We start from the raw sequence: 114,531 nt of genomic DNA on the forward strand, positions 1-114,531 counted from the left end.
GGCGTTTCGCCCTGTTTTCGCCGGTAGGGCGGGAAGTGGTTGCGCGGTGGCGGGTTTAAATCCCGCTCAGGAGGAAGCGATGGGGTGCAGACCACACTCGCAGCAGGAGGAAGGCTCCGATGGACGCCATCGTGCTCTTGAAGGACGACCACAAGACCGTGGAGAAGCTGTTCAAGCAGTTCGAGAAGGCGGGCGAGAGCGCCTACAAGGAGAAGAGGGCGATCGTCGACCAGATCATCCACGAGCTCACGACCCACGCGTACATCGAGGAGGAGATCTTCTACCCCGCCGCGCGGGCCGGCGTGCCGGACACCGAGGACCACGTCCTGGAGAGCGTCGAGGAGCACCACGTGGTGGTGTGGATGATGTCCGAGCTCAAGAACCTCGACCCCCAGGACGAGCGGTTCGACGCCAAGGTGACCGTGCTCATGGAGAACGTCCGCCACCACGTGGAGGAAGAGGAGCAGGAGTGGTTCCCGCAGGTGCGTGAGGCCATGGGCCGCAAGAAGCTCCAGGAGCTCGGTGAGCAGATGGAGAAGGCCAAGGCCGACGCGCCCAGCGACCCCCTCGCGGTGTCCAGCGCCAAGCAGTGACGCCGCGCCGGCGCCGCCCGCTGCCGCGGACGCGGAGATCGTTCCGCGAGTCCGCCGCGAGGAGGCGACGCCGCCTGGAGCGTCCGGCGCCTTGAATTAGGCGACCGGTCGTCCGGGCCCGGGCCCTGTACCCGCCCGAGCCCGGAGCTCCATTCCGGTTCGAGTTCCCGCTCCGGTTCGAGTTCCCGCGTCCAGCCTCAGTTCGGGTTGCCGGCGTGGGTGAGCGTCTCCCAGGCCACGAACAGGTGATTGGTCCCGGCGGGCCGCTGGCGTTCGGTCAGCGTCCGCGTGTTGGTCATGGCGATGCCCATCCGGTTGGACAGGGCGTTGAACCCCACCTCGGTGACCGGGCCGAGGCCCAGTGTGAGAGCGCCGCCGCAGAGCGAGGACGGCACCGCCGCGCCGAGCTGGTACTTGGCGTGGAACCCCAGGGCGTGCCGCAGCCGGTCGCTGATCTCCGGATACAGGTCCTGGCCCTGGATGCGGCTGGTCTCGGCGACGTGCGAGATCGACGAGATGCCGTACCCGGTGTGGGTGAAGTCGCGGCAGGTCTCCTGGGACAGCCCGTCACTGAACGTCGTCTGCCCCTGCCAGTACCTGATGATCTCGTCGCGCGTGTCGATGGAGCTGTTCGGCGGGGCCTTCGGCAGGGCGCCGTCGGCGGCGACGTAGATGTAGGCGGGCACCCGGCCGCGGAACCTGGCGACGGCCCTGTCGTAGGCCGAGCGGTCCTCCAGGAAGACCGCGATGCCGATCGCCGCCTCCATCATGGTCAGCTCCCAGTTGCCGTTGCTGTTGGAGCCGTTGATCACCTCGGGCAGGTACACGTCGCGCAGCATGGTGGCGAACCGGTTGACGGCGGTCGCGGGCCAGCCCGTGTAGGTGTACCGGATGATCTCGGCGGCCTTCGGCCACGAGGAGCCCGCCCAGCCGGTCTGCAGGGGCGCGTTGGAGTTGGTGTGGTCGGTGATCACGGCGGACCACGCGTCCATGATCTGGATGGCCTTGTCCGCGTACCGGCTGTCGCGGGTGATGTACCAGGCCAGGGCCAGGGTGTACGCGGCGATCGCGTCCTGGCGCTCCTCGGTGCAGCCGAGGTTGGGGTTGGAGTACGAGCCGCACTCCACGACCGCGCGCGGCTTGGGGGTGCGCGAGAGCGAGGCGTACTGGCTCGCCATCATCTGGTCGTAGGCCGCCCGCCACGGCTGGGCGCCCGCGTTGACCTGTGTGCGGACGAAGTCGAGCTGCGGCCGGCTGACCAGCACGCCGGGATGCGTGAAGGTCGCGGGGGCGGCGGCCCTGGCGGCGTTCTGGGCGCTTCCGGCCGAGGCCGGCGCGGTGAGGGCGCCCGCGGCGAGCGTGACGGTGAGGGAGAGCCCGGCGGCCAACCGGACGAGGGTCCTGCGAGGCTGGAGCATGCGACCCACCAATACGTTAGGAAACTTTCCTAAGAATTAGGTCGGATCGTAGCCCCGGTGCATGACCCTGACAAGACCTGTCAAATGGGGCGGATGCCCCAGCGGTGGACGGCGCGCTCGCCAGGGGCGAGCCGGACGACGTCCTCGCCGGTGCGGAAGGCGTTGGGCGGGCAGCTCATGGGCTCGACCGCCAGGCCCGCGCGGCGGTGGCTCTCGGCCAGCGTGTCGCCGGTGTAGACCTGGAGCCAGCCGATGCCCTCCGCCGCCCACAGCTCCACGCCGCGCCCGCCGTCCCCGGCGGTCAGCCGCACCCGCACGAGGCCGTCGGCGCCGCGGGTGAGGCCGGTGAACGGGGTGTCGAGGGCGAGGGCGCCGATCGGGCGGGGCGACCGGAAGTCGTAGGCGGTGTCGTCGACGTCCTGGCCGCCGACGGGGATCTTGCGCTCGTCCACGGCCAGCCAGCGCCCGGCCGGGAGCTCCAGCACGGCGTCGTCCACGGGGCCGCCCACGGTCAGGTAGGGGTGGGCGCCGAATCCGTACGGCGCGGCGGTGCCGCCGGCGTTCTCGGCCGTGACCTCCACCTCAAGCCCGGCGTCGCCGAGGGCGTACCCGATGGCGAGGTCGAGGATGTGCGGGTAGCCGATCTGCGGGAACAGCCGCAGCCCGAGCCGTATCGAGTGCTCGTCGCGCCCCACCACCTGCCAGGGGAGCGAGCGGGTGAAGCCGTGCGCGGCGTTGCCGTACTTGGGCTCGGTGAGCGCGAGCTGGCGCTCCTGGCCGTCGAACGTGTAGCGCCCGTCTTGGACCCTGTTCGGCCAGGGCAGCAGGGGCAGGCCGGCCGAGCCGACGGGAAGGGAGTCCTCGGGGTAGTCGAGGATGAGCGGGCGGCCGTCGTGGGTCAGGCTCCGCAGGCCCGCGCCGACCTCGGTGACCACGGCGCGAAGGCCCCCGGCCTCGACGGTGTGCTGGGCTCCGGTGGGCGCGATCGTCGTCACCAGGCAATTCAACACCACTTGATCGCGCCCGGGCGTGGTTCCTGCGTGGGAAAGGTGGGAGCCATGTGACGGGACGAGATTGGACTTAAGGGGCATAAACCACTATTCACCCATGATTGGCGGCGTAGGGGCACGTGGCCGGCCGGTCATGGGGCGTCACTGGGGTCTCCCCGCCGAAGGCGCGGTGTTCTTCTTGGAAGCAGGACGGGTTGGACACCGTCGCGGTGCCGCTGGGCGGGAGGAACGGCGTGAACCCGATGACCGTGAGGGGAACGGCGGACGTTGGCCTGAGTCCCCATGTCCTGGAAGAGGCCGTCAAGCTGGTGGAGCTGAGGGACGCCGTCGCGCGCCTCGGCCTCCAGACCGAGATCCGCGAGAGCATGCCCGCGCTCGTGGTGCACAGCCCCGACATGGGCCTGCCGGTGTGGGTCTTCGTCGGGTACGGGGGCGCGTACTACTCGTGGCAGTCCGCCGAGAAGCGGCACCCCGTGGGGGACGTGGCGGGCGCCGCGATGGCGCTGGCCGAGTACGTCATGGGCCGGGTGTTCTAGGGCTCCTGGAGCGAGGCGGTCCGGGGAACAGGGCTCTGCTCCCCGGACGCGCGCGGATGGACGGGCCCCGGCGGGGGACGGCCCGGGGCCGTCCCCCGCCGGAGGGGGATCAGAAGAAGTCGCGCGACGGCGTGGGCAGCACCACGTCCTTGGGCCCGCGCCACTCCTCACGCTTGGGAGCGGGGCCGAACTCCATCGTCGACGGCGGCTCCTCGTCGTGGACGGCGGAGAGCGGCAGCCAGATCCTGCTCCCGGGCAGGTCGACGGTCACGGTGGCCGCCGCCGGCTTGTCGGGGAAGGTCTCGGAGTCGTCGCTGCCGGCCAGGATGACGGCCAGCCGGTGCCCCGGCTTGACCACGTAGTCGTTGGGCAGGGTGTCCCAGGTGAACCGGTAGTACTGGCCGGGCGTGGCCGGCTCGGAGGTCCGCAGCGACCGGCGGTTGTCGGTGTCGAGCCAGCCGCGCGCCACGATCTCGACCGGCCTGTTCGCCGTCGCCGTCTCGGTCTTGCGGTAACAGGCGTCGTCGGCGGCCGTGCTCTCGCCGTGGCAGCTCTCCTCGGTGAGCGTGCGGATGCCGCCCGCGCCGGCGTAGTGGTCGACGCGGTCGTCGTCACCGTAGTCGACCACCAGCGCGGTCAGGTTGGCGCTCGGCTGGTCCAGCTTGGCGCGGATGTCCACCTTCGGGGTGCCGGAGAACCGCACGGCGCGCTTCAGCGGCGGCGTCAGGAACGCCAGCCGGTTCGGCGAGGCCGCCGTCGGGTCCGAGACCATCTCGCTCTCGCTCTGGCCCGGGTCGTCGGTGAAGCTGAGCGTCGTGCCGCGAGGGGCGGGCAGCAGGCCGAGGGAGCCCTGGCCGTCCTGGCCCGGGCGCAGCGACAGCGGCACGGTGAGCGACCGCGACGGCCAGTCGGCCTGCTTCACCCACCGGTCGGGAGCCACCTGCAGGTCGACGCGGGGCTGGCGCATGACGTCGTTGTCGACCCTGTGCAGCCAGTGGTCGAACCAGGCGTGCAGCGTGTCGATCCAGTCCTCGCGCCTGAAGTCGAACGGGTCCACGTGCCCGTACTGCGACAGCCACAGCTTGCGCGGCACGTTGTGCCGGGCGAGGGCCTGCCACCAGGTGGTGAAGTGGTCGGCCTTGACGTTCAGCTCCCCGAGGCCGTGGGCGACCAGGACGCTGGCGCGCACCTTCCGCACGTCGGCGAGGGTGCCGGAGATGTAGTTCCGCTCGTCCCAGAACGCGTTGTGGTTGCCGGTCGCGTCCTCCTGCCCGACGCGCAGCCTCTCGCGCACGGCGGCGCACTTGGCGGCGGGGTCGGTGTCGACGTGGTCGGCGAGGAACGGCATGTAGTCGTAGCTGTAGAGCACGCCGTTCATGCGCTGGTACCGGTACCAGCTGCTGATCGCCGAGATGGGGACGATCGTCTCCAGGCCCCGCACGCCGGTGGCGGCCACGGCGTTGGCCAGCGTGCCGTCGTAGGACTTGCCGATCATGCCGACCCTGCCGGTGGTCCAGCCCGCCGTCGCGGGGCTGCCGTCCGGCTTGTACGCCTTGGCCCGGCCGTTCAGCCAGTCGACCACGGCCTTGCCCGCCGCGATGTCGGCGGCGCCGCCCACGTCGGGGCAGCCCTCGGACTTGTTGGTGCCCAGCATGTCCACCAGCAGCACGGCGTAGCCGCGCGGCACGAAGTAGTTGTCGTAGGCGAGCGGGAACTTCACCGGCAGGCCGGCGGCGTCGTAGGTCTTGCGCTCGGCCTCGTTGCCGCGTCCGGAGTTGTCGTAGTAGGGGCTGTCGTCCATGATCACCGGCACCTTGAGACCCTGGTCGGTCTCCCTGGGCCGGATGATGTCGACGTTGGCCAGGTCGTTCTTCCCGTCGCCGTCGCTGTCGACGGGCGTCTCGACGCGCACCTGCTCGCGGATGGCGTCGGCGTAGGAGAAGACGGGCTGGGTCCGGCCGTCCGTGACCTGGATCTCGGGTTGCGCGTGGGCGGCGGCGACGCCGCCCGGGGTGGCCGTCAGCGCGAGGGTGACGCCGATGGCGCAGAGCAATCTGGAGGATTGCCGCAAGGTGGACCTCCGGGGGATGCACCGATCATGTACCCGCAACAGTTATCCCAGTCCACATTTGGTGTAAATAGTCGTAAGGAGACCGTGACAGGGACGTGCGCCGAGGGGCGTCGATCGTGGGAGGCCCGCGTCGCCGGGCCCGGACCGGCGGGGGGACGCGGTTGTCCACAGGTTCTCCCGCTCTGCGGCCGGGGGGCGCGGGGGGCTCGTAGAATCGCCCGGTGACCTCCCCTGACAGCGGCCCCGAAGCGGCCGATGCGGCAGGCGTCCTGCGGCGCGTCTTCGGCTACGGCTCGTTCCGCGAGGGCCAGCAGGAGATCATCGACCACGTCGTCGACGGCGGCGACGCGCTCGTCCTCATGCCCACCGGCGGCGGCAAGTCGCTGTGCTACCAGATCCCCGCGCTGGTGCGGCACGGCGTGGGCGTCGTCGTCTCACCGCTGATCGCGCTCATGCAAGACCAGGTCGACGCGCTCACCGCCCTGGGCGTGCGCGCCGGCTTCCTCAACTCCACCCAGGATCCCGAGGAGCGCAGGCGCGTCGAGGCCGCCTTCGTGGCCGGCGAGCTCGACCTCCTCTACCTCGCCCCCGAGCGCCTGCGGCTGGAGTCCACGCTGCGGCTGCTCGACCGCGGCGCGGTCTCGCTGTTCGCCATCGACGAGGCGCACTGCGTGGCGCAGTGGGGCCACGACTTCCGGCCCGACTACCTCACCCTGTCGGTGCTGCACGAGCGCTACCCCACCGTGCCGCGCATCGCGCTCACCGCCACGGCCACCGAGGCCACCCGCGCCGAGATCGCCTCGCGGCTCGATCTGGAGAAGGCGCGTCACTTCGTCGCGAGCTTCGACCGGCCCAACATCCAGTACCGCATCACGCCCAAGAGCGATCCCCAGCGGCAGTTGCTCGCGCTGCTGCGCAGCGAGCACGCGGGCGACTCCGGCATCGTCTACCGCCTGTCGCGCGGCTCGGTCGACAAGACCGCCGAGTTCCTGGTGTCCAACGGCATCCCGGCGCTGCCGTACCACGCCGGGCTCGACGCGCGCTCCCGCGCGGCCAACCAGTCCCGCTTCCTGCGGGAGGACGGCCTGGTCATGGTCGCCACCATCGCGTTCGGCATGGGCATCGACAAGCCCGACGTGCGCTTCGTCGCCCACCTCGACCTGCCCCGGTCGGTCGAGGGCTACTACCAGGAGACCGGCCGCGCGGGCCGCGACGGCCTTCCCTCCACCGCCTGGCTGGCCTACGGCCTGCAGGATGTCGTGCAGCAGCGCCGGCTGATCGACACCTCCGAGGGCGACGACACGCACCGCCGCCGCCTGGCGATGCACCTCGACGCCATGCTGGCGCTGTGCGAGACCGTCGAGTGCCGCCGCACCAGCCTGCTGGCGTACTTCGGCCAGCCCGCCACGGCCACCGGCTGCGGCAACTGCGACACCTGCCTCAACCCGCCCGCCTCGTGGGACGGCACGGTCGCGGCGCAGAAGCTGCTGTCCACCGTGTTCCGGCTGATGCGCGAGCGGCGCCAGAAGTTCGGCGCGCTCCAGGTGATCGACATCCTGCTCGGCAGGAACACTCCCAAGGTCACCCAGCACCGGCACGACTCCCTGAGCGTGTTCGGGGTGGGCACCGAGCTGACCGAGCTCGAATGGCGCGGCGTCGTTCGCCAGCTGCTGGCCCAGGGCCTGCTCGGTGTCGAGGGCGACTACGGCACCCTGGTCCTCACCGAGGCCAGCGCCGAGGTGCTCGGCCGGCGGCGCCAGGTCATGCTCCGGCGCGACCCCGAACGTCCCGCCCGCGCCGCCAGGCAGGCCGCCTCGTCCGCCGGAGACCAGGCGGGCAAGGCGCGCCGCCCCGCCGCCGACCTTCCCGCGGAGGCCGCCCCCGTGTTCGAGCGCCTGCGCGCCTGGCGCGCGGCCACGGCCAAGGAGCAGGGCGTCCCGGCGTACGTCGTCTTCCACGACGCCACCCTGCGCGAGATCGCCGCAGGCTCCCCGGCGTCCCTCGCCGAACTGGCCCTCGTGAACGGCGTCGGCCAGAACAAGCTGGCCAAGTACGGCCGGCAACTCCTCGACACCCTGCACGCCACCCCCACCGGCACCCCGCCCACCCCCACCGCTTCCCCCTCGGCCGCCTCCGAGCCCGACCCGGCCACCCCTCCCGTCGCGACCTCCGGCACGGCCACCCCCGCCACTTCCCCCTCGACCGCCTCCCAGCCCGGCCTGGTTACTCCCGGCGCTTCGACCTCCGGCGCGGCCACTCCTGCCGCCTCGACTCCCACCGCCTCGACCTCCGGCCCGGCCGCCCCCGCCGTTTCGACCTCCGGCGCGGAGACCTCCGGTGCTTCCGCCCCGGGCACCTCCACCCCCGGTGCCGCGTCGACCGCCGGCCCCTCCCCGGCGAAACGCGCGAACGGAGCTCCGGCGGACGACCCCACGGCGAGCGTTCCCGCGACCGGCGCCGGCGCCACGACCGGAAAGGCGACGCCCGGCGGCTCGTCCGGGGCGGGGTCCGCGAACGGCGCCCCGGGGGCGTCCTCGTCCTCCGGTGACGCCGGCGAGCTCGACTGGTCAGACTGGCCGATGGAGGAGAGCTGAAGCGGTGCCCCCACCCTCGCCGGGTGCCTCCCTGTCTCGCCGCGGAACCGAGCCCCGGCCCCACCACCGATCAATGATCGGCCGTCGCCCCTGAAAGGCGCCTTCGGCGCGCCTCATCAAGGGTCCTGGCCCGGCGTTCCTTCGCCGTCGCGCGCGCAACCGCCCCAGCTTGTCCCGAGGGCGTTGGCCGGGCCCCAGCGGGCCCACCGACCGGACGTGGGTGAGGTGTGGTCCCGGCCGGTCGCGCTGCCCCGCGCTCCCCGGCCTTCGGCGGCTGACGGAAGGCCGACACGGCTCGATCGAGAAGAGAACCGCGCTCCCTGCTCCTTGATCGGCGTCAGGGTCCTCGCGCTAGCGGCGGAGCGGGCGATGGTCATGAGGTGCGGCAGGCCGAGGGCGATCACGGCGGTCACGGTGATGAAGACGGCGCGCGTCGGCCGGCCTCCTTCGAAGAGCGTCCGCGGGGGGAGGCGCCGGTCAGGTGACCGCGCGGGGGAGGTCGCCGGTGAGTTCGCGCAGCGCGTCGTCCACGCTGGTGTACACGTCGAAGGCGCGGCGCAGGCCGGTGATGGTGAGCACGCGCTGCATCATGCCCTGTACGCCGGTGAGCACCAGCGGCGTCTCGTTGTGCTGGCAGCGCTGCAGTGCGGTGATCAGCTCGCTCAGGCCCGTGGAGTCGCACATCGTGACGGCCGTGACGTCCACGACCAGCGCCGAAGGGTCGAGGTCCCACGCCTGGCGCAGCTGTGCGCGCAGCACCGGGGCGGCGTTCCTGTCGAGTTCTCCGCCGATCATGATGACGACCGCGCCTTTCCGCCGGGCGCAGGCCACCGTGAACTCCGATGCCCGATCGGGGCCGCCCATGGACGTCGCCTCCCTCACCTCGCGTGACAACGGCGCGGCACGCGGCATTTCTACCAGGTCACCCCGCCGTCCAGGTCGTTTCGCCGGCAAAGCGCCGGCCCGGGTCACCCGCCCGGCGGGGTCGAGCTCTCGACACCGGTCGCCTCGTGGGGGGCGACCACCGGCTTGCTCTCGGGCGAGCCGCGCTGGCGCAGGTGGATGGAGAGCACCACCATCGAGAGCACGGCGAGGAACTGCGACCGCCGGTTCGGCAACGTGCGGTTCCAGAAGTCCGGCGAGGTGACGTAACCGCTCCACGAGACGCGATCCTGCAGCTGGGCGAGCTGCTCGGCGTTGCAGGCGGCGGTCCCCGCCACCGACCGCGCCGGCCCCGGCACGCGCAGGTCCGGGCAGGGTTTCGTCCGCTGGGCGGTGCCCTCGGCCGTCTCCGGGGCCGGCAGGGCGCACGCCTGCGCCCCCTGCCCGGCGCGCACCGCGCCGTGGAAGCGGTCGACCACCTCCGCGCACCGGCGCCTCCTCCGCCGCGGAGCAGCCGGCCTGTGCGGCGATCAGCAGCACCGTCGCGAACGCCGTGGCCGCTTGTCCGATCATGGGTGGCGGCTACCCCGCCGGTCCGCTCCATCACCCGGACGCCGGGCGGGCTGCGCAAAGAGTGGGTAAACAGTCCCGCCCGTCTCCGGGCGCCGGGTCCCGGGCCGGGGTGGTCCGCGCGGTGGCGGCCCGAGGGTCTTACCACATATTTTGCTTATTCGACATAAAGTAACGTTCTGTATAACAAGCCGGTAATTACCCGCCAGTAAACACGCCGCGCCACGAATGGGAATCGCCGAGTAACCCGAGGTGGCGGCGGTGTGTGGCCCGGTTCACGGCAAACCGGGCCGCCTATCGGTTCGCGATGAATGCAGGTATAGGCCCGTAATCCGGCAACGGCCGCCGTGTAAAGTGAGCAGCGGCTCTCCGTGGCATCGCACCCCGTGCGGTGCCACGAGCCTGTTCCGACCGCTCTACATCGCCGCGTCGCCGGCCGGGGGCCGCCCGACGTACGCCGGGCCGGTCGACGGCCGCCGAACCGCCGGCCGGAGGTGTGCTCGCATGAGACGCCGACAGTCAACCGATCATCGAGACGGCCAGACATCCGCCGCCGCGCCCGGGCCCGTCGTGCCCGCGACGGCGGCGGCGGTGCGGCAGCGCTCGGTCTGGGCGGACGCCGCCAAGGGCGTCTGCATCCTGCTCGTGGTGCTGTGGCACGTCGTCATGAAGCACTACCTGCAAATCGACTGGCGTGTCTCGCTGCCGATCCCGGGGCTGTGGGGCGGCCTCACCCAGCAGCTGCTCCCGCTGCGCATGCCGCTGTTCTTCACCATCTCCGGCATGTTCGCGGTCGGCGCGGTGACCCGGCCCTGGCGGGTGGTGGGCCGGTCGAAGGTCGCGAAGTTCTTCTACCTGTACGCGTTGTGGCTGTTCATCCACACCGCTCTGCTGTCGCTGGTGCCCGACTTCGACACCCTCAAGGCGAGCAGCGCGCTCGACGTGCTCGAACAGCTCACCATCACCCCCACCAACCTGTGGTACCTGTACGCGCTGGCGCTGTACTTCGTCATCGCGAAGGTGCTGCGCCGCGCCCCCATGGCGCTGGTGCTGGGAGCGGCCCTGGTGCTGTCGGCCACGGCCGCCACCGGCGTGCTGGACATCCCGGGCAACCGCGGCGGCCTCTACCAGAACCTCGTGTGGTTCCTCGGCGGGCTGTACTTCCGGCCGTACATCGAACGGCTCGCGGCGAACGCGAGCTGGGCGCGGGTCGCGCTCACCACGGCGGCGTACGGCGCCATCATGGTGGTGATCACGCTGACCGCCTCCAAGGCGGTGCCCGGCGTGTGGCCGCTGGCCTGCGTCGTCGCGACCGTGTTCGGGGTGACGGCGGCGGCGCGCATCAGCGAGTGGACATGGCTGGCCGAGGGCCTGGCGCGGCTGGGACGCACCACGCTGCCGATCTACATCATCCACATGCCGCTGCTGGCGCTCCTGCACCGTGCCCTGGTCACGCCGCTCTCCGCCGACCTCGACGGCAGGCTCCGCCTGCTGCTCGCCGTCGTGGAGCCGATCGTCATGAGCGCCTTCCTGGTCTGGCTGTGCCTTCTGCTGCACAGGGGCCTGCTCAGGGCCGGGGCCACCTGGCTGTTCGACCTGCCCGGCGGGGGCGGCCGGAGCGCCCGGCACGCCCGTCGCGCTCCGGAGGCCGACATGGCGCCCGCCACCCCGGCGCCGCCGTCCGGCGACCTCGCGGCACCGCACCCGGGCCCGCCGGCGCCCCCCGACCACGCCGCCCCCGCGCCGCACGACCACGCCGCCCCCGCGGCGCCCCCGCACACCGCGCCGCAGACGCCCACGCGTGCCGCGCCGCAGGGCCAGCCCACGCCACCGGGCTCCGCGCCCGCCGCGCCGCCGTTCCCCGGCCTCGGCAAGCCGGTCGCCTCCACACCTGTGGACGGCCGCCCGCCGTCCCCCGGCAGGCCCCGGCCGACCCCGGCCGAGAGCCCCACCCTGGAGTTCCCCTCGGTCCCCGGCAACGACCGTCCCACCCCGAGCCGCTGAGTCCTCAGCCGGAGAACAGGTACCCCGCCGCGTCGAGGGCCAGCAGGACGCCCACGACGCACACCGTCCAGCTCACGGCCGACGCCGAGTTCCGGTCCATCCAGTCGCGCAGCCGCTTGAGCCCGCGGTCCAGCCGGTCGCCGGCGACCTGCCGGAGGCCCAGGAGCAGCAGCGGCGGCGCGATCATGATGAGCACGTAGCCCGCCAGCACCGGCACCCACTGGGCGGCCGTCAGGCCGGCGGACGTCATGACGCCGATGGCCGCCAGGTACGGCAGCATCGTCGCCACCTCGACCAGCCCGGCGGTGAGCCCGAGCAGCGCCATGACCCGCGGCCCGCCCACCCGCGGCTGGAACCGGCGCTCCGGCCTGCCGTGCCTGCGCCGCCACTTGGGGTCCAGCCAGAAGCTCAGCCCGAACAGCCCCACCCCGAGGGCGAGCTGGGCCCAGTACGCCGGGGGGCTGCGCAGGGCGTCGCCGAAGTCGTCCATCACCCTGGTCAGCCCCAGCATCAGGGCCGCGCCGACCAGGAAGTAGAACCCCGCCAGCGTCCCCAGGTAGACGAGCAGCCGCGCGCCGCGCGACCGCTCACCGGCCAGCAGCAGGTAGACCGGAATCCCCAGCGTCCCGAAGCTCGTGCTGTCGACCAGCGCGAGGCCGGCGAGCGCGAGCAGCAGCCCCGTCGTCATAGTCGGATCGTGCCGTCTCGCGCCCCCGCGCCGCTTCCTCCCCGCTACCGAACCCGGTGTACATCGATGTGTTGACGCCCCGGCCCGGCCGGAGCACGAGGTGCCCCGGCCGGGACCGTCTCACGACCGGCTAGCGGACGCAGGGGGCGAGCTCGGGCCGCGGGGGAGCGGTGTCCTGGGCGGCGAAGAAGAGGTTGGCGCAGTCGGCGACGAAGCCCGGGTTCTCCTCGGGGACGAAGTGGCCGGCGTCGGGCGCGACCACCGGGCGGACGTCGTCGGCGACCTGGCGGAAGGAGTCGGCCACGCCGGTCCCGAAGGAGTACTGGCCGCCGATCGCCAGCACGGGCATGGGCAGCCGCTTGGAGGCGTTCGCCAGGTTGTTCTCGGCGTCGGCCGGGAACGCCCGGTAGTAGTTGTAGCCGGCCGTGCGCCGCGCCGGGCTGGCGTACGCGCGGTAGTACGCCTCGGCGTCGATGCCCTCACGGTTGAAGCTGAAGCCGTACATCATGCCGAGGTAGGTGCTGACGTCCGCGTTGTCCATGATCTTCTCGGGGATCGGCGCGGGGGACATGTTGAACCTGAAGTGCCAGCTCAGCCCGTAGAGCTGCTCCAGGCCGAAGCCCGCCAGCGGCGACTCGATCACGGCGAAGCGGGTCACCTCGCCGGGGAAGTCGCGGGCGTACGGGTGGGCGATCAGCACGCCGAGGTCGTGCCCGAGCAGCTCCACCTGGGTGAACCCCAGCTTGTGGACGGCCTCGCGGATGCGCTTGGCGGTGGTGGCCTTGTCGTAGCCCCCGGACGGGATGGCGGAGTCGCCGAGACCGGGCAGGTCGAACGCGATCACGGTGTGGTCGCGGGCGAGAGCCGGCATCACCGGGCGCCACATCAGCCAGGTCTCCGGCCAGCCGTGCAGCAGCACGATCGCCGGGCCCGACCCGCCGCGGACGTAGTGCAGGTTGCCGCCTTCCACGGCGACCTTCCCGTGGGTGAACCCGGGGGCGAAACTCGCCGGACCCTGGGCGGGCTCGCCGGGCGTCTGGGCGGCGCCGGCGCTCGCGGTGGTGGTGCACAGGGCCACCGCCAGGGCGGCGAACGTGCTGATGACGGCTCGCCGTAATCTCCTGGCGACCGGTGTCGTCCTCTTGGGTCGGGTGGTGATCTCGTTCAGCGGCATATCTGTTCCCTTTCCGCAAGCCGGGGACACGGGGGTGAACCCGGCTTTCGGCCGGTGATCGTCGTCCACGCCGATGGGCTTTCGTCGCCGCGGCGAAGGAAACCCTCTACCAACGCGTACGCAACCGGCTTCTTCGATCGTGCTTTACCCCCACCCCGCGGATACTGTGGTGATCCGCGGAAAGGCCTTCGCCAGCGTCTCACAGGTCCCGCCGGGCTCCCAGTGACACAGTGTTCCTTCTCGGCCCCGCGATTTCCCGCCGGTGCGCATGGCGTGCGGTCAGCCGTGCTCGGCGAGCCATTCGGGTGCGAGCACCGACCAGATCTCGGTGTTCTGCCGCACGCCCCGGTAGGGATAGGCCTCGCGCAACACGGCGTCGCGGGTCATGCCGAGCCGCTTGGCCACGTTGACGCTCGGAGTGTTCTCCGAGGACACGTGCCACTCAACGCGGTGCATTCCGCGCTCGCGGACCGCCCAGTCGATGATCACGCGTGCCGCCCGCGTGACCAGGCCGCGCCCGGTGGCCGCCGGCTCCAGCCAGCAGCCGGCCTCGCAGTTGCCGGCACCGGCGTCGAAGGTCCTGAACAGGACGCCGCCGACGAGGAGCCCGTCGAGCCAGATGCCGTACAGGCGCCCGGCGTCGGCGGCGGTCTTGTCGGCGTACGACTGGAGCCATCCCCGTGCGGACTCCAGGTCCGCCGCGGCGTCGGGGAGCCCGATGTGCCGGCCGACGAATTCGCGGCCGCGGTTCATGTGGGCGAGGAACTCCTCGGCCCGCCAGGGTTCCAGCGGCCGCAGCTCGGCACCGTCTCCGAGGGGAATCGCGAACATTCTCATCCTTTGCTGGTCGCCTGCGATCCGAGGATCCTCGCATGACCGTGCGCGCATTCCCGCGGGGCGCCCTGATGCCGGCCACCCGTTTCCGGACGTCCCCACCGGGTCTCTTCCGGGGGCGAAAGCGGCGGCACGTATCTTGGGTCGCGGAGGATATCGCCGATCCCGGGGAGAGACGCGGTATGACGGAGCGCAAACCGCCCGGCGTCAGCTTCGAGTCGTGGGTCGACCGGCAGATCCGTGAGGCGACCGAGCGCGGGGAGTTCGACGATCTGCCCGGCGCGGGGAAGCCCATCCCCGGGGCCGGAAAGCCGTACGACGAGCTGTGGTGGCTCAAGCAGAAGCTGCTGCGCGAGAACGTCTCCTACCTGCCGCCGACGCTCGCCCTGCGCAAGGAGGCCGAGGACGCCCTGGCCGCCGCGTCGCGCGCGGCGACCGAGGCCGAGGTGCGGGAGATCGTGGCGGAGGTCAACACGAAGATCCGCGAGGCGATCAGGACGGGGTTGTCCGGCCCCCCGCTCAACCTGATGCCCTTCGACGTCGAGCGTGTCGTGCGCGAGTGGCGGCGTCGCGCGGAGTAGGCGGACGCGGCGGAGGGCGGCGCCCGGATCGACTACCCCCGTGGCGGGATGTTGTGGTTGACCCGGAACAGGTTCGCCGGGTCGTATGCCTTCTTGACGCGGGTCAGGCGCGCGTACGCCTGCGGTTCGTAGGCACTCTCCACGGCCTCGGCCGCGGTGTCGTATCCGGTCAGGAAGTTGACGTGCTTGCGACCGGTCGACCAGGGCGCCAGAGCCCGCGCCAGGGCGCCGAGGGGCTCGCGGAAGTCCTCCTCCATGCCGGGCGCGCCCACCGCGCCCGTGAACAACTGGAACCTCGCTTCCCGGTTGCCGACGGCGTTCGGCACCCGCGGCTCGCGGCCGAGCGCGCCGCCGAGCTGACGGATCTCGATCATCAGCGCCGGTGTGTCGGCGTCCGGTCCCGCCGCGGCGATCAGCGCGTCGGCCGCCTCCCGCGGGAAGTCGCGGAGCAGGGCCGAGGTCTCGTAGACGGGCAGCGGATCCACCGGATCGGCGTGGATGGCCGCCATGGCGGTGTACGGCATCTCCGCGACCGCGTCGATGATCCTCGGCGCGGTGGCGCGCAGGTCCGCCAAGAGGCGCTCGCCCTCGGCCGCCGTGCCCAGGTAGGCGACACGCACGTGCACGGTGAAGCGGCCGCGCAGCGGCTCGGGCACGAACGGCAGCGGGGGCAGCCGCAGGAAGGCGACGGACACGGTGAGCTCTTCGGGGGCGTCGGCGGCGAGCCGGCGGTAGGCGTCCAGGACCTCGGCGGCGTACTCGCCGCCGTAGAAGAGGCCCCCGCCGTACGACCGGGTGACCGGCACCAGGCCGAAGGTGAGCGAGGTGATCACCCCGAAGTTGCCCTTGCCGCCGCGGACCGCCCAGAAGAGGTCCGGCTCGGTGCGCGCGTCGATCCGGCGCGGCTCGCCGTCGGCGGTGACGATCTCGGCGGAGCTGACGTGGTCGGCCGCGAAGCCGTGGGCACGGCCCAGCGTCGGGCTGAGCCCGCCGCCGAGCGTGAAACCCACCACGCCGACGTTGGGCGACGAGCCGGCGAGCGGTGCGAGCCCCTGCGCCGCGGCGGCGTCGATCAGGCTCTGCATCTCCACGGCCGCGCCCACGGTCGCCGTGCGGGCCTGGGCGTCGATCGTGATGTCGTTCATCCTGCGCAGGTTGATCAGGACCGCGCCGTCGGACGGCACCACCGCGCCGTGTCCGGTGGCCACCACCGCGACGGGGAGATTCCGTACGCCGGCGAACCGCACTGCGGCCCGCACGTCGGAGGCCGACGTCGCGCCGACCGCGACGAGCGGGCGGTGGGCCGACGCCAGGTTCCAGGTCGCGGTCTCCTCGACGTACCCGTGGTCGGCCGGCCCCAGCACGGGGCCGTCGATCTCAGCGGCGAGCCGCGCCAGATCCGGCCCGGCGAGGTTCTTCGTATCGGGAGAACCGATGGTCATTCCGTTGCCTTCTTCCTTGCTTCGTCCACATGGAACCGGCGAGGTCGGCGGTTGCCGATCGCCCGGCCCGAGCAAGCATGGGGCTGGTCGACGCTCGCGCCCGCGGCACCTTGCGCTGGCCCTCATCGCGATCCGCGATAGTGGAGCGGTGGAACTACGCCAGCTCGAGTACTTCGTCGCCGTCGCCGAGGAAGGCAGCTTCACGAAGGGCGCCCGGCGGGTGCACGTCGCGCAGTCCGCCGTCTCGGCCACGATCCAGAAGCTGGAACGCCAGCTCGGCATGCCGCTGTTCTCGCGGGACCCCTCGGCCACGGCGCTCACCGAGGCCGGCCTGGCGCTGCTGCCCGAGGCTCGGGCGTTGCTGAGCGCGGCGCGGCGGGCCCGGGAGACCGTCGACCAGGTGCGCGGCGGGCTGCGCGGCACCATCCGGATCGGCACGATGGTGGCCATCGGGGCGCGGTCGGAGTCGGCGGGGCGTCTGGTCATCGACCTGCCCCGAGTGCTGGGGCTGTTCCATGTCACCCACCCCCTGGTCACCTTCCGGCTCCGCACCTCCCCGCAGGGCTCGGCGGGGCATCTGGCCGCGATCGCCGCCGATGCGCTCGACCTGGCCTTGGTGGGCTCGATCGACCAGCCCGACGGGATACGCCTGCACCGCCTCGGCTCGGTGCGCTTCTCCTTCGTCTGCTCGCGCAGCCACCGGCTGGCCGACGCCACCTCGCTCACCTTGGAGGACCTCGCCGAGGAGACCTTCATCGAGTGCCCGCGCGGGTGGGGCAACCGAGCTCTCACGGACCGGGCCTTCGCGGGGGCGGGAATCGTGCGGAACATCCCGTTCGAGGCGGCGGATCAGACCACCGCCCTCGGTCTGGTCCGCAACGGCCTGGGCGTGACGTTCCTGCCCCGCACCGGCAGTGAGGAGGACGGCGTCTCCGTCATCGACGTGGACGGGGCGGATCTCGACCTGCCGGTCGCCCTGGCCACCTCCAGCGAACGGCGACCCTCGGCGGCCACCTCGGCGCTCGTCGCCGGCATCCTGCGCGCCGCCGGCCGCCCTGGTTGAATCCGGCGGGATGTCAGGCTGCTGACAGTGGGGGTTCCCTACGCTGGACGTCAGGCCTTCCCCACCCGACGAGGTGCCCGATGACAGAGCGGCAGGCGGTCGCCACCGAACGAGCAGGCATGATCGAGGTCTTGCTGCGGATGGCGGGGATGCCGCCCGACCAGACGCCGTCCGACTGGCACCGGTCGGCGGCGTGCGCGCACGTGGACCCCGCGGTGTTCTTCCCGCTCGGCTCGGAGTCCGACGTGCCGGCCAAACGTGTGTGCCTCGGCTGCCCGGTGCGGGGCGCGTGCCTGGCCAGCAGTCTGCTCAGGAACGAGCCGGCCGGGGTGTGGGGCGGCCTGAACGAGTGGGAGCGGTCGAGCCTGCTCAGGCGGGCCCGCCGATGGGCCGGTCTGGCGCAGCCCGGCCGCGACTGACGGCGGCGCTCACCCGCCGGGTTCCCGGCGCAGGAACCCCGAGTAGGACAGCAGCATGCCCGCCACGGGCGCGGTGACCCGCACCTCGATGTGGAACCTCGGCGGGCGCAGGGCGGCGTCGGCCGGGTCGAGCCACGCCCTGGCGGCGACGCGCGGTGCCAGCCGGGCGGGCAGGCGCAGCGACCACCTTCCCGCCCCGAGCAGGGCCTGCTCCTGGGTGACGGTGACCTCGGCGCCGGTCGCGGCGGTGCGGGTGCGCAGTTCCAGGGGGCCGTGGCGTTCGCGGCCGTGCTCGCCGGCCCGCACCTGGGTGGTCGTCAGCCGGTGCGGGCCGATGTGGCGCACCCACGTCTCCACGACGGGCGCCGGTCCGGGCGCGTCGCGGGCCGCCGCCGCGCGGGCCGGCTGCGTCCCGGCGCGCCGGTGGACGGTCACGCGTGCGGGAAGCCGCTCGCCGGCGCGCGGCAGCCGCAGCGCCGCGCAGGCCAGCCTGGCGAGCAGGCCGCGCCCGCGCCGCACCGTCAGCGATCCGGCGCCGGCGGCCGTCTCGCCTCCCAGATGGAACCGGTACATCCAGTCGTAGGGCGTGTCGTCCATGATCGGCAGTCTGCCCCGGGGCCGGCCGCGCACCGCCGGGCGGCGCGCCGGGGGCGCGCAGGAAACATCCCCCGGGAAATCCCGCATCACCTGGGCGAATATTTCCGAAACATTTCGAACCGTTGACGGCTCCCTTTGTTGCATCTACGTTTCGTAACACGAAAAGTCTCGGTGAATCCCTGAAACATTTCGGGGGCGGCCGTCGGCGTGCCGCCCCTGGAAGAGCTTCCGACCCCCCAAGTGAGGCACCATGAAACGTCTCTTGTTAGGACTTGCCGCCTTCGCGCTCGTGCTGGCCCTGCCCCTCCCGGCGTTCGCCGGCGGCGGCAGGCAGCCCGACGATCTGCGCGAGCTGTCGCACAAGCTCAGGATGTACATCGGCTCGGCCGTCGACGTCACGGCCCTGGCCGAGGAGGCCGACTACCGCCAGGTGCTCAACCGCGAGTTCACCCACATCACCGCGGAGAACGCGATGAAGTGGGAGTCCGTCGAGCCGCAGCGCGGCGTGTACACCTGGGAGGGCGCCGACGCGATCGTACGCAACGCCCAGCGCAACCGGCAGAAGGTGCGCGGGCACACGCTCGTCTGGCACAACCAGCTCCCCACCTGGCTCACCGAGGGCGTCGCCGACGGAAGCATCGACGCCAAGGAACTGCGCCGCATCCTGCGCGACCACATCATGACCGAGGCCGGCCGGTACCGCGGCAAGATCCGCGCCTGGGACGTCGTCAACGAGGTGGTGGACGACGAGGGCAACATGCGCGAGAGCATCTGGCTCACGCACCTCGGCCCCGGCTACATCGCCGACGCCTTCCGCTGGGCCCACCAGGCCGACCCGCACGCCAAGCTCTACATCAACGACTACAACCTCGAGTGGAACACCGCCAAGATCGACACCACCCTGGCCATCGTCAAGGACCTCAAGGCCAAGAGGGTGCCGATCCACGGCATCGGCTTCCAGGGCCACCTGGGCATCCAGTACGACTACCCGGCCGACTTCCCGGCCGTCATGAGCCGGTTCACCGACCTCGGCCTGGAAGCGGCGATCACCGAGGCCGACGTGCGCATGGTGATGCCGGCGACCCCGGAGAAGCTGGCCACGCAGGCCGACTACTACCAGCGCATGCTCGCCACCTGCGCCGCGAACGACCGCTGCGTGGAGTTCACCGTCTGGGGCTACACCGACCGCCACTCCTGGGTCCCCGGCTGGTTCGACGGTGAGGGCGCCGCCAACATCATGGACGAGAACCTCGCCCCCAAGCCCGCCTACAACGCCCTGCTGAGCGTCCGCAGGACCTGAACGCCGGGCCGCACGAAGCGCGCACGCGAGGGCCGCCTCTCCCCCGGGGGAGGCGGCCCCGCGCGTTCCCGCCGTCGCCCCCTACGGCCGCCGGCTGACGGCCAGGCCGACGCTGAGGCCGGCCACGACCCCGATCGGGATGAGGATCGCCGGCTGGAGCCAGAACAGCCCCGCCACGTAGCCGATGACCCCGCCCAGGATCGAAAAGATCGACATGACCACGAATCGCCGGTCGCCGGTCGCCTTGACCATGGTTCCTCCTCCGGTGAAAACCGCTTGGACCACGCCCATCCAGGCTCTCGGCCGCCGCCGGCACGGACCTAGGGGCGCTGTCACGGACTTGGGGTGACTGCTGTCACCCGTCGGGCGGAGCGCCCGGCCCCCGGCCAAGGCGTCGGGGGCGAGGGCGCCGGGGCCTGACAGCCGTCACGAGTTAGTCGTGACAGGCGGGCTGGGCACCCGCCCCCGCAGCCGTGGACGCTTGACCGCATGGGCGACACACCGGCCGCGGAATCCGCGCGGAGACCAGGACACGACCGGCCGCCGCCGGCGGCGGTGCACGCCGCCGGGCTGCGCAAGAGGTACGGGGAGGTCCGCGCCGTCGACGGCGTCGACCTGACGATCGCGCCCGGGGAGGTCGTCGCGCTGCTCGGGCCGAACGGCGCGGGAAAGTCAACGACGGTCGACATGATCCTCGGGCTGACCAGGCCGGACGACGGCGAGGTGCGGGTGTTCGGCCGCTCGCCGGCCGAAGCGGTCCGGGAGGGTCTCATCGGCGCGGTGCTGCAGGAGGGCGCGCTGCTGGACGACGCCACGGTCGGCGAGATCGTCGGCATGGTGGCCTCCCTGCACCGCAGGCCGCTCCCGGTCGGCGAGGCCCTGCGCAGGGCGGGCGTCGAGGACCTCCGGACGCGCAGGTCGACCAGGCTCTCCGGCGGCCAGAAGCAACGCGTCAGGTTCGCCGTCGCGCTGGTCTGCGACCCCGGTCTCCTGCTGCTCGACGAGCCCACGGCCGGGATGGACGTCGCCACCCGCCGCGAGTTCTGGGCGTCGATGCGCGACTTCACCTCCTCGGGCCGCACAGTGATCTTCGCGACCCACTACCTGGAGGAGGCCGAGGAGTTCGCCGACAAGGTGGTCTTCCTCAGGAAGGGGCGCGTGGTCGCCGACGGGCCGATCGACCAGGTGAGAAGGCTGACGGCCCGCCGCACCCTGCGCGCCCGCGTCCCGGGCGCGTCGCTGGGCGACGTCCTCGCCCTGCCCGCCGTGGCAGAGGCGAGCGTGGACGGGGCGAAGGTGGTGCTGGTCAGCTCGGACTCCGACGTCACCCTGCGCGCCCTGCTGGGGCGCTTCCCCGGCGCCCACGGCGTCGAGGTCGCCGGCGCCGGCCTGGACGAGGTCTTCCTGTCCCTCACCTCGGAAGGGACCGGGCGATGAACCTCGGCTACCTGGCCCTGGAGCTGCGCAGGGCGCTGCGGCAGCCCGGGACGGTCCTCTTCGTCATGGGCTTTCCCGGCGGGTTCTACCTGCTGGAGTCGCTGATCTTCCAGGCGGGGCTTCCGGACGCCGTGCCGTTCTCGGCCGGGCTCGTCGTCCTGCCGGCCATGACCGCGTGGGGCGTGCTGCTGGCCGGGATGCTCGTCGGCACACAGGTGGTGAACGAGCGGGCGGCGGGCTGGCAACGGCAGCTCCGGCTCACCCCCCTGACGGGAGCCGGCTACCTGCTGGGCAAGGGGACGGTGGGCATGCTCGTCGCGCTGCCCCCGCCGCTGTTCGTCGCGCTCCTCGCGGCGCTGGTGCGCGACGTGCGGCTGGAGTTCACCGCCTGGGCGGCGCTGGTCGGGCTGGTCTGGCTGGGCGGCCTGCCGTTCGCCCTGCTGGGTCTGCTGATCGGCCAGCTCGCGAGCCCGGTCAACGTCCAGCAGATCACCATCGTGGCGATGCTGGCGCTGTCCATCTTCGGCGGCATGTTCATGCCGTTGGACAGCCTTCCCGCGTGGTTCACCTCCGTCGGGTCCCTCACCCCCGGCTACTGGCTCACGGAGCTCGCCCGGGCGGCCGTCCTGCCCGGCCGCGACCCCCTGACCGCAGGCGGCGCGCTCGTAGGATGGTCCGTGGCGCTGGCGGCCGCGATGATGTGGCGTTACCGCCACGACTCCGCGCGTGACTGAACCCATCCACCGAGGGGGCGAGCTGGCACCGTTCGACGGCCGCCCCGCGCCCCGCCGGACGATCGGCGAGGTGGGCGAGCGCCTGTTCCTGCCCCCCGCGTCGCCCGGCGACCGTCGCGTCCTGGTCGTCTCGGTGGGGCTGTCCGTGCTGTTCAGCGCGCTGATGATCCCCGCGTGGCTGGACGCGCTCGGCTCGCTCGGGCCGGGGACGGTGGCCTGGTCGGTGGTTGTGGGCATCGTGTATACGGTCGCCTACCTGCTCTTCGCGGTGACCGGCCAGTGGAGGGCCTGGGCCGTCCGGGCGGCGATGTGCGTCGTCCTCGCGGGCCTCGGGGTCGCGCTCGTGCTGCTCATGGGGCTGGAGCACTCGTGGGTGCTGATGTTCGCCCTCTGCGTCATCGCGGTGTCGGTCCGAGCCGAGATCGCCGTCGCCGTCACCGCGCTGATGCTCGGCGCCGTCGCCGTGGGCGCCCTGGCGACCGGCGGCCTGGCCGGGCAGCTCACCAACCTCGTCGTCCTCGGGTCGGTGAGCAGCGCGACCGCCCTGCTGGTGCGGCTGGTCGACGCCAACGCGGAGCTGAGGCGCACCCGCGACCAGATCGCCGCGCTGGCCGTCGGCCAGGAGCGCGAGCGCTTCGCCAGGGACCTGCACGACATCCTCGGCCACAGCCTCACCACCATCACGGTGAAGGCCGGGCTGGTGCGCCGGCTCCTGGAGAGCTCCGGCGACCTCGGCGCGGCCGCGTCCGAGGCCGGCGACGTGGAGCGGCTGTCCCGCCAGGCGCTGGCCGACGTGCGGGCCACGGTCTCGGGGTACCGCCACGTCACGCTCGCGGGCGAGCTGGCCGTCGCGAACGAGGCGCTGCGCGTCGCCGGGATCCGGGCGGAGCTGCCGCACGCCGTGGACGACGTCCACCCGGGCCTGCAGGAGGTCTTCGGGCACGTCCTGCGCGAGGCGGTGACCAACGTGGTCCGGCACTCCTCGGCGGGGCGGGTCACCGTGCGCCTGGGCAGGAACTGGCTCCAGGTGGACGACGACGGCGCCCCCGCGCCCGCCGTGCGGCGGGGCAACGGGCTGCGCGGCCTGGAGGAACGCATGCTGGCCGTCGGAGGCACACTCGACTGCGGCCCGCGCGGGCGCGACGGTTTCACCGTACGAGCGGCCGTGCCCGCCCTGCGGCACCGCGACGGAGGGGGTGAGGCGCAGTGATCAGGGTGCTGCTCGCCGACGACCAGGCGCTGGTGCGCGGCGCGCTGGCGGCCATGCTGGAGCTGGAGCCGGACATCACCGTGGTCGCGCAGGTCGGCTCGGGCGACGACGTCGTGCCCGCGGCCCGCGCGACCGCTCCCGACGTCGCGCTGATCGACGTCCAGATGCCAGGCAAGGACGGCCTGGCAGCGGCCGGGGACCTCCACAAGGAGCTGCCCGCCTGCCGCATCCTGGTGTGCACGACGTTCGGCCGCCCCGGCTACCTGCTGCGCGCCATGGCGGCGGGCGCGACGGGTTTCATCGTCAAGGACGCGCCCCCCGAAGACCTCGCCGACGCCGTGCGCAAGGTACACCGCGGCGTCCGCGTGGTCGACCCGGTGCTCGCCGGGGAGTCCCTGGTGCACGGCATCAACCCGCTGACGAGCCGCGAACGCGAGGTGCTCACCGCCGTCGGCGCCGGCCACAGCATCGCCGACGTCGCCAGGCTCCTCCACCTGACCGAGGGCACCGTACGCAACCACCTGTCCGCCGCCATCGGCAAGACCGGCACCCGGAGCAGAAGCGAGGCCGCCGTCGTGGCCAGGGAACGCGGCTGGCTCTAGTCCTCACCGGGACTGCTCGCCCGAAGCTCGCGGCCGGCCGGTGAGGCCCGCGCGACGAGCCCGCCGGGTCACTGAGAAACGGTGATCGACTACGGCGCGGTCTGCCGCTAGGTTGGGCGCTTTGCTGGATTCATACCCCCTGGGAAGTCGCTTGCGTCGTTACCGATTCGGGCGGCCCGCCGCGCTGGTCGCCGCCGGATATGTGGTCGTCGTGGTCGCGCTGGGTGTGGCGGCGATGGTCACCGGTGACGGTGGGCCGCTGCGCCTGGTCATGGTGCGGTGGGTGGTGCCCGAGCCGGACGTCTCCGTGTGGTGGGAGGTGCCGGCGCTGGTCCTGCTCGGCGCCGGGCAGGGGTGGATCCTCTGGCAGTTCCTGCGCGGGCGCGCGGCCGGGGCCAAGGCCGAGCTGGGGAGAGACGGCCGCCTGCTGCGGGCGGCGCTGTACTTCAGCGCGGTCCTCTCCGTGGCCATGGGGCTTCCGTTTCCCGCGCCCTGGTGGGCGGACCTCGCCGCGGGCGCCGCGCGCTTCGCCGTCGTGCTGCTGTTCTTCCGGGTCACGGGCGGCGCCCCCCGAGGTCTGCGGATCACCGCGCTGGTGGCGGGCCTGCTCAGCGCGGTGGCCGGGATGGGCGGCACGGTGGCGGACGAGTTCGGCGCCTGGGCCGCCGGGGCGTTCTTCTCCCTCGTCGGGCTCGGCGGGCTGCAGTGGGTCGTCTGGATGTCGCTGACCCTCGTGGCCCAGGCCCGGGACGGCAGGTGGCGGCGGGACACCGTGGTGTGGGGGGCCGCCGGCCTGGCGCTGCCCTACCTCGTCCTGCCGTTCACCGTCACCCTCGCGCCTCCGTTCAGCGACGGCCGGCCCTACACCGTGTACGTCGGCATCTCCGTCACCTTGGGCCTGCTGGTCGCGGTGTGGCAGGCGCGGTCGGCCCACGATCTCGCGAGCCCTCCCGTGCGGGCGCCACACGCGGGGCGGGCCGCGACGGCCAGGGCGCCGTTCCGCCGGTGGCCGCTGGCGGTGGCGGCGATCGCGCTGCCCCTGCTGCCCACGGCCGCCAACCTCGCGCACGGCCCGCCGTTCTGGCTCGGGCCGGGGGGCCTGATCGGGGCCCTGTTCCCGGGAGGCTCCCACGGCTTCGGCCTGGTTCCGCTCTGGACGGTGCTCGATGTCGGCGTCGGCGTCGGCGGCCTCGCCGTCCTGGTCCTCGTCACGGTCGTGCGCAGGACCCGCCGCCTGGTGCGGGCCACGGTCGCCATCCTGGCGCTGGCCGCCGCGGCCGGCGTCGCCGCCGCGCTCGCCGCGACCGCGTTCCCCCAGGGCGGGGACGGTTTCCCGTTCCAGATCGAGGCCCCGCGGGTCTTCCCCGAGTGGATGCTCACCCTCGAAGGGGAGGACGACTGGCTCTCCGCGGGCGTGTCGCCGCTGTGGTTCAGCGCCGCCTTCGCCGCGTCCGCCCTGCTCCTGCGGCTGCTGTACGGCGGCGGCGCGGCGCCGCGCTCCCGGTTCCAGGCGGTCGCGGCGGCGACCGCGGCCGTGCTGGCGCTCTGCGCCGTCCCGGCGGCGGACCTGGCGGGCGGTCGTCTCTCCACGGAGGAGGACTGCCAGGCGCCCGGGGCCAACCCGGGGGAGCTGACCGGCGAGCGGGCCTTCGTCTGCGAGGCACGCCGGTTCGACGCGCCCGGTCTCGGGCGGGACCTTCCCGACCGGCACCTCGTCACCTACGGCCGCCGGCTCTGCGGCGTCTACACCCGCAACGACCCCGCGGAGATGGCCCGCGTGCGCCAGACGGACGGCCTGGAGGTCCGCGCGGCGGTCTGGGCGCTGGCGCACATCTGCCCGTCCGCCGCCGCCGTCCTGGCGGCCGAGCATGCGCGAGAGGACCGCGAGCAGCGCGAGTGGGAGGCGGAGGAGCGGCGCGCGTGTGCCGAGGCGCCGCGCCACCGGCCGCTCATCAAGCCGGTGACGGCGGTCGTCCAGCCCGAGCCCCTGTGGACCGACTACGGCGATCTGGAAGCGTACGACCCCGAGGTGGCCGAGGAGGCGCCCTCGGGGACCGACCTGCCGTACGAGAGCGAGCTCCTCGCCTCCGGGCCAGGGCAGCTCCTCATCCACACCTACCCCGACTCCGGTCTCTGCGTCACCACCGAGACCTACACCCGCCGCCCGCCCGTGGAGACCAAGGGCTGGCTTCATGTCGTCGAGGTGGGTTACCGGAGCGAGAGCGGCGAGATCCAACTCGCCGACCCCATCGGCGGCACCCCGCTGCCCGACCTCGCCGTTCGCGGCAAGGGCCACTACCGCATCCGCGTCCACTACGCCGTGCTGCCCGGCAAGGAAGGCGAGTACGGCTCACAACGACTGCTGATCATGTCCTACCCGGGCCGCGGAGACGACGTCACCGTCCACCGCAAGCCCAAGCCCTGAGCCGCGCGGCCTCGCTGGTCTCACCAGCGCGGCGCCGTCGAGCCGTCCGCCGTCAGCCCGTGGCGGGCGAGGTCCGCGGCCTCGTGCTCGCGGTTCGCCCGTTCGAGCAGCACTTCGAGCAGGGGGATGGCGCCCGGCTCCCCGCTCACCGCCGCTCTTCTCAGCACCAGGAGGGACTCGTCGCGGCGGCCCGCCGCGTGCAGGAACAGCGCGAGCTTCGAGGAGGCTCCGGCCTCGCCGGCCGTCACCGCGGCGCGAAGCACGTGCTCCGGCGGGCCGGCGCCGGCGCCGGCCCGAATGACCCGTTCCGGCCGGCGCGTGTTCGCGGTGGCTCGCGGTGCGTGTTCCGGAGGTGTCGTGTGCCCTCTGCGCTGGAGCTCGTCCACCGCTTCGGTGCTGGCGAGCACGCCTTCGCGCAGTTTGAGCGTAAGGCGCGGCGGCCGGACGGTGCCCTGGCCGCCCGCCTCCGGTGACGCGGGCGGTTCCGTTCCCGCCGGCACGTCCGGAGCGGGGCGCGTCCCCTCCACCGCTCCGGACGGTTCGGCCGAGACCGCGCCGTCTGGAGGCGGGTGCGCGTCTTGCTCCGCTCGCCGGCTCAGGAGGGTGGTGGTGGAGATGGAGCCGTCTTCGCCGTTCTCCGGCACCCGCGTGGTGGTGTGCTCCGGGTCGCCCGCCTTGGCCGTGCGGCCGCGAAGCGCCGCCAGCAGGTGCTCGGCCGCCTGGCCGCCGACCGATCGCAGCAGCCGCTCGGCCTCCTCGGCGCGTCCGACGCGGTGGAGCAGCACGGCCAGCTCGCGGGGCGCGCCGGTGTGGCCGGAGGCGGCGGCCTGTCGCAGCGCCCGCTCGATGCCTGCCGCGTCTCCCGAACGCCTGGAGAGCGCGATCACCAGCCGGCTCGCCTCGGCGTCTCCCGCCGCCGCCGCGTCGCGCAGAACGTCCGCCGCCTCTCCGGCCCGCCCGGCACGCAGCAGAAGCCGCCGCAGCGCCCACGTCATGGCGGTGTCGCCGCGGGCGAGGGCCGCCCGCCACAGGTCGCAGGCGTGGCGGAAACGCCCGCGTGCGACCGCGGCGGACCCCAGGCGGTTCAGGTCGTCCGGCTCGGTCGTGTACCGCAGGAGCAGCTCCCAGAAGGCGTCGGGGACGGGGACCACGCGGCGGGCCGCCCGGCCGTGCTGGTAGAGGTAGTCGGCCACCAGGTACCCGTCCACGCGGCCGATGGTCGTGCTCGTCCCCGTGAGAGGGGCGATGGCGCCTTTCACCTGCTCGCACGCGTACTCCGTCGCCTCGTCGAACCAGGTCGCGGCGGCCCCGGCCAGCTCGGGCCCCGTCAGGTGGAGCACGCAGGCCTCACGAAGGAGGCCCGGGTCGAGGGGGGCGCTCGCGCCGAGGCGGCGCGCGTCGATGGCCGCGGTGATCAGCGCCCTTCCGTACGGCGCCGGCGCGTTCTCCCAGCGGTCGATCAGGTCGGGGCCGCCCGCGAGGATCTGGGTGATCCCGTGGCCGTGGTGCCGCGCGTCGAGTGCCCGGGCGAGACGCGGGTCCGCCACGGCGAGCCGTTCGGCGGCCCGGATGCCGGCGTCGTCGAACCGCTCCGGCACGTTGATCTTGACGACGCCGTCGAGCAGCTCCCGCACCTGGCGATGGGGGTCGGCGGCCCCGAGCCGCGGCTGCCGGGTGAACCGCTGCCAGAACTCCGGCCACAACGTGGTCACGATCAGCGTCGGCCCGCCCCGGGCGAGGGTCCGTCGCAACGCCGCCGCGGCCTTCTCGCCGTCGGCTCCGTCGAGATAGACCTGCCCCTCGTTGAGCCACACGACGGTGCGCGGCAGGGGGTCGGGCCGGTCGAGCAGCGTGACGAGCTCGGTCGCCGTGAACGGATGGACCAGCCGCCAGTCGCTCAGGCGTTCTCGCACGGCCTCGTACGCGCTGCGGGTCTTCCCGCTCGACGATCCGCCGGCCAGCACCACCATGCGACTCCCGAGCAGGGCGAGGTCCGCCTCCCGGCGGAGCGCCAGATCGTGCTCGCGCACCACATAGGCGGGAAGCGGGGGCTCGCCGGGCGACAGGGAGATCGCCCGATGCACCCCCAGGGCGATCGGGTCGGCGTCCGCCACGGCGCGCGACCCCGCGGTGTTCCCGGCGCCGGCCGGCCACGGCGCCGCCGGCAGCAGGCCCCGTAACGGCTCCCAGCGGGAGGCGGCCACGTCCAGCGGGATCATCCACGCGACCCGGGCCTGGACGTCGCGGTCCCTGGCGACGACCAGGCCCACGACCGTGCCGGTCAGGGAGTCGACGACGCCGCCTCCGCTGAACCCCTCCTCGATGGCGCGGCCGGTGACCGAGCGGGCCTCAAGTTGCAGCCATTCGCCGCCGCCGGCGAGGCCGGAGATCCACGCCTGCGCCTCGATGCCGTCGTCATGGTGCCGCGGGTGCCCGAACACGTGGACGGCCCGCCCGCGCGGCTCGGCCACACGTCCCAGCGGGGCGGCGGCCAGGCCGGCGAAGGCCTCGCCTTCGACCTCCAGCACCGCGATGTCCCCGCGGCCCTCGTCGTCGGCGGGATGCCAGCCGCCCTCGACGAGGCGGGCCGGGTGCCGCCCGGCCGCCGGCCACAGCGGAAGGCTGACCGTCACCGCTCCCGAGCGAGGATCGGCCGTCCCCAGGGCACGCTCCACGACGTGGGCACAGGTGAGCACGTGACGCCCGTCCAGCAGTATCCCGGCGCCGTGGACCCGCCCGCCGCCGCTGATCCGCACCCGCCACGTCCGCTCCACCACCGCCCTCCCTAGCCGGTGCCCTTCCACAGCAAGCGGACCCGCAGGTGCCCCTCGGTACCCGCCTTGGCGATGACGGCTCCGGCCTCGGCCGTCAGCTTGACGCCGAACTCGATCTCGATCTCGTCGGACCCGCTCTCCCTGAAGACCCGCATCGCCTCCCCCGCGGCCCGGCGAACGGGCTCCAGCGCCGCTTCCAGCGAGGCCGCCGACGCCTCGATCACGTCCCCGGCGCGGCTCGCCCGCCGCACACCGGGCTCGTCGTCCTCGGCCTCGGCCAGCAGGTGCCCGCCGTCGGCGAGGGTGATCCGCAACAACTCGGCCATCCGCCGCTCCAATGATCCATCCGGCGTGCCCCGAGTATCATCGCCGGGATCCCGCGCCCATGCCAGGCCTCCGGAACGGAAGCTTCGACGCCGGGTGGGCGAGCGTGCCGGGCGGAGCGCCCGCGGTCGTTTGGGCGGTGTTGACCCTGACACCGTGTGAGGCCGTAAACAAGGAGGCGTCATGTTCACCATCGGAGATTTCGCCCGTCTGGGCCGCGTGTCCGTACGCATGCTGCGGCACTACGACGCACTCGGCCTGCTCCGGCCCGTCAGGGTCGACCAGGCCACCGGCTACCGCTACTACGAGGCGGGACAGCTGTCCCGCCTCAACCGCCTGATCGCGCTCAAGGATCTCGGCCTCAGCCTCCAGCAGGTGGGCGAGATCCTCGCCGAGAAGGTGGGCCCGGAGGAGCTGCACGGCATGCTCCGGCTGCGCCGGGCGGAGCTGGAGGCACAGGTGGCCGGCGACAGGGCGCGGCTGGCCAGGGTCGAGGCGAGGCTCCGCATGATCGAAACGGAGGGCGTCATGCCCGCGGACGTCGTCATCAAAAGCCTTCCCGCTGTCCGTCTGGCCGTGCTGAGCGCCACGGCCAACAGCTACGATCCCGACGAGGTCGGCCCGGTGATCCAGCCCCTGTACGCCGAGCTGTGGAGGCGTATCCAGGAGGCCGGGCTCACCGCCACCGGGCCCGGGGTCGCGTACTACGAGTACTCGGCCGAGGGGGCTCACGTGCACGCCGGAGCCCAGGTGAACCTGGAGCAGGGCGGGAGCTACGACTTCGAGGTGGTCGACCTGCCCGCGGTCGACCAGGCGGCGACCATCATCCATCACGGGCTGATGGACGACGTCGACGTCTCCTACCAGCAGCTCGCCAAGTGGATCGAGGCGAACGGCTACCGCAGCACCGGCGTGGCGCGCGAGGTCTACCTCAAGTACGCCGACGGCGACGACCCGTCGACCTGGGTCACCGAACTCCAGGAGATCGTCGCCCCCGCCACCTGATCACGGGCGCGGAGGGCGGGCCCGCCGGCGTCAGACGGACCCGCCCTCACGGCGGGTGCGGCTCGGCGAGTGCCGGCCCCACCCCCCGCGGCCGGTGCGGTTCGGCGCGTACCGGGACCGCGCTCGGCGGACCCGCCCTCCGCGGCCGGTGCGGTTCGGCGCGTACCGGGACCGCGCCCGGGGTACCCGCCCCCCGCGCCGGGTGCGGCTCGGCGGGTGCCGGGCCGCTTCGCGGGCCCGCGGTCGTCCGTCCTTCAGCGGGCCGCCGCGGCCGTCACCGGGGCGTCCCAGGAGATGCGGTGGTCGTGGATCCATGCCAGCGCGTTCCGCTTGCTCACCTGCCGCATGATCATCGGCAGCGTGAGGTCGCGGAGGAAGGCGCCCGCGACCCCGGGCGCCTTGCCGCTGCCGTTGCGTCTGCCGTGCGCCACGACCCGCTCCACCCGGTCGCGGCGGATCCGCTCGAACGCCGCGAAGGCCTCGCGTGGCGCCGGAAGGTCGCGCAGGCACTTGGCCAGCACCACCGCGTCCTCGATCGCCATGGAGACGCCCTGTCCAGCCGAGGGGGAGGTGGCGTGCGCGGCGTCGCCCACGAGGACCATGCGGTCGTTTAACCACTTCGGCACGGTCGGGAAGTCGTAGGTGTTCCAGCCGGGCAGGACGCGGCCGGTGCCGCGGATGATGTCGGTCATCGGGCCGCTGTCGTCCTTGAACAGGTCCAGCAGCCGCGCCCGCCACTGCTCCGGGGTGATCGCCCGCAGCTCCTCCTGGGTCGGCTCCGCGGGGCTGGGCGGGTTGGCGAACCACCACACCTGGCCGTCGGGGTGGATCAGGTAGCCGAAGAAGCACCTCCTGCCGAAGACGAAGTAGCTGGTTCCCGGCTCGCCGGGCACCTCGACGCCGTCCGCGAAGCCGCCGGTGTTCAGCAGGCCGACGTGCCGGGCGCGCGGGGCGGCGGGGTCGATGATCGTTCGCGTGCGGGAGCGCAACCCGTCCGCGCCGACCAGCAGGCCGCCTTCGGCGCTGCTCCCGTCGGCGAAGCGGGCCAGCACCCCGTCCGGCGTGATCGAGGCGGACTCCAGGCGCTTGCCGTAGTGGACGGGCACGCCCCGGTTCAGGGCCTCGTCGCGCAGCGCCTGGTAGAGGTCGGCGCGCTTCAGCGTCCGGCTGGGGCTGCGGATCGTGGCGAGGTGCCTGCCGCGCCCGTTGCTCATCCGCATGAGCGGGGTGTCCATCCCGAGGCGGGTGACGCGGTCGTGCAGGTCGAGGGGGCGGAGGGCTTCGAGCCCGTTGACCGCGACCGTGAGGAACGCCCCCACGCCCTCGGAGCCGCGGTCGTAGGCCTCGAAGACCTCGGCGTCCACGCCGGCCCGCCGCAGCGCCATGGCCGTGACCGGGCCGGCGATGCCGCCGCCGATGATCAGTGCTTTGCTAGTCATGTCATGACTATACATAGCATGACTAAAAGTCGCGCGCCGATACCATGAGTCCATGTCCACGCGTCGATCTCCCCTGGCCATGGCGCTGCTCTCCCTGGTCTGCGAGGAGCCCATGCACGCGTACCGGATGCAGCAGATGATCAAGGAGCGGCACAAGGACGACGTCGTCAACGTCGCGCAGCGCAACAGCGTCTACCAGACCATCGAGCGCCTGCGCCGCGACGGGCTGATCACCGTCCGCGAGACCTCGCGCGAGGAGAACCGCCCCGAACGGACCGTCTACCAGCCCAGCGACGCGGGCCGCGAGACGCTGCGCCGGTGGATGCGCGAGATGCTCTCCGCCCCGGCGCGCGAGTTCCCCGAGTTCCCCGCCGCGCTCGCCTTCCTCCCCGTGCTCGACCCCGGTGAGGCGCGCGCCGCTTTGGAGGAGCGGGTGGCCGCCCTGCGTGCGCGGCTCGCCGGGCTCGACCGCGACCTGACCGAGGGCGCGAAGTTCCTGCCGCGCCTCTTCCTCCTGGAGACCGAGTACATGCGGGCCATGGCCGCCACCGAGCTCGACCACGTGCGCGGCCTCGTGGCGAACCTCGCCGCGGGAGAGGTCACCTGGGACTACCGCCTGTAGGTTGATCCAACGGTTCCGCCGCTTTCGCGTGGGAGATCCTGCATGCCGCAGATGACGGGCACGGCCGCCACCACCCCTTCCGCCCCGCCGTGGCGCCGGCTGGAAGGCGCTGCGGGAAGCTGATCATTCTGGACACCTCAGGCCACCGGCCGATGTTCGAGCAGCCCGGCCCGTTCACCGCCGCAATGGCTCAGATCCTCGCGGAGACCCGGTGACGGCCGCGCGCGGCGCGCGTCGCCCGGCCCGAGGGCCGGTCGCTCCCGGCCCGCGCCGGCCGGGCCGGGCCGGGAGCGCCGGGGTCAGCACCGGTTGATCCGGGAGTTCACCAGGTTGATGTTGCGGATGACGATGTTGGTCCCGCAGGGGCTCTCGGTGATGGCCGAGTTCGTCAGGGTGAGGTTCTGGATCGTCACGTTGGACGTCACGGGGAACTCCGCGCGCGAGGCGATGCGCACGTCAGAGCCGTTCACCGAGCCGCTCTGGCCGGCGATCGTGACGTTGTGGCAGTTCTCGATCAGGATCGAGTTGCTGCCGGTCTGCGCGATGTCCACCCGGTCGATGACGGCGCCGCCGCTCTCGGAGACGCAGAACACGCCGCGTCCGCCGCCCCGGGCGACCACCGATCCGACGCGGACGTTGGTCGGGTAGGAGCTGCCGATCCGGCCGTTGCGGTTGGCCATGCGGAACGCCGCGTACCCCGTCCCGGTGCCGGCGCCCTGCGCGTCCACCGTGCCGACGGTGGCGTTGATCGTGTCGTTGAACAGCAGCCCGGACTGGCCGGTGTTGCGCGCCGTCACGGTGCCGATGGTGATGCCGTCCACGCCGTAGGTCTCGACGCCGTGGCTGTTGCCGCCGGAGGCGTAGACGTTGTCGATCCGCACGTTCCTGGTCCGCACGTTGCGGTTGCTGTGATTGTCGATGCGGATGCCGAGGCCCGCCGAGCCGAGCCGCAGGTCCATCTGGCCCAGGGTGATGTTGGTGCCGTTGCGGACGAAGACCCCGAAGTACGGCGAGCCGGTGACGTTGAGCCAGGTCACCTCGACGTCGGTGACGTTCTGGGCGCGGACGACGGCGTTGTTGGCGCCGATGGTCCCGGACACGTTGATCGTCCCGCACACCTCGAGCACGGTGTAGCTGGGCAGGTCGAGCGACTGGTTGGCGTTCATCGAGCCCGAGCCGCGGACGATGACCTTCTGCTTGTAGGTGCGCCCGGAGGTGAGGCTGCCCACCGCCCGCCGCATCGCCTCGATCATGCTGGCGCCGGTGTACAGCGTGCTGCCGCCGTTGCGCGCCGTCCAGGTGCCGCCGCTCAGCACGGCCTCCGCGTTGCCCGTGCCGCTGCCGCAGGCCGCTGCCGCCGCGGCGGAGGCCGGCGCCGTGAGCGCGGGGCCGCCGGCGAGCGTGCCGGCCGCGGCCAGCAGGAGGGCGGCGAGAGCGGTGCGCGCGCGGCGGGCGCCGCCGTTCCCGCCTTCGTGCCGGAGTTCGGTGTTCACAGGTTCACTACTCCCATCAGGAGGGCTGGAAATCGATCCCAGCGGGGAGGCGACGAGACCCGCGATCCGCCGTTCGGCTGGCGTCCAAACGAAGTCACCGCTGTTCGGAGTGGATCCCGACCCCAGCCAGCGCACCCACTTTCCCGTCAGGAGTCAACCGGGCGCGGCTGGGCCCTCCCGCCACCTGCGGCGTTGCCCGAAACTTTCAGGCCCGGCGGTCAGGCGCCCCGCGACTCGGGCCGCCGGGCGGCCAGACGGTCGAGGAAGGGGGTGACCACGGCGGCCAGCCGTCCGGCGGCGGCGTAGTTGACGTTGTGCGGGCTGGACGGGACGACGGCGAGCTCCCCGCGCGGCAGCAGGCCGGTCACCTGCTCCGCCCACCGCTGCGGGATGATCGGTTCGAGGGCGCCGCGGGTCACGAGCACCGGCACGTCGATCAGGGGCAGTTTGCGTTCGACGGGGTCGCGCAGAGCCATGCGGAACGTCAGCGCCACCCGGCGCGGCCCCGCGTCGATGACGTCGCGCAGGAGGATCGGGGCCTGGGAGGGGTCCTCGTGGCGCACGTCGCGCAGCGCCCGCAGGATCTGCCGGGGCGCGGTGCGCCCGCGCGCGTCCATGGTGGGCCCGGCGAGCACCAGGCCCCGCACGAGCGCCGGGTGGCGGACGGCGAGGTCGACGGCGACCTGGCAGCCGAAGGAGTTCCCCACCAGCACCGCCGGGCCGGTGCCCGTCACCGTCAGCCATTCGGCGAGCCGGTCCGTGAGCTCGGGCAGCTCCAGGACCGAGCCGGGGTCGTCGCTGAGGCCGAAACCCGGCAGATCGATGGCGCTCACCCGGTACCGGCCGGCCAGGTGCGCGGCGAACGGCATCATGTACCGGTGCGACACCGCCAGGCCGTGCACGAGCACCACCGCGAGAGCGCCGGGTGGCGCCTTCCGCGACGCCCGGTGGTGAATGCGTGCCCCCTGGACGGCCGTCCAGCGGCTCACGAAATCCGGGCCGTCCCGGGGGGCGCGCATCGAGAGCCCGTACGCCTCGCGCATCGCCGAGAGTGTTCGCATGGGAGACTGCTTCACCCCCGACCCCGTTTGAAACCCGGGCCGTGGCCCACCGGCCGGGGCGTGTTCAGAGGGTCTGCCGGTGGGCGATGATTTCCTCCGCCGGCTGGAGTCCCATCCTCGTCGCCGCGCTCGCGGACGACCATCCGACGAAGGGCACCGGTCATGACCACCACCCACACCCTTGACGTCCCCGGCGCGCGCCTGCACTACGAGGTCCGCGGCGAGGGGCCGCTGCTGCTCATCATGGGGTCGCCCATGGCCGCCGCGGCCTTCGCGCCGCTGGCCGACGCGATGGCGGGCGACCACACCGTCGTCACCCACGACCCCCGGGGCATCGCCAACAGCAGCGTCGACGACCCCGAGCAGGACTCCACCCCCGAACTGCGCGCCGACGACGTCGCCGCCCTGATCGACGCCCTCGGAGCCGAGTCCGCCGACGTGTTCGGCAGCAGCGGCGGCGCGGTGACCGGGCTCGCGCTGGTCGCGCGGCATCCCGCCGGGTGCGCACCCTCGTGGCGCACGAGCCGCCCGTCCTCGACCTGCTGCCCGACGCCGCCGAGCGGCACGCCGCCACCGAGGACATCATCCAGACCTTCCACCGCGACGGCATGGGGGCGGCGTTCGCGAAGTTCATGGCCACCGCCGGCTTCGACGTCGACGGCGACGAGGGCGCCCCCGGCCCGCCGCAGGGGGAGCCCTCGGCGCGGGACGTCGCCGACGCCGGCCGCTTCTTCGCCCATGAGCTCCGGGGAACCACCCGCTACGTGCCCGACATCGCGGCGCTGACGGCCGGCCCCGCCCGGGTCGTCGTCGGGATCGGCGCCACCTCGGGCGGCCTGCTCACCTACCGCACCTCCGCGGCGCTGGCCGAGTCGCTGGGCACGCCGATGGCCGAGTTCCCCGGCGACCACGGCGGCTTCATGGGCCAGCCGGAGGAGTTCGCCGAGGTCCTGCGCAAGGTGCTGGCAGGCTGAACCGAGGTGCCGCGAGGCGCCGGCGGCCTGAACCGCCCGCCGGCGCCCGCCGGCGAAACTGTCACCGCCGGCTGGCAGACTCGCCGAGCATGAGCGACGACGTGCGGCTGAGGGAAGTCGAGCAGGCCGATCTCGAGCTGTTCTTCGAGCACGAGCACGACCCCGAGACGGTCCGGCGCTCGAAGTTCCCCGCGCGCGAGCGTGAAGCCTTCATGACCCACTGGGCCACGAAGATCCTGAGCGACCCCACGGTCCTGGTGCGTACGGCGACCGTCGACGGCCAGGCGGCGGGTCACGTCATCGCCTGGCCGGAGGGTGGCACGCGCTTCGTCGGCTACGTGTTCGGCCGCCGGTACTGGGGCCGCGGCATCGCCACCAAGGCCCTCACCCTCTTCCTCGAGATCGAGAAGTCCCGCCCCCTCCACGCCGACCCCTTCACCGGCAACACCGGCTCGGTCCGCTTATTGGAGAAATGCGGCTTCCACCGCACCGCCACCCTCTGGCACGGCGAGAACGAACACATCCTCCTCACCCTCGACCGCTGAGCCCCTGTCATGGCCACTCATCAATGCCGCGCGAATGGCTCGCAGGCTCTTCTCCGGCATAGGCAGGTCGGCGGGTGTGAAGTCCTGCGGTTGCGCCGTTATGCCCGGCTCCTCTCCTCGTCACCCAGAACCTACAGAGCGGGGTGGAGGCGGTCGTGGATTCGGGGGGATGTCCGTCTGGTCGTGGGTGTGCGGAAGGCCGGCGCCGGGGCTGCCGGCCTTCCGCGAGGGGGTCGGGTCAGGCGCGGGTCCACTTCTGGTTGGACGCACCGGTGCAGTCCCAGAGCTGGAGCTGGGCGCCGTTGGCGGTGTTGCGGTTGACGATGTCGACGCAGCGGTTGGCCGTCACGTTGACCAGGTCGCCGGCGCCGCTGAGCGTGAAGCGCTGGGCGCCGGTGCCGTTGCACGTGTAGAGCTGGACCGGCGTGCCGTTGGCGGTGCCGGCCGCCGCGGCGTCCATGCACTTGCCCATGGCGCGGATCGTGCCGTCGCTGTTGATCGACCACTGCTGGGCGGCGCTGCCGTTGCAGTCCCACGTCTGCAGCCGTGCGCCGTCGGCGGGGTTGGCGCTCGGGATGTCGATGCAGCGGCCGCTCAGGTTGGACCTCAGCGCGGTGCCGGTTCCCGGCCCGTCGTTGGTCCACGCGGAGACGCGGACGTAGTCGATCAGCATGGTCTGCGGGAACGTGGTGCTGCTGTTCGGGTTGCCCGGCCAGTTGCCGCCGACCGCCACGTTCAGGATCATGAAGAACGGGTGGTCGAACACCCACTGGTTGCCGCGGAGGTTGGACGGGGTGATGCGGAAGAACTCCGAGCCGTCCAGGTACCAGACGATGAGGTTCGGCGACCAGTCGACCCGGTAGTTGTGGAAGGCGTCGCCGAGCGGGGCGCCGATCGTGCGGCTGCCGCCGATGCCGCTGCCGCCGGAGTAGCCGGGCCCGTGCACGGTGCCGTGGACGGTGTTGGGCACGCTGCCGATGTTCTCCATGATGTCGATCTCGCCGGTGGTCGGCCAGTTGCCGCCGCCGAGCATCCAGAACGCCGGCCAGATGCCCTGACCCCTGGGGATCTTGATGCTGGCCTCGAAGCGGCCGTACGTCTGGGTGAACCTGTCGGCGGTCAGGATGCGCCCGGAGGTGTACTGGCAGGCGCCGTAGTGGCACTGCAGGTTGGACGGGTTCTCCCGGCGGGCGGTGATGGCGAGGTGCCCCTGCCCGTCGTGGTACACGTTGCGTGTCGAGTTGGTGTAGTACTGCAGCTCGTTGTTGCCCCAGCCGCTGCCGCCGATGTCGAACTTCCACTTGGAACCGTCGATTGACGTTCCCGCGGCGCCGTTGAACTCGTCGGCCCAGGTGACAGGGCCGATGGCGGCCTCGGCCCGATCATTGCCGTTGACGGCGACCAGGCTGGTGGCGAGGGTGACGATCATGGCTGCGGCCGTGAGGAGTAGCCGGGGTTTGCGCATGGAGACCTCCGGTCTGTGGCCCTTACCAGGCACAGGCTTCCGGCCACCGTGATGGTGCCGAGGCGCGCGCCGCCGTGCCTTGTGCTGCCGGAAGTACCTTGGGGGGTGAAATCAACAAGATGTAACACCCTGGTCACATTCCTTGTCAATAGGAAGGTTTCTTTATTACAGCCGGAGTCGGCGTGCGGGGCAGGTGTGACCGTCGCGCACGCTCGCCGGCCCCCGGGTGGTCGAGGCGTCCAGGGGCGGGCGGGATGGTGACTCAACGTGACCGGGGGTGTTCACGTAATGCGCCGATCGTCGTACGCGCGTGAAGGGGAAATCACGTAGATTACCGATCGAAGTACCGAACGCACCTGGCCCTGACCCACAAATGCGTACGTCTCCCAAACCCTGGTCCGGTGTCCCCTGATCAACCGGGTAATGGGCTTTCCGCGCCCATGAGGCGGTTGAGCTGCCCCCTTTATCGCCGATGCCGTGACGGCGCAGGAGAACACCATGAAGGCGGTCGTCCACGACTCGTACGGCTCACCCGACGTCCTGAGACTCCGGGAGATCGACATTCCGGCGGTCGGAGACGACGAGGTGCTCGTGCGCGTTCGCGCGGCCTCCGTCCATCCCGACGTCTGGCATGTGGTGAGCGGCCGGCCGTACGTCCTGCGCCTGATGGGGGCCGGGCTGCGCAGGCCGAGGAACCCCGTTCCGGGAACGGACGTCGCCGGTCACGTGGAGTCGGTGGGAAAGAGCGTCACGCGGTTCAAGCCGGGCGACGAGGTGTTCGGCGAGACCCTGCGCGGCAACCAGTGGCGAAACGGCGGCGCGTTCGCCGAATACGTGTGCGCCCCGCAGGACGGCCTGGCGTTGAAGCCCGCCGGAGTCACCTTCGAGCAGGCGGCGGCCGTGCCGACCTCCGCGCTCATCGCCTTGCAGCACCTTCCCGCGAAGCGGCTGCGCCCGGGCGGGCGCGTGCTGGTCAACGGCGCCGGCGGCGGCGTCGGGTCCTTCGCCGTGCAGATCGCCAAGGCGTACGGGGCGACGGTGATCGGCGTCGACCACGGGGCCAAGCTCGACATGGTGCGGTCGCTCGGCGCCGACCGTGTCATCGACTACACCCAGGAGGACTTCACCCGGGCGGGCGAGCGCTACGACCTGATCTTCGACGTTCCCGGCAACCACTCGTTCGCGGACTGCCGGCGCGTCCTCACGCCCGAAGGGACCTACGTGCTCATCGGGCACGACCACTTCGGCGGCGTGGGCGGCCGCTGGCTGGGAAGCCTGCCGCACTTCTCGAAGCTGATGGCGCTCTCGCTGTTCCGGGCCCAACTGCCGAAGCCGAGTTCGCCGCCGAGCAGGGAGGAATCAATGGCCGTCTTGGCGGAGCTCCTGGAAACGGGCAAGCTCACGCCGATCGTCGGCAGGACGTACCCGCTGAGCGAGGTTCCCGAGGCCATCCGCCATCTGGTCGAGGGCGAGGCTCAAGGGAAGATCGTCATCACCGTGTAGCCCGCGCCCGCTCGCTCAGCCGCGGGGCGGCGGAGGCGGGGCGACGTCGCCGGCCACAGGACATGCGGGTGCGGCACCGCGCACAGCGGTCGGACCCACGGTGACATGACGCGGCGCCACAGGGGTGCCGCGCGGTACACGCGGTCCACGCCGTCCGGCCGGGTCGACCGTCGGCGTGGGGGTGCTCGCGCTGTGTCCTTCACCGCGGTGCAGCGGTCTCAGAGCTTGTACAGCTTGTTGAAGGGCGTGGTGATCCGCTCCTGCCGCGAGCCGAAATCGACGAACACCGCGACGTCGTCTTCTACACCGATGACGACGCCGAGGCCATATCGATCGTGGGTCACCTGGTCGTTCACGGTGAACCGCTCGGCCGGCGGAGCAGGGGGCGGGGGCTTGAAGGGACTTGTGGGCAGGTGGCGACGGGGCTCGCCGCTAGCTGACTTCATCCCCTCCAGTATGTCCCGCCTGTGAGGACGCTCGCGACTGAAGACCCGCAAGCACGCCGAAAAATTCGTGTCCGGAACGACGATCAGCCCGCTGAGCTGGGCATTCGGGGTGAGAACGGGTGAGGGGAATCCACCCCCCGGCGCTCCCCCTGGAACCCCGCGCCGGCCTCGCCGTCCTGACCTGGGAAGACGGGCTGCTGCCACGCGAGGCCGTCAAGGCCGCCGGCGGACGGGGAGGTGCCCGCCGGGCTGACGCCTCTTATCCTGCGCGCATGACGATCACAGACCAGGAGTTGGCCCGCGAAGCGGCACAGGCCGGAGCCGCCGTCGTGGCGGCCATGTACGGCGCGCCGCTGGCGCGCTTCCAGAAGTCCGCGCTCGACTTCGCCACGGCCGCCGACATCGAAGCCGAGAACGCCATCCTCGACGTCATCCGCACCGCCCGCCCGGACGACGCCGTGCTGGCCGAGGAGAGCGGGCACACCGGCTCGGAGGAGGCGGAGCGCGTGTGGCTCGTCGACCCCCTGTGCGGCACGCTGAACTACGCGGCGCGCAGCATGCTGGTCGCGGTGAACGTCACCCTGCGCGTGGGCTCGGAGATCACGGCGGCGGCCTCGGTCGACCCGTTCGCCGGCGAGACGTTCTGGACCGACGGCCATCACGCGTACGTCCGGCGCGACGGCGTGGACGAAGGGCTCACGCCGTCGCCCGACTCCCGGCTGGTGGACGTCAACCTCGATCCGCCTTTCCCCAACGATCCGGACTTCCGGGCCGCCGTGCTGCTCACCGAGACGGGGTTCATCGAGCGGTTCCGCGTCCGCGTCGTCTCCACCACCCTGGCGGTGGCCTGGGTCGCCGCCGGCCGGCGGGCCGCCTACGTCACCGACGGCCACCTGCGCGACAGCGTGCACTTCGCCGGCGGCATAGCGCTGTGCCAGGCCGCCGGATGCGTGGTGACCGGCATCCACGGCCAGCCGTTGCACACCGGCGCCGGCGGCCTCGTCGTGGCGGCGGACCAGGAGACGCACGCCGCCTTGATCCAGCTCATCGGCAACCAGTTCTCCCCGGGGCGGTAGCGCGCGCCTTCACCGTCGTCCCGCATTCAGAGGCGGGCGGAATACGGAACGGGACGTGCGCCGTAAGCCGGGAGTTTGTCCCGACCCGAACAAACACGAAATAGAGCTATAGGTTATGAAATCATTATCCGTGACCAAGAACTGAGGGAGGGATCACGCCATGACGGTAATCACGTCAGACAAGGACAGCCAGGCGTTGACGCTCACGTTCGTCGCCGAGTTCGACGCCAGCGCCGACCGTGTATGGCAGGTATGGCAGGACGCCCGTCAGGTGGAGCGGTGGTGGGGGCCGCCCACATGGCCGGCCACCTTCGAAGAGCACGACTTCACGGTCGGCGGCCGCTCCCGCTATCGCATGAACGGCCCGGACGGGCAGGAGACGCGCGGCTGGTGGCGGATCACCGCGGTCGAGGCGCCGCACCGGCTGGAGTTCGACGACGGATTCGATGGCGAGGCCGCCGACCCGCTGGTCGCCATGGATCCGGCCCATATCGCCGTCACGATCGAGGAGATCGGGGAGGGTACCCGGATGACGACGGTCGCGTCGTACCCCACCGCGCAGCAACTCGACACGGTGGTCTCGATGGGCGTGGTGGAAGGCATGCGCGAGGCGCTGGGTCAGATCGACGGCGTCCTCGCCTGACATCGCGCCATACGCGACCGGCCTCGCGACGCGAAACGCGGCGCGTGCCGGGAGAACGGCTTTCGAACGGCGGAAGGCCCGGGCCCGATCGACGTCGGGACCCGGGCCTTCGCGTCCTCATCGCGCGGGGAATCGAGCCCCGCCGCCGGATCGGGACCGATCCGATCAGGAATCGAGAAGCGCCGGCCACCGGGCCGCGCATAGCGTGAGCGCATGGTCTGACGCCCCGGCCGCGCGGCCGGGGCCCGCGGACGCCCCGGGCCCAAACGGGGCGGAACCCGACATACCCTGCTCGGAGCCGGTCAGATCGAGCCAGGCGACGCCGACGGAAGACCGCGAAAGCGGCCCCTCGCAACAGATGGAGACACGATGAGCACGGCCACGAGGACGGACTCGCAGTCGCCTGCGCTGCACGTCGCCGACAACCACGATCTGATCCGCGTGCACGGCGCGCGCGTGAACAACCTCAAGGACGTCAGCGTCGAGATCCCCAAGCGACGGCTGACGGTGTTCACCGGCGTCTCCGGCTCGGGCAAGAGCTCGCTGGTGTTCGGCACGATCGCCGCCGAGTCGCAGCGGATGATCAACGAGACGTACAGCGCCTTCGTGCAGGGCTTCATGCCCACCCTGGCGCGGCCCGAGGTCGACGTCCTCGAAGGGCTGACGACCGCGATCATCGTCGACCAGCAGCGGATGGGCGCCGACCCCCGCTCCACGGTCGGCACCGCCACCGACGCCAACGCCATGCTGCGCATCCTGTTCAGCCGGCTCGGGCAGCCGCACATCGGCTCGCCCCAGGCGTTCTCCTTCAACGTCGCCTCGGCCAGCGGAGCCGGGGCGGTCACCATGGAGCGTGCCGGGAAGACCGTGAAGGAGCGGCGCGAGTTCAGCGTCACCGGCGGCATGTGCCCGCGCTGCGAAGGCCGCGGCTCGGTGACCGACATCGACCTCACCGAGCTCTACGACGACTCCAAGTCGCTCGCCGAAGGCGCGTTCACCATTCCCGGCTGGAAGTCCGACAGCTTCTGGACGGTGCGGGTCTACGCCGAGTCGGGGCTGGTCGACCCGAACAAGCCGATCCGCCAGTTCACCAAGAAGGAACTGCACGACTTCCTCTACAAGGAGCCGGTCAAGGTCAAGGTCGACGGCGTCAACCTCACCTACGAGGGGCTGATCCCCAAGGTGCAGAAGTCGTTCCTGTCCAAGGACCCCGAAGCGATGCAGCCGCACATCCGGGCGTTCGTCGACCGGGCGGTCACCTTCACCACCTGCCCCGAATGCGGCGGCACCCGGCTCAGCGAGGCGGCCCGCTCCTCGAAGATCGACGGCGTCAACATCGCCGACGCCTGCGCGATGCAGATCAGCGACCTCGCCGCATGGGTCCGCGGCCTCGACGAGCCGGCGTTCGCGCCGTTGCTCGCCACACTGCTGCGGACCCTCGAATCGTTCGTGGAGATCGGGCTGGGCTACCTCTCGCTCGACCGGCCGGCGGGCACGCTGTCGGGCGGCGAGGCGCAGCGCGTCAAGATGATCCGCCACCTCGGCTCCTCGCTCACCGACGTCACCTACGTCTTCGACGAGCCCACCATCGGGCTGCACCCCCACGACATCCAGCGGATGAACAACCTGCTGCTGCGGCTGCGGGACAAGGGCAACACGGTGCTCGTCGTGGAGCACAAGCCGGAGACGATCGTGATCGCCGACCACGTCATCGACCTCGGTCCGGGCGCCGGCACGGCGGGCGGCACCGTCTGCTTCGAGGGCACCGTCGAGGGGCTGCGGGCCGGCGGCACCATCACCGGCCGCCACTTCGACGACCGGGCCGCCCTCAAGGAGACGGTGCGCAAGCCCACCGGCTCGCTGGAGATTCGCGGCGCGAGCGCGCACAACCTGCGCGACGTCGACGTCGACATCCCGCTCGGGGTGCTCACCGTCATCACCGGCGTCGCCGGTTCCGGCAAGAGCTCGCTCGTGCACGGGTCGATCCCCGCCTCGGCGGGCCTGGTGTCGGTCGACCAGGCGCCCATCCGCGGCTCGCGGCGCAGCAACCCGGCGACGTACACCGGGCTGCTCGACCCGATCCGCAAGGCGTTCGCGAAGGCCAACGGCGTCAAGCCGGCGTTGTTCAGCGCCAACTCCGAGGGCGCCTGCCCCGCCTGCAACGGCGCGGGCGTCATCTACACCGACCTGGCGATGATGGCCGGCGTCGCCACCACCTGCGAGGAGTGCGAGGGGAAGCGGTTCCAGGCGGCGGTGCTGGACTACCACTTCGGCGGCCGTGACATCAGCGAGGTGCTCGCGATGTCGGTGACCGAGGCCGAGGAGTTCTTCGGCGCCGGCGAGGCGCGCACGCCGGCCGCCCACGCCATCCTCGGCCGGCTCGCCGACGTCGGGCTCGGCTACCTCAGCCTGGGGCAGCCGCTCACCACGCTGTCGGGCGGCGAGCGGCAGCGGCTCAAGCTGGCCGGCCACATGTCCGAGAAGGGCGGCGTCTACATCCTCGACGAGCCCACCACCGGCCTGCACCTCGCCGACGTCGAGCAGTTGCTCGGCCTGCTCGACCGGCTCGTCGACTCCGGCAAGTCGGTCATCGTCATCGAGCACCACCAGGCGGTCATGGCGCACGCCGACTGGATCATCGACCTCGGCCCGGGCGCCGGCCACGACGGCGGCCGGATCGTCTTCGAGGGCACCCCCGCCGACCTCGTCGCCGCCCGTTCCACGCTCACCGGCGAGCACCTCGCGGCCTACGTCGGGACCGGCCGGTGAACCCCCGGAACCGTCACAGAGGCGACGCTCGCCGGCGTTGACCCACAGGCCGATCCGAACCGGCCCATAGGGTTTCTCACATGACCGAGACCCTCCGTCTGGTGCCCGTCACCCCCGCCAACATCGAGACGGCCATCGCCGTGCGCGTCCGCCCCGACCAGGAGCGCTTCGTCTGCCCGGTGGTGACCTCGCTGGCCGAGGCCTACGTCCACCAGCAGGTGGCCTGGCCACGCCTCATCCTCGACGGCGACCGTGCCGTGGGGTTCCTCATGGCGTTTCTCGACATGGACTGGGACGGCAGGGGGGTCGACCTCCGGTCCGGCTTGTGGCGCCTCAACGTGGTCCCCGACGCGCAGGGGAGCGGTGTCGGCCGCTTCGCCGTCGAGTCGGTGGCCGCCGAGATCAGGCGCCGCCGCGGCACGCTGATGTATGTCACCTGGGAGCCGGGAGAGGGCGGCCCGGAGGGTTTCTACCGGAGGCTCGGGTTCCGGCTCACGGGGGAGAAGAGCGACGGCGAGACGGTCGGGGTGCTGGACCTCACGAACCCGGCCTGACCCGGGCACCGCCGCCGTCCAAGGGCATCGCCAGAACCCGTTTGAGGTGCCGCCGCGGCGCTACGCTGCTGTGTCATGCGGGAGACACGCCTCGACACCGCCCGGATCCAGGCGGCCCGCCGGGTGATCGACCCGGTTTTCCTCGACACTCCGCTGTACCGCTGCGAGGCGCTGGAACCCGGCCTCGGGTGCACGGTGAGCGTCAAGCTCGAAACGGCGAACCCGGTCCGCAGCTTCAAGGCCCGCGGCACCGAGCTGGTCGCAAGCCTGCTCGCCGCCGACGGCTCGCGAGCCGTGGTGTGCGCGAGCGCGGGCAACCTGGGCCAGGCCCTCGCCTGGTCCGGTCGCGGGCGGGGGCTCGACGTCACCGTCGTGGCGTCCCGCTTCGCGCCCGTGGCCAAGCTCGATCGCATCCGCGCCTTGGGCGCCAGGCTGGAGCTGGTGGACGGCGACTTCGACCTGGCTCGCGAGCGGGCGGCGGCCGTCGCGCGGCGCGACGGCATCCGGCTGGTCGAGGACAGCCTGGACATCGAGACCTGCGAGGGCGCGGCGACCATCGGCCTGGAACTGGTGGGCGCCGCGCCTTCGTTCGACGCCGTCCTGATCGCCCTCGGCGGCGGGGCGCTGGCCACCGGTGTGGGGCATGTGGTGAAGGCCCTGGCGCCCGAAGTCGAGGTGATCTGCGTCCAGCCGCTGGGCGCCCCGGCGATGACACGCTCCTGGCACAGCCGGCGCGTCGTCACCACCGACTCGACCGACACCATCGCCGACGGCGTCGCCGGCCGGCGCCCCATCCCGGCCGTCCTGGACGACCTGCTCGTGGTCGCCGACGACGCCGTCCTGGTCCGGGAGGAGTCGATCATGACCGGCATGCGGATGCTGCTCGACCACGCCGGCCTCGTCGTCGAACCGTCGGCCGCGCTCGGCATCGCGGCGATCCTCGAAGACCGCGACCGCTTCGCCGGCCGGCACGTCGTCACCATCGTGTGCGGCAGCAACGTCGACGTCGACGCCTACCACCGCTGGGTCGGCGCGGCTCCCGCCCACAGACCCTGACGATCGCCCGGCCTCTGAGAACCATCCGCCATATGCCCCAGAGGAGCACCCGCCACCAGGCCGGTGCGCTGGCCTTGATCGGTCTCGCGCTCTCCGGGCGCGGTACCGCCTCAGACGGCGCAATCGTGGTCGATCTCGAAGTCACCGCCGATTCTCCTGCTCTACGCGCTCATCGTGGCGCCCGCATGGTTTCATGATCATCTGCTTGCCGGTCTCCCAGACCGAATCCTGAGCCATGCCCTCCCGTCGGGGACGGACTTCGGTGATTACGAGGCGCAAGGCTTAGTGACGCCGCGGCCTCGAAGACGACGAGAGGGAGATCTCGCTCTAGCCGGCCGCTGTCGCGCGCCGGTGCCGGAAGCGGTGGTCGGTGAGCCTGCGCCCACGGATGATGACGCAGGACGGTCCGAGGGCGGGGGGTCAAGGGGCGAGGGGGTGGGTGGTTACGCTGGTCGGGTGTCCTACCTTTTCGGGATTCGAGCGGAAGCGCGCCTGTGATGTCCTTCCTCTCTGACATGCGCGGCCGAGGTGCGAGCCCGGTCATGACGGCCCGATACACGGCATTCGCGGGCGAGAGCCGGTCGTAGGCGTGACCCTGGAGCGGCGGGAGCGCCTGGAGCGGTTCGAGGCCAACCGTAGGCGCCTGTTCGGGGTGGCCTACCGGCTGCTCGGGGAGGCGTCCGGGGCCGAGGACGTGGTGCAGGACGCCTACCTGCGCTGGGAGCGCGGTGACTGGGCGGTCTCGCCGGAGGCGTGGCTGACCAAGGTGGTCACCAACCTGTGCCTGGACCGGCTCACCTCGGCGCGGGCGCGGCGGGAGCGCTATGTCGGGACGTGGCTGCCCGAGCCGGTCGTCACCGGCGGCGGCGCGCTCGACCCGCTGGAGACCGTGGAGCAGCGGGAGCTGCTGTCGCTCGGGATGCTGGTGCTGCTGGAGCGGCTCACCCCGCCGGAGAGGGCGGTGTTCGTGCTGCGCGAGGCGTTCGGCCACAGCCACCGCGAGATCGCGGACATCCTGGAGGTGAACGAGCCGCACGTTCGGCAGTTGTACCGCCGGGCGCAGCAGCACGTCGCCGAGGCGCGCAAGCGGTTCACCGCCCCGCCCGGCCGGCGACGGGAGCTCCTGGAACGGTTCCTGGAGGCCACGCTCGTCGGCGACGTGCCGGCGCTGGAGCGAATGCTGGCCGAAGACGTGGTCGCCTGGGCCGACGGCGGCGGCAAGGCGCCGGCCGCGCGGCGTCCGCTGGTCGGCCGGGAGCAGGTCCTGCGCTACCTGGCCGCCCTGGCCGGGTACGCGCCGCGCGTCCGCCTGGTGCCCGAGCTGGTGAACGGCGAGCCCGCCTTCGTGGCGTACATGGACGGCCAGCTGTCGGCGGTCACCGTCCCCGAGTTCGACGGCGACCGCATCGCCGGCTTCCGCACCATCACCAACCCGGACAAGCTCGCCTTCCTCGTGAAGCAGAAGTCGTGACTGTTTCTCCGGCCGCGTTGTCACGGATCGCCTTCGTGTCCCGTTCATCCTGCGTCGAACGACGATGGGAGAACGTTCATGATGACGACGACACCGCGCATCGCGGTCCTGGGCGCCGGATACACCGGCGTCGCGGCCGCCAAGCTGCTCGCCAGGCGCACCGGCGCCGAAGTCACGGTCGTCAACAACCGTGACCGGTTCGCGGAGCGCATGCGCAACCACCAGCTCGCCTCCGGCCAGAAGGTGCGCCACCTGCCGCTGCGTGAGCTGTTCGACGGCACCGGCGTCCGGCTGATCATCGACCGGGTCGCGCGGGTCGACCCGGAGCGGAGGCGGGTGGAGCTGGCCGGTGCGGAGCCGGTCCCCTACGACCTGCTGGTGTACGCGCTGGGCAGCCACGCCGATCTGGACGCCGTTCCCGGCGCGGCCGAGCACGCCTACGCCGTCGCCGACGCCGAGCGGGCCGAGCGGCTGCGCGACCAGGTGCGCACCGCAGGCACGATCGCCGTGATCGGCGCCGGGCCGACCGGATTGGAGACGGCCACCGAACTGGCCGAGACCCACCCCGACCGCACGGTGCGGCTGGTCACCAGCGGAGCGCTGGGCGAGCAGCTGTCCGAGCGCGGTCGCGAGCACCTGCGCCGCGCCGTCGACCGCCTCGGCATCCAGGTGTGGGAGCACGCCAGGGTCGCCAAGGTCGACGCGGGCGGCGTGCTGCTGGAGAACGGTGAACGCGTCGACGCCGACACGGTGGCGTGGACCGCCGGCTTCGGCGTCCCGGACCTGGCGCGCGAGGCCGGGCTGGCCGTGGACGCCCGCGGTCGCATGCTCGTGGACGGAACCCTGCGTTCGCAGTCGCACCCGGACGTCTACGGCATCGGGGACGCCGCGGCCGCGCACACCCAGGGCGGGCACGTGCTGCGCATGGGCTGCGGCCCGGGAAACCTGGCGGCCGCGTGCGCCTACCACGCCATCAGCGCCCGCATGGCCGGGCGTGACCCGAAGCCGCTGCGTGTCAGGGTCGACGCCCTGTGCATCAGCCTCGGCAGGTGGGACGGGGTCCTGCAGCCCGTCGACCTCGACGGCAACCCGCACGGGAAGGTGCGCACCGGCCGCCCCGTCGCGCTGATCAAGAAGGGCGTGCTCGGCGTCACCGGGTGGCACGCCCTTCGCCACCCCGCTCTGGTCGCGGCAGGCGCGAGACAGGGTTGACGCTCCCGCCCGGGTCCGCCCGCCGGCCGGCGGATCCGGGCGGGACATGTCCCTCGCGAGCCCGCCCGGTGTTCTCCGAGGCGTTTCCGCGGCCGTGACCGTGCTCGGAGACACGGCGCTCTGAGACATGACACGGCGCCCCGCGACACGGCCGCCACGGCCATCGGCGCAAAGCCGGCCCGGCCGGTAACCGCCCCCTCGACAGTCGAAAGGCAGTAGACCCCGATGTCCTCCACCCCCGCGACCCGCCACGTCACCGCCTCGGACGCCCCCGCCGGCCGACAGCCCCCCGCCACGGTGCGCACGCTGCTCGGCGTCGTCATCGGACTGACCGCGGTGCTCGTCGTGATGCTGTGCGCCTTCGCCCTGCCCTCCGTCAACGGCGGCCCCCGCCACATGCCCCTCGGCCTGACCGGACCGCAACAGGCCGCCCAGACACTGCGAACCGGCCTGGACGACGAGGCCTGGGACGTCACCGTCTACCCCGGCCCGCGAGAACTCCAGGCCGCCATCAGGCAGCGCGAGATCGTCGGCGGACTAGCGCTCGGCGCCGACGGCATCACCGTCTACACCGCCGGCGCGGCCGGCCAGCAGCCCACCGCGGCGATCAACGCCCTGGGCGCCGCGATGGCGGCACAGCGGCAGAGCGAGGTCACCGTCCACGACGTGGTGCCGTTCCCCGCCGACGACCCCCGCGGCGCCGGATTCACCGCCACCGCCCTCCCGCTCATCATCGGCGGGATCCTGCCCGCGGTCGCCCTGCTGCGCCTGTTTCCCGGACACGCCAATGTGCGCCGCCGCCTGGCCGGGGTGATCCTCTTCGCCCTGGTCGCCGGAGCCGCCGTCGCCGCCGTCCTGCAGTACGGGTTCGGCTCCCTGCACGGCACCTACTGGCTCACCGCGCTCGGCCTGTCCCTGGGCATGGCCGCGCTGTCCATCCCCTTTCTGGCGCTGGAATCCCTGCTCGGCATCGCGGGCCTGGGCGCCGGCGCCGCGGTGATGATGCTGCTCGGCAACCCGCTGTCGGGCCTCGCGGGCCCGCACTGGCTGCCCGCCGGCTGGGCCACCCTCGGCCAGCTGCTCCCGCCGGGGGCCTCCGGCAGCCTCGTGCGGGCCGTCAGCTTCTTCGACGGCACCGGCGCCGGCGGCCCCGCCCTGACCCTGACCGCCTGGGCTCTGGCCGGTCTGGCGGCCCTCCTCCTCACCGCTCGCGCCCCACGCACCGCGCCGCCGGCGGCGGCCGGGTGAGGTCGTTCCAGCGGGTCCGATCTGGTCGAGGGGTGTGTCTCGCCTCTGGCGACCATCCCGGAGCGGGCCGGTGTGATCAGGGGGGCGGCGTCGCGGGCCCTTCGACGCGGGGTCGGCCGAGACGCGCGCGGAGCAGGCCGGTGACCGAGGGGCCGCCCGCGAAGCACCATACGGCGATCACGGGATCGCAGATGGCGCAGCCCAGGGGAGGAGGTGTCCGCGAACGGGATGATCGGGTTGCCGTACAGCCTTCCGCGACCGGTTCAAACGCGTCGTCGGCGTCAGCCCTCGCGCCTACCGCGGCAGTTTCAGCTGACGGCTTTCACCCACGCTCCCGTCTTGGGCCGGGTCAGCCACGGGGCCCGGCCGGCCCCGGCGCCTGCGACGATCGGCTCGGTCCCGCGTACGCGCCGGGAGCGTCATGGCGGCCAGGGGAATGTGCGCTTACGGGTGCTTGAGTGATCCTGCTTCGAGAGGTTTCCTGGGACGGGAGCCGATTCGCTCGGCGTGAGGTCGGGAGCGGTCCATGACTGGACGCACGATGCATGATCTGGTTCTTCGCATGATCGCGGTGATGGCGCTGCTGGCGCTGATGTACGCGGGCGTGGTCGGGGCGATGCTGCTGGCCGGCGTCGCCTGGCAGGTCGTGGTGCCGGTCGTGGCGGTGGCGGTTCTGCTGCAGTGGTGGGCGGCCGAGGGGCTCGCGCGTACGGCGACCGGGGCTGAGATCGTGGACGCCGGAGAGGAGCCGGAACTGCACGGCGTGCTGGACCGGCTGTGCGCGCTGAACGATGTGCCCAAGCCGCGGGTGGCCGTCAGCCCCGACCCCGTCCCCAACGCTTTCACTCTGGGACGCTCCGAACGGCACACCACCATCGTGGTGACCCGCGGGCTGCTGGAGGTGCTGGAGCCTGACGAGCTCGGCGCGGCCCTGGCGCACGAGGTCGCGCACATCCGCCACCGGGACGTGGCGGTCATGACGCTGGCCGGTTCGCTCGCCATCGCCATGGCCTGGGGCGCGAAGGTCGCTCGCGACTTCGTGCGGAGGAACTCCGGGCCCGCCCCCATCCTCCAGCAGATCCTCGACCTTCCGGTCGCGTTCATGCTGGTGGCCTTCTATCCGCTGATCATCCTGCTCGGGCTGTGCAGCCTGCTGGCGCAGATGCCGCTGCGGGCACTGGGCCGCTACCGGGAACTGGCCGCCGACCATGACGCGGCCGTGCAGACCAGGCAGCCCGCCTTGCTGGCCGCCGCCCTGCTCAAGATCGGTGACGGCGGCCTGGTGCCCCGCACCGACCTGCGCGCCGCCGCGCGCGTCCCCGCGACGAGCCTGGTGGCGGCCAAGCCCGTCCGCTGGGCCTGGTGGTCCACTCACCCGGCGATCGCCCGGCGCGTCGACCGCCTCACCGCGCTGAGCGGCACGACCGCGACCCGGTGACGCCGCCGCCGGGCGCCGGGCCGGCCATCGGCGTCCCCGTGGCCGGGGCGACACGGCCGGGACGATGACGCACCGTGCGGACCGTCCTGCCCCGGCGAGGACGGTCCGCACGTCAAGCCGGGCTGGAGTCCCGGAGTGCGAGTGAGGTCAGGACCCGCCGGCCTCGATGTCGGCCAGCGTCACCCGGGAGACCTTGAAGGTGGTCACGGACGACGGCGCCCCCTGCGCGCCGACCACGGAGCGGATCGGCATCCCGGTCCTGGCGTCGATCGTCAGCACCTGATCGCCGCTGCCGAGGAACAGCGCCGGGCCCGCCGTGAGGGTCAGCGTGGGCTGACCGCCCGTCGTCGAGTCCTCGACGGTGACCTCGGGAATGGTGGAGAGCAGGCGGAGCACGCCCGCCCGGATCTTCGGGTTGGCCGCCCCTCGGGCCAGGGCGTCGACGCTGTTGGTCCAGAGGTGGTTGTTGACGAGGTTCTCCAGGTCCTTGCCGGTGGGCTGCTTCGGCGGGGTGGCGACCCCCTTCTCCCGCAGGATGCGTTCCTGCTTGGCCATGGCCTCGTCCCACGCCGCCTTCTGCTCGTCGGGGCTGAGGCCCAGCCCGAACGCGTTGGGGGTGGCGTTGACCATCTGCTTCCTGGCGGCGTCGAGGTCGCCGGTCGCCGCGAAGAGTGCCGCCGCCACCTGACGGGCGTTCACGTCCTCGGCGAGGTTGTCACCGCCGGCGATCGCCTCCGGGAGGGCGCCCTCGGTGTCGGTCACGTAGTACTCGCCGCCGTCGGTGTACAGGTTGTAGGTGACGTACGGCGATCTGCCGTCGATGGTCTGGACCTGCTTGACCAGCGACGCGTCTCCCGGCAGTGGCTCGTCACTCGCCTTGATGTCGGTCACCAGGGCCACCAGCTTGATGTCGCCCTTGATGTCGGCCGTGCCCGCCGGGGAGGCCGCCGTCTGCGCCAGGGAGGCCGGCCCGGCCGGGGCCGTTGACCCGGGCGTCGACGGGGTGACGAGCACGAAGGTCGTCGCCGCCGCGAGCGCGCCGATGCCGGCGACGATGCCGGCCTTGCCCAGAACGCCCAAGCGGCGGTCGCGCGCCCAGGTGAACCTCGCTTCACGCGCCGGAGCCGTCTCCGGCACCCGTGCGGGCCCGGCTTCGGCCATGGCTGCCCGCAGCGTCGTCCGCGCTCGCTCGTACGCCTCGGGCCGCAGGGGTGCGGCGTTCTTGAGCTGACTGACCAGATCCATCTCGTCCACGATCACTGGCTTTCCTTCACACTGTTGAGATCGGTCAATAGCGCGGCCACTTCCGGCGTGTTCCGCAACGCCGTCCGGGCCTGGTGCAGCAGGCGGCGTGCCGTCCCGGCCGGCATGCGGAGCGCCCGTGCGGCGTCGGCGACGGTCAGGTCCTCCCAGGCGACGAGGCTGAGCACCTCTCGTTCCTCGGGCCTGAGCCTGGCCAGGGCCGGGCGGAGCACCGCCCGGGTGTCCACGCGGGCGTCCACCGCCGGCCAGGGGTCCCACTCGTTCGCCATGCTCGTCGCGTCGGGGACGAGGTCCTCCGCCGGCTGGGACCGCCAGTGACGGCGCAGCCGGTTCAGGGCCACCCCGTACAACCACGGCCGCGCTTCGGGGAACGAGCGGTCATAGCTCCTCCGGGACTCGAAGGCCGCCACCCACACGTCGCCGAGGAGGTCCTCGGCCGCCTCACGCCCCACTCGCCGCGCGAGGAAGGCCCCGACAGCACGCTCGTGGCGGAGGATCACCTCCACGAAGGCTTCCTTGTCTCCGGCGAGCGATCTGCCTATCAGCTCTGCGTCTGTCGTCATGACCTTCCTCGGCTCTGCTTGCCTTCCACCCCGCAATTGCCAACTCACCCCCCAAAGCGTTCAGAACAGACATGAGGGTGACCGTGGTTGGCTCCCCGTATCGCCCATGACCCGGTGCTCAGGCCGGCGGCCGATCTCGTTCCAGCCGGTGCCACCATGGGGAGTCGGGAGCTGAGGAGGATCACCATGGCGGCTCAGGAGCCTGAGCGGGAGACCGAGTTTCCGCACAGGATAGGCAAGACGGCCAGGCGAGTGCTGGCCGCGCACGGGTACACGCGGTATGAGGAGCTGACCGGGACCACCCCGGCCGAGCTGCTCAAGATCCATGGGATGGGGAGGAAGGGCATCGAGATCCTGCGTGAGGAGCTCGCGGTCAGAGGCCTGTCGTTCGCCGACGGCTCCTGAGCGGCTCGGGGGTCGCGGCCGTGGACTCCCGCGGCAGGCCGGAAATCCGGGCTCTTACCTCGGCCGGCCCGCCGGCGACGAGGGCGCGGGCGGGAACGGGACCGTGGTCGACTCGCGCACCACCAGGTGGCACGCGATCGCGTGGCGGCCGGGGGAGGGTGAGCCGTTGATGGCGGCCAGGAGCTTTTCGGCGGCGGACCGGCCGAGCCCTTCGAGGTTCATGTCGATGCTGGTCAGCGGGGGCTGGGCGCCCTCGGTCATGACGTCCCAGTTGTCGAAGCCGACGAGGGCGACGTCCTCGGGGACGCGGCGGCCGGCGGAGCGCAGGGCGTCGCAGACTCCGCGGGCGATCTGGTCGCTGCCGCAGAAGACGGCGTCGAAATCGGCCTGGCCGGCGAGCAGGATGCCGACGGCCTGACGGCCCCAGACCTCGCTCCAGCCGCCGAACAGCGGCGGCGTGGCCGGGGACAGCCCCTCCTCGGCCAGCCGTTCCGTCGCCGCGGCGGCCCGCACCCGGGCCGAGTTGTGCCGCTCGGGCCCGGTGACGTGCGCGATCCGGGTGCGTCCTATGGCGAGGAGATGGTCGATCGCCTTGCGGGCGCCGCCCGCCTCGTCGGGTACCACCGAGCAGTCGCCCGGGTCCGTCGAGCTGATGAAGGCGTACACGATGGGCACCGGGAGGTCGACGCCGAGGGGAGGCCGCGCCTCGGTGCGCCGGCCGGTCACGATGATCCCGTCGACCCGCCGGCTGAGGAGCGTTCTGATGTAGTACTGCTCGCGGATCGGGTCGCCCCGTCCGTCGCACAGGAAGATCGACATCTCGCCGGCGCCCAGCGCGTCCTCCGCGCCCATCAGGACGGGGATGCTGAACCGGCCGATCGTGTCCGTCGTGACCATGCCCACCGTGTAGGTGCGGCCGGAGTGCAGGCTGCGGGCGCCGGCGTTCGCCTCGAAGCTGAGCTGCCGGGCCGCCTCCCTGACCCGCCTGCGGGTCTCCTCGCGCAACGACCCGCGCCCGTTGAGCGCCTTGGACGCCGTGCCCACCGACACCCCCGCCAGCGCCGCGACATCGGCGATCGTGGCGTGACGCTCCAGCTTCCCCACGTTTCCTCCGCTTTCCGATGCCCGTTCCTCGTCCACCTTATAGCGCCGTCGGCGGCGTCCCAGAGAGCCGCGTAACAGGGAGGAAACGTGCTATTGACCCTGTTGGAAGGCGTTGGTAACGTGACGGCAATCGTTTTCCTTATTTTCCTTACCGGCTCGCTCAGCCGTGCCGCCCGCCGTTCACGCAAGTCCGCCGCCGCGCGCTCGCGCGCCCTCGGCCGAGACCGGGAGGCGGGGTGGCCGCGGTCGCCCGAGAGACCGGCACGTCACCACACGAAAGATCGGAATGACCGAGCAGAAGCTGTCAGACATGCCGGCCCCTCCCGGCGGCGCGACGGCGCAGGCCTCGCCCGCTCCGCGCGGCCCCGCCGGGCCGGTCGTCCCCGGGCCGGGTGCCGTCGCCGCGCTCCGGCCCCTCGGCCTCGACCAGGTCCTTCTGCATCCGGAGGGCCTGCTCGGCCGATGGAGGCGGCGCAACGCCGAGCAGACCCTGCCGCACTGCGTGGAAAACCTGTACGGCAAGGGCAACATCGGCAACCTCCAGGCCGCCGCGGGAGAGGGGAGGCGGCCCTTCGCCGGCATGTGGTTCGCCGACTCCGACGTCCACAAGACGCTGGAGGCGGCCCTGTGGGAACTGGGAACGTCCCCCGGCGACGCCCGTCTGCGGGAGTTCGTCGAGACCACGGCCGAGTTGCTCGCCCGCGCCCAGCAGCCCGACGGCTACCTCAACTCCTACTTCACCATCGCCGAGCCGGACGCGCGGTGGCGCAGGCCGAACTGGAGCCATGAGCTGTACTGCGCCGGGCACCTGATCCAGGCCGGGGTCGCCGCCGGCCGGGTCGGCGCCCACCCGGGCGTGCTGTCGATCGCCCGCTGCTTCGCCAACCTGCTCGTGGAGCGGTTCGGCCCGGAGGGCGTCGAAGAGGTGTGCGGGCATCCGGAGATCGAGACCGCGCTCGCCGAGCTGTACCGGCTCACCGGCCACCGGCCCTACCTGGACCTGGCCCGGCGCTTCCTCGACCTGCGCGGGCGCGGGCTGCTCGGCGAGGGCCGGTTCGGCCCCCGCTACTACCAGGACCACGTGCCCGTGCGGGAGGCCCGGGAGGTCGCCGGGCACGCCGTGCGGCAGTTGTACCTGCTGGCCGGCATGACCGACGTCGCCATGGAGACCGGCGACCTCGCGTTGCTCGGCGCGGCCGAACGGCTCTGGGACGACGCCTTCACCACGCGGACCCACGTCACCGGCGCGCACGGCTCCCGTCACCGGGAAGAGGCGTACGGCGACCCGTACGAACTGCCGCCCGACCGCGCCTACGGCGAGACGTGCGCGGCGATCGCGAGCTTCCACTGGAACTGGCGGCTGTTGCTGGCCACCGGCCGGGCCCGCTACGCCGACGAGATGGAACGCGTACTCCACAACGCGGTCGCCCCCGCGGTGTCCACCGACGGCAGGCGCTTCTTCTACTCCAACCCTCTCCAGTCGCGCACCGGGCACGAGGGCTCGGGCGAGGAGGCGGCGTCACGGCGCCTGCCCTGGTACTCGTGCGCCTGCTGCCCGCCGAACATCGCCCGGCTCATGGCGTCCCTGCCCGGCTACCTGGCCACCGCCGACGACGCCGGCCTGCAGGTCCACCTGTACGGCGACGCATCCCTCACCACCGCCGTGGCGGGCCGGGCGGTCAGGGTGGAGATGCGCACGGCCTACCCCTGGCAGGGCCGCGTCGAGCTGAGCGTGCACGGGGACGACGCCCGAGGAGGGGCCCCGTGGACGCTCGCGCTCCGGGTGCCGGGGTGGTGCGAGGCGTACACGGTGAGCGTCGACGGCGAGCGGGTGCCGGCGCCCGCGCGGGACGGCTACGTCCGGCTCACCCGCGAGTGGACACCGGGCACGCGCGTCGTCCTCGACCTCGACCTGCCGGTGCGGCAGATCCGCGCGCACCCGCGCGTCGACGCGGTGCGCGGATGCGTCGCCCTGGCGCGCGGGCCGCTCGTGTACTGCGTCGAGCAGGCCGACCTGCCGTCCGGCACGGTGCTGGAGGACGTGCGGCTGGACCCCTCCGCTGCGATCACGGCGGGCCACCGGCCTGACCTTCCGGACATCCCTGTCGTCCTCGGCGCGCGCGGCCTGCTCGCCGACGCCGACGACGCGCTCTACACCGCCGGCACAGGGCGGGAGCGGACCGGCAGCCCGCTCACGTTCACGGCGGTGCCGTACTTCCTGTGGGGCAACCGGAGCGAGGGCCCGATGCGGGTCTGGGTCCCGGTCACCACCGCGGGATGACCGCGGCGGGCCGCGCCGGCGGACGCCGGCCGGGCCCGCCCCGCGTGGGACCGCCCACGGCGTCCGCCGTCTCGGGAGGGCCGGTCCCGTCTTACCTCCTGCTCACCCCCCATCTGAGCACAGAAAGAGCGAGGTAGCTCATGCGCACACCCCGCACCACGTCGCGACGCGCGATCGGTATGACCGCGGCCCTGCTGGCCGCGGGGCTCGGCGGGCTCGTCCCCCTGGCCCCCGCGGAGGCGGCGGGGACCACCCTCACCGTGAACGCCGCCCAGCCGATCAGGCCCGTCACCCACGTCGCCGCCGGCGGCCTGTACGGCCTGGCCGAGAACAGCAGGCCGGCCGACTCCACCCTGCTGCCGCTGAAGGTCAACTCGCTGACGCAGCCCGCTCCCGGCGTGGGCCAGCGGCCCAACGGCCAGCCGCCCGGCGGCGACGCGCTGCTGGTGGCGCCGCAGGCCACCCGGGTCGGCGCCGGGGAGTACATCCGGATGCCGGACATCTACCCCAACTTCCCCTACCGGTGGGTGAGCTGGAACGACTGGCTGGCCAAGGTGGACACGATGGTCCGCGCCCGCCTCAACGCGACCTCGGTGACCAACGTCGTCGGCTGGGAGCTGTGGAACGAGCCGGACTGGACGTGGAACACCGCGGCCGCCGGCTCCTTCAACGACGGCTGGGTGCGCACCTTCCGGGCCGTCCGGGCGCTGGACACCACGACGCCGATCGTCGGGCCGAGCACCTCCTACTACAGCCGCTCCTGGATGACGTCCTTCCTGAACAACGCCAAGGCGACCGGGACGCTCCCTGAGATCATCTGCTGGCACGAGCTGGGCAGCCCCAACAACATCGCGGCCAACATCGCCGACTACCGCGCGCTGGAGGCGTCGCTCGGCATCAGCCCCCGCCGCATCTCCATCAACGAGTACGCCGCGACGAGCGAGGTGGACGTCCCCGGCCGGATCGCCAGCTACGTGGGCAAGCTTGAGCGAGGCGGCGTCGAGTCGGCGCACCGTGCCTTCTGGTACGAGTACGGCACGATGAACGGCCTGGTGGTCAACAACAACCAGCCCACCGGCACGTGGTGGCTGTACAAGTGGTACGGCGACATGGCCGGCAGGATGGTCGCCACCACCCCGGCCAACCAGTCCGGGCTCGACGGCTTCGCCGCCTACGACGGCACGCGCAAGATCGTCAACGTGGTCTTCGGCAACGAGTCCGGCACGAACACGGTGCGCGTCACGGGCATCGGCGCGCTCGGCTCCTCCGTCCGGGTGACCCTGCAGTCGACCCCCTCCAACGGCCGATTCACCGCCGTGCCGGCGCCCACCACGATCTCCACGAGCACCTACCCGGTCAGCAACGGGGAGATCAGCGTCTCGGTGCCCAACATGTCCGCCACCAGCGCCTACAACCTGGTCGTCCAGCCGGTCAGCGGCGTTCCCTCCTACCAGCAGCGCTACGAGGCGGAGAACGCGTCGGTCTTCCGCGCGCAGCGGCTCACCGCCTCCAGCGCGTCCGAGGGCGGCTACGTCGGGCGCATCGACAACAACACGAGCGCGCACCGCACCGACAGCTACGTCGACTTCATCGTGAACGTGCCCACCGCCCGGTCGTACACGATGACCATCGGCTACGCCAACGGCACCGGGGCGACCTCCACGCAGGGGCTCGCCTACAACGGCAGCGCCTGGACGACCGTGAGCTACCCGCCCACCGCCGCCTGGGGCCAGTTCGGCGCCACGGTCGCCACGACCGTCACCCTGCGGGCGGGCTACAACGTGATCCGCCTCGCGAAGGGCTCTCCCAACTTCGCCGGTGGGACCGGTTACGCGGAGCTGGACTACATCCAGCTCACCTGAACGACCCCGCGCGGGATCGAGGCCTGACCGCGCGATCCCGCGGCCCAGACGACGGACCGAGCCGGTGTTCCGGCTTCGAAAGGAAGACAGATGGAAAGACGCCATGTGGGACGGCGGTGCCTCGGGGTCGCCCTGGCCGCCGTCACGGCGGTGAGCGGTGCCGCGGCGTGCTCGTCCGGGCCGCAGACCTCCGCCTCCTCCGGCCCGGACGCCGCGGGGTCGCCGGCCGGGGGCGGCACCTACACGATCTGGGACCCCTACCCGCAGTTCGACGACACCTCGGAATGGGTGAAGCTCCTCACGTCCTGCGGGACCGAGGCCGGCGTAACCGTCAAGCGGACGGGTTACGACACCACCGACCTCACCAACAAGGCGCTGCTGGCGGCCCAGCAGGGCAACTCCCCGGACGTTCTGATCGTGGACAACCCGGTGGTGTCGACGCTGGCCGAGGGGGGCGTGCTCACCACGACCGCCGAGACGAAGCTCGACACCTCGGCGGCCGAGCCCAACCTGCTGGCCGCCGGGCAGACCGGTGACAAGACGTACGGCGTGCCGATCGGGGCGAACACCCTCGCGCTGTTCTACAACAAGAAGGTGCTGGCCAAGGCCGGGGTGGACGCCGACTCGGTGAAGGACTGGGCCTCGCTGACGGCGGCGCTGGAGAAGGTGAAGGCGGCCGGCAAGAAGGGCATCACGTTCTCGGCGATCGGCACCGAGGAGGGCAGCTTCCAGTTCCTGCCCTGGTTCTGGGGGGCCGGCGCGCAGCTCACCAAGCTCGACTCCCCCGAGGGGGTCGCGGCGGTGACGCTGTGGACCGACTGGCTGAAGAAGGGGTACGCCCCCAACTCGGTCATCAACAACACCCAGACGACGAGCTGGCAGGAGTTCGCGACCGGCGACTTCGCCTTCGCCGAGAACGGCACCTGGCAGCTCGCCAACGCCGAGAAGGCCGGCTTCGACTACGGCATCATCCCCGTTCCCGCCAAGGACGGCGGCACCGCCCCGGCGCCGACCGGCGGCGAGTTCGTCACGATCCCGGTCCAGAACGACCAGGCACGCTACGCCGTCTCCCAGAAGCTCGTCACCTGCCTGACCAGCACCGACAACCTTTACACCACCGACACCACGCTGTCGTACATCGCGCCGACGGCCCAGGTGCAGGACAAGCAGGTGGCGCAGAACCCGGCGCTGAAGGTGTGGGTCTCGGCGGTCAAGGCGGCCAAGGGCCGCACCAGCGACGATCTCGGCACCAAGTACCCGAAGATCTCCGAGCCCATGTGGAAGGCGGTGCAGGCCGCACTCAGCGGGGCGCAGTCGCCGCAGGCGGCGCTGACCGCCGCCCAGTCCGCGGCGGCGAGCGCCACCCAATAGGAACGGCGTGGACGGGCCGGGGGAGGGCCCCGGGGCGCGTCGCCGCCCCGGGGTCCTGGGCCACCCCCGGACGTCCGCCGGATGAAGGGCACCATGAATCACGTGACACAGACCCCCGCCTCGTCCGTCGCGGGCGAGCGGCGGGGGCGGGCTCCGGTCCCACCGTCCCACGGCAGACGGCGCGCGGCCGTGCGGCGGCGGTGGTCCGGGCAGTGGGCGGCGTGGGCGTTCCTCGCGCCGGTCGTCGTCTACCTGCTGGTCTTCTACGCTTACCCGCTCTACAACAACCTGGACCTCAGCCTGCGCGACTACACCGTCCGGTCGTTCGTGCAGGGCGGCGCGCCGTTCACCGGGTTCGCCAACTACGGCAAGGTCTTCGCGGACCCGACGTTCGGTCCGGCGCTGTGGCACACGGTGGTGTTCACCGCGGTGTCGCTGGTGTTCCAGTTCACGATCGGGCTCGCCCTGGCGCTGTTCTTCACGCGGCACTTCCGGCTGTCGGCGACCCTGCGCGCGCTGTTCCTGGTGCCCTGGCTGCTGCCGCTGATCGTGTCGTCCTCGACGTGGTCGTGGCTGCTCAACAGCGATTCCGGCCTGGTCAACGCGCTGCTGGCGGCGTTCGGAGCGGCGCCGGTCAACTGGCTGACCTCGCCGGACTGGTCGCTGTGGTCGGTGACCATCGCCAACATCTGGATCGGCATCCCGTTCAACCTCGTCGTGCTGTACAGCGGCCTCCAGGCGATCCCGGCGCAGGTCAACGAGGCGGCCGAGCTGGACGGCGCCATCGGCTGGCAGCGGTTCTGGAAGGTGACCCTGCCCCTGCTGCGGCCGGTGTCGGCGATCACGCTGCTGCTGGGGCTGGTCTACACGCTGAAGGTCTTCGACATCATCTGGATCATGACCAAGGGCGGCCCCAGCGACTCGTCCACGACGCTGGCGACGTGGTCCTACCGGCTGGGCTTCGGGAACCTGCTGCCGGCCTTCGGCCCCGGCGCGGCGGTCGGCAACCTGCTGATCGTCATGGCCCTGGCGTTCGGGCTGGTCTACATCTACCTGCAGAGAAGGCAGGCCTTCGCATGAGCGCCGCACGCAGTTGGGGGAAGACCGCGATCGGGCTGGTGCTGACCGGCCTGATGCTGTTCCCGGTCTACTGGATGATCAACGTGTCCTTCACCCGCGACCAGGACATGCGCAAGAGCCCGCCCCACCTGTTCCCGGTCGACGGGACACTGGAGGGGTACCGGGCGGTGCTGGAGCAGCAGGGGCCCTACCTCGTCACCAGCCTGGTGGTCGGGCTGGGCACGGTCGCCGTGACGCTGCTGATCGCGGCGCCGGCGGGTTACTCGCTGGCAAAGCTGCGCCCGCGCGGCGGCGGGGCGCTGAGCTTCGCGCTGCTGATCGCGCAGATGATCCCGGGGATCATCATGGCGATGGGGTTCTACGCCATCTTCCTCAGCACCGGCGTGCTCAACACGATCCCCGGGCTCATCGTCGCCGACTCCACGCTCGCGGTGCCGTTCGCGGTGCTGGTCTTCACCGCGTTCATGTCCGGCATCCCCGAGGAGCTCCTGCAGGCGGCCCGGGTGGACGGCGCGGGGGTGCTGCGCACGTTCTGGTCGGTCGTGCTGCCGGTCAGCCGCAACTCCCTCATCACGGTGTCGCTGTTCGCCTTCCTGTGGGCCTGGTCGGACTTCATCTTCGCCAGCACCCTGGACCAGGGCGGCGACCACCAGCCGATCACGCTCGGCATCTACCACTACATCGGCAACAACAACCAGCAGTGGAACGCCATCATGGCCACCGCCGTCATCGCCTCCATCCCCGCGGCCGTCCTGCTGGTCATCGCCCAGCGTTACGTCGCCGCCGGCGTCACGGCCGGCGCCATGAAGGACTGATCACAACGGCACGCCCGCCGTGCTCCCGGTTCGACCCGGCGCCGGGAGTCACGAGGAGTCGTCCGGGCACCTGCCGCCGGTGTAGGGCACGTTGCCGAGGTCGGCGAAGCCCGGCAGCTCAGCGGTGCCGGAGCGGCTCGCCTGTGTGTACTGGACGGCGAAGAGCACCGGAATCGGCTTCGGGCAGGGGACGAGGACGTCGAAGGTGATCGTCAGCCAGGTCGTGGCGCCCCCGGGCAGGGAATGGTCGTCGCCCGTGGCCACGGGCGACAGCTGACCGCAACCGCCCCACGTCGCGCCCCTCGCGCGCAGGCCGCGGAGAGGGAGGACCGCCTGCGCCCGCCGCAGGGTCACGGTGGCCGTCGACTGGTTGACGATCTCTATGCCGAGTTGCAGTCGATCTTTCAGCTCGACCGAGCACCGTTCGCCGGTCCCGTCCAACGGCTCGGACAGGACCGGGGCGGCGGCCGACGACGACGGCGTACCCGGCGTCGCGGTGGCGCCGCGGTGCCGGCTGCCGACCAGGTAGCCGGTCATGGCCGCCGCGACGACGAGGACCAGAGCGAGCCCGACCGTGATCGTCCGCGGCGGACGCGACGGCTCGTCGGGCCCCGACGCGATGACGTCCGCGTTCCCCTGACCGAACTGAACCGGCGCACCCGTCACCGCGGGTCTCACGGGCCCTGGCCCAGGCTGGTCGCCGTCCCGCGCCATCATGAGTCGATCCTAGGCCGCCCCCCGCTGCGTGGACGACCAGCTGTGCGGGCGGTCATCCCGGAGCCGAGGCCCCCGCCGGAGGCACGATCACCCGGGGTGGCCGTGCGAGGGATAAGCGAATGCGACAGCGGGTTCGCCAGTGGCAGGATGCCATGAGTGGATCGGATTCTGCGCGCCGCGAGCGACCTGTTGGGCAGTGAGCTGTTCGATCCGGTCGATCTCGGCGGGAACCCGCGCAGCACCGTGCTGCGCTGCCGGACGGCCTCCGGCGGCAGCGTGATCGTCAAGTCGTACTCCACGGAGCCGGAGGGACTGCGCTCCTTCGCGTCCGAGGCGGCGGGGCTCTCGCTGCGACTGGCGGGGCCCGAGTTGCTGGGCGTGGACGCCGATGCGCCGCTCCTGGCGATGGCGGACCTCGGGCAGGCGCCGACGTTGGCCGATGTGCTGCTGGGGAAAGACCCGGAGATCGCCCGGGAGGGCCTGCTGGCGTGGGCCCGCGGGCTTGGACGGCTGGCCGCGGTGTCGGTGGACAGGAGCGCCGATCACGCCCGGCTGCGGGCTCGCTACGACAAGGGCGTCCCCTCCTGGGAGAGCGAGCCCTGGATCGAGCGGAATGCCGCCGGCCTGCTCGTATTGCTCGACCGCGCCGAGATCACGGTGCCACCCGGGCTGGCGGACGAGCTGGCTGAGATCGGAAACGCGGTCGGCGAGCAGTACTCGGCGTTCACCCCGGGCGACACCTGCCCCGACAACAACCTGCTCACCCGTGAAGGGCTGAGACTGATCGACTTCGAGTTCTCATGTTTTCAGTCGATCTTCCTGACGGCGGCGTACTGCCGCATGCCGTTCTCCACCTGCTGGTGCGTCTTCAGGCTGCCCAGGGAATTGGCGGGGGAGATCGAACACGCCTTTCGCGCGGAGATCGTCAGTGCCTACCCGATCCTCGCCGACGACGCGGTGTGGCGGACTGGAATGCGACGGGCCATCGCGGTCTGGACGGTGGACGCGACGGTGACACTGCTGCCACGCGTCCTGACGGAGGACAGGCCGTTGCACCGGACTCGGCGACCGGTCCCCACGATGCGTCAACTGCTGAGACATCGCTGGGAGATGCTGAGCACGATCGAGGACTCTCCGGCGCTCGCGCAGACCATGCGGCTACTCCTGCGGAAGGTCGCCGAAAGGTGGGCGGTGACTCCACTGCCCGAGTACCCCGCCTTCACCCAGGCCGACTTCGTCTCCGCCTGACCCGCCGCCCGCGCCGGCTGGACTTGTCATCGGCGTCCTACCGGCGTGGGTGACCGTGCGTGGTGCCCGCGGTGTTGCCGATGAGTTCGGTCTTGCTCAGGTTGGACAGATCCATCCGTCCGCCGGCCAGCGAGGCCGGCTCGATTCGATATCCCCGGCTGAGCTCGCCCTCGTCCCATGCGACGCCGTCCGAGGGGACTCGTGCCGGCCGGACCCTCGACGCCAACGGCACGATCACCGGCGTACGGCCGGGCGGTGCCCGGGCTCAACGGCGTGTGGTCGTCGCGGCGGGGAGCGAAGCAGTGCGCCGCGGTTGCTTATACGTGAGCTTGTTGCTACATACCTGCCCTTAGAGGAATTCGAGGTTATTATCTGCCCAGTTCCCCGCGATCAAGCGGGGCCCCGATCGGAACGAAGGTGGCGAGGTGTCCGAGCGCGGCGAGGATCAGAACGGGGAGACGCTGAATAAGGGGCAGCTTCCCGCGAAGATCGATACGACGAAGCCCAGCATCGCGAGGGTCTACGACTGGTTCCTGGGTGGGAAGGACAACTTCGCCATCGACCGGCAGGTCGCCGAGGCGGCGCTGAAGATCGCCCCTGGGGCTCAGCAGGCCGGGCTGCAGAACCGGGCCTTCCTGCGGCGGGTCGTGCATCACATGGCGGCCGAGGCGGGGGTCAGGCAGTTCATCGACATCGGGTCGGGCCTGCCCACGCAGGGCAACGTGCACCAGGTGGCGCAGGAGGTCGATCCGGCGGCCCGGGTGGTCTACGTGGACAACGACCCCATGGTGCTGGTCCACGGGCGGGCGCTGCTCACCACCGACGACAGCACGACGGTCATCCAGGCGGACGCGCGCGACCCGCGGTCGATCCTGGAGAACGATCAGGTCAAGAAGTTCATCGACTTCAGCGAGCCGGTGGGGCTGCTGATGCTGAGCATCCTGCACCACCTGAACGACCACGAGGATCCCGCGGGGGTGGCGGCCACGCTGCGCGCCCCACTGGTGTCCGGCAGCTTCGTGGCGATCTCGCACTTCTGCAACCCCGGTGACGTGAACCCGGCGGCGTCCCAGCAGGCCACGACGGTCGAGAAGGTCTTCAACGAGAACCTCGGCACCGGCCGCTGGCGCACCATGGACGAGATCATGGAGTACTTCGGCGACTTCGAACTGCTCGACCCGGGCCTCGTCCCGCTCCCCGAGTGGCGTGACGAGCCGGGCTTCTTCATCAAAAGCGCCCTTCTGTACCACACCTATTACGGCGGCCTGGCCCGCAAGCCCTAGACGAATCCCGGCCAGGCGCCGATCCGCACGCCGCACCTCGACCACCCCGCCCGCCGTCGACCCGGCCGAGGGGGAGGCGCTCGTTCCGGGGCGACGGCAGGCGGGACGATCGGGCCGATCACGGCGCGGCGAGTGGCCGGCGACGGCAGGGTGATCATGGCGGATGGTCGCCCTCGGCCGCCGTCGACGTCCTGCTCCAGGGATCAGTGCCGGCTCAGGGGGCGTCGTAGCCGATCCAGTTGATGTACCAGCCGAACTGCTGGGCCATGGCGGGAGTCAGCTCGCGGTCGTCGCGCCACTTGAGGTAGACGCTGAACTTGTGGGCGGTGATGTCGTAGACCGCGCTGGTGCCGACCAGGTCGTACTGCATGCCGCCGGCGCCTCCGATGGAGGTGAGGTAGACGGGATGGCCGGTGAACTCACCTGCGCTGGTGTCCACGTCGATGCAGATGCTGTCGGGAGCGTACGTCCTCCAGCCCTGCCCGGGGGGAGTCTTTCCCGTGGCCATTCGGCCGTGCTTCGCGAACACGGTCCCCCATTCATGGGTGCCCGCCCGATACACGTTCAGCCCCTCCTTGGGGAAGCTGATCCATCCGTCGTCATCGTGCCGTCCCTGCACCCATTTGGTGTTGACGCCGTTGACGTCGGCCTTGTCGGCGTGCACGGTTCCCCATCCTCCGCTTCCCTGGCGGACGTCGATCCCGTCCTCGGGGAAGGCGATCTTTCCGTCGCCGGGGCTTCGCCCTTGCACCCATCCGGTGTTCACGCCGTTGAAGAGGGCCTTGTCGGCCGTCACGGTGCCCTGCCCGCCCGTGTTGTCGAAGATCTCCACCCCTGTGTCGGTGAAGGTGACGCGCCCCTTGTGCGCCGTCCCCTCGACCCACGGTGTGTCGATCCCCTCGGTGGCGGTGAGCGATTCCAGTACGGGATGGCGCACCTGCACGGTGGTGGTGAGGAAGTGCTGCTTCGCGGTGATGGGATCGGTGGCGACGAGGATGTAGGTGGTGGCCCGCTGCGGGGTGGGCGGTGACCAGGTGCCCCCCGATACGGAGCTCCGCCCGCCCGGGAACACGATCTCGTAGGTCAAGTCGGGAGAACCGTCCCAGCTCAGCGTGAGGTTCTCTCCGGTGTCCAGCATCGCTTTGTCCGGACGGAAATCGCGCGGCGGCGGAATCTCCTTCGCCGTCGCCTTCACCAGCGGCACCGCCGCGTACTTGGTCTCCCACCCGGTATCGGTCTTCAGTATTTCTCTCACCATCAGCACGGGCACGCCGGCGGTGGGGGCGACGGTGACGTTCTCCAGTGTCAATAACATGTAGTCGCCGGATTCGAAAGTGTCTATGCGACCACTTTCGGGGGTGATCTCGAGAACGTTGGCGCCCTGCTGCTGGATGTTCACCGGCCGGGTGTCGGGCTCGACTCCGAAGTCCGTCTGTGTGCCCAGGGTGTCGGTGTACTCGCCCTTAAGATTTATGCTGCTGATTTCCCGGGTCAAGCGGCCGGCGCCGTCGCCGACAGGCACCCTCACCTCGATCCTCAACCAGGCCACCTCCTCCCCGGTGTTGGTGACCATCAGATAAATCGTCCCCGTGGACGGCGTCCGCCCGTCCACGGACGCCTCCAGCGACGTTGGATCGGTGAGGACGGTGTAGGTCAACGCACTCATTCTCAGAACTCCTTCTCCACGACGAACAGCGCAGGCCGATGCCCTGCGCATTACGAGAGAACCGGCCCGGGCAGAACAGGCGGCATTACGGGTAAGGCGTCCGGAACCGCCGCATGTGACGCGCCACAGAAGACCCTCCCTGAATCCAAACGTCAGGATGAGAGCCCAGCAAGAGGACCCCAGGGAGACATGACCATGCGCTTCAGCGACACCCTTAGCGCCTTGACAGGATTTCGTGTCATTCATCACCGGCCATTACACGGATTAAGTGCGGCGCCGGAGCCGCCATCCCTGGAAATACCGACATTCTCCGCAGAAGACACAATGACGGCGTGGCCGGATTCGGATCAATAAAACCGAAAACCAGCGTTGATCCAGACATGAAAAGGCGCCGCCGGGGGCGGTGCCTCAGTCGTCCTCGTTCATGTGCCACCCGACTACTCGGGCCGCATTGATCTATCCGCCCACCGATGGCGACGCCACGCAGGAGCCGACCTCGTGCAGGCGCCCTCGCGGACGATCTGCTCGATTTGCTCGATCTACTCGGCCGGCGACGAAGCGGAGGCCGAGCCGCTGTCGGCGACGGGCGGTTCGGGCCCTACAGTGAGCGGCGCGGGTGGGCCTTGGCGGCCGACGTCGCCGCGTGGGCCCATCTCGAAACCCTCATCGGATGATCCGGGAAGGAACCCCATTCCTGGCAGATCCACAAGTCTCGACCATGACTCCATTCAGCCTGGCCAGGAGGACCGATGGCTACCCGTTATCTGTACATCGCTCGCCATGGCGAGGCCCTGCCGGACGAGAGCGGCCTGAGTGAGAACGGGCGCCGCCAGGCAGTCCTGCTCGGCAAGCGAATACAGGGCCTCCCCATCTCGGTCGTCCACCACGGCCCCCTACCGCGGGCGGCGGAGACGGCACGTCTGATCGGTGAGGAACTGCGCGGCGTCCCCCTGCACGTCTCGCAAGCCGCCGGTGACTACGTCCCGCACTTTCCCGTCCGGGAGGAACTGCCGCCGGATTCCGCCGACTACCTGCTCGGCTTCCTCGACGGGTTCTCGCCGGAGGAACGCAGGCAGGGCCCCGTGCTCGCCCGGGAAGCCATAGAACGATTCACCGGCCCGGCGGACGGTGGCGACGTTCGCCATGAGCTGGTCGTCACCCACAACTTCCTGATCGGATGGCTTGTCCGGGCGGCGCAGGATGCCCCGAGGTGGCGCTGGCTCGGTCTCAACCACTGCAACGCGGCCTTGACCGCCATCCGCTACACGCACGGCCGTCCGTCCTCCGTGCTCTTCTACAACGACATGGCCCACTTGCCCCCCGAACTACGCTGGACCGGCTTCCCCCCCGAGCTGCGCGGATGACACCCACGGCTGAAGCAGGCCGCCGACGCCACGGCTGGACTGAGCAGAACCGATCAAGATCCGGGCCGCGAAGTCTCGATGGCAAGACATCGCTGATGCGGCGGTTGGGTTGGGGTAAGCGCGGACGCGTACGTAACCGATGAGCCGGTTCGGCGTCGGAGGTTGTCGATCGCGGGGATCGGTGCCTCCGGCGAGGGGATCTGTCGGAACGGGTCGAAGATCTGCTGGCGGAGCGGTTCAGTCGGTCAACGTGACTTCCACGCTCTTGGACACCGGCCCTTGATCGCTGTCGTCGATCGAGATGACAAGCACCATGCCTCATGGGTGCGTCTTCTCGAAGAGCTGGAGGGGCCGCTCCTGCTTCCTTCGACCATCTTGATCGAAGCAGGGGGGACCGTTAACCGGCATATAAGGGTGGAGCGGGTGACGGGGATCGAACCCGCGCTGTCAGCTTGGGAACCTCCAACTTATTCAGCCCTGGGCCGGGAAGCGCTGACCTGCGCGGAGTGCGCGCAGCGGCGCTGATGGGAACGCCTCTAGGGGACCGTCCCGCACAGGACGATGTTCCTCACTCTCACGCTCGTCTTTCTCCCCTGCCCCATGGGGGCGGGTCCCCCGGGGGAGCGCTCCCTTTCTTCTTCCATGCGACGCTGGGCCTCCGCCTCCTTCACGAGGCGAGCTGCTTCGGCCTGAGCGTCGGGACCGCATCGGGCTTCATACTCCGCGCGTGCCCGCTCGAAGTCGCCGAGTGGCCCTGATGCTCCCGCCAGCGCTAAAGCCGGCACCACCAGAACACTGAGAATGCGCACAGCAGCCCTGACCATGTACTGCGACCTCCAGGAAGCGGCACTGTGACATCAGGGGCCTGCACCCTCCGCGCCCTCCGAGACGGTGGGCCGGGCTGACGAAAGCGGCCCGGCCCTTCGATCGTCGTCAACCGGTTCGGTGACCAGCCACATCGCGATCGTGACCTGTATGGGGTCTTGGGGGGCGCCCCACACGCTCTAGTCGCGCTTGGGCCAGGTCGGGCCCTGGTCGGTCCAGATGACGCCCTTGTTGCGGCACAGGCAGAAGGGGTGGCCGATCGGATCGGTGTAGACCCGCCAGCCGTAGCCTTCGGGGCCGATGAAGTCCTGCTGCAGCGTCGCGCCGAGGTCGAGGACGCGGCGCTCCTCGGACTCGATCTCGTCCACTTCGAAGTCGAGGTGGAACTGCTTTGGGTGCTCGCCGTCGGGCCACTGCGGAGCGCGGTAGTCGTCCACCCGGATGAAGGCCAGCTCGACCTCGCCGAACTTGATGCCGGCCCAGTCCCCGTCGCTGTCTTCTTTGATCGGGCGGCCCGTCACCTCGGAGTAGAAGGCCGCCAGCTTCATCGTGTCCGGACAGTCGATGATGAAATCGGTAAGTCGCAGCATCCAGCGAGCCTGTCACAAGATCAAGAGAGCCTAGAGCCTGCACCCAAGCTGTTCTCCATGTGGAAGCAGCGCCGGCGCCGGCGCGTCCCTTGTCTTGCTCTCGACCGCACGACCTGGCGGTTGACCTTCTGGAAGCCATCCAACAGGTGATCGTGATACTGACGGTCTTCCGCAAGACCCAAAGACGGGACGTGGCACGCGATCAAGCTTCGGATGATGTGCGAACCTCTGTTCACACGCGACATGGCGTTCAGTCAGAGACGGTGCACACGCTGGACGGTGAGCCGCGCCGACCCTGCGGTACGGGGGTACGGGGCCCACGCGGGCTGGTACAAATGCGGCATGAACGAACTCGCCGGCTATCCCCCACAGCCGAACGTGCGGCCGGCCCGGCGGGTCTACAGTCGGAGGTTCCGTGTGTGGGCCCATGTGCTCCTGTGGACGCCGATCGCGCTCACGGTGGTCGGTGTCGTCCTCGGCCTGGGGCTTTTCGCGGCCGCTGATGCCGACCCGACGCACAGTTCGTCCGCGCTCGGCTATCTCGGCCTCGTCGTGTGGGGTGGCCTCGCGGTCCTGTCACCGGTCCTGGTCGGGTCGTTCATCGCCGGGTTGGTCATGCTGATCCGCGCGCGCAGCTGAGATCGCGGCGGGACGCGGCCCGCCTCGACATGCTCCAGGCCGGCCGCCTGGACGATGTCGTGGCCACGCCGGTGGTCGACGGTGATCGTCTCGGCGGAAATACCGAACCGGTACTTCACCACTCGAAGAGCCGATCGGTGAAGGCGGGCAGGTCATGCTGCCCTGAGGTCCTGCCGTGGCCGGCCGTCGTGACGCAGCCGGAGGCGACGCCGGGGATGCGAGCGCAGCACCGGGTGGAGGTTCCAGCCCTGCTCCGAGGCGACGCGCAGGGCGTAACCGGCGCCGGCGCCCCGGAAGTAGTGTGCGCCGAGTTCCAGGTCGCGGTGGTACTCGCGACGGTACTGGGAGGTCTCCACGCGCCGGGTCTGCTTCTCGATGCGCCGGTCCACGCGCGCCTGGTAGTACGCCGTGTCGCCCTCCCGCACCAGCGCCACCGGGGTCACGCACCAGAGCGGGACGAACGGTATCTGGCCCAATGTGGCGTCCAGCATTCGTATCGCGCCGTTCTCGGCACGCGGCACCATATCGACGATCAGCTGGGCCACCGGCGCTATGCAGTGGAGGCAGATCGCGAGGACGACCCACACCACCCACCACAGCGGCAGGAACACCAGGGTCAGGGGGAGAAGCAGCAGCCAGCGCAGTGCCGCCGGGCGGACGGGAATCGGCCCCCAGGCCGGGTCGTCGTAGTCATGCACGGATGGTGTCTTCCTCTCGGGCTCGCCATCGCTCGACGGTGCGCCCGAGAGCCTACGCCGAGGGCCGACCGACCCGCACGAAGCGGCGGGCCGCGCCGGCCCCGGCATCAGCGAGGGTCCGGCCGGTGTCTCTCACCACGACCGAACACCGAGATCGGAAAGGTCGAAGAACAAGGGTCGGTATGGCGGTGACGCTCCACTGGTTCAGCCCGTGTCTCGTTTTTGATCAGTCGTTAGACCGGTTGTGACGACGTTCTGGACCGGCTGGTTCCTGGGTGGCCAGCACCGCTGGGTGGAGGCGGGATGGGGCCACGAGAGCGCCGTCCGGCGTACAGCCAGGCTGGCTGCCGAGGCGGTCGCGCAGCTCGTGGAGCATGACCGACGGCAACGTCAGGCGCGGCACCTCATCGACCGTTGGAAGTTGGACCCTGAAGGACTCGACCAGGCCGCGATCGCTGGGAGTCGAGGCCATATCGGGTGACGTATCACCCGAGGACGGGGGCGGCAGCACAGTGATCACCCATGGGGCAGGCTGCGAGCGATCTTTCCTCGATGACTGTGCTGCGTCTTGCTGGGGGACGAGCAGACGGAAGATGCGTCGATAAGTCTGGCAAGGGGCTTGGCGGCTCGGCTCTGAAAGATCAAAGCCCAGGATCCGAATGCGTCGGGTTCTGGGCTTTCGTTGTTGGAGCGGGTGACGGGAATCGAACCCGCGCTGTCAGCTTGGGAATCATCTACTGACCTTGCCGCCCTGAGCTGGGGAAACAGGGGTGCAGGTCAGGGCGGGTCGAGTCCCCGTGATTCCCCCTGAGTCACCGTGGTTCCCTGCCTGTCTGGCACGCATCTGGCACGCGAGCCATGGTGTGCCGGCCTTGGCAGGGGGTGAAGACGCCGCCGTTCAGCAGGAAAACTGTGGAGGTCGCTGCGCCAGGCTGTTACGAAGGGCGAAGGACAAAAGGACGGGTGAGAGGTGGCGGGCAACGTGGAAACGATCGGGAAACTTGTGATCGGCGATGTGCCGATCGTGGCGGAAGACCATGGTGGGAACGGCAGGGACGTGCTTCTCCTGCATGGTGGTGGACGGACACGCACGGATTGGGACGTCTTCGCGGGACTCCTCATGAGCGCCGGGTTCCGGCCGGTGTCCATGGACCTGCGTGGTCATGGTGAGTCCGGTACTGCGCCGTGGTCATGGGAGGAAGCGTTGGCGGACGTCGCTGCCGTCGTGGAGGAGTTTGGACTTCACCGGCCCATGATCGTCGGGCATTCCTTGGGGGGCATGGTCGCCGCGTTGTGGGCCAGAGAGCATCCGGAGTGTCCGCTCGCGGTCAACCTCGACGGTCACGGCAATCCGACACGACCTGGGCAGTTCCTCGGTCTGGACGAGGTGTCGGCGGCACGTGCGTGGCAGGAGATGAGCTCGTTTCTGAGCGAGATGGGGCAAGGGCTCTCTGAGTCATTTCTTCAGGTCATGCGCGAGATAGACGCTCTCGACCTTTTCTCCGCCTACCGTTCTGCGCGTTGTCCGCTGCTTATTGTCAGCGGTGATGCGAGAGCATTTGCAGGCATGTTTCCTGAGCATCTCGTCCCCGCCTGGAACGCGTACTGCGCATGGGTAGAGCACGAGCTGGAGGCGACCGTGCGAGAGGCGTCGCTGGTGCGTACGACATCCCTGCTCACCGGACATGACCCACACCGCGAGGACCCAGAGGGGCTGTTGCGTCTCCTGATCGGAGACCTCGCTCGGTGTAACGAGGAATCTTGGAGCGGGTGACGGGAATCGAACCCGCGCTGTCAGCTTGGGAATCGTACCGATCGGGCCACGTAGAGCCGCTGACCTGGGAGTGAGGCTGGTCCTGAGTGACTGTGGTTGACCCCTCTTCACCCTGTCTAATTGCACGCTAATTGCACGACGATCATGATGGGACCCTATGGAGGACTACCAACGGGCGTTCATCGGACGGGTGGTCGAGCGCCTCGATGCGTACGCGGCGGGTGAGGTGACGTTGCCCAAGGTGGTGGAAGATCTCCGGGGGTTATTCGAGGTCGCCGACCCTCGGGAGTGGGCCATCCGGGATGCGTTCGAAGATCTGTGGGTGGATCTCGACGCCGAGTGTGATCTGAGGACGGAGCTGTGGGCGCCGCCAGGGTTGGCCGACGATGCTCACCTGCGCCGGACTATCGATGCGCTTCGCTCCTGGGCCTCGCGGATAGCGGACGGAGCACCTTCCAGGCGAGGAGTTACAGACCCGTTGAGCTGACTTGGGTTGATGCCAGTGTGGTGTGGAGCGGCTGACGGGAATCGAACCCGCGCTGTTAGCTTGGGAAGTCTCTCCCGATCACCGCTCCTATCTGGGCTATGACTGACCTGCATCATCACCAGGGACTTCCCACGACTCCCCGTCATTCCCTTTGATCACCGCTCCGTCGGGCACGCAACGGGCACTTGGGCTGCCTGCTGACGGTTTTACAGGGCGTCGCGGTTTCGACTCGCCAAAGCGCCCTGGCCTGAGGCTGAGCCGTACGACGAGCTTGCGCTCGGCAGAGTCTCCGGTCTCCTCGTCCTGCTCCCGTCCTAGCAAGTTGGCAGCGCTCCTCGGCACACGCTGGCACCATGAGAGCACCGGGGGATGCTCAGCAACTGTCACGTTCCCGTCAGAAGGGGGCTCATTGGGATCGCGAAAGCGCAAGGCTAGCCGAAGCATCATTGTCGATGACGTCGATGGAGTTCATGCGTTCTTGGCTCGCATGGGTCGCTTTATGGATGGCTTGGTGCCAGCTGATTCATGGCACGATATCGAGCAGCAGGCGACCTCGGTTATCAGTCATCACGTATCTAAAATGATCCATTTGATGGCAAATTATGATTCCTATGATGTTCTAGAGCTCGTGCGCCAACATGAGGTTCCCATAACCCTGAGTGATTATAAGGAATCTCAAGATGAGGGCTTAGCTGCGATTATCGACATCGTGGCGTTGGTCGCCCTTGGCATGGGCCTGCCAAGACACTCCGGTGAAGATAGACAGCATAACAATCCACCTCCTAACGAGTTCACTGAAGCTCTATGTGGACATGCCAGACAGATCGCTAAATTGGTGATGCTGATGAGCTTTTCCATCCGTGAGGGACAGGGTGAAGATTCGCTAGCTGATCTGTCTGGCCAATTGCGCTCAAGCGAACTCATGGTCCGCGGGAAACACTATGAATCCATCGGCACCATGTTGAATGATGGAGTGTTAGGTGCAGCCCACGTCCAACAGATCTTGGAAGGTGTGCTTGGCTTCAGTTATGAAGATATCAAAAAGGTGTCGGTAGCCATCCGTGAGCATTATCGGGAAGTCAAGGAAACGTTATTCGCGCGCATAGGTGAGATGGCCCTGCAAGAGCGCTCGAACGACGAGCTCAGTGTGGAGGAGTTGGACGAGGCTCGTCGGGCAATCTCGGACGCATTTTTCTTCCCCGGAAAGTCTAGCTCTTTCGGCGCCGACCGCATAGCAGAACGCGCTGGAGTTTCTGTCAGTAAAGCGAAACTTATTCTTTCAACATTCAGTGCGCATGCATCGCAGGACCCTCCAGAGGCGCTAATCTCGAGATTCATTAACGGAGCTAACCCTCTCGCTGGGCTCGGTCTTATTATGGACGCAGACGGTTCGTGTCTTATGCTGCAGAATGGAATCCAGGTTGATAGTGTCAGGCGTATCGTCGAATCGAAGATCAAGGGCACCAAAAAATGGGATTCCTATGGTAGGAATCGAGATAAGTTTGCGGAGCGTTTCGCGTGCGAGAGGATTTCGTCCCTGCTGCTGGTTGACGGACCCACGTTCACGAGCCTCAAGTATCTAGCCCCATCGGGTGACGATTTGCAGTGCGATCTTTCTTCGAAAGCTGTAGATCCGCAGAAGTATACTTTGGTCGCCGAAAGTGATGCACTTTTCATCGTTGACGATCTCGCGATTTGCGTAGAAGTGAAAGCTGGCTCTATCACAGACAAAGCTAGAAGTGGGAATGTGCAACGTGTTACTGATGATCTAAAGAAGACTATAGGAGAGGCTACGCGACAGGCACAGCGATTGGAGTCGCTGATACTTACCAATCGTGGCCTGTGGCTAGATAGCGGCAAGTGGTTGGATCTCTCAGGCGTCCGAGAAGTTCACTCCATCGTGGCCTGCCTGGACGATTTTGGTCCGCTGGCAATTGCTGCGGACGCCCTTGTGCGCTCAGGTCTACTAACGGGTACGTCCTTGCCATGGATCGTCTCGTTGCATGACTTGGTGGTCGTAGAAAAGATCCTGACCACGCCAGCCTCATTCCTGCTCTATTTGAGGCGACGGACCGAGCCTCAAGCCGCTAAATCGTTTGTTGCCGCCGACGAGTTAGATGTTTTAATGTGGTACATGCGTGGAGGTCTATATTTCGAAGCCGACCCGGATGAGTTGTATAAACGTCATCCGGCGTCGAGGCCGCCAAGTGCGCGCGACAGGGCGCGATACAAGAATCAAAGCCGCACCCGAATATCGACTCTTACGGATGACCTTGATGCATGGATGTATTATGAAGAGGGGCTAAGTGATTCCGTAGCTCCTCGTCCTGCTAGGAATGACAATCCGGATATTGAGGAAATTGTCACGTTCTTGCAAGACGGGAAGAAGCCTGGATGGTTGCGGTTCGGCGCTGATCTGCTCGACCTCTCTGCATCTACTCAAGCTGCCCTAGCCCGTGATATGAAGGATGTCGTCAATCGCACCCGAGCCGATCACCAGTTTCATACTGCAGTAGAAACGTTCATCAGCCCATGGGGTCACGCTGCCATATTCGTTGCATCACAGCCGATCAGCTATGTGGAGGCGTTTCAGCGATTGGTGATCTACATGAAGGCGAAGAAATATCAGTTACAGGCCGATCGGGCTCTGGGGCTGCTGCTCGCCGAGAGCGGTCAGGTAGTGGGGGTAAATTATCTCAATGACCCGTTCGTGCATGATCCTGAAATGGATGAGATTGTACTGGAGATGCATCTCATTTCTCCTGATGTCATGAGAAGACCGGTTCCGCCTTCTGCAAAGAAGAAGTCAGCGCGAAAGTCGCAAGGGAAGGCAAAAAAGAAACGGAAATAGTTTGACAGGGAGGGGTAGAGGCTCCTTGATCTCAGTACGGTCTCATAACTGTTCGGTGGGCCGGGGCTGAGGAACGAAGTTCCGGACCTTCGATCGCCCCTAACCCGTGTGATGGCCGGCCACAGCATGGCGATCGTCGTGCTGTATCTGTGCGGCGGCGGCGCGTCCCTGGTCGGCGGGTGCGGCTTGGTACGGCGGGCGCTGAGTACGGCGGGCGGCCCGCGTTCCCGCCGCCGGCCGGGACCGGCGCCCACGCCGCACGCCCGGCCGGGCGGAGCGGGCGGCGGGCCGTGCGGCGGCGCGGAGCGCCGTCGCCTTGATACCTATAAGCACGATTCTGCAGCAGCTCAAGGATGCGCAGACATGGTGGTGCGAACTATTATGACCGAGCGTCTCGCAAGTCGTCATTAAAATCTGCCGCTGCTGCGATTAGCCATTCGGGGGCATTGGTGTCAAGTTCGACGTCCCCAAAGGTGGCTGCTAGTAATGTATTGAACAGACGCTTTTTCTCTTTGATGCCTAAGGTGAATCTGTCGCAAATGTGCGCGTAGGTTCCGGCGATTTTTTCCCAACACTGGATCTCATCCTCTCTCTTGTCTTTCTGGTCTCTCTGAAAGTCGGAGACTATCTCATCCCAGGTCTGCGGGAACACTTCAGATAGACTTGCCTGCACTAGTCGCAGCCTTCTAAGTTGCGACTGCTCCAATGGCTCTCTAAGTGTCGGCCATCTTTCCATTTGATTGAGTGGGACGTTTTCCATGTTTTCGTTCTCAAGTTGACGTCTGGCTAGGCGTCGTGTGAGCTGGCTAAACTTATCCGGAGTGGCTGCCCTCATTATTTCTATCGCGACGTGAAGTGTAGGTTTGCCTGTCGCGATCAGTGCGACCTTATCCGCGAGGTGTGGACTATACTTTGTTACGTCCTCTTGAGTTACGTTGTGCCAGATTGGTAGTATCCTCTTCCTGTGGCCAACTTCGAGCGTTATGAGACTTCTGAATTCGTATTCGGGCCAGGGTTTGCGTATAAAGTCGGGGCTTATGATGACCAAGCCGTAGTTCGACTCATTCAATCCCTTGTCGATGGAGGCTGAAAGGCTGTCTCCAACGGAGAGGGTGTATTCGTCGTACCAGACGTCAACCCCGAGCTGCCCTAGGGTGTGTGCGAGAGGACGTGCGAGGTCCTGCTTATCTTCGGATGCGTGAGAGATGAAAAGATCGTGACTTGCCATGTCTCCTACAATGGTCGCAAATTGTTATTTGCGTTGCCTGATGGGCCGTGTCTTACGGTCTCTTTCGGCTAGTCGAGAAGCTCAAGATGGCGCGTTGCAAGTGCTCGACGTGCAATTACGTAGCGGTCGTGGAATTCTTGGGCGAGGGCTTCGCGGCGGTAGGTTTGGCGTAGGACTCGGTCTAGGTCGCCGGCTCGGTTGACGAGGTCGGTGAGGGATTTGCGTTCGATGTCGAATGCGGTGAGGCCCTGGTCGACGGCGGCGTCTAGGTTGCCTCTTCTGGCGTGGATGATGCCGAGGTCTATGTGGGCGTCGGCTACGCGCATGGGGGCGTTGTGGGTGCCGTCGGGGCGGGTGTGGATTTGGATGGTTTCGAGGGCGTGTTCTTCGGCGCGGTCGTTGTCGCCTAGCCAGGTGTAGGCGGTGGCGGCGTAGAACATCCATTTGGCGTGGTCGAACACGAAGTGATTGTCAGGGTGTTCGGGGGTGGGGAGCTTGGCGAGGATGTCGGCTCCGCGGGTGAGGGCCTTGTCGGCTTCGCGGCGGTCTCCCATGCGGGCCAGGCCGCGGGCTTCCTGGAGGGTGAGTTGGACCATGGCGTTGCTGAGGCCGGCGGCGTCCTGGCCTTTGCGGGCTGAGGTGACGACGTCTTCGTAGCGGCCTTCGACCAGAGCGAACCATGCGGACATCTCGTATGCCCATCCCATGAGTTCGCCGTGGCCAACCTGGCGGCCCATCTCGTAGGCGGCGCGGCGGGAGGTTTCTGCTTCTTCGCGTTCGCCTAGGTCGTAGTGGATGCAGCCGAGTAGGGCGGTGAGCCATCCGGTGATGACGAGGATTTCGCGGTGCTGGGTGAGGGTGAGCCGGCCGGACAACAGGCGGGTCACTTGGGCTAGGCGTTTCTGGGTGCGGTCGCGCAAGGTGGCGGCGGGGACGACCGGGTAGGCGCGGCAGAGTAGCTCGACGGCTTCGGAGAGAGCTTCGAGGGTTCCGGGGCCGACGTCGGATGCCTGGAGCTGCTGGGCGAGTTCCATGGTGCCGTAAAGGTTCGCCTCGGCGCGAAGGGCGTCGGTGGGGAGGATCTGCGCCTCGATGAGCCGGCTGTTGCGGCGCTTGGGGGAGAAGCCCAGGTCTTCGACGGGGAGGCCGGTGGCCTGGGTGAGGGCGAGACGGTAGGGCGTGTGGGGCCAGGAGACTTCGCCGGCCTCCCATCTGCGGATGCGTTCCTCGTCGCAGTTCAGCCCGTCTTTTACGCCGGTCGGTGTGGCGTTGATGCGGCCGGCTAGTTCGGCTCGTGTGAGGCGGTGCTCGTTGCGCCAGGCACGGAGCTGCACGTTAGGGATGGTGTCGGCCATCTCCGGGCAATCCTCCCGTTCGGGGGGCCACGAGGGGCGAAAAGGGGACTGGCTTGGGGGTCCCGCGCTGATCCGTTCGCTGTTTGTCTTGCCGTCAGGCAACCAAGGTACGTCAGACCGCCTTCCGCCGTAGGGAGCGCGGGCGCAACCAAGGAGATGGCGACGGTGACCCGGCCAGTCGAGACGAGTGAGGCGGCCCCCTGTTCCTTATGCCGGGGGCGTGGCAAGAAGCTGTGCAACTCCAGGCGGGGGCTGTTGCTTCCCGTTGACGAGGGCGACGGCCACGTCCGTGAGGAACGCGACTGTTTGGACTGTCTCGGCACGGGTGAGCAGGGGACGGTTTCCCGCTCAGCGTGAACCGGGTGTGTCCGCACTTAGTCCACCCAATCGCGGCGCGGCAACGGGGAGACGCACGGACTTCCTAACGAGAGAGGGCAAGCGCATGACGACAGGGCGTCTCCTCGGCGTGATTGATCTGATCGGTGTCCCGGAATCGGTAGCTCGCGCACGGGAGTACGTAGGGCAACGGCTGGGCGGAGGCCATCCCGCTCTGGCCGACGTGACGTTGCTCGTCTCCGAAGTCGTCACCAATGCCGTCGTGCATTCGGACTCTCGGAACGGAGGGTTGGTCACTCTCGCAATCGCCGATTGCTTCGACCGCATTCACGTCGATGTAGTGGATGCCGGTGGTGGCACGGCGCCGTGCGTCGGCGGTGACATGTTCGCCGAGAGTGGCCGGGGCCTGATGCTGGTAGAGGCCATCTCGCACCGATGGAACGTCTACGAGGACGAAGCCGGGCGGACGGTGTGGTTTCAGGTCAAGTACAAGGCCGGCCGGGTCCCTCGGCAACGCAGTAGCGGGGAAGCGGCATCAGGCCACGAGAGTGCCGTCCGGCGCACGGCCAGGCTGGCTGCCGAAGCGGTCGCGCAGACCGTTGAGCGTGACCGACGGCAACGCCAGGCGTGGCACCTCATCGACCGCTGGAAGTTGGACCCCGAAGGACTCGACCAGGCCGCGCAATCGCTGGGAGTCGAGGCCATATCGGGTGACGTACCACCCCAGGACAGGGGCGGCAGCACAGTGATCGCCCATAGGACAGGCTACGAGCGATCTTCCCCCAATGACTGTGCTGCCGCCTCTCTGGGGGACGAGTAGACGGAAGATGGGTTGATAACTCCGGCAAGGGGCTTGGCGGATGAGCTGCCTCCTTTCTTGAGGTGATGATCGTTGGATCCGCCACGAGGCCGTGAACCGGAGGACTCTCGGAGGTTCGAATCCTCCCGTCCCCACATGGGTCGAGCAGGGCGGCAAGAGGAGCCGATGCCCGCGCCGACCTATCGAAGTCGCCGATCCTGTCGGCCCCCGCGTCCGCGGGCCGATAGTAGAAGGCCGTGAGCTGGCGCGGCGGGACATGCGGTCTCCCTGTGTGGGTTCAGGGGTGGCACACCGCATGTCCCGTCGCGCCTTTCAGTTGATCACTGAAGACGGCCGAGAAGGCTGGTGGAAGGTGAAGGCATGCGTTGGGGTGACATCTCCGGCAGTCCGGAGTTACGCTCAGCTTGGTCAAACAACCTGTCGGGTGATGGACGGTCGTGATGTCGCTAGAATCCGTGCCGCCGAAGTACGCACAGCTCGTGCAGACGCTTCAACGGCGCATCGAGGCGGGGACGTACCCGCCCGGTTCACTGCTGCCCAGTGAGAACCAACTGATCCAAGAGTTCGGCATCTCCCGGCCCACGGTGGTCGCGGCCCTGCGCATGCTGCGTGAACAGGGCTGGATCGACTCGCAGCAAGGCAAGGGCCGGTTTGTGCGGGGCCGTCCGGCGATGTCGACGGTCGAGCAACCCCGGTCGGGCCAGGCGTACGTGAGCAGCCCGGAGACCAGCTCGCCGGGAGAGGTGCTCGACGTGGGGGCGGTGACCGCACCCAATCGGATCGCCGTCCTGCTCGGTCTGAAGCCCAAGAGCAAGGTTTTCCTCCGTCGGCGCCTTCTCTCCCACGAGGGGGAGCCGTCGGAGATCGTCTCGATCTGGCTCCCTCTTGATCTGTCGGAGGGCACCGACCTGACCAGTGCCGAACCGCTGTCACAAGGTCTGCGAGAGCACATCGAGGCTCGTAAGAGCGTCCACTTCGATCACGTCCTAGAGCAGATCGTTGCCCGTATGCCGACATCTGCTGAGGCAACCCGGCTTGGTATGCCCAAGAACGTGCCGCTGCTCGTGGTCTTCGCCTCCTTGCGCGATGCCGCCGGCCGTGCCTTGGCCGTGCTCGACGTGCTGCTCCCTGCCGACCGTCACGAGCTGGAGGACGCCTATCCGATCAGTTGACGCGGTTCATCGCAGAAAGCCCGCTTAGGCACTTGACCTATCAAGCGGGCTTTCTTTATGCTCTAGTCAGTTGACAGGTTAAGTGTCTGTCATCCAAGACAGGAGCGACTCTCATGGCCCTGCAAGGCCCCATCCCGGTCACCTTCGACATGGTCTTCCCGCACGGCTGCTACGTCGTCGGGGAGGTCGAGAAGGTCAAAGACTTCGACGCCTCCACCAACGGGCGCTTCGGCCAGGCGCGCGACAAGCAGTCGGGGGAACTCGTCTGGCAGGTCGCGGTCATGGACGCGGACCCGACGCTCAAGCCCGCTCAGAAGACCGTGGCCGTCAAGATCTTGGCGTCGATGCAGCCGGTTCCTCCGGCGCCGATGGCCGGCCTGCCCTTCACCCCGGTCGAGTTCGACGGCATGTCCGTCACCCCCTACGTCAACGCGAACGGCCGGCTGGCCTACTCCATCCGCGTTCGCGAGATGCGCGGACTTCTGCCGGCCGCCCCCAAGACCAACGCCCCGACCAGCAAGGAGAACATCTGATGTCTCGTCACCGCCGGTCCCGCGCGACCAGCGTGATCAACCTCAACACCGGCCATGGCCCCAAGGCCGGCAACCATCCCTACCCGGCGCGTACCCCCGTGCTGATGCTCGACTTCGGGGCCACCTCGGTTCTGGTCACCACCACGGCCAGCGACCAGGTGACGGCCTCCGACGTCGACTTCGCCCGGCAGCTCGCCAGCGAGGCGCACGCCTTCGCCATCTCCGTGGAGCGCATGTTCCTCCGTTCGCCCGACGCCGGATGAACGCCCGCAGCACGGACGGCCCCAACACCCCCGTAACAGCGGCCTGACATCAGGCGGGGCCGCTGGAAGGTGCAACTTCCGGCGGCCCCTGGGTTCTCCCCTGACTCCACATCACGAGAGGTAACCAGCTTATGTTCAAGCGACTCCCGGGGGATGAGACACGCAACCTCGTGTCCACCACCCCGGACACCGCGGTCGTCTTCCGGCCTGCGGTGGTTCGAACTCCCGCGATCATCACGATCATCATCCTCGCCTGGCGGTGCCTGGTCGGCCTGCTGCGGCTGATCACCGTTCACCCCGTCGCCAAGGTCTGCGTCTCAGGGGCGGTGCTGCTGTGGCGGCTGGCCGGCTGGCTGCCCACGGTGCTGGTGCTCGCCGTGCTGGGCTTTGCTCTGGTGGGCTGGTTCACCGCTCATCGGGCGTCCTTCACCCGGTGGATCACTTGGCCACTGCTGGCGTGCCGGCGGCGGTTCTGGATCTACCGGCGGCACTGGCAACCGGTGATGATCGTCTCTGGACTGGGACGTCATCTCAAGGGCCGTGACTACCTACCCCGCCTGGTCCGGGTCGAGTGCAACTCCTGGGCCGACCGGGTGACGGTGAAGATGCTGTCCGGGCAGGCGGTCAAGGACTGGTCCGACCGTATCGAGCACCTGGCGCACGGGTTCGGCTCGATGTCCTGCCGGATCGCGGTGCAACGGGCCGGAGAGCTGACGTTGACCTTCCCGCGTCGTGACCCGCTCGCGGTGCCCATACCGGCCTTGCCCATCCCCACGACGGCGACCGTTGGGCCGGTCGAGATCGGCGTCCGAGAAGACGGCATGCCATACCGGTTGAAGATCCACGGAACCCATGTGCTGATCGCGGGAGCTACCGGCGCCGGCAAAGGCTCCTACCTGTGGTCGACCGTTCGTGGCTTGCTTCCGGCGACGGCGGCCGGGCTTGTCGAGCTGTGGGCGCTGGACCCGAAGCGGATGGAGCTGTCCTACGGGCGGGCTCTGTTTGGCGATCGGTACGCCGCGACCTCGGGCGAGTGTGCCGATCTTCTCGAAGCGGCCGTCTCAGTCATGCAGGACCGGGCCGACCGGTTCGCCGGCCACCAACGGGCGCACACTCCCACCGAGAAAGACCCCTTCGTCCTGGTGCTCGTCGATGAGGTGGCGTTCCTGACCGCCTACCAGTCCGACAAGAGCCTGCGCGTCCGCATCACCAGTGCCCTTGCCACCTTGACCACGCAAGGCCGCGCGGTCGGCGTCGGCGTCATGGCCGCGCTCCAGGACCCGCGCAAGGAGGTCATGAACATCCGCAACCTGTTCCCCGACAAGATCGCACTCCGGCTCGATGAGTCCGAACAGGTCGACATGGTGTTAGGCGACGGCGCGCGTGACCGGGGAGCGCTCGCCGATCAGATCTCACCCGACTACACACGCGGCGCCGGCATCGGATACGTCCGCCTGGAGGCCGACCCCGATCCGGTGCGGGTCAGGGCGGCCTACGTCTCCGACTCCGACATCCGGACGATGGCGACCGAGTTCGCCGGGGCCGGTGAGGGCCGATGACGCTCGCTCACTTCCTCGACGGCCTGCGCTGCGCGGTGTGCGGATGCCTCGACGTGCTGTGGCTGGACCCGGTCCGCGGCCTGGTGGAATGCCGCGAGTGCGGCCACAAGGCCCTGTGCGTCCCCGACGCCGGGGAGGTCGTGTGACCGGACCTGCGGACCGTAGGACCCCACGCGCGGTGCGGATGGCGCAACCGTTGGCGCGGGACGTGGTCGAGGCAGTCGCCGTCCAGCACGGCGTGTGCATTCGTCCGGTGCCGCTCAAGCGCGTCGACACCGCGACCGGCAAATCAGAGATCATCGACGTGCCGTGCGGCGCGACGCTGGCGAGCAAGTGTCCCTCGTGTGCCAAACAGAACCGGCACCTGCGGATGGCCCAGTGCCGCGAGGGCTGGCACCTCGACAGCGAACCCGTCATCACTCCAGACGAACCGGACGCGGATCAACGGTGGCTGGTCGAGTTCCGGGCCGACGTCCAGGCGCAACGCGACCAGGCCGCGTCGGCCGGCGAACCCGTCGAGGACTTGGACGCAGCCATCACCGAACTCGATCAGGAGATCAACGCCTCGGGGATGCGGGGGAGCGTGCTCGGCCGTGCCGTCCCCAAGCGCAAGAGGTCGACCAGGCGGCGCCAGGACGCTCCCGACCTGCCCAAGCGGACCAAGCGGAGCACGACCCTGGGACGGACGTTCACCGGCTCGGACGGCAAGGTCTACCGGCCGTCGCTGTTCGTCACGCTCACGCTCCCGTCCTACGGCCGGGTGAGCAACGGGGCGCCGGTCGACCCCGACGCCTACGACTATCGGCGGGCCGCTCGGGACGCGCTGCACTTCTCCAAGCTGGTCGATCGATTCGTGCAGAACCTTCGCCGCGTGGCCGGCTACGACGTGCAGTACTTCGCGAGCGTGGAACCTCAAAAGCGGCTGGCTCCGCACCTGCACATGGCCGTGCGGGGCACCATGCCGCGTGCGGAGATCAAGGCCATCGTGGCGGCCACGTATCACCAGGTGTGGTGGCCCAAGGCTGACCGGGTGGTCTTCGAGGACGACCACATGCCGGTGTGGGTTAAGCGGGACGACGCTGACGACGTCGATCAAGGGGCCGGCGACTACCTCGATCCGGTGACCGGGGAGGTTCTGCCCACCTGGGATGAGGCGCTCGACCAGCTCGGCGCTGACGAGCAAGCCGATCCGGCGCACGTGATCCGCTTCGGCACTCAGGTCGACGTTCAGGGCGTGTTGGCCGGCACCCCGGATGCCGATCAGTGCATCCGGTACCTGTCGAAGTACCTCACCAAGTCCATCGGCGAAAGCCTCGACCCCGACAACCCCGCACAGCGGGAACACGCCGCACGGATGGCGGAGACGCTGCGCTTCGAGCCGTGCTCCCCGACGTGCCCTAACTGGCTGCGCTACGGCGTGCAGCCAAAGAGCGCCAAGCCCGGAGTGCGGCCGGGCGGATGCAAGGGCAAGGCCCACAAGCCCGAACACCTCGGCTACGCGGGCCGTCGCGTCCTGGTCTCCCGCAAGTGGTCGAACAAGACGCTCACCGAACACAAGCATGACCGCCGCACCTGGGTGCTCGACGCGCTCGGCATCGACGGCGACCAGGCGCCCGACCCTGACCGCTACATCTGGCGCCCCGTCCCCAACGGCGACGCCAACGTCCCTCCGCTCGCCCATCGCCTGCTCCGCTCGGTCGCCGAACGCCAACGCTGGCGCGCGGCCATGCAACTACTCCAGTCCAGAACAGACGGACAACCCGCCGAAGGTCTTTCGGCAACCCGGCCGGCGGCATGAGGGAGGGCCACATGGATCAACTGCTGACCGTCCAAGAGGCGGCCGATCTCATGCACACTTCGGTCCGTTTCGTTCGTCGCCTCGTCGCGGAACGGCGCATCGAGTTCGTGAAGGTCGGCCGTCACGTCCGCATCCGAGAGTCCGCGCTGATCGCCTACGTCGTGGCCGGCACCGTCGCGCCTCTGACGACCCACAACGTGACAAGGAGCGTGGCCTGATGGCCAAGGGCAACAAGCCGAACCATCGGCGCTTCGGCAATATCCGCCAGCTTCCCTCTGGGCGCTATCAGGCGAGCTATCTGGCACCGGACGGTCGTAGGTGTACGGCCCCCGAGACGTACGACCGTAAAGGCGACGCGGAACGGGCGCTCACTCTCATTGAGGCACAGATCATCTCTGGAAAGTGGACCGACCCAGAGCGCGGCAAGATCAAGCTTCAGGCGTACGCCGAGACCTGGATCACGCAGCGTCCCGGACTTCGACCCCGCACGGTTGATCTTTATACGTGGCTGCTCAAGAAGCACATCATGCCGTACCTGGGCGGTGTCGCGCTCGGCAAGCTGTCGACGGCCATGGTCCGGCAGTGGCGAGCTGACCTGCTCGGCAAGGGCGTCTCGGTCTCGATGGCTGCCAAGGCGTACCGGCTGCTACGGGCGGTCCTCATGACGGCCGTTGAGGACGACCACATCTTGCAGCGCAACCCGTGCCGGATCCGCGGGGCCGGTGACGAGCATGCGGAGGAACGTCCTGTGCTCACCGTGGGGCAGGTCTTCGAGTTGGCTGACCGCGTGGGCCGGCGACCCGTGGGCAACATCCGGTGCCTCAGCCACGCACAGGGCTACCGGCTCCGCTTCCAGCGGCACGGCGAGATGCGCACCTATCCCGAGGTCTTCGCCACTCGGGCCGAAGCGGAACGGGCGCACTGGGCGTTGGTCGACAAGGGGCAGGCCGACTGCACCCATGACCGGCGGTTCCGCGCGTTCGTCCTGCTGACCACGTTCGCGAGTCTGCGATGGGGCGAGATCATCGCATTGACCCGCAGTGATATCGATCTCAAAGCAGGAACGGTGCGGGTCCGTGCGGCTTACGTCGAACGGTCGACTGGGCCGCTGGTGCTCGGGCCTCCCAAGTCCAAAGCCGGGCGGCGCATCGTCGGCATCCCGCAAGCGATCATTCCGGCGCTCCGCGAACACCTCGCCACCTTCGTCAAGGCTGAGCCCGGCGCGCTGGTCTTCTCCGGGATCAAGGGGGGTCCGCTCCGGCGTAGCGGCTTCAACCGGCTCGCGTCGTGGCGGGAAGCCGTTCGGGTCATCGGCGCGGAGGGTCTCCACGTTCACGATCTCCGGCACACCGGAAACATGATCGCGGCAGAGTCCGGCGCGGGCCTCAAGGATCTGATGGCGCGGATGGGCCACGACAACGTGAGGGCCGCGATGATCTACCAGCACGCCGTACGCGGGGCCGACAAGTCGATCACGGATGCGATCGACAAGCACATCACCGGAGAGGGTGAGGAAGATGACGGGCCAGCGGGTGTGCTCGTGCCCGTGGGCTAATTGCACGTTAATTGCACGGAAGATCGATTAAGCCCCAGAAACAATTAAGGCCCGGGTTGGGAGTGGATCCCTGACCTGGGCCTTCGTGGGTGGAGCGGGTGACGGGAATCGAACCCGCGCTGTCAGCTTGGGAAGCTGATGTTCTGCCATTGAACTACACCCGCGTCGATCAGTGACTGACGACGGACCTACTCTAGCGGAACTCCTGGCGTGGCACCTCATCGGTGGAGGGGGAAGTTGCGGGGGTGGGGGGCGCTTGTTGGTGGGGGGCGGTAGGTTGCTGAGGTGCTGCTCTCCGATGGTGATGTCCGGGCTGAGATCGAGTCGGGGCGGGTCAAGATCGATCCGTTCGCGGAGGAGATGATCCAGCCGTCGAGTATCGACGTGCGTCTGGATCGGTTCTTCCGGGTGTTCGAGAACCACCGGTATCCGCACATCGATCCGGCGATCGAGCAGCCGGAGCTGACGCGCCTGGTGGAGCCTGAGGGGGATGAGCCGTTCATCCTGCATCCGGGGGAGTTCGTGCTGGCTTCCACGTACGAGGTGATCGGGCTTCCGGACGACATCGCGGGGCGGCTGGAGGGCAAGTCGTCGCTGGGGCGGCTGGGGCTGCTGACGCACTCGACGGCCGGGTTCATCGACCCGGGGTTCGAGGGGCATGTCACGCTGGAGTTGTCGAACGTCGCGACGTTGCCGATCAAGCTGTGGCCGGGGATGAAGATCGGTCAGCTGTGCATGTTCCGCCTGAGCTCGCCGGCCCGGCAGCCGTACGGGAGCGCCGCGTACGGCTCGCGGTACCAGGGGCAGCGCGGGCCGACGCCCAGCCGGTCCTTCATGAACTTCCATCGCACCGTGATCTGAGCGCGGTTCTGAGCCGGCCGGATCCGCGTGTGGGGCTTGAGTCGGTCGGATCTGAGTGCGGTTCTGGGGCCGGCCGGATCTGCGTGGGTGGTTTTGAGTGCGGTCGGATCTGAGTGCGGTTCTGTGGCCGGTCGGAGCTGTATGCGGCTTTGAGGTCGGTCGGATCTAGGTGCGGTCCTGAGGCGGGTCGTTCGGGGGCGGTCCTCCGGGTGGGGCGGTTTGGGGTGCGTCGGCGTCTATGACGGGGCGCCGTCGTTCGCGGGTTTGCGCGGGGAGCAGGCTCGTCGCGTCGAAGAGGCTTTCAGCCGCTGTGGTCTGAGGTGCCGGGGCCGGGCTTGGGCCGGTTCACTCCGGGGGGTTCACGCGCGATGTGATGCTTCTGTGCCAGCCCGGGTTCGCTGGGGGCTTCGGGGCCGCCGTGGTCTGGGGTGCCGTGGGTCGCTGTGCCGGGGCGCCCGAGTGCTGGCGTCGAGACGGGACGCTGTTCGGTGGGGTTGCCTGGAGGCGGTGGTGTGGTCGGGAGCGGGCTCCGGTAGCTTGCGTCGGTGGCTCGGGGCGACTTGGGAGGGTTTGTCGGGGTTGCCGGAGGGCGCGGTATGTCCTGTGGGGGCGGCGGTTCGGGCTTTCTCGGGGGGTGGGTTCGCTGTTGGTGGGGCGAGTGTGTGTCGATCTGTATACGGAGGGCAGCGGAAGGGGAAAGATGAGGTTACAGCGAGGTGTGCAAGTCACGAACTTCGCATTTCAGCCGGTACCCCTTACTCTTCTCTGCGACCGTCCCCGCACATCTGGAGAACGACGTGCGCCTGCGTCTCACGCCTCGTGAGGACAGCTATTACGATCTGTTCGCCGACTCGGCGAACAATCTCGTCACCGCATCACGCCTGCTGGTGGAGATCATCAGCGACGGCTCGGACCGGGAAGCCCTGGCCGAGAAGATGCGGGCCTGCGAGCACGCGGGTGACGAGCGTACTCACGCGATCATGAACCGCCTCAACGAGAGCTTCATCACCCCGTTCGACCGCGAGGACATCTACCGCCTCGCGTCCAACCTGGACGACGTGATGGATTACATGGAGGCCGCGGCCGACCTCATCGTCCTCTACCAGATCGACCACCTCCCCAAGGAGGTCGTCCGCCAGGTCGAGGTGCTGGAGCGGGCCGCGGAGCTGACCGCCGAGGCCATGCCCCGGCTGCGGTCGATGAACAACCTCAACGAGTACTGGATCGAGATCAACCGGCTCGAGAACCAGGCCGACCAGGTCTACCGGCGGCTGCTCGCCAAGCTCTTCGGCGGGGAGTACGACGCGCTCACGGTCATGAAGATGAAGGAGGTCATCGACCAGCTCGAGATGGCCGCCGACGCCTTCGAGCACGTCGCCAACACGGTCGAGTCGATCGCGGTCAAGGAAAGCTAAGTGGAGCTAGCGCTTGTCATCGGCGTCATCGTCATAGCGCTGGTGTTCGACTACACCAACGGCTTCCACGACGCCGCCAACGCGATCGCGACCTCGGTCTCGACCCGCGCTCTCACCCCTCGTGCCGCGCTCTTCATGGCCGCCGCGATGAACTTCGTCGGCGCGCACATCAGCACCGAGGTGGCCCGGACGGTCGGCACGGGCATCATCGAGCCGCCCACCGGTACGCACGGCCTGGTCATCGTGGGCGCCGGCCTCATCGGCGCGATCACCTGGAACATGATCACCTGGTACTTCGGCCTGCCGTCGTCCAGCAGCCACGGGCTGATCGGCGGCCTGGTGGGGGCGGCGCTCGCGGCCTCCAGCGGCATCCACTGGGACGGCGTGCTGGCGAAGGTGGTCATCCCGATGATCATCTCACCTCTCGTCGGCTTCCTGCTCGGCGGCGCCATCATGATCGCAATCTTGTGGATCTTCCGCAGGGCGAATCCGCACAAGGCGAACAAGAACTTCCGGTACGCCCAGACGGTGTCCGCCGCGGCCATGGCCCTGGGCCACGGCCTCCAGGACGCCCAGAAGACGATGGGCGTGATCTTCCTCGCCCTGTACACCGGCGGTTACGTGGCCGCCAACGACCCCATCCCCCAGTGGGTCATCCTCGCCGCGGCCGCCGCGATCTCGCTCGGCACGTACGCGGGCGGCTGGCGCATCATGCGCACGCTGGGCCGCCGCATCATCCACCTCAGCCCCGCGCAGGGGGTCGCCGCCGAGACCGCCGCCTCGATCGTCCTGTACACGATGGCGATCGCGGCCAAGGCGCCGATCTCGACCACGCACACGATCACCAGCGCCATCATGGGCGTGGGCGCCACCAAGCGCCTGTCGGCCGTGCGGTGGGGCGTCGCGGGCAACATCATCACCGCGTGGGTGCTCACCATCCCCGCGGCGGCGCTGGTGGCGGCGCTGACGTACTTCCTGCTCCACTGGATGGTGGAGTAGCCCCCGGGGCGGGTGGCCGGCCGCGGTACGTAAGCGGCCGGCCGGGGGTCACGCCCCGCCGACCCAGCGCTGGATGTTCTGGACGCGCTGCTCGCACTCCCGGGTCTCGCGCACGTTGCCGAGCGCCTCGTACGACAGCCGCAGCGCCGTCAGGGCCTCCACCTGGCCGAGGTGGTTGCCGGTCTCGCGGTGCAGCCGCAGGTTCTCCTCCAGGTCGCGCAGGGCCCCGGCGTGGTCGCCGCGGTACTGGGCGACCAGCCCGAGGGTGTGCCGGCACGCCGCCTGTTCCCGCAGGTCCCCCGCCTCCTTGACGATGTCGAGCGCCTGCCGGGCGTGCCGCTCGGCCTCGTCGGGGTGGCCCAGGGCGAGGTGGATCCGCGCCAGGTTGTTGGTCGCGCAGCCCTCGTGCTGCCGGTCGCACATCTCGCGCATGAGCCCCACGGCCCTGACCGCCCTCTCCAGCGCCTCCCTGGGCCGCCCCATGCGCAGCAGGATGCGGGCCATGGTGTCCAGGGCGACGCCCATGCCCTCGTCCTGCCGCTCGTGGATGGACAGCGACGTCTCCGCCGCGTTCAGCGCCTCCCACGTCAGCCCCAGCCGCGCGTAGGCGCGCGCCAGGCCGCCGAGCGTCCGCGCCTCGCCCAGGGCGACGTCCAGGTCGCGCCAGAGCTTCAGGGCGTCCAGGCCGTGTTGCAGCGCGTCCTCGTACCGGGCCAGGCGCCGCATCGTGCGGGAGAGGTTCTCCAGGTCGTGCGCCTCCCCGGCCCGGTCGGCGATCTCCCTGCGGATCTCCAGGGCCAGGTTCAGGTGCTCGCGCGACTCGGCGTACCGGCCCAGCTTGAAGTACACGACGCCGATGGCCGCCCGCGCCTCCGCCTGGCCGCGCTTGTGGCCGATGTCGTGGGTCAGCCGCACGGCGTGCCACAGCCGGGAAAGCGCCTCGGCGTGCGCGCCCTCGTCGCGCAGCAGCTTGCCCAGCACGATCAGGGTCTCGCCCTCCCCGTGCCGGTCGCCGCTGGCCCGCGAGATGCGCAGCGCCTGCTCGGCGTCGCGGCGCGCCAGGCCCGGCAGGCCCACCTGGCGGTGGATGCGGGCCAGTTCGCGGTAGGCGTCGGCCGACTGCGGCCGGCCGCCGAGGTCGACCCGCAGCGACAGCGCCTCCAGCGCGTGGACGACGGCCGTGCGCGGAGCGCCCCAGTAGTAGTGCAGCCGCGCGAGGTTGAGCAGGGTCTCGGCCTCCCCGGCCGTGTCGCCGATCTCCTTGCGGATGGTGAGCGCGCGCAGCGCGTAGTCCTCGGCGCTGACGTACTCGCCGAGCCGCCGCAGGTTCTGGGAGATCGTGTCCAGCGCCTCGGCCTCGCCGGCCCGGTTGCGGGCCCGGCGGTGCAGGTGCAGGGACTCGGTGGAGTGCTCGATGGCGAGCCGGTAGCGCCCGAGCACGCCGCGGACGTCGGCGAGGTTGTCCAGCGCGTCCGCCTCGCCGAGGCTGTCGCCGAGCCGCCTGAAGCCCCACCGCGCGTCCTCGCCGTAGCTCAGCGCCTTGACGTTCGCGCCGATCGAGCGGTGCGCGATGGCCAGGTGGTGCAGCATCTTGGCGGTGGCCGGCCAGTCGTCCTCGGCCTGCGCGGAGGCCAGGCCCGCCTTGTGCACGTCGATGACGTCCCTGACGTAGCCGCGCGAGGTCATGAAGTCGTACACCGCGTCGGCGAGGTTGAACGCGTACGAGTGCAGGCCGTGCCGGGCGGCCTGGTGCGCCGCGGCGACGAGGTTGGCGCGCTCGCTCTCGAACCAGGCCAGGTGCCGCTCCCGCTCCGCGTCCCGGGAGGCCGTGGCCGGCGCCTCGGCGGCCGGCGGCCTGGCGGCGCGGTCGCGGGCGGGGCGCCGGGGGCGGCCGAGGGCGTCGCCGGCGCGCATCGCGGTGGCGAGGTAGTGGGTGAGCAGGCGCCGGACGGCGCCCGTGCGCTCGATCTCGCTGTCCTCCAGCAGAACCCGTTCCCGGGCGAACACCCGCAGCAGGCCGTGGACGGTGAAGCGGTCGCCCTCGGCGGACACCAGGTGCAGCCGGTGCAGCGCCTGCAGACGCGCCAGCGTGTCGGGCGCCGTCTCGTCGAGCAGGGCGGCGCCGGCCTCGGCCGTGGCGTCCGAGCCGGGCAGCAGGCCCAGGTAGCGGAACGTGCGGCGCAGGTCGGGCGGCAGCGCCCGGTAGGACACCTCGAACGCCGGCCGCACGGCCGCGCGCGGCTCGTCGTCCTGGGCGAGCTTGGACAGCCGGTCCTGCCCGTCCAGGTCGCGGACGGTGTCGGCGATGCGCTCGGCCGGGTTCTCCGCCAGCCTGGCCGCGGTGATCCGCAGCGCCAGCGGCAGCATCGCGCACTGGCGCACCAGCCGCGTGGCGTCCGCGCGGTTCTCCCTGACCCGCGAGTCGCCGGGCCCGAGCACGGCGGTCATCAGCTGGATCGCCTCCTCCTCGGGCATGACGTCCAGCGACAGCGGCTCGACGCCGTCGGCGGGGGCGAGCCCGGGCTCCCCGGCGAGCTTGGCCTGGGTGGTGACCAGGAGCAGGCACCGGTTGGACGGCGGCACCAGCGGGCGGATCAGCTCGGGGTTCTCGCCGGCGTTCTCGACCACGACGAGCATCCGCCGGTCGGCCAGGTGCCGCCGGTAGAGGGCGACGAGGTCGTGCTCGTCCACGGGCATCTGGTGGCCGCTGAGGCCCAGGCCCAGCAGGAGCCGCCCGAGCGCCTCGGCGGTGGTGAGCTGCCGGTTGGGGGCGCCGTTCAGGTCGAGGTAGAGCTGTCCGCCGCTGAAGTGCTCGTCCTTCACCGAGTGGCCCCAGTGCGTGGCCAGGGCCGACTTGCCGACGCCGGCCATGCCCTCGACGATGACCGCCCGCGGCCGGTCGGCGGCCGCGACCATCGCGTCCAGGGCTTCGAGGCTGGCGCCCCTGCCGGTGAAGCACGGCACCTCCGGGGGGAGCTGGGCCGGGCTGCCGCCGCCCGCCGGGATCCTGATCGCCGGGATCTGCCGCGTGGCGGCGGGCGGCCTGGCGGGGGCGGCGACGGCGGGCGGCGGCTCCCACTCCGCGGCCCACGGCCCGGCCGCCTCGCGCAGGCCCGCCATGTCCTTCACGGTGATCGTGGAACCGTGCTGCTCGACGATGTCCAGGTGGCGGTGGGCGCACGAGGCGCGGGGGCCCTGCGGGCGCCAGACGTGGAAGGCGCGGGCGACGGCGACCCGGTCGACCCCGGCGAAGCTGGCCAGCTCCGCCTGGGTGAGGGGCGGGCCGATCAGCGTGCCGGTGCCGAGGGGGCGTCCGAAGCGCAGGGCCAGCTCGATCAGGTGCAGGGCGATCCGCGCCGGGGCGCGCACGCCGGGGCCGGGCGCGCGCCGCCGGGCGGCGAGCACCCGGCGGTGCCCGAGGCTCTTCATCAGCGCGCTGCCGGCGGACAGCTCCTGGGCCAGGAAGTTGACGAACCGGTCCTTGGGCACCTGCAGGACGCGTACGGGGGTCAGCGTCTCGATGCGGCCCCGTTGCGGGCAGTCCCACAGGGTCAGCTCGCCCTCCAGGTGCCCGGGGCCGAAGATCTCTATGATCGACTCGTCGCCCTCGGCGGAGCCGTAGACCTCTTTGGCGTAGCCGTCGAGCAGGACGGTGACGCTGTCGGGCAGGGCGTCGCGGTCGCCGAGGGTCTCGCGCGGCGCGAACTCCCTGACCCAGCCGATGGCGTGCAGGGACTCGCGTTCGATCCGGCCGAGCAGGGACCAGAAGGTGCCGGGGCCTGCCGGGTTGAAGCCGTTCACGTGGCCTCCGCTGGGGTCGGCGGCGGGCGGGCCCACGCGAAGTACGCGCGGACTTACAGGGTGAACGTCCTTTCCGGCGGGAGATGTGTCAATTGACACATCGCAGTGACACATCCACATAAGACGGGCCGTGGACGGAGGCCCGCGAGGCGGTCAGCGGTGGCGGTACATCACGTCGACGTCCCACCGGGTGAAGCCGAGGCCCTCGTACAGGCGGATGGCCGAGGGGTTGTCCTCGTCCACGTACAGCATGACCTCGGGAAGACCGCGGGATCGCAGGTGGGCCAGGCCCGCCAGCGTCAGCGCCCTGCCCAGGCCGGAGCCGCGCTCCGTGGGGTCCACCCCCACCACGTAGACCTCGCCGATGGCGTTGTGGCCGTGGGAGTCGTGGTCCTCGTCGCCGTGCACCTTCGTCCAGTGGAACCCGGCCAACGGCCGCCCGCCGTCGGGGCCGGCCGGGGCGCCGGGATCGGCCGGGACGTCGGTGCGCGGGGTCTCGCGGACGGCGAGGAAGAACCCGGCGGGGTCGAACCAGGGCTCCTGCTCGCGGCGCGTCAGGTCGTCGAGGGTCCAGGCCCCCTGCTCGGGGTGGTGGGCGAACGCGCGGGCGTTCAGCCGCAGCCACGCCTCCTCGTCGGCGCCGGGCTCGAACGTGCGCAGGCGTATGCCGGGCGGCATCTCGGCGCCGGGGACGGCCTCCGACAGCGAGCGTCGCATCTGCCACAGCGAGCGCACCCGGGTGAACCCCAGCGAGGACGCCAGATGCCCGGCGGCCGTGTGGTCGCCGTGCGCCCACAGGCGCAGCCTGCCGCCGGCCTCGGCAAGCGTCGCCTCCAGCAGCTTGCGCCCGAGGCCCCGGCGGCGGAACGCGGGATGGATCACCAGCTCGCCGCTCGGCCCCTCGACCTGGTCGGTGGGGTCGATGTGGGCGAAGCCCACCAGATCGTCGCCGTCGTACAGGAGCACGGCCTTCGCCCCCGGATCGCCCCCGTAGCGCAGGTGGAGCATGACGTGCTCGTTCAGCGGCTTGACGGAGTCGGCCTCGGTGGCGGAATCGACCAGCGCGACCACGGCGGCCACCTCCCGGTCGGCCAGCCGGTCGCGGATATCGACGCGCACGTTCATGGTCGAACCCTAATGTGGCAGAAGACGCCACCTTCCGGTGGGGTAATTTGTTGCCTTCCCGTCATTCCCCGCTGAGCTGACCTCTCTAGCCTCGATGGTTATGACCTCTCGATCGCTCATGCGCGTATCCGTGGCGGGCATCATCGCCGCCACCGGTCTAGCGTTGGCCGTCGCTCCCGCGTCGGCGCACCCCAAACCCACCAAACCCGCCAAGACCGTTCCGGTCCGGCTGGTCGCCATCAACGACTTCCACGGCAACCTGGAGCCCCCGACCGGTTCCAGCGGCGCCATCGTGAACGAGGCGGGGACGTCGGTCCCGGCGGGCGGCGCGGCGTACATGGCCACCCACCTCAAGTCGCTGGTCAACAAGGACACCGCCGTGGTGGCCGCCGGCGACCTCATCGGCGCCACGCCGCTGATCTCGGCCGCCTACCACGACGAGCCCACCGTCGAGCTGCTCGGCAAGCTGGGCCTGGACGTCTCCTCGGTCGGCAACCACGAGTTCGACGAGGGCATCACCGAGCTCAGGCGCATCCAGGACGGCGGCTGCCACCCCACCGACGGCTGCTCCCCGGCCGGCCGGTGGAAGGGCGCCAAGTACGAGTACGTCGGCGCCAACGTCCTGAAGGAGAAGAACGACAGGTTCGCGCTGCCGCCCACCTCGATCCAGAAGGTCAACGGGGTCAAGGTCGGCTTCATCGGGCTGGTCACCCAGACCACCCCGACGATCGTCTCCTCGGCCGGCATCGAGGGCCTGCGCTTCGCCGAGGAGGTCGAGTCGGGCAACCGCGCGGCGGCGCTGCTGCGGCGCCAGGGCGTCAAGGCCATCGTGGCGCTCGTGCACGAGGGCGACTCGATCACCCCGAACCAGAGCCCGGACGCCTGCCCCGTCACCCCCGGCGCGGGCTCGCGCATCGCCTCGGGCCTCAGCGCGGACGTCGACCTGGTCGTCATGGGCCACTCCCACCAGGCGTACATCTGCAAGACCAAGGACCCGGCGGGCCAGGACCGCTACTACACCCAGGGCTCGTCGTTCGGCCGCGTGCTGACGAAGATCGACTTCCAGGTGGACAAGAAGACCGGCGAGATCGTCCGCTCTTCGGTGGCGCCGGACAACAACGTCGTCACCCGCGATGTCGTCGCCGACCCGCAGATCACGCAGTTCGTGCAGACCTGGAAGGACCGGGTGGCGGCCGTCGCCAACCGGGAGATCGGGCAGATCACGGCCGACATCGGCCGCCCGGCCTCGCCCTCGGGCGAGACCCCGCTGGGCATCCTGATCGCCGACGCGCAGCTGGAGGCCACGCGGGCCGGCGGCCAGGCCGAGGTGGCGCTGATGAACCCGGGCGGCGTCCGCACCGACCTCACCTTCGCGCAGAGCGGGTCGGAGGGGAACGGCGTCGTCACCTACGGCGAGGCGTTCGCCGTGCAGCCGTTCAACAACCTGATGCAGGTGGTCACGCTGACGGGGGCGCAGCTCGACGCGCTGCTGGAGCAGCAGTGGCAGAACGGCGGCGCGACGGTGCGCATCCTGCAGCCCTCGGCGTCGCTGACCTACACGATGAACCTGTCGCAGCCGATCGGCTCGCGGGTGTCGGAGATCAAGGTCAACGGCACGGCCGTGACCGACACGCAGGCGATCCGCGTCGCGGCCAACAACTTCCTCGTCGGAGGCGGTGACGGCTTCAGCGTCTTCACCCAGGGCACCGGCCTGTGGAGCGGGCCGCTGGACATCGACGCGCTGGTCGCCTACTTCGAGGCGCACTCGCCGGTCGCCCCGCCCGTCGTCGGCCGCATCACGGTCGCCGGCTAGATCCCGCTCGGGCCGCGCCCTCGGACGGGGGCGCGGTCCGCGGCGCCCGGGACCGCTCCACGCGACGGTGCGTGAGCGGTCCCCGGCCTCGGGACGCGGGGCGGTGGGGTCAGTGGTGGGCGGGCGCGGGCTCGCGCTCCTCGGCCTGCTCGCCGCCGCGGTCGGGCACGAAGCGGTAGCCGACGTTGCGCACGGTGCCGATCAGCGACTCGTACTCGGCGCCGAGCTTGGCGCGCAGCCGCCGCACGTGGACGTCCACGGTGCGAGTGCCGCCGAAGTAGTCGTACCCCCAGACCTCCTGCAGGAGCTGGGCGCGGGTGAAGACTCGTCCCGGGTGCTGCGCGAGGTACTTGAGCAGCTCGAACTCCTTGAAGGTGAGGTCGAGCGCGCGGGTGCGCAGGCGGGCCGTGTAGGTGGCCTCGTCGATCGACAGGTCGCCGCTGCGGATCTCGTCGGGCACCTCCTCGCTGGCGGAGATGGACATGCGCCCGACCGCCAGCCGCAGGCGCGCCTCGACCTCCGCCGGACCGGCCGTGTCGAGGAGGACGTCATCGGCTCCCCATTCGGCCGTCATGGCGGCGAGGCCGCCTTCGGTCACGATGACCATCAGCGGGCAGTCGATCCCCGTGGTGCGCAGCAGACGGCAGAGGCTCTTGGCGTGCACCAGCTCCCGTCGCGCGTCCACCAGCACGGCGTCGGCGGGTGGAGCGTCGATCAGCGCCGACGCCTCCGCGGGGGCGACCCGCACCGAGTGGAGCAGCAGACCGAGCGCGGGCAGAACCTCAGCAGATGGTTCCAGCGCGTTGGTGAGCAGCAGCAGATTACTCACAGCACCTCCTCGTCCAGAGGCCGACCGGGGCATGGGGACGGCGCGGCTTCGCTCACTCACCGCATCGCCTCCTCCCCGCGTTGTGACGGCGAGAGCCGTACAAACACGTAAAGGACCCGGGGGCTACGTCGCCCAGGTCCCGTCAGTAGGTGAGGATAGCCCACAGGAAAGTCGCGTCCAGAGGGCGCCCGCCGGTGAACGTCCCGTCACGTGGGAAATAACCGTAACCGACACGTCACGGTGGGTGACCGGGGGGTGCTGGACGCCCGGGAAGGTGACACGGAGGTCGCTGATGGCGCGGGGTGTGGTGCGGTACTGGGCTGCGGCGAAGGACGCCGCCGGGTTGGCCGAGGAGTCGTTCGAGGCGAGAACCCTCGGCGATTTGGTGTTATTTATCACACAAAATCATAGTAATCCGGACCTGCCGCGTGTCCTGAGCCGCTCCTCCTTCCTCGTCGACGGCCATCCCGCGGGCACGCGAGACCCTGACACGGTGGAGCTGCCCGAGGGTGCCACCGTGGAGGTGCTTCCCCCTTTCGCGGGAGGCTAACGCCGTCGTGCCGTCTTCGCTGATTACGCGCGGGTTTCATGGCCGGACCGCGCGTGTCGCACGGGCGTTTCACGGCCCGCACCTGGGGGAGTGGGTGTCTGCCCCCGGGATAATGTGATCTCGGGCGGACATCTCGAAGGAGTCGGATGCGCAAATTCGTGGTGTTCCTGATCGTGCTCGGCGTGCTCCTGGCCGTGCTCGACCGCGTGGCCGTGTCCGGTGTGGAGCGCGAGGTCGCCAAGCAGGTGGCCGCCCAGTACGACCTGCCCACCCCGCCGACGGTCGACGTGCGCGGCATCCCCTTCCTCACCCAGGCGGTCGCCGGGCGCTACGAGGAGATCGGCGTCAAGATGGGCGAGGTGACCACACCCGACGGCGCCAAGCTCAGCAGCGTGGACGCCGTCCTGCACGGCGTGCGCGCCCCGCTGACCGACCTGCTGATGGACGCCGCCACCGCCGACATCCGCGCCGAGCGGGTCACCGGCACCGTCGTCATCTCCAAGGAGACCCTGGACGCCCGGGCGCCGCAGGGGCTGAGCATCAAGGGCAACGGCGACGACACCCTGAACGTCGCGGGGAACCTGAACGTCTCCGGCGTCGCCGTCCCGGTCACCGCCAAGGTGAAGATCGACGTCATCCCCGGCGGCGTGCGCCTGACGCCCGAGAACGTCAACGGCATCCAGGTGCCCGACGCCGCCAAGCTCATGAGCTTCACCGTGCCCGTCAAGGACCTCCCGCTCAACCTGAAGATCGAGAAGGTGCGCACCACCTCCGAAGGGCTGGCCGTCGAGGGCACCGCCACGGACGTGCCGCTGCGTGCGTGAACCGGACGCCGCCGCCGTACGTCGTGAGGACGTGACCCCCGCCGGAACCGCCGACGAGCAGCTGATCAGGTCGCTCTTCGATGAGCACGCGGGGTCGCTCTACGGTTACGTGTTGCGATTGACGGGCGACCCGGGCAAGGCGGAGGACGTGGTACAGGAGACGCTCTTGCGGGCGTGGAAGCATCCCGACGTGCTGACCGATCGGCCGGTGCGCGCGTGGTTGTTCACCGTGGCCCGGAACCTGGTCTTCGACCACCACCGGGCCCGCAGGTCACGCCCCCAGGAGACCAGCGACGAGGCCCTCGCCGTGATCCCCGCCGACGACGAGCTGGAGCGCGCGGTGGAGTCGTGGGGGGTGGCCGACGCCATAGCGACCCTGCGCCCCGAGCACCGCGAGGTGCTCCTGGAGACCTACTACCGAGGGCGGTCGGTGAAGGAGGCCGCGGAGGTGCTCGGCATCCCGCCGGGAACGGTGAAGTCGCGCACCTACTACGCGCTCCGCGCGCTGAAGCTGGCGCTGGAGGAGCGGGGGCTGGCGCCATGACCACGTGCGAGGACGTCAGGATGTCGCTGGGCGCCCACCTGATGGGCGCGCTGGACGCCGAGGAGTCCGCCCAGGTCGAGGCGCACCTGGCCGGGTGTGAGGCGTGCCGCGCCGAGTACGCCGAGCTGGGCGGGCTCACCGCGCTGCTGGCCCGCGTCTCCGAGGCCGACATCGAACAGGCGGCCAGCCCGCCGCAGGCCGTGCTCGGGCGCATGATCGCGGCGTCGGCGCGGCGCCGGCGCATGAACCGCCTCTTCCTGGGCCTGGCCGCGTCCGCTGCCGCGGTGGTGGTCGGCGGCACGGCGTGGCTGGCCGGAGGGACGGCGCCGCAGTCCGCCCAGTCCGCCCAGTCCGCCGACGCGCCCGCGGCGCCACTGCTGGCCGAGAGGGACGGCGCGGCGCCCGCGGCCTCGTCGTCCGCCCGGGCGGCCGCCTCGACGCCCCCGTCCGGCCACCGGGACGCCACCGGAGACACCCTGATGGCCGAGCCGGAGCAGAGAGCGCCGTTCGCGCGGACACCGGAGCCCTCCCCGCTGCTCAAGGCGGAGCGGGCCGGCACGGTCGTGCTGAAGGCGGCCGAGGACGGCGTCCGGGCGACGGTCACCATGATCGCCGGCGGCGAGGGCACCACCGTGCGGATCGCGCTCACCGGCGTGGCCACCGGCACGTCCTGCCGCGTGACCGCCGTCGGGTCCGACGGCACCAAGGCGCCGGCCGGAAGCTGGACGGTCGACCTCGGCGGGCCGGCCACGTTCACGGGGCACACCGAGCTGCCCCTCGACGGCATCGTCGGCTTCGACATCCGCTCCTCCGCGGGCGACCGCCTGCTGTGGGTCCCCGCCTGACCCCGCCGCGGCGGGAATGGCGCACCGGACGCCCGTGTTGTGCCAGCCGATGGCAGGCTGGGCAGTGCTGTGCGTGACGCTCGCCGTGGGCGTGGCCGCAGGGGTGATCATGCGGCGGCGCGACGGCGTCGCGCGCGACGTGAGGGGTGACATGGACACCGTCGCGGCGGGCGACCTCGGCGCCGAGCTCGGCGAGCGCGCCACCCTCGTGCAGTTCTCCACCGCGTTCTGCCAGCCCTGCCGGGCCACCCGGCGGGTGCTGGCGGAGGTCACCGCCATGGTCGACGGCGTGCGCCACATCGAGATCGACGCCGAGTCCCGCCTCGACCTGGTTCGGCGCCTGGACGTCATGCGCACCCCTACGGTGCTGGTGCTCGACTCCGGTGGCAGAATCGTGAAGAGGGCGTCCGGCCACCCACGCAAGGCCGACGTGATAGCCGCGCTCGGATTCACCGTGTCTCATGAACCGGACGCGACGTGACAGATGGCAAGGCGACGGGTACTGTCGTGAACATGAATCCCTCGACAGAGCTGCTGACGAAGCGGCGCGCGGTTGATTTCTGCCGCGTAGCCACCGCGCTCTGTCGCACCGCCTGAGGACGGTCCTTCGCGGCCTCTGAGCCGCCGATGATCTGAACGAGTGCCCGATTTCTCCGCGTTTCCGGCACGGTCTTCAGGAGCTTCCCGCCATGCAGGTCGACCCACGGGGTATGCGGTTCGCCGCGGCCGCCACGACGCTCGTTCTGGCGCTCGTCCTCGTCACGGGCAACGGGTGGCTCCTGCTGGCCCAGGCGGCGGTGTTCGCCCTCGGGGCGGCCGGCGCCTCTCCGTACGCGCTGGCCTTCAAGCGATGGGTGCGGCCGAGGCTCGGCCCGCCCGCCGCGACGGAGGACTCCCGCCCGCCCCGCTTCGCGCAGGGGGTCGGGCTGGTCTTCGCGCTCGTCGGGCTGATCGGGTTCCTCGCACAGGCCGCGCCTCTCGCGCTCGGCGCGACCGCCGCGGCCCTGCTCGCCGCGTTCCTCAACGCCGCCTTCGGCTTCTGCCTGGGCTGCGAAATGTACTTGATCATCCGCCGCCTACTTCCCGCAACCCGATAACCGGAGGTTTTCCAATGAGCCGCTCCGCCGTCCTGGTGGACGCCGAATGGGTCGAGGCCAACCTCGACACCCCAGGCGTGGTGCTCGTCGAGGTCGACGAGGACGCCAGTGCGTACGACAAGGGCCACATCCGTGGCGCCGTCAAGATCGACTGGAAGCAGGACCTCCAGGACCCCGTCCGCCGTGACTTCGTCGACCGCGAGGGCTTCCAGGCCCTGCTGTCGTCCCGGGGGATCGCGAACGACGACACGGTGGTCCTGTACGGCGGCAACAACAACTGGTTCGCCGCGTACGCCTACTGGTACTTCAAGCTGTACGGGCACGAGAACGTCCGGCTGCTCGACGGCGGCCGCAAGAAGTGGGAGCTCGACTCCCGCGAGCTGGTGACCGACGCGCCGTCGCGTCCCGCGACGCAGTACACCGCCGGCGACCAGGACTCCTCGATCCGCGCCTTCCGCGACGACGTCGTGGCGGCCATCGGCAAGCTCAACCTCGTCGACGTCCGCTCGCCCGACGAATTCAGCGGCAAGCTGCTGGCCCCGGCGCACCTTCCGCAGGAGGCGGCGCAGCGGGGCGGGCACATCCCGACCGCGCGCAACATCCCGTGGTCCAAGGCGGCCAACGACGACGGCACCTTCCGCTCCGACGACGAGCTGCGCGAGCTGTACGGCGCCGCCGGGGTCGACTTCGGCAAGGACACCATCGCCTACTGCCGCATCGGCGAGCGCTCCGCGCACACCTGGTTCGTCCTGCACGAGATCCTCGGCCAGGCGAACGTGAAGAACTACGACGGTTCATGGACCGAATACGGCTCGCTCGTGGGCGTGCCGATCGAGCTGGGGGAGGCCCGATGACCGCCAACGGGTGCGCCGCACCGGAGCAGACCGTCGCGCTGCCGGCCGGCATCGATCTGGCCGGCCAGGCCGTGATCCAGGGAGTCGTCACCGGCGCCGGCCGGGCCTACGCCCGCCTGCTCGACGACTCCGGCGAGTTCACCGGTGAGGTCGTGGTCTCCGACGAGGGCGTCTTCCGCTTCTTCGCCGGCCCCGGCTCCTGGACGGTCCGCATCATCGCGAGCGGCGGCGTCAGCAAGGACATCGCCGTCGAGGCCCGCCTCGGCGAGGTGGCCCAGCTCCAGGTCTCCGTCTGACGAACGGCTCCGCGCGGCCGGTGGCGATCCTTCGCCCCGGCCGTGCCGCTTTTTCCCTCCCCCGCGACGTCCGCTGTCCTGTTGCCGGTGCGACTGATGTGACCCGTCGATAGGATGCACCGGATGTCCGAGTCCATCCGCACCCCTTCTGTCTGGTCGTTGCCGTGGCACACCCTGCGGCTGGCCGGCCGGTGCATCCTGCCCCTGGTCATGTGGTACTCGGCGGGAGAACTCGTGCGGTTCGGCCTGCTGGTGGCGGCCACGGAGGTCTCCCACGGCTCGATGCGCGACCTTCGCCTCGCGCTCACGATGCTGCTCTTCATCGTCGTGGTGATGGCGTTCCTGCTGGTGAACGTCGGCATGTTCTACTCGCTGCGCGGCTCCCTGTCGGAGATCCGGGCGCGGCGCGCCGACGGCCAGGAGGACGAGCGGTTCGTCGACGTCCTCAACCGCGTGATCGTGCCGTTCGTGGCGCTCTACCTGGCGTGGGGCTGGCACGTGGACGACGTGCGCGACTTCCTCACCACCGACGTCGAACGGCAGAGCGGGGAGCTGGGCGCCCTCGGTGCCTTCGGCAACGCCTTCGGCGGCCCCACCCCCGACACCGCCACCGGGCTCACGGACCTCAGCCTGACCACCACGGCCGCGATCATGGTGGCGGCGTTCCTCGGCCGGTTCGCCTGCACCTTCTGGCAGGAGCGGCGCGCGGGGCGCCTGGCGGCCGTCGCGCTCGCCTTCTGCGAGCTCGGGTTCTTCTACTACGGCGTCCAGGTGGTCGCCTCGCGCGGCGACTGGCTCGAAGACCGGCTCGCCATGGTCTGGTGGCACGACCTGATGGCCGACCTCGCGCTGAGCGTCCCGGGCTGGAAGGCCTTCACCGAGGCCGTCGCCACCGTCTGGCCGTACGCATGGGACGCGCTGGTGCTGCCCGCGGTGTGGCTGACCGTCGCGATCCTCATGTACGGCGCCTACGCCGAGGACGCCAGGGCCGTGATCAGCGGCACCCGGCTGGAGAACCGCGCCACCGAGGCCGAGCAGGTCTTCGCCGCGCGCACCCACTCCCTCACCCGCCGCACGCTCACCCGTCTCTTCGGCCGGTGGGCGCACTGGGTGGCGCTGGCCAACACCGTGCGCCTGGCCGTGCGCGGCGGGGCCCCGCTGTTCGGCCTGTTCGCGCTCTGCTTCGTCGCGATCAGGGTCGGCGAGGGCTACGCGATGCGCGGCGTCGCCTACCTGGTGGGCACCGACCACCCGCTGACGTACTGGAACGTCATCCTGCAGTTCGCCGAGCTCGGCACCGACTTCGCGGCGACGGTGCTGATCGTCTGCCTGCTCGCCGCGACGTTCGACGTCGCCGCGAGCGCGGGACGGCGGGGGCGCGCCGCGCCGGCCGAGCAGGCGGTCACCGGTCGAAGTGCAGAGCCTCTCCCGAGGCGTCCAGCGCCTGCAGCTCGGTCGGCCACACTTCCAACTCGACCTGCCCGGCCAGTTCCCTCGGGACCGCCCCGAGCAGGCTGAACCTGCCCGGTGTGCCCGGCACCAGCTTCTCGGGCGCCTTCCACACCTGGGCGAGCCACGCGCGTCCCGCCGCGTCGGTCAGCAGGAACCCGGGCGGCGTGGTGACGACGAAGGTGCCTTCGTCGTTGAGCGCGGTGGCCTCCAGGTCGACCTGCACCATCAGCCGCTCCGCGATGTCGTCGTCCTGGTCGGCGGCCGGCGCCATGGAGACGACCCGCCACTCGGCGTTCCCCAGCGTGGCGGGGCGGACCTGCGGGATGTGCCGCACCTGGGCGGGCGGGTGCTGCAGCTCGTACCGCCGCAGCTCGTCGTAGCCCAGGACGCCGATGAGCGCCACCGCGAGCCCGGCGGCGCCGAAGAGCCGCAGCCCCACCTTCGCCGACCGTGGCATCGGACGCCGGCGGCGCCGCGACCCCGCGGGCTCGGGCTCTTCGGCCTGGCCGGTGGCGGGTTCCGGCGCGGACGCCGGCTCACGCCGGGGCGCCGGTTCGCGCCGGGGCGCCGGTTCGCGCCGGGGCGCCGCGGACTCGCGCGAGGGCGCCGTCTCGGGCGCCGTCTCGCGCGCGGGCGCCCGCTCGAACGGGGGCGCGGGCTCGGGGACGGGCGGCGGCCACGTGCGGCGGCGCGGCGCCGGACCGTCCTGGACGGCGGGGATCGGCACCGTGGAGGTGGAGCGGGCCTCCTGCTCGGGCGGCGGCCACACGCGGGCGTCGGGGCGCGGCACGCGCCGGGGCGGGGTGAACCACGACGGCTCCCCGGCCGCGGGGTGCCGCCAGACGCCGGTGTCGCCGGGATCCCGGTCGCTCATCAGCCGCTCACCTCGAAGACGTCCTTGGCGGCGCCCACGAGCCGCCGGGCGCCGGCCGCGTCCAGGCCCATGTCGAAGGCCGCCTCCGCGTAGAACTGGTCGCCGTACAGGGTGTGCTCCTGCTTGGAGACGACCACCCGGGCCCCGGCCACCTTGTCGGCGGGTACGTCGAAGAAGTAGTAGCCCGAGCGCCACCACCCCGGCTGGATCCACCTCCAGGCCAGCGTCGCGGTGTCGGGGACGCGGTCGCTGGCGGCGAACCGCAGGCCGTCGGCGGTGAGCAGGTGCGAGTGGAGCTGGATGGGCCGCCGGGGGGCGGTGGCGCCCACCTTGGCGACCAGGAAGACCTGGCCCGGCGTGGCGCGGTCGGTGCCGAACTCCTTCTTGACCAGCACGGAGCGGGCGAACTCCACCCGCTCAAGGCGGGCGGAGAACAGGTCGGTGTCGACCTCCTGGCTCATGCCGCCGGAGGCGGTGATCGGGTCGTCCAGCTGGTCGGGGGTGAGCGTCAGGCTCCGCACGTAGACGGCGGCGGCCACCAGGGCGAGCCCGGCGACGGCGGCCACGAGCCTGCGCCACACCGGCACCTTGGCGGGGGTCGCCGCGGGCGGGGACTCGGGGGCGGCGGGTCGCGTCGTCACGCCGTCTCCTCGCGGGCCGGCAGTTCGACGCGGGCGGCGACGACCGGCACGTAGCGGGTGGCCGCCGCGTTCGCGCCCGGCCCGGCGGCGGGCTGGGGTGCCGGCTCGCTCACCACCGACCACGAGTGGGTGCGCCAGAAGAAGCTCTCGCGCCACTCGAAGGAGACGGCGTCGATCTGGACGGTCTTCGGCGCCGCGCGGCCCGGGGGCATCTCGAAGGAGAGGATGACGTCGGTGGGCACGCCCGGGGGGAGCTGGCTGTAGTAGTGATCCGGGTCGGCGTCCTTGACGACGATGTGGGGGCTGACGCCGACGGTGCGGGAGTCCTGGAGGGTCTTGAACACCTTGCCGTCCGTGCGCACCGTCGGCAGGGCGCGGTCCATCGCCTGCGCCGAGATCGTGCGGGAGTCCTGGTTGGTGACCCGCAGGTGGAGCTGGAGGTAGCGCTTGCCGGGGACGCCGGGCGCGCCTTCGCCGCCGGGGCGGACCACGGCGTCGACGAAACGGGTGCTCATCTGGCCCTGGTCGAGCGTCGCGCCCTTGCCGAGCCGCCGGGGCTGCTCCTTGGGGGCCTCCTCCAGGCCGCCGAACGCGGCGCCCGCCCCCAGGGCCACTGCGGCCAGCACCGCCAGCACCGGGACGAGCACCGCTCTCCGGCGCCGCGCGGTGGGCGGAGTGGGCGTCATGGCACAGGATGGTAGTCGCTGCTTGCATCGCTTCCGCCTCATTCGTCCCAGCGGGGGCGTCAGGGTGTCAGGAATTCGGTCCGAATGGCGAGAACCATGCCCGAATACGAGATCCAGCTCATACGCTGTCTCCGTCGGAGAGCGACCACGGGCACGAGCCGGAGAGCTCCCCGCGAGGATGGACAGGTGGAGGTCCGGTGGCGGACGTGCACCCAGAGCAGGCGCAGTTGCAGGCTGACCGCATCTACCTGGGCTGGCAGTACGCCCTGCTGCACGCCGATCCCGGCCCGCCGCCCAAGCGTCCCTCCCCCCAGGAGATCCCCGAGGAGCCCGAGGCGGTCGACCCGTCGTGGGTGCGCAGGGAGCGCCTCCAGGAGGATCTGCTCAACCGCCCGGTGAAGATCGTCGGCATCTTCATGGCGCTGCTGGCCGTCCTCATCCTCGTGCTCGGCCTCAGCGAGGTGATCGGCTGGCCGTTCGCCGTCATCGGCCTGGCCGCCACCGGCGGCATCACCCTGATCTGCGGGTACGCCGTCCACCAGGGCGAGCGTGCCCTGCGCTCGCGCATCAGGGAGCAGGAGGCGCGGGCCGAGCTGCGCCGCGAGCACCGCGAGCGCCGGCTGTTCGACGCCCAGGAGGACCACGCCGAGCGCTACCGCCAGTGGGCCGAGAAGAAGGAGCGCTACGACCGCCAGCTCAACTGGTACGCCGTGGCCGTCCCCGACGAGATCGACCGCATCGACGTCGCCGGCGGCACGCTGCCCGGCTGGTCGGCGCTGATCACCCTGATCGGCGCCACCAGGCTGTACACCGGCGGCCACCTCACCGTGCTCGACCTGTCCGAGGGCGCCATCGCCAAAGACCTGATCGAGCTGGCCAAGCGCGGCGGGGACGACCCCCTGGTCTGGGTCCTGCCGGTCGACCTGCCGCGGCTCGACCTCGGCGCCACGTTGCCACCCGAGGCGTTCGCCGACGTGCTGGCGCACGTGGTGAGCGTCAGCGAGGAGCACCGCACCACCCGCGACCTGAGCTTCGACAACGCGATCCTCGAAAGGGTGCTTGAGGTCCTGGGGGAGAACGCCACGATCAACCAGGTGACCGCCGCGCTGCGCGCGCTCGCCCAGGTGGGCGACCCGCGCGACGACCTGCGGTACGGCCTGCTGACCGCCACCCAACTGGAGCGCATCGGCACCCTGTTCGGCCGCGGCGTCACCGACCGCGTGGTCATCGAGCGGGCCTGGGCGCTGGAGTCGCAGCTGCGCAAGCTGGAGACGCTCGGCTCCGAGGCCGTGCGGCTGCCGCCCGCGCGCCTGCGGGTGGTCTCCATGGACCGCCAGGCGGGCGTCTTCGGCAACCGGGTGCTGGGCACCTACGTCGCCACCGCGCTCACCCACATCCTGCGGCAGTCGCCGGCGTCCGCGCGGCCCTGGTACCACACGATCATCGTGGCGGGCGCCGACAAGCTGCGCGGCGACGTCCTCGACCGCCTCATGGACGCCTGCGAGACCTCCCAGACCGGCCTGGTGCTCACCTACCGCTCGCTCACCCCCACCGTCAGGGAGCGCCTGGGCCGCGGCCACGCCGCCGTCGCGTTCATGCGACTGGGCAACGCCGAGGACGCCCGCGTGGCGAGCGAGCACATGGGCACCGAGCACCGTCTGGAGCTGGCCCAGCTCACCGAGACGATCAACCCGGCCGTCGACGGCCTGAACGGCTCCTACACCTCCACCGTGCGCGAGGGGGCGGGTCGCACCGGCCCCGAGGAGGAGGAGAAGGGCGAGGGCGGCCTGAAGGAGGGCATCACCGAGTCGACCGAGTGGGGGCGCAGCGCGAGCAAGGCCATGGGGGAGGAGCGGGTGCTGCACCGCAGCCGGGAGTTCCTGGTGGAGCCGCACCAGCTCCAGCAGCTCCCCACCACGTCTGTGATCGTCACCCACGCCACGGCCGACGGCCGCCAGGTGCGGCTCGCCGACGCCAACCCCGCCATCCTCACCTTCCCCAAGACCACGCTGGGGGAGTTCGAGGAGGTCCGCCGCGTCACGCTGGCCCCGCCCGAGCCCGAGGAGGTGCTGCCCGAGGAGGCCTTCCCGCCCAACCTGGGGCCGCCGCCGGAGCGGCTCGACTGGAGGAGAACGCATTGAACGGGTAATCCCCTGGCAAACGTTGATGGCGCCGGGGTCATCGACTTGATATGCAGGCAGCGTGTCCTCCGCAGCCTCCAGCGCGCCGTTTCCGCTGAGCGGTCCTTGGTACCGCATCCAGGCGATCACGGCCCCCTCGCGCAGTTCCTCGGCCGAGTGGGATTTCGTGACGGTCTTACCCGCCGTCCTGTCCGCCGCCCAGCGCGGCCGGTCCTTCGTCATCGGCTGGCTGTCCCGGGGGTCCGGCGCCCCTCTCGAACTGATCACGAACGCGGGTCCGCTGACCCCGCCCCGCCCGCCGCGCCGCTCGTCGGCCGCCGTCGCCGTGGAGCCGCCGCACGGCCCGCAGCCGCTGCTGTTCCCCGGCGGGGCCCGCGGGGTGCGCGTCGGCGACGACTGGCTGGCCGACCTCGCCGACCTCGCCTGGACCCCCTGCCCCGGCCGCCAGGCCCCGCCGCTCGCCGGGCGCAGGGAGCCGGGCCCCGACGAGCTGCTGCGCCCCACGCTGTTCGAGTCCACGCTGGTCACGCTGATGTCCCGGCCGTTCGCGTGGCTGGTGGTCGCCGAGCCGACCAACCTGCTGGACGCCGAGGTGTCCCACCTGCGCACCCAGCTCAACGTGCTGCGTCAGTACGGCGACGCCTCCGAGCGCAGCCGGTTCGACGCCGAGCGCGCCGAGCGGCGCATGCAGGAGCTCGACGCCTTCCGCGAGGCCGGGCTGTGGAACGTCCGCGTGCTGGCGGGCGCGGCCGGCCCCGACGAGCTGCGGCAGATCGCGCCGGTGCTGGTCGGCTCCGTCGAGATGAGCCACCACCCCTACCGGCTGCGCAGCGCCCTGTCGCTCCCGCTGCTCACCGGCGTCGGCCGCATGTCGGCCGTGGAGCCGGTGTACGCGTTCGCCGACGTGCTCGGCGCCACCGTGCAGGACCCCGCCGACGGCGCGGCGGCCCCGTTCGCGGCCACCGCCGGCGCGCTCGCCGCCCTGGCCGGGCTGCCGCGCCGCGAGGTGCCGGGCGTGCGCGTGCTCGACGCCGGGTTCTTCGACGTCACGAGCGAGGCCGACGTGCGTTACACCGGCGAGCCGGTGGTCGACCTGGGGGCGGTCATCGACGGGCAGGAGCGCGCGGTCGGCGCTTTCCGCGTGCCGCTGGCGACGCTCAACAGGCACGCGTTCGTCACCGGGGCCACCGGGTCGGGCAAGTCGCAGACCGTGCGGCACCTGCTGGAGCAGCTCACCGAGGCCGGCATCCCGTGGCTGGCGATCGAGCCGGCCAAGTCGGAGTACTCCGCGATGGCCGGGCGCGTGGAACACCTGGCGCCGATCACCGTGATCAACCCGTCGGCGCCCGACAACGTGCCGTTCAGCGTCAACCCGCTCGCCCCGGAGCCGGGCTACCCGGTGCAGGCGCACATCGACATGGTGCGGGCGCTGTTCATGGCCGCCTTCGACGCCGAGGAGCCGTTCCCGCAGATCATGTCCCTGGCGCTGCAGCGGGTGTACGAGGCCAACGGCTGGGACGTCGTCACCGGGGGCGGCGTGCCCGGCGCGGCCGTCCAGCCCGCCGTGCCGACCCTGGAGCAGTTACAGACGCACGCCCTGGAGGTCATCCAGGAGATCGGGTACGGCAACGAGGTGCAGGCCGACGTCGAGGGCTTCATCAGCCTGCGGCTGCGCAGCCTGCGGGTCGGCTCCGCCGGGCGCTTCTTCGAGGGCGGCCACCCCGCCGACATCGGCGGCCTGCTGAAGCGCAACGTCGTGTTCGCGATCGAGGACGTCGCCAACGACGAGGACAAGGCGTTCCTGATGGGCACGCTGATCATCCGGATCGTCGAGCACCTGCGCATCCGCGCCCGCAAGGAGAAGGCGTCCGGCCTCCAGCACGTCATCGTGATCGAGGAGGCCCACCGGCTGCTGCGCGACCGGGGCTCGCGCCGGGCCAGCACGCACGCCGTGGAGCTGCTGGCCGGCATGCTCGCGGAGATCCGGGCGTACGGCGAGGGCATCGTCGTGGCCGAGCAGATCCCGACCAAGCTCATCGCCGACGTGGTGAAGAACACCGCGCTGAAGGTCGTGCACCGGCTTCCCGCCGAGGACGACCGCCGGCTCGTGGGGGCGGCGATCAACCTCAGCGAGGACCAGTCGCGCCAGGTGGTCTCGCTCCAGCCCGGCGTCGCCGCCGTCTTCGCCGACGGCATGGACCGCCCGCTGCGCGTCCAGGTGCCGCTGGGGGAGGACCGCGAGCGCAACCTCCCGGGCCTGATCCCGCCGATCCGCGGCCGCCGGTCGGCCGCGTGCGGGCACGAGTGCGTCACCGGCAAGGCGTGCACGCTGTTCGAGCTGCGCGAGGCCGATCTGCTGGCCGGCGCGCCCGAGTGGGCCTGGCTGCGCATCTGGACCGACACGCTGGTGCTGGCCTTCTGCGCCAACCGCCCGCTTCCGGGCGTGCCGCGTGTGCTGGCCGAGATCTGGGACGGGCTGCCGCCGCGCCGCCGTGAGTGCCTGCTGGCGACGCTGGTGGAGCGCGCGGTGGCCAGGCGGGCGTGGTCGCTGCGCACGTCCTACGACCCCACCCTGCTGACGGTCAAGGCGGCGCAGGTGGCGGCGGGCCTGCTCGACCCCTCGGGGGAGGGGCGGCCGGCTGCGGGCGAGCGGCCCGGGGCCGCGTGGGTGATCCCGCAGATCCGCTGGGTGCACGAGGTCGACCGGCTGTTCCCGCACGGCCACCCGGCGCCCAACCTGCGCAGCCCCGCGCCGGCCATGGAGTACACGCTGTTCGGCACCGACCCGTCGGGGCGGCCGTACCCGCACCTCGGCGTCAACGGGGCCGGGCCCAAGGAGGGCGCGCCCGAGCTGCTCGGTCACCGCGCCAAGGCGCTGCGCCACCACCCGCTGTCGATGGAGATGGAGCGCAACCGCGCGCTGGCCTGGCGCGTCCTGCTCGGGGACGACGAGCACGAGGGCGTCCAGGAGGACTTCGCGACCGTCGCGATCGGCGTCGAGCCGAGGGACCGCGTCCGCCACATCGCCCACACCATGGGGGCGGGCTGGCTGGAGGCCGTTCTGTCGTGGCCGCGCCGGTTCGTCCTGCCGTTCGAGGGCGGCCCCGACAGTCAGGCGGAGCTGTCCTTCCTGGACTAGCGCCCGCGCGCCGACCGGACGGGCGATCGGCGGGCGGTCGTGCGGAACTCCACGCCCGGTCCCCACTAGGATCGCGGCATGACCCAGCTACCGCTGCGCGCTCAGCTCGCGAGTGCCCTCGGGCGTACGGCCGCCACGCTGTCCCGGGTCACCGGGCGTGGTGACGGATCGGTGATCGGCGGGCGTGTCGGGCTCGTGCTGGAGCCCGACCTTCTGCGCAAGCTGGCCGCCGACCGCAAGCTCGTCCTGGTCAGCGCCACCAACGGCAAGACCACCACCACCCGGTTGATCACCTCGGAGCTGCAGGAGCTCGGCGAGGTCGCCACCAACGCGTTCGGCGCCAACATGCCCGCGGGGCACGTCTCGGCGCTGTCGCAGTCCAAGCAGGCCCCGTTCGCGGTGCTGGAGGTGGACGAGAAGTACCTGCCCGAGGTGCTCGACACCACCGGCGCGACCGTCGTGTGCCTGATGAACCTCAGCCGCGACCAGATGGACCGCGCGGCCGAGATCTGGCTGCTGGCCCAGAAGTGGCGCCGCGCCCTGGCAGGCCGCGACACGCACGTGGTGGCCAACTGCGACGACCCGCTGGTTACCTGGGGCGCCTCGACGGCCCCCCGGGTCACCTGGGTCTCGTGCGGGCAGCCCTGGAAGGAGGACTCCTGGTCCTGCCCCGAGTGCGGCGGCCCGCTCGACCGCAAGGGTGACGACTGGGCGTGCCGCGAGTGCACCTTCCGGCGTCCGGAGCCCACCTGGGTGCTCGACGACGACGCCGTGCTCGACCCGTGGCGGCGGCGCTGGGTGCTCGACCTCCAGCTTCCCGGCCGGGCCAACCGCGCCAACGCCGCCATCGCGCTGGCGGTGGCGGACGCCTTCGGCCTGCCGGTCGAGCAGGCGCTGCCCCGGCTGCGCGAGGTCACCTCGGTCGCCGGCCGCTACACCATGGTCGAGCGCGACGGGCGCGCCCTGCGGCTGCTGCTGGCCAAGAACCCGGCCGGCTGGCTGGAGGCCTTCGAGGTCGCCGACCCGGCGCTGCCGATCATCCTGTCGGTGAACGCCCAGGGGCCCGACGGCCGCGACACCTCCTGGTTGTGGGACGTCGACTATCGCATCCTGGCCGGCCGCCCGGTGTTCGTCACCGGCGAGCGGCGGCTCGACCTGGCGCTGCGGCTCGACGTCGCCGGGGTGCCGTTCCAGCTCTGCGAGAGCTTCGACCAGGCCCTGGCAGCCCAGGCGCCCGGCAGGGTCGACGTGATCGCCAACTACACAGCCTTCCAGCAGATTCGAGCGGAGTTCGGCCGTGCCGTCTGACAGCGCGCTGCGCGTGGTGTGGATCTACCCCGACCTGTTGAGCACCTACGGGGACCACGGGAACCTCCTGATCCTGGAGCAGCGCGCCCGCAAGCGCGGCATCCCGGTCGAGACCGTCTACGTCCGCTCCTCCGACCCCGTGCCCGACTCCGGGGACATCTACCTGATCGGCGGCGGGGAGGACCGGCCGCAGATCCTGGCCGCCGAGCGGCTCCGGCGCGACGCCGGCCTGTCCCGCGCGATCGACCGCGGCGCGAGCCTGCTGGCGGTGTGCGCCGGCTACCAGATCATGGGGTCGGTCTTCGGCGGCGAGGAGGGCCAGCCGGTCGCGGGCATCGGGCTGCTCGACATCGAGAGCGTCCGCGGCCCGTCACGGGCGGTGGGGGAGCTGGCGGCCGAGGTGGACACCGGCCTCGGCGGGCACATCCTCAGCGGCTTCGAGAACCACATGGGCGTCACCCGGCTCGGCGCCGGCGTCCGGCCGCTGTCGCGCACGGTGGTGGGGGTGGGCAACGGCGACGGCACCGAGGGCTGCCACGCGGGCAAGATCGTCGGCACCTACCTGCACGGCCCGGCGCTGGCGCGCAACCCGTGGCTGGCCGACGTCTTCCTCGGCTGGGCCACCGGGCCGCTGCTGCCCATCGACGACACCTGGTACGACCGCCTGCGTGAGGAGCGCCTGAGCGCCGTCCTGCCCCGCTGAGGGGCCCGTGGGCCTCGTGCCTCAGTAGACGAGCGCCTGCACCTGGTCGCCCAGCACCTCCTCCACGAACGTCGAGGCGCCGGCGATGCGCACGCCGTCGATGAGGTCGTCCTGTGTGATGTCCCTGCGGGCGGCGCACTGCGTGCACACCGTCACCCTGCCGCCGGTCAGCACGACGTCGAGCAGGTCGGCGAGCGGGGTGGCGTGCGGGAGGGCGAGCTCCTCGGCCCTGCCGGGCAGGCCGTACCAGGCGGACTCCCCGGTCAGCCACAGGGAGACGGGGACGCCGCTGGCCACCGCCGCCGCGGCGACGGTGAAGGCCTGGTTGCACCGCTCGGGGGCGTCCGACCCTGCTGTCACCTTTATCACCATTGATCGTGCCATGCTCTGAGCCTATGCGGCCGCGACAGCGGTCCACCAGGTGTTTCTCCGGTCAGCTCCCCCATGCGTGAGCCCCGCGCGGGGCCTCTAGGCTTTGGTCACATGGACTCCCAGACACTCCATCCCGCCCTCGAACCGATCTCGTTCCTGCTGGGCAGGTGGGAAGGCGCCGGCGTGGGCGGCTACCCGAGCATCGAGAGCTTCCGGTTCGGGCAGGAGATCGTCTTCGACCACATCGGCAAGCCGTTCCTCAGCTACGTCAGCAGAACGTGGCTGCTGGACGACGAGGGCGCCATGGTGCGGCCCCTCGCCACCGAGTCGGGCTACTGGCGCGCCCTGCCCGAGCGGCAGCTCGAAGTGGTGCTCTCGCACCCGACCGGCATCGTCGAGATCTACATCGGCGAGGTCGTCTTCCACAAGATCGAGCTGCGCACCGACGTCGTGGCCCGGACGGCCACGGCCAAGGAGTACACCGCGGGCCACCGGCTGTACGGCCTGGTCGAGGGCAACCTGATGTACGCCTACGACATGGCGGCGGAGGGGCAC

100 protein-coding genes, 1 tRNA gene and 1 pseudogene (1 of these 102 running past the window's edge) are annotated in these 114,531 nt (G+C 70.6%); 67 read left to right on the top strand and 35 right to left on the bottom strand.

From position 1 onward, the window contains the following. Positions 1-119: 119 nt before the first annotated feature. Positions 120-593 carry a hemerythrin domain-containing protein gene (locus PYR91_RS15640; protein ID WP_279780529.1) on the top strand — a complete coding sequence of 158 codons (474 nt, stop codon included), beginning with the start codon at positions 120-122 and terminating at the stop codon, positions 591-593. A 197-nt stretch (positions 594-790) separates the two neighbouring features. Here PYR91_RS15640 and PYR91_RS15645 read toward each other — a convergent pair whose 3' ends face one another. Together PYR91_RS15645 and PYR91_RS15650 are read right to left on the bottom strand one after the other, a co-directional pair. Continuing rightward, positions 791-2,011 (bottom strand): alginate lyase family protein, encoded by a 1,221-nt coding sequence (locus tag PYR91_RS15645; protein WP_279780530.1) that lies wholly within the window; start codon positions 2,009-2,011, stop codon positions 791-793. A gap of 80 nt (positions 2,012-2,091) precedes the next feature. After that, positions 2,092-3,006 (bottom strand): aldose 1-epimerase family protein, encoded by a 915-nt coding sequence (locus PYR91_RS15650; RefSeq protein ID WP_279780531.1) that lies wholly within the window; start codon positions 3,004-3,006, stop codon positions 2,092-2,094. A 209-nt stretch (positions 3,007-3,215) separates the two neighbouring features. Here PYR91_RS15650 and PYR91_RS15655 point away from each other — a divergent pair, with 209 nt between their 5' ends. Then, positions 3,216-3,557: a hypothetical protein gene (locus PYR91_RS15655; RefSeq protein ID WP_279780532.1), complete on the top strand. Its 342-nt coding sequence runs from the start codon at positions 3,216-3,218 to the stop codon at positions 3,555-3,557. A 109-nt stretch (positions 3,558-3,666) separates the two neighbouring features. Here the strand turns inward: PYR91_RS15655 and PYR91_RS15660 are convergent, their stop codons facing one another. Continuing rightward, the gene (locus PYR91_RS15660) at positions 3,667-5,628 is read right to left on the bottom strand and encodes a Xaa-Pro dipeptidyl-peptidase (protein ID WP_279780533.1); all 1,962 of its coding nucleotides are present in this window, start codon (positions 5,626-5,628) and stop codon (positions 3,667-3,669) included. A 221-nt stretch (positions 5,629-5,849) separates the two neighbouring features. On the opposite strand from PYR91_RS15660, the gene recQ reads away from it, so the two are divergent. Further along, positions 5,850-8,222 (top strand): DNA helicase RecQ, encoded by a 2,373-nt coding sequence (gene recQ, locus PYR91_RS15665; protein WP_279780534.1) that lies wholly within the window; start codon positions 5,850-5,852, stop codon positions 8,220-8,222. Between the two features lie 477 nt (positions 8,223-8,699). Here recQ and PYR91_RS15670 read toward each other — a convergent pair whose 3' ends face one another. Both PYR91_RS15670 and PYR91_RS15675 read right to left on the bottom strand, forming a co-directional pair. Continuing rightward, positions 8,700-9,086 carry an STAS domain-containing protein gene (locus PYR91_RS15670; protein ID WP_279780535.1) on the bottom strand — a complete coding sequence of 129 codons (387 nt, stop codon included), beginning with the start codon at positions 9,084-9,086 and terminating at the stop codon, positions 8,700-8,702. Positions 9,087-9,190: 104 nt separating this feature from the next. Further along, entirely contained in the window at positions 9,191-9,583 is a 393-nt protein-coding gene (locus tag PYR91_RS15675; protein WP_279780536.1) for a DUF6766 family protein, read from the bottom strand. A 595-nt stretch (positions 9,584-10,178) separates the two neighbouring features. On the opposite strand from PYR91_RS15675, the gene PYR91_RS15680 reads away from it, so the two are divergent. Further along, positions 10,179-11,678, top strand: coding sequence for an acyltransferase (locus tag PYR91_RS15680; RefSeq protein ID WP_279780537.1), 1,500 nt, complete (start codon positions 10,179-10,181; stop codon positions 11,676-11,678). Between the two features lie 4 nt (positions 11,679-11,682). Here the strand turns inward: PYR91_RS15680 and PYR91_RS15685 are convergent, their stop codons facing one another. From PYR91_RS15685 to PYR91_RS15695, 3 genes are all read right to left on the bottom strand, one after another. Continuing rightward, entirely contained in the window at positions 11,683-12,366 is a 684-nt protein-coding gene (locus PYR91_RS15685) for a GAP family protein (RefSeq protein ID WP_279780539.1), read from the bottom strand. Positions 12,367-12,496: 130 nt separating this feature from the next. Then, a complete protein-coding gene (locus tag PYR91_RS15690) occupies positions 12,497-13,540 on the bottom strand; it encodes an alpha/beta hydrolase (RefSeq protein WP_279780540.1) in 1,044 nt (347 codons plus the stop codon). Between the two features lie 279 nt (positions 13,541-13,819). Further along, entirely contained in the window at positions 13,820-14,371 is a 552-nt protein-coding gene (locus PYR91_RS15695) for a GNAT family protein (protein WP_279780541.1), read from the bottom strand. A gap of 185 nt (positions 14,372-14,556) precedes the next feature. Between PYR91_RS15695 and PYR91_RS15700 the strand changes: the two genes are divergently transcribed. Then, positions 14,557-14,955, top strand: a complete 399-nt coding sequence (locus PYR91_RS15700; protein WP_279780542.1) for a DUF1992 domain-containing protein — start codon at positions 14,557-14,559, stop codon at positions 14,953-14,955. A gap of 32 nt (positions 14,956-14,987) precedes the next feature. Here PYR91_RS15700 and PYR91_RS15705 read toward each other — a convergent pair whose 3' ends face one another. Next, positions 14,988-16,397 carry an FAD-binding oxidoreductase gene (locus PYR91_RS15705; protein ID WP_279780543.1) on the bottom strand — a complete coding sequence of 470 codons (1,410 nt, stop codon included), beginning with the start codon at positions 16,395-16,397 and terminating at the stop codon, positions 14,988-14,990. Positions 16,398-16,545: 148 nt separating this feature from the next. Here PYR91_RS15705 and PYR91_RS15710 point away from each other — a divergent pair, with 148 nt between their 5' ends. Both PYR91_RS15710 and PYR91_RS15715 read left to right on the top strand, forming a co-directional pair. Then, positions 16,546-17,460, top strand: coding sequence for a LysR family transcriptional regulator (locus PYR91_RS15710; RefSeq protein ID WP_279780544.1), 915 nt, complete (start codon positions 16,546-16,548; stop codon positions 17,458-17,460). An 80-nt stretch (positions 17,461-17,540) separates the two neighbouring features. Continuing rightward, positions 17,541-17,879 carry a WhiB family transcriptional regulator gene (locus PYR91_RS15715; protein ID WP_279780545.1) on the top strand — a complete coding sequence of 113 codons (339 nt, stop codon included), beginning with the start codon at positions 17,541-17,543 and terminating at the stop codon, positions 17,877-17,879. Between the two features lie 9 nt (positions 17,880-17,888). Here PYR91_RS15715 and PYR91_RS15720 read toward each other — a convergent pair whose 3' ends face one another. Continuing rightward, positions 17,889-18,476: a DUF4166 domain-containing protein gene (locus PYR91_RS15720; RefSeq protein WP_279780546.1), complete on the bottom strand. Its 588-nt coding sequence runs from the start codon at positions 18,474-18,476 to the stop codon at positions 17,889-17,891. A 250-nt stretch (positions 18,477-18,726) separates the two neighbouring features. Here PYR91_RS15720 and PYR91_RS15725 point away from each other — a divergent pair, with 250 nt between their 5' ends. Further along, positions 18,727-19,776 (top strand): endo-1,4-beta-xylanase, encoded by a 1,050-nt coding sequence (locus PYR91_RS15725; protein ID WP_279780547.1) that lies wholly within the window; start codon positions 18,727-18,729, stop codon positions 19,774-19,776. An 81-nt stretch (positions 19,777-19,857) separates the two neighbouring features. Here PYR91_RS15725 and PYR91_RS15730 read toward each other — a convergent pair whose 3' ends face one another. Continuing rightward, on the bottom strand, positions 19,858-20,028 hold the full coding sequence (locus PYR91_RS15730; protein ID WP_279780548.1) for a hypothetical protein: 171 nt from the start codon (positions 20,026-20,028) through the stop codon (positions 19,858-19,860). Between the two features lie 237 nt (positions 20,029-20,265). On the opposite strand from PYR91_RS15730, the gene PYR91_RS15735 reads away from it, so the two are divergent. From PYR91_RS15735 to PYR91_RS15755, 5 genes are all read left to right on the top strand, one after another. Further along, the gene (locus tag PYR91_RS15735) at positions 20,266-21,213 is read left to right on the top strand and encodes an ABC transporter ATP-binding protein (protein ID WP_279780549.1); all 948 of its coding nucleotides are present in this window, start codon (positions 20,266-20,268) and stop codon (positions 21,211-21,213) included. After that, positions 21,210-21,947: an ABC transporter permease gene (locus PYR91_RS15740; RefSeq protein ID WP_279780550.1), complete on the top strand. Its 738-nt coding sequence runs from the start codon at positions 21,210-21,212 to the stop codon at positions 21,945-21,947. Before PYR91_RS15735 ends, PYR91_RS15740 begins: the two co-directional genes overlap by 4 nt. Continuing rightward, the gene (locus tag PYR91_RS15745; protein ID WP_279780551.1) at positions 21,940-23,157 is read left to right on the top strand and encodes a sensor histidine kinase; all 1,218 of its coding nucleotides are present in this window, start codon (positions 21,940-21,942) and stop codon (positions 23,155-23,157) included. Before PYR91_RS15740 ends, PYR91_RS15745 begins: the two co-directional genes overlap by 8 nt. After that, positions 23,154-23,759 (top strand): response regulator transcription factor, encoded by a 606-nt coding sequence (locus tag PYR91_RS15750; RefSeq protein ID WP_279780552.1) that lies wholly within the window; start codon positions 23,154-23,156, stop codon positions 23,757-23,759. Before PYR91_RS15745 ends, PYR91_RS15750 begins: the two co-directional genes overlap by 4 nt. A 151-nt stretch (positions 23,760-23,910) precedes the next feature. Further along, on the top strand, positions 23,911-26,184 hold the full coding sequence (locus PYR91_RS15755; RefSeq protein ID WP_279780553.1) for a hypothetical protein: 2,274 nt from the start codon (positions 23,911-23,913) through the stop codon (positions 26,182-26,184). 20 nt (positions 26,185-26,204) lie between these two features. On the opposite strand, the gene PYR91_RS15760 is transcribed toward PYR91_RS15755, so the two are convergent. Continuing rightward, on the bottom strand, positions 26,205-28,961 hold the full coding sequence (locus PYR91_RS15760; protein WP_279780554.1) for a trypsin-like peptidase domain-containing protein: 2,757 nt from the start codon (positions 28,959-28,961) through the stop codon (positions 26,205-26,207). 8 nt (positions 28,962-28,969) lie between these two features. Then, positions 28,970-29,284, bottom strand: coding sequence for a CU044_2847 family protein (locus PYR91_RS15765; protein WP_279780555.1), 315 nt, complete (start codon positions 29,282-29,284; stop codon positions 28,970-28,972). 181 nt (positions 29,285-29,465) lie between these two features. On the opposite strand from PYR91_RS15765, the gene PYR91_RS15770 reads away from it, so the two are divergent. Next, positions 29,466-30,287 (top strand): MerR family transcriptional regulator, encoded by an 822-nt coding sequence (locus PYR91_RS15770; protein ID WP_279780556.1) that lies wholly within the window; start codon positions 29,466-29,468, stop codon positions 30,285-30,287. 254 nt (positions 30,288-30,541) lie between these two features. Here PYR91_RS15770 and PYR91_RS15775 read toward each other — a convergent pair whose 3' ends face one another. Next, complete coding sequence (locus tag PYR91_RS15775; protein ID WP_279780557.1) at positions 30,542-31,726, bottom strand: FAD-dependent monooxygenase; 1,185 nt, start codon at positions 31,724-31,726, stop codon at positions 30,542-30,544. A 52-nt stretch (positions 31,727-31,778) separates the two neighbouring features. On the opposite strand from PYR91_RS15775, the gene PYR91_RS15780 reads away from it, so the two are divergent. Next, positions 31,779-32,348 carry a PadR family transcriptional regulator gene (locus PYR91_RS15780; protein ID WP_279780558.1) on the top strand — a complete coding sequence of 190 codons (570 nt, stop codon included), beginning with the start codon at positions 31,779-31,781 and terminating at the stop codon, positions 32,346-32,348. Between the two features lie 299 nt (positions 32,349-32,647). Here the strand turns inward: PYR91_RS15780 and PYR91_RS15785 are convergent, their stop codons facing one another. Together PYR91_RS15785 and PYR91_RS15790 are read right to left on the bottom strand one after the other, a co-directional pair. Beyond that, positions 32,648-33,841, bottom strand: a complete 1,194-nt coding sequence (locus tag PYR91_RS15785) for a right-handed parallel beta-helix repeat-containing protein (protein WP_279780559.1) — start codon at positions 33,839-33,841, stop codon at positions 32,648-32,650. Positions 33,842-34,059: 218 nt separating this feature from the next. Continuing rightward, positions 34,060-34,902: an alpha/beta hydrolase gene (locus tag PYR91_RS15790; RefSeq protein ID WP_279780560.1), complete on the bottom strand. Its 843-nt coding sequence runs from the start codon at positions 34,900-34,902 to the stop codon at positions 34,060-34,062. 255 nt (positions 34,903-35,157) lie between these two features. Between PYR91_RS15790 and PYR91_RS15795 the strand changes: the two are divergent. The 3 genes and pseudogenes from PYR91_RS15795 to PYR91_RS15805 form a co-directional block, all read left to right on the top strand. Then, positions 35,158-35,343: pseudogene (locus PYR91_RS15795) on the top strand (alpha/beta hydrolase); the annotation flags it as partial. Positions 35,344-35,402: 59 nt separating this feature from the next. Continuing rightward, a complete protein-coding gene (locus PYR91_RS15800; protein ID WP_279780785.1) occupies positions 35,403-35,876 on the top strand; it encodes a hypothetical protein in 474 nt (157 codons plus the stop codon). Positions 35,877-35,965: 89 nt separating this feature from the next. Then, positions 35,966-36,421: a GNAT family N-acetyltransferase gene (locus PYR91_RS15805; protein WP_279780561.1), complete on the top strand. Its 456-nt coding sequence runs from the start codon at positions 35,966-35,968 to the stop codon at positions 36,419-36,421. 238 nt (positions 36,422-36,659) lie between these two features. On the opposite strand, the gene PYR91_RS15810 is transcribed toward PYR91_RS15805, so the two are convergent. Then, a complete protein-coding gene (locus tag PYR91_RS15810) occupies positions 36,660-37,886 on the bottom strand; it encodes a glycoside hydrolase family 16 protein (protein WP_279780562.1) in 1,227 nt (408 codons plus the stop codon). A gap of 477 nt (positions 37,887-38,363) precedes the next feature. Here PYR91_RS15810 and PYR91_RS15815 point away from each other — a divergent pair, with 477 nt between their 5' ends. Then, entirely contained in the window at positions 38,364-39,389 is a 1,026-nt protein-coding gene (locus PYR91_RS15815) for an NAD(P)-dependent alcohol dehydrogenase (RefSeq protein ID WP_279780563.1), read from the top strand. Between the two features lie 218 nt (positions 39,390-39,607). On the opposite strand, the gene PYR91_RS15820 is transcribed toward PYR91_RS15815, so the two are convergent. After that, the gene (locus PYR91_RS15820) at positions 39,608-39,835 is read right to left on the bottom strand and encodes a hypothetical protein (RefSeq protein WP_279780564.1); all 228 of its coding nucleotides are present in this window, start codon (positions 39,833-39,835) and stop codon (positions 39,608-39,610) included. A 272-nt stretch (positions 39,836-40,107) separates the two neighbouring features. Between PYR91_RS15820 and PYR91_RS15825 the strand changes: the two genes are divergently transcribed. The 9 genes from PYR91_RS15825 to PYR91_RS15865 all read left to right on the top strand — a co-directional run bounded on the left by PYR91_RS15825 (position 40,108) and on the right by PYR91_RS15865 (position 51,302). Next, positions 40,108-40,911 (top strand): inositol monophosphatase family protein, encoded by an 804-nt coding sequence (locus PYR91_RS15825; protein WP_279780565.1) that lies wholly within the window; start codon positions 40,108-40,110, stop codon positions 40,909-40,911. A 160-nt stretch (positions 40,912-41,071) separates the two neighbouring features. Next, the gene (locus PYR91_RS15830; protein ID WP_279780566.1) at positions 41,072-41,554 is read left to right on the top strand and encodes an SRPBCC domain-containing protein; all 483 of its coding nucleotides are present in this window, start codon (positions 41,072-41,074) and stop codon (positions 41,552-41,554) included. Between the two features lie 369 nt (positions 41,555-41,923). Further along, on the top strand, positions 41,924-44,323 hold the full coding sequence (locus PYR91_RS15835; protein ID WP_279780567.1) for an excinuclease ABC subunit UvrA: 2,400 nt from the start codon (positions 41,924-41,926) through the stop codon (positions 44,321-44,323). A gap of 80 nt (positions 44,324-44,403) precedes the next feature. Continuing rightward, a complete protein-coding gene (locus tag PYR91_RS15840; protein WP_279780568.1) occupies positions 44,404-44,877 on the top strand; it encodes a GNAT family N-acetyltransferase in 474 nt (157 codons plus the stop codon). Between the two features lie 75 nt (positions 44,878-44,952). Further along, positions 44,953-45,933: a pyridoxal-phosphate dependent enzyme gene (locus PYR91_RS15845; protein ID WP_279780569.1), complete on the top strand. Its 981-nt coding sequence runs from the start codon at positions 44,953-44,955 to the stop codon at positions 45,931-45,933. A 589-nt stretch (positions 45,934-46,522) separates the two neighbouring features. Then, a complete protein-coding gene (gene sigJ, locus PYR91_RS15850) occupies positions 46,523-47,404 on the top strand; it encodes an RNA polymerase sigma factor SigJ (protein WP_279780570.1) in 882 nt (293 codons plus the stop codon). A 78-nt stretch (positions 47,405-47,482) separates the two neighbouring features. Further along, on the top strand, positions 47,483-48,616 hold the full coding sequence (locus tag PYR91_RS15855; protein ID WP_279780571.1) for an FAD-dependent oxidoreductase: 1,134 nt from the start codon (positions 47,483-47,485) through the stop codon (positions 48,614-48,616). A 225-nt stretch (positions 48,617-48,841) separates the two neighbouring features. Then, positions 48,842-49,864 carry a hypothetical protein gene (locus tag PYR91_RS15860; protein ID WP_279780572.1) on the top strand — a complete coding sequence of 341 codons (1,023 nt, stop codon included), beginning with the start codon at positions 48,842-48,844 and terminating at the stop codon, positions 49,862-49,864. 526 nt (positions 49,865-50,390) lie between these two features. After that, on the top strand, positions 50,391-51,302 hold the full coding sequence (locus tag PYR91_RS15865; RefSeq protein ID WP_279780573.1) for a M48 family metalloprotease: 912 nt from the start codon (positions 50,391-50,393) through the stop codon (positions 51,300-51,302). Between the two features lie 147 nt (positions 51,303-51,449). On the opposite strand, the gene PYR91_RS15870 is transcribed toward PYR91_RS15865, so the two are convergent. Both PYR91_RS15870 and PYR91_RS15875 read right to left on the bottom strand, forming a co-directional pair. Next, positions 51,450-52,562: a hypothetical protein gene (locus tag PYR91_RS15870; RefSeq protein ID WP_279780574.1), complete on the bottom strand. Its 1,113-nt coding sequence runs from the start codon at positions 52,560-52,562 to the stop codon at positions 51,450-51,452. Continuing rightward, complete coding sequence (locus PYR91_RS15875) at positions 52,559-53,128, bottom strand: sigma-70 family RNA polymerase sigma factor (RefSeq protein WP_279780575.1); 570 nt, start codon at positions 53,126-53,128, stop codon at positions 52,559-52,561. The genes PYR91_RS15870 and PYR91_RS15875 overlap by 4 nt, the downstream gene beginning before the upstream one ends. Positions 53,129-53,314: 186 nt before the next feature. Between PYR91_RS15875 and PYR91_RS15880 the strand changes: the two genes are divergently transcribed. Then, positions 53,315-53,533 (top strand): hypothetical protein, encoded by a 219-nt coding sequence (locus tag PYR91_RS15880; RefSeq protein ID WP_279780576.1) that lies wholly within the window; start codon positions 53,315-53,317, stop codon positions 53,531-53,533. 54 nt (positions 53,534-53,587) lie between these two features. Here the strand turns inward: PYR91_RS15880 and PYR91_RS15885 are convergent, their stop codons facing one another. Beyond that, positions 53,588-54,637 (bottom strand): LacI family DNA-binding transcriptional regulator, encoded by a 1,050-nt coding sequence (locus tag PYR91_RS15885; RefSeq protein WP_279780577.1) that lies wholly within the window; start codon positions 54,635-54,637, stop codon positions 53,588-53,590. Positions 54,638-54,923: 286 nt separating this feature from the next. Between PYR91_RS15885 and PYR91_RS15890 the strand changes: the two genes are divergently transcribed. The 5 genes from PYR91_RS15890 (at position 54,924) to PYR91_RS15910 (ending at position 62,046) form a co-directional block, all read left to right on the top strand. Further along, positions 54,924-56,918, top strand: a complete 1,995-nt coding sequence (locus tag PYR91_RS15890; protein WP_279780578.1) for a beta-L-arabinofuranosidase domain-containing protein — start codon at positions 54,924-54,926, stop codon at positions 56,916-56,918. Between the two features lie 140 nt (positions 56,919-57,058). Beyond that, entirely contained in the window at positions 57,059-58,780 is a 1,722-nt protein-coding gene (locus tag PYR91_RS15895; RefSeq protein WP_279780579.1) for a CBM35 domain-containing protein, read from the top strand. Between the two features lie 90 nt (positions 58,781-58,870). Continuing rightward, positions 58,871-60,151: an extracellular solute-binding protein gene (locus PYR91_RS15900; protein ID WP_279780580.1), complete on the top strand. Its 1,281-nt coding sequence runs from the start codon at positions 58,871-58,873 to the stop codon at positions 60,149-60,151. A 102-nt stretch (positions 60,152-60,253) separates the two neighbouring features. After that, the gene (locus PYR91_RS15905) at positions 60,254-61,231 is read left to right on the top strand and encodes a sugar ABC transporter permease (protein ID WP_279780581.1); all 978 of its coding nucleotides are present in this window, start codon (positions 60,254-60,256) and stop codon (positions 61,229-61,231) included. Then, positions 61,228-62,046 carry a carbohydrate ABC transporter permease gene (locus PYR91_RS15910; protein ID WP_279780583.1) on the top strand — a complete coding sequence of 273 codons (819 nt, stop codon included), beginning with the start codon at positions 61,228-61,230 and terminating at the stop codon, positions 62,044-62,046. The genes PYR91_RS15905 and PYR91_RS15910 overlap by 4 nt, the downstream gene beginning before the upstream one ends. 48 nt (positions 62,047-62,094) lie before the next feature. Here the strand turns inward: PYR91_RS15910 and PYR91_RS15915 are convergent, their stop codons facing one another. Further along, complete coding sequence (locus PYR91_RS15915; RefSeq protein WP_279780584.1) at positions 62,095-62,712, bottom strand: hypothetical protein; 618 nt, start codon at positions 62,710-62,712, stop codon at positions 62,095-62,097. A gap of 207 nt (positions 62,713-62,919) precedes the next feature. Between PYR91_RS15915 and PYR91_RS15920 the strand changes: the two genes are divergently transcribed. Next, on the top strand, positions 62,920-64,011 hold the full coding sequence (locus tag PYR91_RS15920; RefSeq protein ID WP_279780585.1) for a hypothetical protein: 1,092 nt from the start codon (positions 62,920-62,922) through the stop codon (positions 64,009-64,011). A 425-nt stretch (positions 64,012-64,436) separates the two neighbouring features. Next, complete coding sequence (locus PYR91_RS15925) at positions 64,437-65,294, top strand: SAM-dependent methyltransferase (protein ID WP_279780586.1); 858 nt, start codon at positions 64,437-64,439, stop codon at positions 65,292-65,294. 214 nt (positions 65,295-65,508) lie between these two features. On the opposite strand, the gene PYR91_RS15930 is transcribed toward PYR91_RS15925, so the two are convergent. Continuing rightward, positions 65,509-66,960 (bottom strand): hypothetical protein, encoded by a 1,452-nt coding sequence (locus PYR91_RS15930; RefSeq protein ID WP_279780587.1) that lies wholly within the window; start codon positions 66,958-66,960, stop codon positions 65,509-65,511. A gap of 749 nt (positions 66,961-67,709) precedes the next feature. Between PYR91_RS15930 and PYR91_RS15935 the strand changes: the two genes are divergently transcribed. Beyond that, complete coding sequence (locus PYR91_RS15935) at positions 67,710-68,324, top strand: histidine phosphatase family protein (RefSeq protein ID WP_279780588.1); 615 nt, start codon at positions 67,710-67,712, stop codon at positions 68,322-68,324. 1,004 nt (positions 68,325-69,328) lie between these two features. Here the strand turns inward: PYR91_RS15935 and PYR91_RS15940 are convergent. Beyond that, positions 69,329-69,739, bottom strand: a complete 411-nt coding sequence (locus PYR91_RS15940; protein ID WP_279780589.1) for a VOC family protein — start codon at positions 69,737-69,739, stop codon at positions 69,329-69,331. A 342-nt stretch (positions 69,740-70,081) separates the two neighbouring features. On the opposite strand from PYR91_RS15940, the gene PYR91_RS15945 reads away from it, so the two are divergent. Continuing rightward, complete coding sequence (locus PYR91_RS15945; protein WP_279780590.1) at positions 70,082-70,378, top strand: hypothetical protein; 297 nt, start codon at positions 70,082-70,084, stop codon at positions 70,376-70,378. A gap of 152 nt (positions 70,379-70,530) precedes the next feature. On the opposite strand, the gene PYR91_RS15950 is transcribed toward PYR91_RS15945, so the two are convergent. Next, the gene (locus PYR91_RS15950) at positions 70,531-71,076 is read right to left on the bottom strand and encodes a hypothetical protein (RefSeq protein ID WP_279780591.1); all 546 of its coding nucleotides are present in this window, start codon (positions 71,074-71,076) and stop codon (positions 70,531-70,533) included. A gap of 970 nt (positions 71,077-72,046) precedes the next feature. On the opposite strand from PYR91_RS15950, the gene PYR91_RS15955 reads away from it, so the two are divergent. The 3 genes from PYR91_RS15955 (at position 72,047) to PYR91_RS15965 (ending at position 76,188) form a co-directional block, all read left to right on the top strand. After that, the gene (locus PYR91_RS15955; RefSeq protein WP_279780592.1) at positions 72,047-72,850 is read left to right on the top strand and encodes an alpha/beta hydrolase; all 804 of its coding nucleotides are present in this window, start codon (positions 72,047-72,049) and stop codon (positions 72,848-72,850) included. 157 nt (positions 72,851-73,007) lie between these two features. Then, positions 73,008-73,337, top strand: a complete 330-nt coding sequence (locus PYR91_RS15960) for a hypothetical protein (RefSeq protein ID WP_279780593.1) — start codon at positions 73,008-73,010, stop codon at positions 73,335-73,337. 409 nt (positions 73,338-73,746) lie between these two features. Beyond that, positions 73,747-76,188 carry a hypothetical protein gene (locus PYR91_RS15965; protein WP_279780594.1) on the top strand — a complete coding sequence of 814 codons (2,442 nt, stop codon included), beginning with the start codon at positions 73,747-73,749 and terminating at the stop codon, positions 76,186-76,188. A gap of 379 nt (positions 76,189-76,567) precedes the next feature. Here PYR91_RS15965 and PYR91_RS15970 read toward each other — a convergent pair whose 3' ends face one another. Next, a complete protein-coding gene (locus tag PYR91_RS15970; protein ID WP_279780595.1) occupies positions 76,568-77,416 on the bottom strand; it encodes a toll/interleukin-1 receptor domain-containing protein in 849 nt (282 codons plus the stop codon). A gap of 68 nt (positions 77,417-77,484) precedes the next feature. Beyond that, complete coding sequence (locus PYR91_RS15975) at positions 77,485-78,771, bottom strand: hypothetical protein (protein ID WP_279780596.1); 1,287 nt, start codon at positions 78,769-78,771, stop codon at positions 77,485-77,487. A gap of 466 nt (positions 78,772-79,237) precedes the next feature. On the opposite strand from PYR91_RS15975, the gene PYR91_RS15980 reads away from it, so the two are divergent. The 9 genes from PYR91_RS15980 (at position 79,238) to PYR91_RS16020 (ending at position 86,807) form a co-directional block, all read left to right on the top strand. Next, positions 79,238-79,927 carry an ATP-binding protein gene (locus tag PYR91_RS15980; RefSeq protein WP_279780597.1) on the top strand — a complete coding sequence of 230 codons (690 nt, stop codon included), beginning with the start codon at positions 79,238-79,240 and terminating at the stop codon, positions 79,925-79,927. A 440-nt stretch (positions 79,928-80,367) separates the two neighbouring features. Then, positions 80,368-81,099: a GntR family transcriptional regulator gene (locus PYR91_RS15985; protein WP_279780598.1), complete on the top strand. Its 732-nt coding sequence runs from the start codon at positions 80,368-80,370 to the stop codon at positions 81,097-81,099. A 113-nt stretch (positions 81,100-81,212) separates the two neighbouring features. Further along, the gene (locus PYR91_RS15990; RefSeq protein ID WP_279780599.1) at positions 81,213-81,632 is read left to right on the top strand and encodes a plasmid replication, integration and excision activator; all 420 of its coding nucleotides are present in this window, start codon (positions 81,213-81,215) and stop codon (positions 81,630-81,632) included. Next, positions 81,632-81,895, top strand: a complete 264-nt coding sequence (locus tag PYR91_RS15995) for a hypothetical protein (RefSeq protein WP_279780600.1) — start codon at positions 81,632-81,634, stop codon at positions 81,893-81,895. The genes PYR91_RS15990 and PYR91_RS15995 overlap by 1 nt, the downstream gene beginning before the upstream one ends. A gap of 170 nt (positions 81,896-82,065) precedes the next feature. Beyond that, a complete protein-coding gene (locus tag PYR91_RS16000; protein WP_279780601.1) occupies positions 82,066-83,454 on the top strand; it encodes an FtsK/SpoIIIE domain-containing protein in 1,389 nt (462 codons plus the stop codon). After that, positions 83,451-83,600: a hypothetical protein gene (locus PYR91_RS16005; protein WP_279780602.1), complete on the top strand. Its 150-nt coding sequence runs from the start codon at positions 83,451-83,453 to the stop codon at positions 83,598-83,600. The genes PYR91_RS16000 and PYR91_RS16005 overlap by 4 nt, the downstream gene beginning before the upstream one ends. A 38-nt stretch (positions 83,601-83,638) precedes the next feature. Further along, positions 83,639-85,252 carry a replication initiator gene (locus PYR91_RS16010; RefSeq protein ID WP_279780603.1) on the top strand — a complete coding sequence of 538 codons (1,614 nt, stop codon included), beginning with the start codon at positions 83,639-83,641 and terminating at the stop codon, positions 85,250-85,252. A gap of 11 nt (positions 85,253-85,263) precedes the next feature. Continuing rightward, on the top strand, positions 85,264-85,470 hold the full coding sequence (locus PYR91_RS16015) for a helix-turn-helix domain-containing protein (RefSeq protein ID WP_279780604.1): 207 nt from the start codon (positions 85,264-85,266) through the stop codon (positions 85,468-85,470). Then, a complete protein-coding gene (locus PYR91_RS16020) occupies positions 85,470-86,807 on the top strand; it encodes a site-specific integrase (protein ID WP_279780605.1) in 1,338 nt (445 codons plus the stop codon). The genes PYR91_RS16015 and PYR91_RS16020 overlap by 1 nt, the downstream gene beginning before the upstream one ends. A gap of 90 nt (positions 86,808-86,897) precedes the next feature. On the opposite strand, the gene PYR91_RS16025 is transcribed toward PYR91_RS16020, so the two are convergent. Then, a tRNA-Gly gene (locus PYR91_RS16025) sits at positions 86,898-86,971 on the bottom strand. Between the two features lie 121 nt (positions 86,972-87,092). On the opposite strand from PYR91_RS16025, the gene dcd reads away from it, so the two are divergent. The 3 genes from dcd to PYR91_RS16040 all read left to right on the top strand — a co-directional run bounded on the left by dcd (position 87,093) and on the right by PYR91_RS16040 (position 90,082). Then, complete coding sequence (dcd, locus tag PYR91_RS16030; protein WP_279780606.1) at positions 87,093-87,668, top strand: dCTP deaminase; 576 nt, start codon at positions 87,093-87,095, stop codon at positions 87,666-87,668. A 797-nt stretch (positions 87,669-88,465) separates the two neighbouring features. After that, on the top strand, positions 88,466-89,083 hold the full coding sequence (locus PYR91_RS16035; protein WP_279780607.1) for a DUF47 family protein: 618 nt from the start codon (positions 88,466-88,468) through the stop codon (positions 89,081-89,083). Further along, positions 89,084-90,082: an inorganic phosphate transporter gene (locus tag PYR91_RS16040; protein WP_279780608.1), complete on the top strand. Its 999-nt coding sequence runs from the start codon at positions 89,084-89,086 to the stop codon at positions 90,080-90,082. It abuts the gene before it with no gap. A 48-nt stretch (positions 90,083-90,130) separates the two neighbouring features. On the opposite strand, the gene PYR91_RS16045 is transcribed toward PYR91_RS16040, so the two are convergent. Both PYR91_RS16045 and mshD read right to left on the bottom strand, forming a co-directional pair. After that, entirely contained in the window at positions 90,131-93,883 is a 3,753-nt protein-coding gene (locus PYR91_RS16045) for a tetratricopeptide repeat protein (protein ID WP_279780609.1), read from the bottom strand. Positions 93,884-94,036: 153 nt separating this feature from the next. Next, positions 94,037-95,008 (bottom strand): mycothiol synthase, encoded by a 972-nt coding sequence (mshD, locus tag PYR91_RS16050; RefSeq protein WP_279780610.1) that lies wholly within the window; start codon positions 95,006-95,008, stop codon positions 94,037-94,039. Between the two features lie 100 nt (positions 95,009-95,108). On the opposite strand from mshD, the gene PYR91_RS16055 reads away from it, so the two are divergent. Continuing rightward, positions 95,109-96,821 (top strand): bifunctional metallophosphatase/5'-nucleotidase, encoded by a 1,713-nt coding sequence (locus PYR91_RS16055; protein ID WP_279780611.1) that lies wholly within the window; start codon positions 95,109-95,111, stop codon positions 96,819-96,821. A gap of 109 nt (positions 96,822-96,930) precedes the next feature. Here PYR91_RS16055 and PYR91_RS16060 read toward each other — a convergent pair whose 3' ends face one another. Then, on the bottom strand, positions 96,931-97,650 hold the full coding sequence (locus PYR91_RS16060; RefSeq protein WP_279780612.1) for a response regulator transcription factor: 720 nt from the start codon (positions 97,648-97,650) through the stop codon (positions 96,931-96,933). Between the two features lie 696 nt (positions 97,651-98,346). Here PYR91_RS16060 and PYR91_RS16070 point away from each other — a divergent pair. From PYR91_RS16070 to PYR91_RS16105, 8 genes are all read left to right on the top strand, one after another. After that, the gene (locus tag PYR91_RS16070) at positions 98,347-99,024 is read left to right on the top strand and encodes a DUF2993 domain-containing protein (RefSeq protein ID WP_279780614.1); all 678 of its coding nucleotides are present in this window, start codon (positions 98,347-98,349) and stop codon (positions 99,022-99,024) included. A gap of 31 nt (positions 99,025-99,055) precedes the next feature. Further along, positions 99,056-99,568 (top strand): sigma-70 family RNA polymerase sigma factor, encoded by a 513-nt coding sequence (locus PYR91_RS16075; protein WP_279780775.1) that lies wholly within the window; start codon positions 99,056-99,058, stop codon positions 99,566-99,568. Next, complete coding sequence (locus PYR91_RS16080; RefSeq protein WP_279780615.1) at positions 99,565-100,413, top strand: zf-HC2 domain-containing protein; 849 nt, start codon at positions 99,565-99,567, stop codon at positions 100,411-100,413. Before PYR91_RS16075 ends, PYR91_RS16080 begins: the two co-directional genes overlap by 4 nt. Positions 100,414-100,564: 151 nt before the next feature. Beyond that, positions 100,565-100,894 (top strand): thioredoxin family protein, encoded by a 330-nt coding sequence (locus PYR91_RS16085; protein ID WP_279780776.1) that lies wholly within the window; start codon positions 100,565-100,567, stop codon positions 100,892-100,894. A gap of 208 nt (positions 100,895-101,102) precedes the next feature. Beyond that, on the top strand, positions 101,103-101,510 hold the full coding sequence (locus PYR91_RS16090; RefSeq protein WP_279780616.1) for a DUF4395 domain-containing protein: 408 nt from the start codon (positions 101,103-101,105) through the stop codon (positions 101,508-101,510). Between the two features lie 14 nt (positions 101,511-101,524). Then, entirely contained in the window at positions 101,525-102,364 is an 840-nt protein-coding gene (locus PYR91_RS16095; RefSeq protein WP_279780617.1) for a sulfurtransferase, read from the top strand. Further along, positions 102,361-102,660, top strand: coding sequence for a DUF1416 domain-containing protein (locus tag PYR91_RS16100; RefSeq protein WP_279780618.1), 300 nt, complete (start codon positions 102,361-102,363; stop codon positions 102,658-102,660). Before PYR91_RS16095 ends, PYR91_RS16100 begins: the two co-directional genes overlap by 4 nt. Positions 102,661-102,783: 123 nt before the next feature. Then, positions 102,784-104,178 (top strand): hypothetical protein, encoded by a 1,395-nt coding sequence (locus tag PYR91_RS16105; RefSeq protein WP_279780619.1) that lies wholly within the window; start codon positions 102,784-102,786, stop codon positions 104,176-104,178. On the opposite strand, the gene PYR91_RS16110 is transcribed toward PYR91_RS16105, so the two are convergent. The 3 genes from PYR91_RS16110 to PYR91_RS16120 are packed head-to-tail and all read right to left on the bottom strand — an operon-like array spanning position 104,063 to position 106,313. Next, on the bottom strand, positions 104,063-104,986 hold the full coding sequence (locus PYR91_RS16110) for a hypothetical protein (protein ID WP_279780620.1): 924 nt from the start codon (positions 104,984-104,986) through the stop codon (positions 104,063-104,065). The genes PYR91_RS16105 and PYR91_RS16110 overlap by 116 nt on opposite strands. Beyond that, positions 104,986-105,627, bottom strand: a complete 642-nt coding sequence (locus PYR91_RS16115; RefSeq protein ID WP_279780621.1) for a hypothetical protein — start codon at positions 105,625-105,627, stop codon at positions 104,986-104,988. The genes PYR91_RS16110 and PYR91_RS16115 overlap by 1 nt, the downstream gene beginning before the upstream one ends. Further along, positions 105,624-106,313 carry a hypothetical protein gene (locus PYR91_RS16120; protein WP_279780622.1) on the bottom strand — a complete coding sequence of 230 codons (690 nt, stop codon included), beginning with the start codon at positions 106,311-106,313 and terminating at the stop codon, positions 105,624-105,626. The genes PYR91_RS16115 and PYR91_RS16120 overlap by 4 nt, the downstream gene beginning before the upstream one ends. Positions 106,314-106,510: 197 nt before the next feature. Here PYR91_RS16120 and PYR91_RS16125 point away from each other — a divergent pair, with 197 nt between their 5' ends. The 4 genes from PYR91_RS16125 to PYR91_RS16140 all read left to right on the top strand — a co-directional run bounded on the left by PYR91_RS16125 (position 106,511) and on the right by PYR91_RS16140 (position 113,604). Continuing rightward, positions 106,511-108,454: a hypothetical protein gene (locus PYR91_RS16125; protein ID WP_279780623.1), complete on the top strand. Its 1,944-nt coding sequence runs from the start codon at positions 106,511-106,513 to the stop codon at positions 108,452-108,454. A 61-nt stretch (positions 108,455-108,515) separates the two neighbouring features. Continuing rightward, positions 108,516-111,593, top strand: a complete 3,078-nt coding sequence (locus tag PYR91_RS16130; RefSeq protein ID WP_279780624.1) for an ATP-binding protein — start codon at positions 108,516-108,518, stop codon at positions 111,591-111,593. Between the two features lie 78 nt (positions 111,594-111,671). Further along, on the top strand, positions 111,672-112,901 hold the full coding sequence (locus PYR91_RS16135) for a MurT ligase domain-containing protein (protein WP_279780625.1): 1,230 nt from the start codon (positions 111,672-111,674) through the stop codon (positions 112,899-112,901). Continuing rightward, positions 112,891-113,604 (top strand): glutamine amidotransferase, encoded by a 714-nt coding sequence (locus PYR91_RS16140; RefSeq protein ID WP_279780626.1) that lies wholly within the window; start codon positions 112,891-112,893, stop codon positions 113,602-113,604. The genes PYR91_RS16135 and PYR91_RS16140 overlap by 11 nt, the downstream gene beginning before the upstream one ends. Positions 113,605-113,625: 21 nt before the next feature. Here PYR91_RS16140 and PYR91_RS16145 read toward each other — a convergent pair whose 3' ends face one another. Further along, positions 113,626-113,988, bottom strand: coding sequence for a DsrE family protein (locus PYR91_RS16145; protein WP_279780627.1), 363 nt, complete (start codon positions 113,986-113,988; stop codon positions 113,626-113,628). Positions 113,989-114,087: 99 nt separating this feature from the next. Here PYR91_RS16145 and PYR91_RS16150 point away from each other — a divergent pair, with 99 nt between their 5' ends. After that, positions 114,088-114,531, top strand: the 5' portion of a protein-coding gene (locus PYR91_RS16150) for an FABP family protein (RefSeq protein WP_279780628.1). 45 nt of this gene lie beyond the right edge of the window; 444 of the gene's 489 nt are visible here — the first part of the coding sequence; it begins with the start codon at positions 114,088-114,090; its stop codon lies beyond the right edge, outside the window.

It is taken from the genome of Sphaerisporangium sp. TRM90804 (assembly GCF_029846175.1).
Lineage (GTDB): Bacteria > Actinomycetota > Actinomycetes > Streptosporangiales > Streptosporangiaceae > Sphaerisporangium.

Bases quoted from the DNA above. Each gene is read 5' to 3' on its own strand.
- PYR91_RS15640 (WP_279780529.1), top strand. From the start codon at position 120: ATGGACGCCATCGTGCTCTTGAAGGACGACCACAAGACCGTGGAGAAG.
- PYR91_RS15645 (WP_279780530.1), bottom strand. From the start codon at position 2,011: ATGCTCCAGCCTCGCAGGACCCTCGTCCGGTTGGCCGCCGGGCTCTCC.
- PYR91_RS15670 (WP_279780535.1), bottom strand. From the start codon at position 9,086: ATGGGCGGCCCCGATCGGGCATCGGAGTTCACGGTGGCCTGCGCCCGG.
- PYR91_RS15680 (WP_279780537.1), top strand. From the start codon at position 10,179: ATGAGACGCCGACAGTCAACCGATCATCGAGACGGCCAGACATCCGCC.
- PYR91_RS15685 (WP_279780539.1), bottom strand. From the start codon at position 12,366: ATGACGACGGGGCTGCTGCTCGCGCTCGCCGGCCTCGCGCTGGTCGAC.
- PYR91_RS15690 (WP_279780540.1), bottom strand. From the start codon at position 13,540: ATGCCGCTGAACGAGATCACCACCCGACCCAAGAGGACGACACCGGTC.
- PYR91_RS15695 (WP_279780541.1), bottom strand. From the start codon at position 14,371: ATGTTCGCGATTCCCCTCGGAGACGGTGCCGAGCTGCGGCCGCTGGAA.
- PYR91_RS15700 (WP_279780542.1), top strand. From the start codon at position 14,557: ATGACGGAGCGCAAACCGCCCGGCGTCAGCTTCGAGTCGTGGGTCGAC.
- PYR91_RS15705 (WP_279780543.1), bottom strand. From the start codon at position 16,397: ATGACCATCGGTTCTCCCGATACGAAGAACCTCGCCGGGCCGGATCTG.
- PYR91_RS15715 (WP_279780545.1), top strand. From the start codon at position 17,541: ATGACAGAGCGGCAGGCGGTCGCCACCGAACGAGCAGGCATGATCGAG.
- PYR91_RS15720 (WP_279780546.1), bottom strand. From the start codon at position 18,476: ATGGACGACACGCCCTACGACTGGATGTACCGGTTCCATCTGGGAGGC.
- PYR91_RS15725 (WP_279780547.1), top strand. From the start codon at position 18,727: ATGAAACGTCTCTTGTTAGGACTTGCCGCCTTCGCGCTCGTGCTGGCC.
- PYR91_RS15730 (WP_279780548.1), bottom strand. From the start codon at position 20,028: ATGGTCAAGGCGACCGGCGACCGGCGATTCGTGGTCATGTCGATCTTT.
- PYR91_RS15735 (WP_279780549.1), top strand. From the start codon at position 20,266: ATGGGCGACACACCGGCCGCGGAATCCGCGCGGAGACCAGGACACGAC.
- PYR91_RS15740 (WP_279780550.1), top strand. From the start codon at position 21,210: ATGAACCTCGGCTACCTGGCCCTGGAGCTGCGCAGGGCGCTGCGGCAG.
- PYR91_RS15765 (WP_279780555.1), bottom strand. From the start codon at position 29,284: ATGGCCGAGTTGTTGCGGATCACCCTCGCCGACGGCGGGCACCTGCTG.
- PYR91_RS15770 (WP_279780556.1), top strand. From the start codon at position 29,466: ATGTTCACCATCGGAGATTTCGCCCGTCTGGGCCGCGTGTCCGTACGC.
- PYR91_RS15775 (WP_279780557.1), bottom strand. From the start codon at position 31,726: ATGACTAGCAAAGCACTGATCATCGGCGGCGGCATCGCCGGCCCGGTC.
- PYR91_RS15780 (WP_279780558.1), top strand. From the start codon at position 31,779: ATGTCCACGCGTCGATCTCCCCTGGCCATGGCGCTGCTCTCCCTGGTC.
- PYR91_RS15790 (WP_279780560.1), bottom strand. From the start codon at position 34,902: ATGCGAACACTCTCGGCGATGCGCGAGGCGTACGGGCTCTCGATGCGC.
- PYR91_RS15805 (WP_279780561.1), top strand. From the start codon at position 35,966: ATGAGCGACGACGTGCGGCTGAGGGAAGTCGAGCAGGCCGATCTCGAG.
- PYR91_RS15810 (WP_279780562.1), bottom strand. From the start codon at position 37,886: ATGCGCAAACCCCGGCTACTCCTCACGGCCGCAGCCATGATCGTCACC.
- PYR91_RS15820 (WP_279780564.1), bottom strand. From the start codon at position 39,835: ATGAAGTCAGCTAGCGGCGAGCCCCGTCGCCACCTGCCCACAAGTCCC.
- PYR91_RS15825 (WP_279780565.1), top strand. From the start codon at position 40,108: ATGACGATCACAGACCAGGAGTTGGCCCGCGAAGCGGCACAGGCCGGA.
- PYR91_RS15830 (WP_279780566.1), top strand. From the start codon at position 41,072: ATGACGGTAATCACGTCAGACAAGGACAGCCAGGCGTTGACGCTCACG.
- PYR91_RS15835 (WP_279780567.1), top strand. From the start codon at position 41,924: ATGAGCACGGCCACGAGGACGGACTCGCAGTCGCCTGCGCTGCACGTC.
- PYR91_RS15840 (WP_279780568.1), top strand. From the start codon at position 44,404: ATGACCGAGACCCTCCGTCTGGTGCCCGTCACCCCCGCCAACATCGAG.
- PYR91_RS15845 (WP_279780569.1), top strand. From the start codon at position 44,953: ATGCGGGAGACACGCCTCGACACCGCCCGGATCCAGGCGGCCCGCCGG.
- PYR91_RS15855 (WP_279780571.1), top strand. From the start codon at position 47,483: ATGATGACGACGACACCGCGCATCGCGGTCCTGGGCGCCGGATACACC.
- PYR91_RS15860 (WP_279780572.1), top strand. From the start codon at position 48,842: ATGTCCTCCACCCCCGCGACCCGCCACGTCACCGCCTCGGACGCCCCC.
- PYR91_RS15865 (WP_279780573.1), top strand. From the start codon at position 50,391: ATGACTGGACGCACGATGCATGATCTGGTTCTTCGCATGATCGCGGTG.
- PYR91_RS15875 (WP_279780575.1), bottom strand. From the start codon at position 53,128: ATGACGACAGACGCAGAGCTGATAGGCAGATCGCTCGCCGGAGACAAG.
- PYR91_RS15880 (WP_279780576.1), top strand. From the start codon at position 53,315: ATGGCGGCTCAGGAGCCTGAGCGGGAGACCGAGTTTCCGCACAGGATA.
- PYR91_RS15890 (WP_279780578.1), top strand. From the start codon at position 54,924: ATGACCGAGCAGAAGCTGTCAGACATGCCGGCCCCTCCCGGCGGCGCG.
- PYR91_RS15895 (WP_279780579.1), top strand. From the start codon at position 57,059: ATGCGCACACCCCGCACCACGTCGCGACGCGCGATCGGTATGACCGCG.
- PYR91_RS15900 (WP_279780580.1), top strand. From the start codon at position 58,871: ATGGAAAGACGCCATGTGGGACGGCGGTGCCTCGGGGTCGCCCTGGCC.
- PYR91_RS15910 (WP_279780583.1), top strand. From the start codon at position 61,228: ATGAGCGCCGCACGCAGTTGGGGGAAGACCGCGATCGGGCTGGTGCTG.
- PYR91_RS15930 (WP_279780587.1), bottom strand. From the start codon at position 66,960: ATGAGTGCGTTGACCTACACCGTCCTCACCGATCCAACGTCGCTGGAG.
- PYR91_RS15935 (WP_279780588.1), top strand. From the start codon at position 67,710: ATGGCTACCCGTTATCTGTACATCGCTCGCCATGGCGAGGCCCTGCCG.
- PYR91_RS15940 (WP_279780589.1), bottom strand. From the start codon at position 69,739: ATGCTGCGACTTACCGATTTCATCATCGACTGTCCGGACACGATGAAG.
- PYR91_RS15945 (WP_279780590.1), top strand. From the start codon at position 70,082: ATGAACGAACTCGCCGGCTATCCCCCACAGCCGAACGTGCGGCCGGCC.
- PYR91_RS15960 (WP_279780593.1), top strand. From the start codon at position 73,008: ATGGAGGACTACCAACGGGCGTTCATCGGACGGGTGGTCGAGCGCCTC.
- PYR91_RS15970 (WP_279780595.1), bottom strand. From the start codon at position 77,416: ATGGCAAGTCACGATCTTTTCATCTCTCACGCATCCGAAGATAAGCAG.
- PYR91_RS15975 (WP_279780596.1), bottom strand. From the start codon at position 78,771: ATGGCCGACACCATCCCTAACGTGCAGCTCCGTGCCTGGCGCAACGAG.
- PYR91_RS15985 (WP_279780598.1), top strand. From the start codon at position 80,368: ATGTCGCTAGAATCCGTGCCGCCGAAGTACGCACAGCTCGTGCAGACG.
- PYR91_RS15990 (WP_279780599.1), top strand. From the start codon at position 81,213: ATGGCCCTGCAAGGCCCCATCCCGGTCACCTTCGACATGGTCTTCCCG.
- PYR91_RS15995 (WP_279780600.1), top strand. From the start codon at position 81,632: ATGTCTCGTCACCGCCGGTCCCGCGCGACCAGCGTGATCAACCTCAAC.
- PYR91_RS16005 (WP_279780602.1), top strand. From the start codon at position 83,451: ATGACGCTCGCTCACTTCCTCGACGGCCTGCGCTGCGCGGTGTGCGGA.
- PYR91_RS16010 (WP_279780603.1), top strand. From the start codon at position 83,639: ATGGCGCAACCGTTGGCGCGGGACGTGGTCGAGGCAGTCGCCGTCCAG.
- PYR91_RS16015 (WP_279780604.1), top strand. From the start codon at position 85,264: ATGGATCAACTGCTGACCGTCCAAGAGGCGGCCGATCTCATGCACACT.
- PYR91_RS16020 (WP_279780605.1), top strand. From the start codon at position 85,470: ATGGCCAAGGGCAACAAGCCGAACCATCGGCGCTTCGGCAATATCCGC.
- mshD (WP_279780610.1), bottom strand. From the start codon at position 95,008: ATGAACGTGCGCGTCGATATCCGCGACCGGCTGGCCGACCGGGAGGTG.
- PYR91_RS16055 (WP_279780611.1), top strand. From the start codon at position 95,109: ATGACCTCTCGATCGCTCATGCGCGTATCCGTGGCGGGCATCATCGCC.
- PYR91_RS16070 (WP_279780614.1), top strand. From the start codon at position 98,347: ATGCGCAAATTCGTGGTGTTCCTGATCGTGCTCGGCGTGCTCCTGGCC.
- PYR91_RS16080 (WP_279780615.1), top strand. From the start codon at position 99,565: ATGACCACGTGCGAGGACGTCAGGATGTCGCTGGGCGCCCACCTGATG.
- PYR91_RS16085 (WP_279780776.1), top strand. From the start codon at position 100,565: ATGGACACCGTCGCGGCGGGCGACCTCGGCGCCGAGCTCGGCGAGCGC.
- PYR91_RS16090 (WP_279780616.1), top strand. From the start codon at position 101,103: ATGCAGGTCGACCCACGGGGTATGCGGTTCGCCGCGGCCGCCACGACG.
- PYR91_RS16095 (WP_279780617.1), top strand. From the start codon at position 101,525: ATGAGCCGCTCCGCCGTCCTGGTGGACGCCGAATGGGTCGAGGCCAAC.
- PYR91_RS16100 (WP_279780618.1), top strand. From the start codon at position 102,361: ATGACCGCCAACGGGTGCGCCGCACCGGAGCAGACCGTCGCGCTGCCG.
- PYR91_RS16105 (WP_279780619.1), top strand. From the start codon at position 102,784: ATGTCCGAGTCCATCCGCACCCCTTCTGTCTGGTCGTTGCCGTGGCAC.
- PYR91_RS16110 (WP_279780620.1), bottom strand. From the start codon at position 104,986: ATGAGCGACCGGGATCCCGGCGACACCGGCGTCTGGCGGCACCCCGCG.
- PYR91_RS16120 (WP_279780622.1), bottom strand. From the start codon at position 106,313: ATGACGCCCACTCCGCCCACCGCGCGGCGCCGGAGAGCGGTGCTCGTC.
- PYR91_RS16135 (WP_279780625.1), top strand. From the start codon at position 111,672: ATGACCCAGCTACCGCTGCGCGCTCAGCTCGCGAGTGCCCTCGGGCGT.
- PYR91_RS16145 (WP_279780627.1), bottom strand. From the start codon at position 113,988: ATGGCACGATCAATGGTGATAAAGGTGACAGCAGGGTCGGACGCCCCC.